Genomic DNA, 115,343 nt, shown 5'->3' on the forward strand with positions numbered 1-115,343 from the left:
TTGATATTTTTATCGAAGAAATAGCATTTGTTAAAGAAGATAGAAAATGATTAAAAAGGAGTACGTCGTTTATAAAGCTGAATCATTGCTATGCATCGGAAATATACAGGAATGTGCTGATTATATGGGCGTACTTCCTGCGACAGTTCGCTTTTATACAAGACCAGCGTATCAAAGAAGAATAGCAAATCGAAAGAATGCTAGGAACTATATAACTGTTACGGAACTTGAGGAAGATTAAGTATAAAAATTTCATTTTGTACAAACCAAAACCCTAGTTCCCTAGGGTAATGGGTATAACAGCTCAATATATTTTACTCTTTTATATCGTAACATAATATTACGTTAAAAACATAAGGTAAATGTAACCAATTACACAACGAAGCAGCTAGCTCAATTAGCTAACTACTTGTTGTACAAAAGAACTAGCGCTTACAAGCAATTCTTTGTAACTTTCAGTTACAGCTATAGTATTAAACGGAATTTGAAATATTATGCAGGAGTGAAAGGGAACTTAATAAAAACTTCATTTTGTAGAAAAGGGGAATGGATATGGAATTCAAAGAAGATGACTATGTAATGGTTGTTCATCCAGATTATCCAGAACAACATGGGCTAGCACGAGTTATAAAGCCAAGAAATCAAGTTATCAGAATTGAATTATGTGGTGATAAAACTAGGTGGTTAGCTTCTACAGAATTTTTAAGACATGCTTCAGAAGAAGAAATAAGAGCAGCTAGCAAAAGCTAACTACTCAGCCCTTAGGGGAAAGGAGAAAAGAGATTAGGGAACTACAGTTTTGGATTATAGCTGTTTATCAGCCTATTTACAGTATGGACGGAATATTGAGTTTTATTCAGGGGGTAGAGGGAAAATGGAATGTAAACATAAATGGGTGAACATGGAAGACGGGACAAATGATAAGTTCTGTGTGAAATGTAGTCAAAAGGCGAAGCAGATGCAAATTACATTACCTATAAGTATCCCTGTTGGTATTGACATGTCTTTACCGGTAGCAAGGGAAACAATGACTATAAACTCATATGGCAGGTTACAAGAAGTTTATAAGGATGAATGGATGAAAGAGTTTAATAAGACAAGGTGTTTCGGAACTAATACTTTAAGAAACTCAACAAAATAATCCTTTTAACATAAAAAAGAAAAAGCAACTCGTTGGGGACGAGCCGCTTTTTCAGATGGCAATGATACATTTATTATAACAAGTTTAATGTATCAGCTGGATGAATAAAAAACGAAATTATTAGACAAAATTCGAGTTAAGAAATGCATATAGTCCGGCTAGAAAACTAGAGGACACCAATTTTTAGAACAGCAAATATAGCTGTTTTAAGAAATGGTGTCCTTTTTATTTTGAAAAGGGAGATGGGGAAAATGAAAGCATTAAAAGACCAATTACGTGAGTGGAAAAAGCAAGCAAATCAAACAAAAAAGAAAAAGAAGAAAAAACGAAACGAAAAATTAACTACACGTGATATTGAGGATTTAATGGGGATTCACGGACCGCGTTATGAACGTAGACGTGGAGCATTAAGACAGAAGTAATTAATAAATAAAAAGGAGTGGTCTTACATGACTAAACAATTATCTTTCTTACCAAAAATCGATAGATCAGCAACACAAGAGGAATTAGAAGGTGTTCTTGAAAGTGTACGTATATATAGACAGTTTGGAATGATTCGTAAAGAAATGAAAGTCACTCCTTCTTATGAAGTTAGATATCATGGACCTACACATGATGTTGGAAAACCGTTAGAAGATGTTGCGATAGCAAATGTACAGCAAAGTGAACGAGAGGAGTGGCTCGAAAAGATGTCTTTCCGTATTGATCAAGCATTAAGCCGCTTTGGAAATGGAGTAGCCGGAAGGAATCAAAGAGACATCATTATTAAGCGCTATTTAGAAGATGAAGATATCTGTGATTATATGGTATATAACGAACTGGCGATGAGTGAGCGAACTTATCGACGTGTTAAAGCTAGAGCATTTTATAAGCTTGCTTTTGCTCTTAGACTCGAAGTTTACGAGAAAGAAGAAGCAGGAGGTAATGAATAATGAATTTTGTTCAGCCAATACGTGATCTAGAGCAAATACAACAATTAAAAGATTACTTTAAGGAAAAGAGCGAGCGCAATTATATTCTGTTCATTATGGGTATTAATACAGGATTAAGAATTAGTGACATACTAAAGTTAAAGGTTGGTGATGTAAAAGGAAGTCATATATCTATGCGTGAAAAGAAAACAGGCAAACAAAAGAGAATACAAATTACATCATCACTAAAAAGAGAACTAAAATGGTTCAATGAAGAAAGAGAAGATGATGAATATCTATTACGAAGCAGGCAAGGGAAGAACTGTCCAATTGGTCGCAGCATGGCATATAAGATATTAAGCGGAGCGGCAGCGGAATTTGGATTAGATGAGATTGGTACACATACTTTAAGAAAGACATATGGCTATCATATGTACATGCAAACAAAGAACATCGCATTACTTATGGAGATATTCAATCACTCATCTGAAAAGGTCACGCTACGTTATATAGGTGTAAACCAAGATGCAATGGACAAAGCAATGACTAGGTTTAAAATCTAATCATTGTTTTTTCTTTTGTTTTTATATAGTTACCCATAAATTTCGTACTGTGTAACTCAAAAAAGAAAGTCTTATAAATTCATTGGTATCAAGGGATTTGGCGATTGGCTCAGTTACACACAATATAAGATATGGATAACTCACTTAATATATGAAATAATAAAAATAATTTAATAGTATGGAGGTTTTTATATGTACGAAGAGTTTCCGAATGTCGTATTGCTAAAAAAAGAAACGAAAATTTGGAGATATATGGATTTTACGAAATTTATGAGTATGTTGGATAAGGAAGAAATATTCTTCACAAGATCAGATAGATTTGCAGATAAATTCGAGGGTACTTTTCCGAAAGTAAACAGAGAAATGAGACCTATTATTTATAAAGGGCTTATAGAGCCGGAAAAACAAGAAAATGCGTTTAAACGTATGGATGAATTTGCAAATTATGTGAGGAAATTTGTAACGGTTAACTGTTGGCATATGAATGAATATGAATCTGCAGCAATGTGGGATTTATATTTAAAGAGTGATGAAGGGATAGCAATTCAATCAAATGTTGGACGATTAATAGAATCTTTTACGCATAGTCCGCAAAAGATTATTATGGGAAAAGTAGATTATAAAGATTTTAATAAAGAGTTGTTGCACGAGGAAGATCTTATAGATCTGTTTTTTTATAAGAGAAAATCTTTTGAACATGAACGTGAAATACGAGCTATTCATCAATTGCCATTTGTACATACTGACGATGGGTGTATAGATGATGAGGCGGAACCAACAGTAGCATATGGATTGGGAATCCCATGTGATATTAGAGTATTAATTGAAAAAGTATATATTTCACCAACTGCATCAAGTTGGTTTGAGGAATTGGTTAGATCAATGTGTGAGAAATTTAATTTAAAAGTCGATGTTATTAAATCAGAGTTGAGCGAGTTACCTTATTAATTAAGAATAAATATTTGGCAGAGTCGTGACCGCTTTTTGGCAGTAAATGTGCCGGTTGTTTTGGAATTAGCGTGTTATATTTGTATTGTGAGTAGTGGCGGAAAACATTGCTCATAAAATTCCTGATAACTGAAAATGGATTGTCATAACCGGTGGCGATGGTTGCAGATTGGATGAACAGTTGTTTCTTGCTTTCACATTCAATTGCAATTTACTTTGTGTATGTGTGGAAGGGCTTTCGCTCTTCTTCCAGTTACTTAATATTGTTGGAGCGGATGAATGTAACGGCATTAAGTGATTGGAAGAAGAGTAAAACTTCATTTACCGTATTTATAGTAATAACATAAGATTTTGAAGAAAGGGCAACTGGTGCACGGTTGCTCTTTTATTATGCAAAAAGTGTATAAGTCGTGTGAGAGTTGAAAAAATAGTATATTATCTTTCCCAATGTACATATTAAGTAAAGTGTTTAATATCATACATAAAAGGTTGGGTAATATGAGTGAAAATAAGAAAAATGAAGAATTGAATAAAGTGAAGAAGTATTATTTTAATGAGGATAATCAGCCAGTAGCTGGTATAGAGTTAACTATGCCGCCTGATATAGGAAGCTTGTTAGACCCGAAATCAGATAATAATGAAAGTAGAGAAAGTAATAATGAATAAGTTTAATCTAAGCATCCATTCGGGTGCTTTTTATTTTGGAGGGGAAGTGATTGGATGTTTTGGCTTGGAGGTATCATAGGATATTCCGCAGGTTCACTTGTTACTTTGTTAGTAATGTACTTTGGTTATCGGATTGGTGAGTATAAAGAATGATAAGGAGTAGGAAATGGCAAAGGAATATGCAAAGAAGTTCTATAAGTCTACAGCATGGAAGAAGTGTAGGGAGTCATACTTCAAACTAAGACACGGATTGTGCGAGAGGTGCCAGGGAACAGGGAAGATAATTCATCATAAAGAGTACATAACACCTGAGAATATTAATGATCCAGAGATTACATTGAGCTTTAGTAACCTAGAACTATTGTGCCAGGATTGTCATAACCGTGAGCATCATGAGAAGAATAGTCCCGTTGTTGAAGGCGTAATGTTTGATGCGAATGGTGATTTGATTAGGAGGGATGAGTAATGAATAGTGATACCAAGAATGTTAAAGCAAGTGAGGTAACGTTCATTGATGGTAGCAAGGATATAGTCATTGGTGAAGTTAGATTGTTTAACACTAATGCATGCGAGCTATTGAGTCTTAATAAAAATCATTTCAATATTAATAATGTTTTATCTGTAAAACCAATTGATATTGAAGTATGTAATAAATGTGGAAATATTGTAGAAGAAACGGAACTGTATTGTGAGGATAGAGTAATTTCAAAACAAAAGAATTGCCCTAAATGTAATTTAAATCAAATCCCCCCCTTAAAAAAATAAAAAAAATATTTTTATAGGGACCGAGGGGGGAGCTTCATGTAACACACAGGTCATTTCACGTGACCCCCCTACCCCAAAATGAAAGAAATGAGGTGCTATTTATGGCGACAAAGAAAGAATTAACAAAAGAAGATCGTGTTAAAAAAGAAATAAACAGACTTAAACGGATATACAAAGAAATGCCAAAAGATACCCTCATGGTAGTTGAGGGGTTGATTGTTGAAGCGGCAGATTTGCGCGTTCGACTAGAAGATATTCGAAAAGACCTTGATGAAAATGGTTATGACGAAATGTTTTCACAATCAGAAACGCAAGAACCGTACGAAAGAGAAAGACCTGCAGCAAGACGCTATATTGCTATGAACAAAAGCTATCAAACTATCATGAAACAACTTGGTGACTATATTCCTAAGCCAGATACTAAGAAAAAAGAAGAAGATGATGGATTTGAAAGGTTTGTACAAAATCGATGAGAAAACAATATCCATTATCATATAATCCAATAATTGAGTATTACAATAAAATTGAATCTGGCGAAATTATCGTAGGGAATAAAGTTAAAAGGATATATAAGAAGCTTGTTGATGATGTTTATGATAAAGATTCTGAATATGAATATGATTCTAGTCGTGCAAATCATGTTATTGAATTTATAGAAAATTATTGTAAGCACAGTAAAGCGAAATGGGCTGGAAAACCTATTGATTTAGAACTTTGGCAAAAAGCTTTTTAAGCTGCTACTTTCGGTTTTGTTCATAAAATCGACGGAACCAGAAAATACCGTGAAGCGTTTTTAGTAGTCGCACGTAAGAATGGTAAGTCTACACTTTCATCTGGTATATGTTTGTATCTACAAGTCGCAGATGGCGAAGGCGGTTCGGAAGTCTATGCAGTAGCAACTAAAGAACAACAAGCAAAAATCGTTTGGTCAGAATCTAAAAGAATGGTGAAAAAGTCACCAGCTTTATCAAAGAGAATAAAAACTCTGGTCAAAGAGTTAACTGCTGATTTTAATGATAGTTTATTTAAACCAGTAGGTAGTGATAGCGATACATTAGATGGTTTAAATGTTCATGGCGCTTCACTCGATGAAATACATGCGTGGAAAGATAAGAATTTATATGACGTAATTGTCGATGGCACTTCGGCGCGCGAACAACCATTAATCCTTATGATTACAACAGCCGGAACGGTAAGAGAATCCGTTTATGACATGAAGTATGATGAAGCGGAAATGTTGCTGAATGGATTAGATGATATAGAGGGTTATAAAGATGATCGTTTTTTACCTATCATTTATGAACTTGATAAAAGAGAAGAATGGACTGACAAAACAAAATGGGCTAAAGCTAATCCTGGTTTAGGTACCATAAAAAAAATAGATAACTTAGAAACGAAAGTGAATAAAGCTAGAGCTAATTCTCTTTTAGTGAGCAACTTATTAACCAAAGACTTTAACATTCGAGAAACGTCATCAGAGGCATGGTTAACATTTGAACAATTAAATAACTTAGCTACTTATAATATCAATGAACTGAAACCTTCGTATGGAATTGGCGGTTGTGACTTATCTTCAACAACCGACTTAACCGCAGCGAAGGTTATTTTTAAGATTCCGAATGATCCGCACATATATGTTAAACAGATGTACTGGCTTCCAGAAGACTTGTTAGAAAAGCGAAGTACAGAAGATAAAATACCGTACAATCGTTGGCATGACTTAGGTTTACTAAGAACTACTCCTGGGAATTCAGTTCACTATAAATATGTAACGGAATGGTTCTTAGAAATACGTGATGAATACGGTATTTATCTTCCGTGGATTGGTTATGACCGATGGAGTGCAAATTATTGGGTTGAAGAAATGGAAGGATATTTCGGCAAGGAAGCTATGATTCCAGTTGCACAAGGTAAACAGACATTATCAAGTCCAATGAAGCTTTTAGGAGCTGATTTAGAATCCAAATTAATTAACTATAATAATAATCCTATAGATAAATGGTGCTTGTCTAACACTGCAATCGACATTGATAAGAATTTAAATATACAACCAAACAAAACAAAGAATCAGCGTCGACGTATCGATGGTACAGCAGCGCTTTTAAATGCTTATGTAGTGCTTCAAGAAAAGAGAAATGATTACCTCAATATGATTTAAGAAGGAGGTGAGAAATTGGGGTTATTTGATAAGATATTCGGAAAGAAACAAGCGCCTACTACGACTCGTTTTGAAATGATAAACGATAATGGTGGTGGTTTTTTTGCTTGGAATGGTGACATCTATCAGAGTGATATTATACGAGCATGCATCCGTCCTAAAGCAAAGGCTGTTGGTAAATTAGTTGCTAAACATATTAGGGATAATGCAAATGAATTTAAAGTAAATCCTGATCCATATATGAGATTTATTTTAGAAGAACCGAATCCATTAATGACAGGTCAAATGTTTCAAGAGAAAATGACAGTACAATTAGAACTGAATCATAATGCATTTGCTTACATTAAACGAGATGAACTTGGTTTTGCAACTGAAATTTATCCTATTCCTTGTATAACTGTAGAGGTTGTGGAAGGAGTAAAAGGTGATATCTTCTTAACCTTTTATTTTAAAAATGGAAAGAGAATGACTGTTCCATATGTAGATGTAATTCATCTCAGAAAAGATTTTAATGAAGATGACTTTTTTGGTGAACATCCAGGAAAAGCATTATCTTCATTAATGGAAATCGTTACAACTACAGACCAAGGAATTGTAAAAGCTATTAAAAATAGCGCAATTATTAAATGGATTCTTAAATTCAAAGCTGTCTTGAAACAAGAAGATATAGATATGCAGGTTGGAAATTTCGTTAAAAATTATCTAAGTATTGATAATTTGAACGGAGGTGCAGCAGCTACTGATCCACGTTATGATTTAGAACAAGTGAAGAATGAGGCGTTTGTTCCAGATTCTAAACAAATGCAAGAAACAACTCAAAGAATATATAACTTCTTCAACACAAATGAAAAAATTATACAGAGTAAATATTCAGAAGATGAATGGAATGCATATTACGAATCTGAAATCGAACCATTTGCGATGCAGCTTGCTGGAGAATTTACCAGGAAGCTTTTTTCACGTCGTGAAAGAGGATTCGGTAACAAGATTATCTTTGAAGCATCAAGCCTTCAATATGCTTCTATGTCTACAAAAATGAATTTAGTTCAGATGGTTGATAGAGGGTCAATGACACCGAATGAATGGCGTTCCATTCTTTCGCTTGGACCAATTGAAGGTGGAGATAAACCGATTCGTAGATTAGACACAGCTCTAGTTAAGGACGGAAAAACAACAGGTGAAGGAGGTGAGAAAAATGGACAAAACGGAACAACGGGACCTGATGCCGGGGAAAGTTGAAATTAGAGAAGATGAAAATGGCAGCCGTACCATTTTCGGATATGCGGTTAAATGGGAAATGAAATCTCATACCATGGGATATTGGCGGAGATTTAAAGAGCAGTTTAAGAGAGGGGCTTTTACCGACTCATTAACTGCTGATGATCAATTAGCTTTGTGGAGTCATGATACGTCACAAATATTAGGCAGAACTAAAAATGGCACACTTCGATTGTTTGAAGATAATATTGGCTTGCGATTTGAATTGGACTTACCCAATACCACACTTGGAAATGATGCATTTGAAACGATTAAACGCGGTGATGTTGACGGCGTTTCCTTTGGTTTTCAAATGGCAAAAGAAGAGTGGGATGAATCTGACCCAGACAACATCGTTCGAAGTGTAACCAAAGCGAAATTAGTTGAGATTAGTCCTGTTGCATTTCCAGCTTACCCAGATTCGCAAGTTTCTGCACGTTCTCACGATCCATACAAAGAGTATGTGGAAGAACGAAAGCAAGGAACTTTACGTAAAAAATTAATTTTAAAAACTTACTTATAAGGAGAGATTTGAATGAATTTAGAACAAATTTTAGCACGTATGACAGAGATTCGTAGTTTATTAGAAAGTGATCAAGAGGTTGATTTAGCGGCATTAGATACAGAACTTCGTGAATTAAATGATAAAAAGAGTCAAATTGAAACACGTCAACGTTTATTGCAAGAAGCTAGTGCTATCAATGAAGGTGGAGCACCTGAAACTCGTACAATTCAAACTTTTAATACTGATTCACAAGGCGAGCAACGCGAATTTAGTACAGATTCCCTTGAATACCGTAATGCTTTCATGAATTACGTACTTCGTGGAGAAGCAATTCCTGCTGAACTTCGAGCAAATGCAGTTACAAAAACAGGTGATGTTGGTTCTGTTATTCCACAAACTGTATTAAACCAGATTATCGAAAAAATCGAAGCTGTTGGTATGATCCTTCCACTTGTGACACGTACTGCAATCAAAGGTGGCGTAAGTGTTCCAATTTCTTCTGTTAAACCAGTAGCTTCATGGGTAGCTGAAAGTGCAGGAAGTGATAAGCAAAAGAAAACAACAGGTGCTATTACATTCAACTACAATAAACTTCGTTGTGCAGTAGCTGTATCTTTAGAAGTTGATACTATGGCGTTGCCTGTCTTTGAATCTACTTTAATTAATAACGTCGTAGAAGCAATGACAAAAGCAATTGAACAATCAATCATTAATGGTACTGGGGTAGGACAACCAAAAGGTATCTTGACTGAAACACCTGTTGCAGGACAAGCGCTAGATATTGCTAAAGTTGAGTATAAAACATTAGTTGATGCAGAATCAGCTTTACCACTTGAATATGAAGATGGTGCCGTTTGGTGCATGACGAAGAAAACGTTTATGTCGTTTGCCGGAATGGTAGATACAAGCGGACAACCTATCGCAAGAACGAATTACGGTATTAATGGTAAACCAGAGCGAGTTCTATTAGGACGTCAAGTTGTACTTTGCAACTATATTGATAGTTTCACTACTGCAGCGACTGGAAAACCATTCGCTTTCTTATTCAATTTCAGTGATTACCTTCTTAACACTAATTACCAAATGGGCGTTAAAAAATATGAAGATAACGAAACTGACGACATGGTTACAAAAGCAATTATGGTTGTCGACGGCAAAGCTGTTAATGTTAATTCACTTGTAGTTCTTAAAAAGGCAGCAGCAGTTTAAGGAGCTGATAACAGATGAAAAGCATAGTAATTAAGCCGTTTGTTGATAAAGATACACAAATAGGATATTCGGAAGGTGATATGTACGAATCGACTGATTCTAAACGTATCGCCTTTTTAGTTAAAGAAGAATATTTAAGTCCACCACCTAAGAAAACGGTGAAAAAAGATGCTTGATGTTGTAAAGAAAGCGTTACGTATTTCACATGATGCTCTTGATGATGAAATTTCAGATTTAATTGAAGCGGCCCGGCACGACTTAATGTTGTCGGGCGTTTCTTCAGAAAAAGCGAGTGTGGACACTGATCCACTTATTAAACGAGCGATCATCACTTATGTAAAAGCTAATTTTATTCCAGATGCAAAAGAAGCAGAACGCTTCCAATTATCTTATAACATGCTTAGAAACCACCTAACTTTAGCGGGTGATTATAAATGAACGATATTTTATTGTTTCCAGTTGTTACAACTATTGAAGATGAACTAGGACAAAAAGAGGAAATCAAAACATTTAGTAGACAAGTGTTTTGTGAGAAAAAATCTGTTCCACAATCGGAATTTTTCCAAGCTGGACAAAGTGGAATTAAAGCTAGTTGTGTATTACTCGTCCACACATTTGATTATCAAGACGAAAGAAAAGTGAAGTATCATTCGAAAGAATATAGTATTTACCGAACATACGAAAGAGATGATGAAAGGATTGAATTGTATTGTGAGGTGAAAGCTGGTGGCTAGTATCGATAGTTTAGCAAATGAGATTGCAAGAGAATTACAACGGTATTCAAATGTGATTGAAGAGGATATTGAAAAAGCAGCAGATGAAGTTTCAGATGATCTTGTAGATGACTTGCAACAAAAAAGTCCTAAGAAGACTGGAGCTTATCGTAAAGGATGGCGTAAGAAGAAAGAAGGAAATAAATATATTGTTCATAATAAAACCCGTTACCAATTAACTCATTTATTAGAGAAAGGCCATGCGAAAAAAGGCGGCGGTCGCGTTGCGGCTAAAGTTCATATCGCTCCAGCAGAAGAACGTGCAGTAAATGATTTCATTGATCGTGTGGAAGGAGCAATAAGGCAATGACATTAGCTGAATTAAAGAAAATTCTTGATGCTACAGGATATCCTGTAGCTTATTCGCATTTCATAGCTACTCCAGATAATTCAGTACCGGCGCCACCTTATATTTGTTTCCTTGTGGATGGATCATCAAACATGATGGCTGATAACAAGGTATACAAAAAAATAAATGATGTAAGCATTGAGCTTTATACATTAAGAAAAGATTTGGTTACAGAATCTAAGTTAGAAAAAGTTTTAGATGATCTTGAGATCCCTTATGAATCATTTGAGGTTTTTATTGAATCTGAAAAATTATATCAAAAAATATATGAAATGAGGTTGATTTAAATGCCAGAAAATAAAGTGAGTTTCGGATTAAAAAATGTTCATTATGCAACATACGAAACAAAAGATGGGGTAGTTACATTTGGAACACCAATTCCATTGCCTGGTGCGGTTGAATTAACATTCGAACCGCGTGGTGATTTAATTGAATTTTACGCAGATGACATGCTCTATTATGCTGCATCAAATAACCAAGGCTATGATGGAACATTATCTATCGCATATATTCCAGAGCAGTTCGGGATAGATGCGTTAGGTGAGCAATTGGATGATACAGATGGCGTGCTAAACGAATTAGCAGATGCAAAAGGGAAATCATTTGCATTATTATTTGAATTTGATGGTGATATCAAAGCAACTAGACATGTTATGTTCAACTGCTCCGCAAGTCGTCCTACGCTTGCATCAAAAACAAAAACAAGTTCTGCTGAACCGAATGCAAACGAATTAAAATTCGTCTCTAGCCCTATTGATATTAGTGGAAAGCGCATGGTTAAAACTAAAACCACTTCTAAAACAACACCAGCGATTTACGATAACTGGTATAAAAAAGTCTATGTAAAAACAACACAAGGGGCGTAATTAGATGGAAAAAACAATTGTAATAGATGATAAACAGGTTCGATTAAAAAGTACAGCGGCAACGGTTAAGCGTTATAAAGCACAATTTAGACGTGATTTATTTGCGGATATGATGGGATTAGGTGCAATTAGTGCAGTTACCAATCAAGATGGTTCACAATATCTTATTGATGTATCTAATCTTGATTTAAGTAAAGTGGATTTTGAGGTTATTTATGATTTGGTTTGGTTATATGCTAGAACGGCTGATCAAAGTATCCCTGATCCGATTACATGGCTAGATGGTTTTGACGAATTCCCTATTTACGATATCCTTCCGGAAATCATGGATATGATTCAAAGCACTATGGGAGCAAAAAAAAAATAACAGGAAATGATGGAGAGCAAGGAGCTATCGGTGATGAAGAATTAACCACTGATACGTTCCTTGCTCTTTGTTATAAATCGAAGTTAACACATGCTGACCTAGAAACTATGACTGTTGGTGATTGCTTTGATTATATTTCCGAATTTGCTGAAATGGAAAATCCGAAGAAAGACAAAGTAAGAAAAGCGAATCAAAAAGACTTTAATGCTTTCTAAGAAATGAGGTGAAATGATGGCAGGAAGCAGAATCAAAGGAATTACTGTCGAAATTGGTGGTGAAACCACTGGACTTCAAAACGCCTTAAAAGATGTAAATAAACGTAGTAATGATTTAGCGAAAGAGTTAAAAGATGTTGAACGTCTCTTGAAATTTAATCCTGGTAATGTGGAAGCTTTAGCACAAAAACAAGAACTGTTAACCCAACGAATTGCAGCGACTACTGAGAAACTTGATAAATTGAAGGCAGCCGAACAACAGGTACAGGCTCAATTTGAACGTGGTGACATATCCGCTGAACAATATAGAGCTTTCAGACGTGAGCTTGAGTATACTCAAGGTTCGCTTGGTGGTCTGCAAAATCAACTAAAAAACATGAGAGATGAGCAAGAAAGAGCTGCTCGTTCAACTCGTGAATTAGATACTCTTTTTGATGCGACTGGTACAAGTGTAGACGATTTTGCAGAGATATTAGGTGGACGACTAACAGCAGCGATTAAAAGTGGAACCGCCACATCCGAACAACTTGGCGAAGCAATGGATCATTAGGGGCTGATGCTGATTTAGAACGTTTCAGAGCGGCTTTACGAAGTGTTAATGATGGTGCGGACTTAGAACAAATAAGTAGAGAACTAGATGAAATTGCAGATGAAGCACGTCAAGCAGAGCGAGCGGTAGATGATTTCGGATCAGGATTGGAAAGTGTAGCAGGTGCATTAGTAGCAGGTGGAGGTATAGCAGGGGCTATTGAACAAGCACTTGATATGTCTAAAATAAAAACAAAAATTGATATAACTTTTGATGTTCCGGAGTCTTCGAAAAAATCCGTAGAAGAAGCAGTTAGAGGTATCGAAGCCTATGGCGTTGATGGGGAAGCGGCTTTAGAAGGTGTACGCAGACAATGGGCATTAAATAAAAATGTTAGTGATGAAGCGAATGCAGCGGTTGTAAAAGGTGCAGCAGCTATATCCCAAGCTTATGAAGGAATAGATTTTAATGAATTAATTCAAGAAACAAATGAAATAGCAAATGAATTGGGAATTACCAATGAAGAAGCTCTTGGTTTAACAAATTCTCTTTTAAAAATTGGTTTTCCACCAGAACAACTTGATGTTATTGCTGAGTATGGTGGACAGCTAACACGAGCTGGCTACGGTGCTGAAGAAGTACAAGCTATTATGGAAGCTGGGATTGAAACTGGTACATGGAATATCGATAACCTATTAGATGGACTAAAAGAAGGGCGTATCAAAGCAGCTGAATTTGGTCAAGGTGTCGACAAGGCTATGACGGAAGCCCTTCAAGGTACGAATATTTCAGCAGAACAATTGCAAAAATGGGGGCAATCTGTTTCTAAAGGTGGAAAAGAAGGTTCTGCCGCTATGACAGAGATTGCAAAAGCTTTAGAAAACGTCGAAGATAAAACAAAACGAAATGAACTAGGTGTCAAGCTCTTCGGTACAATGTGGGAAGACCAAGGAGATAATATAACATATGCATTACTTGGAGCACAAAGTAAGGTAGTAGACTTTAAGAAGAATCAAGATCAATTAAATGATTCCATAAAGAAAATGGATGCAAACCCAGCGGTTAAAATGCAAAAGGCAATGGGCGATTTAAAGATGGCTCTTGAACCAGTTTTATCAGTTGTAGCTGATCTTATCTCTAAATTTGCTGATTGGATTTCTAATAATCCAAAATTAGCAGCAACGCTCACAGCTGTTGCAGTAGCTGTTGGAGTAATTGCAGGGGCGTTTATGGCTTTAGCTCCTATAGTTGTCACCATATCCAGTATAGGCTTGGCAATGACAGGATGGATTGCGCTTTTTGCGGTTATTATTGCTGCTGTAGTCGCTTTAGGTGTTGTGATTTATAACAACTGGGAATCTATTAAAACTTGGACAATAGAGATGTGGGATTCTATTAAAGAATATTTAGTAGGTCTTTGGGACGGTATAGTTCAATCCTGTAGTGAGGTCTGGTCTTCATTTTTAGAAACGATGCATAGTTTTTTTGATCCAATAGGTCAATTCTTTAGTGACTTATGGTCTGGAATTGTTGAAACTGCATCTTCTTGGTGGTCTTCTCTTGTCGAGACAGCATCTGCATTGTGGGGAACATTGGTGCAAGCTTGGCAAGATACTTGGAATATGATTCTTACAGTCTTAGATCCTATTATTTCGTTAATTTCAACGGTCTTGCAAGCTGGGTGGCTACTTATTTCAGCTGCTACACAAATTGCCTGGGCTGCAATAAGTAAATACATTATCGATCCAATAACAGCAGCCTATAACTGGTGTAAGGAAAAATTAGGCGATTTAGGTAATTGGATACTCGAAAAATGGGAAACTATAAAATCGTATACACTAGCAGCTTGGTCCTTATTTAAACAATATATTATCGACCCGGTTTCACAAGCATGGAGTTGGGTGAAAGAAAAACTTGGAGATTTAGCAGATTGGATATTAGGAAAATGGGAAACTATTAAGTCCTATACACTTTCAGCCTGGAATTTAGTGAAGCAATATATTATTGATCCAATTGTTTCAGCGTACAACAGTGTAAAAGATACAGTTTCAGATTTGTACAATACTGCTAAGGATAAGTTTGATTCAGTGAAGAATGCAGCCAAAGAAAAATTTGATGCTGCTAAAAGTTTTATAGTTGATCCGATTCGAGATGCTGTTGAAACTGTGAAAGGTTGGATTGATAAAATCAAGGGATTTTTTAGCGATTTAAAATTAAAAATTCCAAAACCTGAAATGCCACCTCTTCCACACTTCAGTTTACAAACTAGTACGAAAAACATTTTAGGAAAAGATATTACGTTTCCATCTGGACTCAATATAGATTGGCGTGCAAAAGGTGGTATCTTCACTAAACCGACTATCTTTGGAATGAATGGTGGAAACCTACAAGGCGCAGGAGAAGCGGGACGAGAAGCCGTACTTCCGCTGAACAAAAAAACACTTGGTGACATTGGAGCAGGAATTGCAGCAACTATGCAACTAGGTTCGACAAATGAACAATTTTCGGGCATTGCTGATACTATGAATCAATTAGCTAGCTCTATGAGTGAATTATCTGGCTTAAAAAGTGTGATGAGTAGTGTTTATGGAAGTATGGCAAGTAATAGACAATCCATGGTTAGTAATGTTACAAATTCAACGGTTAATCTAGGCGGTGGTAATTATGGATCGGTGCAAGCAGGGATGGCAGGTGTATTACCAATGCAAGGTGGCGATCTAGTAATTGAAGTACCTGTGCATTTAGAAGGTAAAGATGTTGCACGTGGCACTTATCGTTATACAACTGAGTTCCAAAAGAGAGAAGAAGAAAGAAACTCATCCTTTAAGGGTTAGGGTTTCTTTTGTTTTATAAAGAAAAGAGGTGTCAAAATGAGTTCTTTTACATTTAATAATCAGCGTAAAAATTTCATTCAAATAGAAAAAGGATGGAAAAGACCAACATGGGCGCCATTAAGGAGAAACCTTGTACAAGTTCCTAATTATCCAGGAGCGAGATTATTAAGTACGGAAACCGATGTTCGTGTACTTAATATTCCAGTAGGAATTATCGTTCCAAATGGATCTGATTTAGAAAAGTTGAAAGAAGAAATAGCTGATTGGCTAATCACAGAACAGCCAGTTGAGCTTATTTTTGATGCAGAACCGGGCAGAATTTATATGGCTGTTGTGGATGAAAGTTTTGACCCAGATGAATTCGTTACTCTTGGCAAAGGTGTAATCAAGTTCATTTGTCCAATGCCTTATAAACTATCAAAAGATAAAAAAAAATACACAATGATTAATCAAAATTCTACTTTTAAAGCAGATGTAGAAAATAAAGGTACAGTAGAAGCAATTCCGACGATCACCCTAACAGCAGCACGAGAAAGCACATTCTTTGATCTTGATACTGATGATGGACAGTTCTTTCGAATTGGTTATCCAGCAACTGTGGAGGAAAAGCCTTTTATTAGAGAAGAACTAATTGCAGATTTACCTATGACTACTATCGGTTGGACAACGGCAAATTACGTAGATTACGGAAATGTCGCTGGTTCGTTTGAAAATTCAGGCGAAGGACCTCTACAGGCAGCAGATTACGGAACAGGGACCGGTTGGCACGGACCAGCATTGAAGCGGTCTCTTAAAGTTCCTATCCAAAATTTCAGGGTAGAAGTTGACTTAGATTTTCAAATGACATCATACGAAATCGGACGAATGGAAGTATATTTATTAGACGAAACTAGCGAAATCATAGGGAAAATGGCAATTTGGCGTAATCAATTGGGAACAAGTTACACTTGGGTAGATATTCATGCAGGTAATAAAAATAATATGGTGCAAATTATTGGTTCTCACGGTACTTACGAAAATACATGGGACTTGTTTAGCGGTGTATTGCGTATCGTTCGAGTTAACCAACGTTGGGAAGCTTATATTGCAAAAGTAGATGAAAAAGGTAAACATGATTCCGCCATGTTCCGGGTGTTTAATGATATAGAAGATCGATTTAATCAAAGTAAACTTGCCCAAATTGTTATTCACAGTGCTGTATTTGGTGATATCGGAACTAAGCGCCAATCTTTCAATCAATTGCGTGTATGGCGTTATAATAATCCGGCTGATTTTAATGTACCTTACATTATTAATACTGGCGACAAAATAGAAATAGATAGTGAGAAAAGTGATATAAGAATAAATGGAGAAAGTCAATTATTCTTGAAAGACTTCAGTAGTGACTTTTTGCGATTAAAGAAAGGGCAAACTAAGATTTCAGCATATCCTCGTGATATTGGAAAAGTTGACGTGGAATTCAGGGAGCGATATCGATGAAAAATACATTACACATTCTTGATTTTAAAACAGAAGCAACTGTTGGAATTATTGAAGAAGAAGATTATAGAAACGACATACGAAAATGGGATCTAGAAAATGCTTTAGATACATTCGAATTTGAGGTAGGTGAAGATATTCGAGATGCATTTACCTTAATGAGTCGCAACATAATTGCGAAACGCGTGCGAGAAGGTGGGTATGTCACCTATTTCATTACTGAAATTGATCAAGGTAGTGATAATCGTTCGAAAAAGATTGTAGCACTTAGCGAACATGTAAAATTGAAAGGCGCTAAAGTTATCCTTCCACAAAAACTAGAACAATACACAGTTGCTCAATTAATCGATTTCTGTGTGAAAGGAACAAAGTGGAAACGAGGAATCACAGAGTTTGCTAGTTTTAGAACCATTACCATTGACAAGCCGACAAATCCATTAGCCTTATTGCAGCGTTTAAAATCTGAATTTGGAATGGAATTACGTTTCCGTACAGTTATTAAATCCAATCAAATTGTTGCTAGATATGTAGATGCTGTAAAAAAGGTTGGGCGTGATAGCGGTAAAGAAATCACGTTAGGGAAAGATCTTATTGGTATCAATCGAATCGAAAATTCGCAAAATATTGTTACTGCACTTGTTCCGGTTTTAGATAGAGGGGAAGACGGAATTCTAACAATTGAAACTGTTAATGACGGAAAAAACTTCATTTATGACTTCAATGCTTTTAAGCGTTGGCATCAAGATGGACATCATATTTTTGACATCTATACTCCTGAAACAGAAGATCAGGATATGAAGCCAGAGCGTTTGAAACAGTTAGGTGAAATGGAATTAAAGAAGCGAATTAATACTTCACAAATATATAAGGCTGATGCTCAGTCATTAGAAAAGATTTTTGGTTTATCTCACGAAGCAGTGCGACGTGGAGACACAGTACGAATCAAAGATACCGAATTTTCTCCTCCGCTCTATTTGGAAGCACGGGCAATCGGTGCAGAGGAATGCGATACTGATCCAAGTCAGGATAAATATTATTTTGGTGATTATCGTGAAATTGTTATCGTTAGTGATGAATTGCAAAAATGGTACAAGAAAATTCTTGGTATGTTAGAAACTAAAGCTAATAAACCATTATTAGACAAATTAGAGGAACTAGTAAAAGAGAATGATAAGAAAACAGATGCAGCACAAAAAGAATCTGAAGCAGCAAAGCAATTAGCTGAACAGGTAGTTGAAAATCTAAAGAATTACCAAACAACTATTTACGAAGGTGTTACTGCTCCTACTGTAGGTTTAGTAGCTGGAAAAAGCCTATGGCAAGATATCTCTCAAGGTAAACCCGGTGTATTGAAAAAGTGGAACGGGACAGAATGGGAAGTTCTGCTGAAGGATTATGGACAAGATGTAAAAAATCTTGATGAGCGTACTGCTGAAATCACAAGTGATGTAAAAGGTTTAACAAGCAAAGTTGAACAAGTATCTATCACTACAACAAATCAAGGGAAGCAAATCACTGATGCTAATACAAAAATTGAACAGAACTCACAAGCTATCACAGCTAAGGTTGATATAAAACAGGTAGAAGAGTACGTTGGTGGAATTGGTGCAATGAATGAAATTAGAAACACCAGATTTACACAGGGTACAAAGTACTGGGGATATTGGACGGCTGATAACTCTCCAATGGTTATAGATAAAGATACAACATATTTAGGAGATTTTAGCTGTAAATTATCTTGCTATGGTCAAACGAGTCTTGTTTATAACAGTTTCACTTCTAATAGAATCCCTGTTAAACCCGGGGAAGATGTTGTTATTTCAGCGTATTTTATGACTAAAAATATAGATGAACACTACAATAAGAAAATTAGATTGGTCCCTATCTTTTGGAAATCAGATGGCACACAATTAAAAGCAGCTGTTAATGACTTTACTATTCCTAATGATACATGGGTCAGACAATCGCATACATTAAAAGCTCCGGATGACGCAGCTCTTGTAGGGTTAAGAGCATACGTCCTTCAAAATGGTACCTTCTGGATGGCACGTCCGATGCTGCAAAAAGGGATTACAGCAAGTTCTTTCATCGAAAATCCAAATGACATGGTTGATAAAGATAAAATCATGGATGATCTAGCAGATAAAGTCGCAACAGAGGATTATGATCAGAAGGTTACAGATATAGAACGTAGGATTACAGCCAATGAAAAAGGTGTTGAATTATCCGCTAAGAAAACCGATGTGTATACAAGAACTGAATCAGACGGAACATTTGCTAAAGATACGTATGTAAAGACAATGGAAGGACGTATTCAGGTAACTGAAAAAGAAATTAGTAACACCGTCAAAAAAGGAACTGTTATTTCAGAAATCAACCAAACAGCTGAGACAGTTAAAATTAAAGCGGGAAAAATTGAATTAGATGGTAACACAGTAGCTAAATCTTTAGAAGCTCAACAACTAAAAGGGGTTACAATTAGAACAGCTAATAGCGACCGTTTTGTAGAAATGACACAACAATACATGACATTATATGAAAAATCAACACCACGGGCATTCTGGGGTTTTTTCAACAGAAGTGATGGGAGTGTACGTCCAGCTCTTGTTCTTGGGTCTGACTCTTTTGTCGGCTCTAATATGATAGGTTCTCTTGTTTTTAATAACATCGTTAACCCGAACAATTTAAAAGAATCTGTGGGTAGTATCGAAATGGTGAAAGATTCCAATAATGATACTTATAGTTCAAATGTACAATTACTGTTCTTTAGGAATTCAGGACAATTTGAAGCTACCAGCGATGGGCTCCAATGGTTTACAAGTGGCACTGGCGAATTTTATTTTCATAAAAAAGGTGTTAATAACACGAATATCATGTGCTTAGCTAGAAATGAATATGATTCTGAATTACGATTATCATACTTCATAATTCGTGGCTCAGCGCATCCAGATTATGCTGAAGCATTACAATTCCTAACACGCGGGGGCGGCTGGGCAGACTTGAAAGCACAACGATTTCTTAATACGTCACAAAGGAGTTTAAAAACTTATATCAAAGACCTAACGTTCTCACCTCTAGAAAAAATTCTAGAAGCTAATGTCCAAGAATACTATTTCAAATCTGACGTTGCTAATTTGTACAAAAAAAGAGAGTCCGATCCGGACAACTTACACACCATAAAAGAAATCAAAAAAAATATCGGTTTAATCGCTGATGATGCGGATGAAATTTTTACAGGCGAAAAGCATGAAACGGTTGATACTTATAGCATGGTATCTGTAACAATGGCAGGGTTGAAGGAACATGTTTTAGAACAAAGAGAAGTAAATGAGCGTTTGATTGAAGAAAACAAACAACTCAATGAAAGAGTGACAAAGTTAGAATCATTAGTACAGGGTTTAATAGAAAAGAATGGTCAAACAGAAACGCCAACAACTGAAAATCCAACGGAACCTACAGAGCAGCAATAGCTGGTCTTTTTTATTTTGCTCGAAAGGGGGTGATAACGATGTAGAAAAGATAAGACAAAATGCGGTAAAAATACGAGTAATTAAAGAGAATCAACAAATCAAACAACAAAATTTGAAGGAGATGTTTAATAATGGCTACAAATTATAATGAGGTAAAACAAGAAGTAATTAAAGAGATGGAACAACGTTACGGACTAATCCCTGGATTCTTCAAGTATGACAAAGAAGCGCAAGCTATCTTCTTAAATGAGGGCAACTATGAAAGCAGTGTGTGGCTAGAAGGTGACGGTTTATTCTATATGGACGATGTCCCTTGGGAGGAGCTAAGCATCACGAATGCAGTGCAGGATGGTGATACACCTGTGAAGCTTCGCCGTCATGGTAACTTGGTACATATCACAGGCGCTGTCCGCTCAGTTAAAAATAAGCAAGTCATTGCACGTATCACTACGGATATCTCACCTGAGCAGGATTCATACTTTGCAGCTAACGCTTTCCTTTCCTCTAATGTGAACTTACCTGTAGCTGCTACAGTGTTAGTCGGTAAAGACGGAAATATCTCTATGTATCTACCAGAAGCTACTACTCATTACGTAGCATTCTCGCTATCATATCCAATTAAGTAATGGTAAGCAGTGAAGGTATTGCCAGTTAAATAGCAATAAAAAAGGGAGCATAACTGATGCTTCTTTTTTTATTGTCAAAAAGGGGATGAGGGTATTGGAGGAACTAAACAATTTAAAGCAAGAGATCCAACAAATTAAATCAGATCAAAAAGATATGCAACGTGACATCCGCAGCTTAGAAACTCGTACTACTGTCAACGAGAACGACATCGTGAATATAAACAAGCAGCTTGAAAAAATCAGTGCTAATACAACCTGGATTCTTCGAATCATCATTGGTGCAATTGTAACTGGATTAATTGGATTATTACTGAAAGGTGGAATGTAATATGTCAAAAGAAAATATTGAAAAACGATTCCGTAACTGGCGTACCTGGGTTGCGGTTTTTTCATTGATTGGATTTCTATTTACTAAATTCGGAATATCAGAAGCGAATAACTTTCTTGAGGAATTATTGCCGTATGTATTTGCAGTAGGTGTCTCACTTGGTATTTGGACAGACCACGAAGAAAAAGGAGAAGATGCTTAATGAAAAAACCAATAAAAATCGTTTCTTCTGTATTTATGACTTCATTGCTCCTATTTAGCTTTGCTACAGGTGCTTTTGCTGATAGAACACTTATTATTCCTGATTTACCGAAACAACCATATCGTTATGGTGTAGGTGCTTATGAAGGCGTAGTGGCACATAGTACAGCAACTCCAGAAGCGCCAGCTATTAACATTCAAAAATATGAAACTCGTACATGGCGAAATGCATTCGTACACTATGCAGTCGATTGGAACGAGACGATTCAAATTGCGGATACAAAGTACATTGCTTATGGCGGTGGACCTGGCGCGAATAAACGTTTTGTACATGTAGAGCTTTGTGAAACTACAGATTATGATAAATTTAAACGTTCATATGACAAATACGTGAAGCTACTAGCTAAAATTTTACGTGACCGCGGATTATCTGTAGAAAAAGGATTGTGGACTCACTATGATGTTACGAAGTATCTTGGTGGCACAGACCATGAAGATCCACTTGATTACTTACGTAGTCATGGAGTATCAGAAGCTCAATTTAGAGCAGATGTACAACGTGCATATAATAATAGTGCTGTTTCTGTTCCAGAACAACCAGCTAAACCAGGCGAACCAGTCGCTAATATGGAAGGCACTGCATATATTGAAGGTTACAATGTAAATCTTCGTAAAGGACCAGATGCAAGTTACTCTGTTATTCGTCAGTTGAATAAACCAGAATCATATAAAGTATGGGGAGAAAAAGATGGGTGGCTAAACCTTGGCGGTAATCAGTGGGTATATAACAATCCTTCTTACATCAAATTCGAGAAGAAAGAGCCAGTTAATCCGATTGTAGGAAAGCGTGTCGTTTCTAAAGTGGACAACCTACGTTTCTATGACTCTGCTTCTTGGGCAGATAAAGATGTTGCTGGCACTTTAGATGCAGGATTAGGTTTTACAATTGATGCAAAAGTAAATGTAGATGGATCACCACAGTACAAAGTACACAACAGCAAGGGCAAAACATACTATGTAACTACAAATGGAGCCTATGTACATGTGAAGTAGGGAGCTGAACACAAAAGAGTATCTTCCATTAGTTGGAGATGCTCTTTTTATTTTTACGAAAATTAATCTAAAAATTCAAAAAAGAGGTGTGGGAATGAACTATTTAATTGATTTGGAAAAATGGGGTATAAAAAAAGGATTGCCTAGCAAGCCTTATGTTGATGAGGATTTCATCCAGGCAGATAAAAACATTCAAGGCATCAACAATGCAATACAGTATGCAAAAGATGAAGGTTACACTAAAGTCAAGCTCCCAGCAGGTAATTATGCGCTCTGCTACCCTAGAACAATTCAGATCCTAGATGGGATTACTTTCAATAACCACCGCTGCAAGTTGAAAGTCATCTACGACTCTGACAGAAGAAGTCCATTCGATACAAGAACGGGGACAGATTACTATAATTTTGTAGGGATTACTGTATCATTTGCGAGAGCAGAACATGCGAAATTCGTAGGTGGCGAGATTGTTGGATGCAGGGAAGACCGTAGTTTTTTAAATCCAAGTGAAGTTGCTGTAGAGCATAGTTATGGTGTAGCCTTTACGAAAAGTTCAATGTTCTGCACCTTAGAGGATTGTACGGTTCGGGATTTCATGGGTGATAATGTTACGTTCCATAGCACAGGTCTTGTCAGCTACACGGAATTTGATGAAGGGAATACAATAGAATCTTTGGATTACGTAACTGGACAACCTAAAGCAGTCACTAGCCAAAAGACATTAATCACGAAAATGCTACCAATCCAATTTGATCCTAACAAAAAGACGGACACAATGTTCCTAGCGGGTAGGGGTTATACAAGAAATACTGACCTAGCGAATAAGTTCTTAGATGTCTTCTTTTACGATAAGAATAATGCGTTCATCGGAGTGCTTAAAAGACGTAGAGTGTACAGCGATATCGAAATTCCTGTAGGTGCTACGAAATATAGATTCCAATTCTTAGATGAAACATTCGTTCGAAATCACATGTTGACGGTATGGTTCGGAAATATCCCAGCACATAATGTGGTTCGAAACTGCGACATCTTAAATGGTCATCGTGGCGGCATTACATTAGGCGGTAGCCATAACACCATTGAACATAATAGAATTCGAGGGAATGGGAAAGGAACTGCTAAGTTCCTAGACGGGAAACCGTTATTTAATGACCCGACACGCTATGCGATCAACATGGAGGATAGCTATGGTTCGAAATGCGTGATACGAGATAACGATATTTTCGATAGCTTCCACGGAATTTTAGTGGGTTGCTGGGATGTTGATATTTACGATAACCATATCCATGACATAGATTTTACTGCGGTCAATCTATATGCTGTAGCTTCTGTGAAAATTAGAGGGAATGTGTTCTACAATAATATGAATAACATCGGATTAATGGATTCACATTTCTATTACCCTTATGTTCTAGTGGAAGGAAACTCTTACACTGGAGGCACGTTCAATTTAACGGCAGCAGCTACGTATCGAGTAGAATTGAAGTATAATAAATTCGAAAACATGGCATCTATTAATATACCAGAAAACTGCACGATGTCTGATTGCCATTTCATCTATACAGAAACAGTTGCGGCAGCGTGGGTGCTGGTCAATAAATTAAAGAATTGTACGTTCAAATCGTCTTCTCCAGCGGTTCCGCAACGAGAAGTCACATTTAAAACGCACCAAGTGGAAGACTGCTCTTTTGAAAACTTGAAAGTACGACTTGAACCGCAAAACAATAAAGTACTTTCTAAATGTATAGTCAACAACTCTAGCTTTAAGAATTGTGAAATCCGCAATCACATCTTTAATAACATGCCGATGTACGTGGAAATCACAAATTCTAAGCTAACAGATACAACAGTTGAGGTAGGTTTGACGAATGTTGACGGACAAAACTCATATACCTTACTCTCTAACTGTACTGTTGATATTAATAGTACAAAGCGCTTGTTTACATCTGAATCGAACAAGCCGTATACAACTTACAAAGCTGATAAATGTAAGATTACTATCACTAACGCACTCTTCGATGCCATATTAAATTCTGGTACTGTGACAGGAGTAAATGAATTAATCCTGACAAACAACGAATTTATATACACGGGCGCAACTCCACTTTCATTGAAGCTATACACAAATAAAAATCACATTCGTAACTTCATCAATACTGATAATACTTTTACAAATATAAATTTACCAGCCACAAATTAAGTCATCTCTTATGAGATGGCTTTTTTTATTTATCTTCTGTTTCTTCCTCTACCCATATATCCTCCACATGCATATTTAAAGCTTTTGCAATACGTATGGCAACTGGAAGTGTAGGAATGCTTTTTTCGTTTAATATTAAACTCATTGTAGATCGTTGAATGTTTACCTTCTCAGCAAAGAAACTATATTTTATACCATTTTTATCTAAAATCCCTCGGAGTCTACATTTCAAGTGTATCACCTCATTTTTGTATAAAGTTCAACATTTTTTTGAACATCCCTTTAAAAATAAAATTATAAAGGACAGGCAATATCCTTCTTTCTAGGTCATATACCTATATCAATACCACGAGGAATACCAAGTGGAATCAAAGACATCAAAAAGGGAGAGGGATATATGCGTTGGCAATATGCAGATCTAAATGAAACACCTTACCTTTATTCTTCTAAGCATTTAAAGCAAATGTATAATCAATCGAGATCAAGAGGAGAAACAGAATCCATCTTGACTCACATGCAAAATCATAAAGTATTGAATCAAAAAGAATATAGAGGTTATTTCAGTTTGTCACAAGTGATTGAAGAAGATCTATACGGTGAAGAAGAGGATATTCTTGATTGGCAAGATTTAATGGAACGTTATGAAATTGTTGCTACAAAGTCAGGGATTAAATTTCGTGAGAAGGAAGAGGAGGAATAATTATGACACTCGCAGGGGAAGCGGTAATTATCTGGACGGCAACAGGTTTGTCTGTAGTTGCAATGAAGGCAGCTGGAAAAATGGGGAAGAGTGTTCCACATTGGCTTCCACATGTCACCTTGTACACAACGCTCACAGGCTCATTTCTATACCTTCTACGTTATGTTCTCGTTTTGTTTCTATGAAGGAATATGATGTGGAAATTCACCATTCGGCATAACATAAGGTTTTTGGCTTGTATGCACGTATTCCTTGAAACAGGGATATATACCCTCTATAAGAGGGATATAGGGAGTGATTATATGTTGGAGCTATTATCTGTCCCAATGGCGGCATTAATTTTCGCTGTATTCGGTGATAAGTTTAGAAGCAAAGAGAATGACCGAAAGAAGATACAAGTATTTTTTGAAGTAAGTGGAATTGCAATCCGGAGAGATGAAAAATTACAGTATCCAGTTTTTATTGAGCAAAAAGAGGATGATCGTAGTACGACTTATGTGTATCGATTGCCGGTAGGCATGCCGTCAAAAATCATTCAAAAGGTAGAGGATGTTGTGAGTGAAGGGTTAAGTAAGCCTGTACGAATTCAATATGACAATTACAAATTAAACATTCGTGTATTTTATAAAGATGTACCGGATAAATGGGATTGGTATGTGAATTTGATAAAGAAAGGTAAATGGCAAGTTCCAATGGGGCAAAGTTTAGAACGATTAATTTATCATGATTTTGATAAAACACCGCACATGGCATTAGGCGGACTCACACGTATGGGCAAGACAGTGTTTTTAAAGAATGTATTTACTTCGCTTACTTTAGCACAACCAGAACATATTCATTTATACATTATTGATTTGAAAGGCGGTTTGGAGTTCGGTCCATATAAAAACTTAAAACAAGTGGACGCCATTGCTGAGAAACCACTAGAAGCCTTTATAGTGTTAAATACCATTCTTAAGAAGATGGAAGAAAAAATGCAATATATGAAAGATAGACATTATACAAATGTTGTGGAAACAAATATAAAAGAGCGATATTTCATCATAGTTGATGAAGGTGCAGAGCTTTGTCCAGACAAAAGCATGAAGGAAAAACAGAAAAAATTATTAGGAGCGTGTCAACAAATGCTTTCTCATATAGCTCGTATAGGTGGCGCACTTGGATTTAGACTTATTTTTTGTACACAGTATCCAACAGGAGACACGTTACCGCGACAAGTAAAGCAGAACAGTGATGCTAAACTTGGCTTTAGGCTACCTACTCAAACAGCTTCTAGTGTTGTTATCGATGAACCTGGTCTAGAGTCAATTCAAAGCATCCCAGGTCGTGCGATATTTAAAACAGATCGGCTTATTGAAATTCAAGTACCTTACATTAGCGATAAAGTGATGTGGAATCATTTAAAACAATATGAGGTGGAGAAACATGAGGATGCAAACACATATGCAAATCAATCGTCAGATGGCGATACTTGCGACGATTAGAAAGCTACAGTTTGCAACAAGAAGGCATTTGATGTGTGTGCATGATATGGGTGGTATAAGGAATGCTAATCGTATTATGAAAGATTTATCTTCTTATACAAGTAAGGTAGTTTACAACAAAGAACATGTTTATTATTTAAATCAATTAGGTCACAAGCTATTCGGAGAAGGGAAAGTGGTTCATCATGGTAGGGTTGCACATGCAATTTTACGTAATGAAGCGTGGTTACATTTATTCTGTCCCGATGATTGGCAAGTGGAAGCTGAAATTAGATATATAAAAGATAAGAAGAAGAAAAAAATTATTCCCGATGTAAAGTTTCGTGACGATGAGGGGATACTTCATGCGGTTGAAATAGATCGTACTCAAAAGATGGTGGTAAACGATGAGAAATTGAAGTGCTATGAAGAATTTACAAAAATATATAAACAGAAATATAACGGAAAAGTGCCAGTAATCCATTTCTTTACGATTACCAAATATAGAGAAAAGAAATTGGAACAACTGGCATCAAAATATGGTGTGTTTGTAAAAGTATATGTTATTCAAGTATTTTAATTTAACCAAAAAGAGATGAATGTTAATAATTTATCTCTTTTTGATAATGAATTAAAATAATTAAATAATTTGCCCAAGGGGAAATTATTTCGTATAATTTAATCATCCTAGAATTTGTAAAGTAGGTGATTAAATTGAAATATGCTGTATACGTTCGTGTTTCTACTGATAGGGATGAACAAGAATCTTCTGTGGAGAATCAGATAGATATTTGTAGATATTGGTTAGAAAAGAATGGATATGAATGGAATCAAGGTTCAGTGTATTTTGATGATGGTATATCTGGAACTGCTTGGCTAGAACGACATGCAATGCAACTTATTTTAGAAAAGGCTAGAAAAAAAGAATTGGACACTGTAGTTTTTAAATCTATTCACCGATTAGCCAGGGACTTAAAAGATGCACTTGAAATTAAAGAAATACTTCTGGGGCATGGAATTCGATTGGTAACCATAGAAGAAAATTATGATAGCTTGTATGAAGGGAAAAATGACATGAAGTTTGAAATGTATGCAATGTTTGCTTCGCAACTTCCAAAAACTCTGTCTGTTTCAATATCAGCGGCTCTAACTGCGAAAGTGCGGAGGGGTGAGCATACAGGTAAAGTGCCCTTTGGATATGATCGAGTTGATAAAAAATTAGTTATAAATCAGGACGAAGCAACGATTGTAAAGAAAATATTTGATTTGTATGAAAAGGGAACAGGCTATAAGACAATTGCTAAGTATTTAAATGAACAGGGAACAAGGACAAAAACGGGAAATATATGGTCAGCGCCAACTGTGAAATCTATTTTAGTAAACTCATTGTATAAAGGTGAAAGTATAATGAATAAGTACAGTACTGTAAAAATAGATGGAAGAAAAAAACGAATAAAGAATCCTATGGAAAAATGGACTGTTCTCGAAAATCATCATCCGGAAATAATTTCAAATACACAATGGAGTCGTGTAAATAATGTAGATAAGCTCAGACAGAACAAAACGAAAGTAGATAAGCGTAATGAGTTCCGTGGAATGATGTATTGTGCTCATTGTGGAACAGCTATTCGTGCAGTATATAGTGGGAAATATACTAAAGGTGAAAAAAGAGAATGGGTATATATGAAGTGTGCAAGATATAAAAGATATGGTACATGTGTTAATCACGAGCCGATTCAATATCATGAAATTCGTCAAGTTATTCTTTCGATGTTAAAAGAAAAAGAAAAATATGTAGATATACAATTAAGTCCACAAAATGGAGATAGGAATCAAGAAAAAATAAAGACTATAAAGCGAGAAATAAAGCAATTAAAATCTAAGAAGGACAAGCTTATAGAACTATATATAGAAGAATTAATAGGCAAAGAGGTATTTTCTAAACGTGATGCACGGTTAGATAATGATATAAAAGAAAAAGAACTTCAATTGATGAAGTTGAATGACATTAAAGCGCAAACTGAAGAAAAAAAAGAAGTAAAAAAAGCATTTTCTCTTTTACATGAAAAACAGGATTTATATGAGGTATTCAACATTTTAATTAATCGGATAACACTGTATCAAAACAAGAAGCTGCAAATTGAATACACATTTGGTGTTTAAAACATCCGTTAGTTATTGGTATGAATCTCACACGACACATTAACACCGATTGGTGGAATGGTTCCACTTATAAACATGCTTTTAGGTACCGTGTTTGGAGGGATCGGACTTGGGTTTATGAATGTCGTCATGCATGCAATGATTGCTGTGTTTCTAGCCGGATTAATGGTGGGACGTACACCGGAGTTTCTTAACAAAAAAATAGAAGGAAAAGAAATGAAGTTAATAGCAGTCACGATTGTGTCTCAGCCATTACTTATTCTTGGAGCTGCAGCAATTGCATTTTCTACGAATCTAGGAACAGATGCAATTTCTAATCCGGGTTTTCATGGTTTAACGCAAATTATATATGAATACACGTCATCTGCTGTTAACAACGGATCTGGATTTGAAGGATTAAGGGATAACACGCCTTTTTGGAATCTTTCAACGGGAATTGTTATGTATATTGGTAGATATTTAGGTGTGATTACAATGCTTGCCGTCGCAGTTGGACTCAAAAGGAAAAAGGTTGTACCTGAGACTAGAGGAACCTTTCAAACAGATAATCGGTTATTTGGAGGAATTCTACTTGGGACTATCTTTTTAATAGGTGCCTTAACATTTCTGCCGGTACTTATACTAGGACCGGTTGCTGAATTTCTTACAATATCATAGTGAAACTTTAATTTGTTTAGGCTTTTACTAATGCATTCTCTTTAATAAAGTGTTAAATTTAATTTAATTAAAGTAAATAAAAATTAACATAAAGATAATTATATGTTAAACTTTATTAAAATTAATTTAATGTAATTTTATTGTGCAAATTGCTATAAGAAAATTAGGAGGATTAGATAAATGAAGGAGATTGAAAGCAAAGATATACAAAAATGGAAAGACCAATATCCTTTACTAAGCAGGCTCATTTCGATGGAAGAAGTATTTTGGATTAATCCCAATATCGAAAAATTTCAAACGGGAATTAAAAAATCCCCCCTCACTCAAGAAGATGTAAGGGATGCAGAGGAAAGGTTGAAACGTTTTGCTCCATATATTGCTAAGGTTTTTCCAGAAACAAAAGGAATGAACGGTATCATAGAATCACCTTTAGTGAGAGTTCCTTTCATGAAACAATCCTTAGAACAGGATTATCAACAACCTATATTAGGTGAATTATTGTTAAAGTGTGATAGTCATCTTCCTATATCAGGATCTATTAAAGCAAGAGGGGGAATTTATGAAATTCTCAAACATGCAGAGGAATTAGCTTTTCAACATCAAATGTTAACGATACAAGATGATTATTCGATTTTAGATAGTGATAAGTTTCGAAGTTTCTTCTCGCAATATTCAATTGCAGTAGGCTCGACTGGAAATTTAGGTCTTAGTATAGGTATTATGAGTGCTAAGTTAGGTTTTAATGTGACTGTTCATATGTCAGCCGATGCAAAAGAGTGGAAAAAAGATTTGTTAAGAAGTAAAAATGTGACAGTGATTGAATACGAAGCTGATTATAGTAAAGCGGTAGAAGAAGGGCGACTGCAAGCAAATGCAGACCCTAGTTGCTATTTTGTTGATGATGAAAACTCCCATGATTTGTTTTTAGGATATGCGGTAGCGGCATCTCGTTTGCAAAAACAATTAGAAGAGTTAGAGATAACAGTAAATGATGAACATCCTTTATTTGTTTACCTTCCGTGCGGAGTAGGTGGTGGACCTGGAGGAGTAGCATTTGGCTTAAAGTTATTGTATAAAGACAATGCCCATTGTTTCTTTGCAGAACCTACCCACTCTCCATGTATGTTACTTGGTTTAATGACTGGACTTCATGATAAAATTTCTGTACAAGATATTGGCATTGATAATGTCACAGACGCGGACGGACTTGCTGTAGGAAGACCATCTGGATTTGTGGGTAAAACTATGGAACCTTTTTTAAGTGGTAGTTATACAGTTAGCGATGAACAGTTGTATAAGTTACTTAAGAAATTAGTCGATACAGAGGGGCTCCATTTAGAACCTTCTGCACTAGCAGGGATGATAGGACCAATGAAATTATGTAAAGAGGGAACCGATTATTTATTGAAGCATAATTTAACAGAAAAAGTGAGGAAGGGTACACATATTATTTGGGGGACTGGTGGAAGTATGGTTCCTGAAGAAGTGAGGAAGCAATATTATCAAAAAGGCTTGAATTTAGCGCTAGAGAACTAGAAGTAATTTAACACGGGGGTAGTTTAACCCCCGTGTTTTTTTATTCGAATTTTTTTGTTATTTTTAACGTGGTTCATTATAGTATAGATATAGGCTTTTTTTGAAAGTAAGGACTTGACGATATAAGCTTAATAAATTCGTTATACAATAGAAAGCTTCATTTTACATAAATAAGAGGATGTGTATATACAATGTCACTACAGTCAAAATATTTAGCGGGTATTTCACTTGGGGTAATGGGAGTAGGGTTTGCGGCGACTATTCCATTTCAGGAATCGATGATAGGAACAATTGTACAAGGTGGATTTGAAGCAGGATTAGTAGGGGGGCTTGCTGATTGGTTTGCAGTCACGGCACTATTCCGTCATCCAATGGGAATTCCAATTCCGCATACAGCCCTACTTCCAAAAAATCGTAAACGGATTACGAAAGGCCTCGTTTCCACACTGGAGAATGATTGGCTGACAAAAGAAAGCATAACAAATAAAGTGAAGGAAATGAGGTTAGCACAAATGGTGTTACAGATTGCAGAAAGAGAGCTGCAATCTGATGCTGTGAAAAAAGGGATTGTTACAATTGCTGAAAAAGCGATTCTTCAAATTGATATCGAAAAGTTAGCTATTGTAATTGAAAAAGAATTAAAAACATATTTACATACGATTAATACAGGAAATATACTGCAAGTCCTTATTGATCAATTGGTTGTACAAGAATATGATGAAAAAACACTTGATTACATGTTAGTTAAAGCGAAAGAGTGGACGGCTCAAGATGAAGCCCGTTATCAACTTGGAAGTTTAGGCATGAAAGCGATGGAAAATATAAAAGTGGATGGATTCTTGCAGTTTACTCTAAAATCTTTCATGAATATTGTAGATGAAGAAAAAATCGGAAGCATATTGCAGAAGTTTGTGATTAGTAATATTAGTAGTTTACAAAATCCTGATAATACCACAAGACAACTTATATTAATGAAAGTTCGTCAAGAACTTATTAATGTGAAGGAAAATGAAGCGGTATTACAGGAATTAGAGAATTGGAAAGAAAGTTGGATCGCAAATTGGAATGCGGCTGACAAGATAAAAGAATTGTTAGGACAAGCGCAGGTAAGAGCAGTCGCTTTTATTAAAAAAGAAGAGTTTGCAGATCAATATCTTCTTCCATTTTTAACGAAGCAAATGAACAAAGTGAAAGAAGATCCAGTAACAGTTCAAAAAATGGAAGGCTGGTTGCAAAAGCAAATTGTAAATCTTGTTGAAAATAATCATTCCAAGATTGGAAAGCTTGTACAAGAAAACCTTGATAAGTTAGACGATCAAACATTGATTGAAATGATTGAAAATAACGTCGGCAAAGATTTGCAATGGATTCGTGTGAATGGTGCTGTTTGCGGGTTTATGATTGGGTTAGTTTTGGAAGGGATTAAAGCACTTATATAGAAAAAAACCTTCCTCATGATATGAAATGCATGTGGAAGGTTTTTAGTATCCGAAGAAGTTTCCTTCCTCAATTATATGCTAGCGTTTCATTCTTCAAGAAGGCTTATGTTTGTATTATAAGCTTTTTGAATGTTTAGCTGATGTGTTCCGTTTCCGAGCTTTAGTGTGTTTTTATACCATTGTTCTTGCTGATTTGAGTCTGGATTTTCTTTTGAAGAATTATTCACCTTTTTCGTTAACTCTTCTACATGTTCCCAAGGTGTATTCCCATGAGAATCTTTTTGATTTGTTACTGCTGATAGTGTTATGTCGCTATCTTTTACAAGATGAACAGACACGTTTGATCTTTCTTGTACAGACCAATTGCTTTGTAATTGGCCTGGGTAAAGAGAGAGTTCTCTTTCAGAACCGCGAATTTCCACATTTTTATTCTGCGGGAGGACAAGTGTTGCTGTCATTCTTGACTGTGAAGCAAAGAACTTATGGTGAACAGGTAATGGTTTTAATGTCACATACATTGCTTCACCAACTGTGTGAATGGCAATGAAATCTTCCTGTTTTAGTTTGTTCTTTTCATTTGCTTTCATAGTCATTTCATATGTTCCTAATAAATGCACTTTATTAATGTTACTGCCTTCTATTGTAAGAGGAGTATTACTCGTATCAACTACAATCTTTTTAATAGAATCAGGGATGTCATGTTGCACTTCTGGGATGTTATTCGTTTGTTCAGTTGCTCCAATTGAATAACGAATCTCCTCTAGTAATCCAGTGGATAATAATAAATGGAATAAAATTCCAACAGTCCCTAATGCACCGATAAAGAAAATACTAAATATATCATATTTAATAATAGGCTGCTCTTTTTTAGAGAATGTAACGTATAGTAAAATCTCGATGCCAAGCACAATGAAAAGAATAGGCCACCATGCTGTGAAGTTATCAAATACTTGTATACCTTTTATAGTTGAAAATAATAAGAAACAACCTAATGTGATAATTGAAATCCCCATAGATATCGTTCCTACACGCCATGTTCTCATTCTTTAGCACCGCCTTTTTCTTCTTTATTCCCTAGTAATAATTTAAAGCCACCACCAATTAAAAGGAGGGCAACGATAGATGTTTGGAAATAGCGATAATATAATTCACTAATATGAATATTGAATATAGTAGCGAAATAATCGTCAAAAATAGGGAGGAGTGTTTGATCTAGTAAATAATAGCAACCTAACCCGATGAGTCCGATACCAAGCCATTTTTGATGATTAATAAAATAATCGATAATAGGTGTGTCTTGTAAATCTTCTTTTCCGTATTTGGATGTTTGCTGTAATGTATCGAAAAAGCTATAAAACCAAATGATAGGTACTAAAAATAAGAAGACGGAAAGTCTTAATAAATCAAGCATATAAATGGCAAGTAAAAAGGCTGCCATTAGTTGAAGACCACGGCGCTGTAAGCCTAAATACATATGACCCGCTCCAGGGAACATCGCTAAAATAGAAGCGAATGTTTTACTTTTCCTTCCTTGTTCTCGGTGCTCCTCAAAATCTTCGAAAATAGTACGATCGACTAATATTTCCCCACGTTCTTTTTTCTGCAGCTGCTGGACGACATCGAAGAAATTATAAATCCATAGAACAGGTAACGTAGCGAGAAAGATAAGAAAGCTTTCACGAGATGTTAATAGTGTAACGAATATAATCATGCTACCTAGTCCTGTAAAAGCGACTAAAAATGTAAGTCCACGCTGCATAAGTCCTAATTGGAAATGCCCAAGTCCAGGGATGATGGATAAGAGAATGATATAAAATCGTTCACTTTCACGTGCTGCTTCTTGCGTTAGGTCTTTCTCTTTTTTCCATGACTGATTCACTATAGAAATAATTAAGTCTAGTATATTTATTCCCCATACAAGTGCTAATAAAAATAGGATAAGGAAAACAATCCCGTGATTTCCGAAGTTAATAGTAAAGCCTATCGCAGCGAGAAATAATAATAATGAACTACCACCATATATAATAAAACGACCAATTCGCTTTAAATATAAATGTCCAAGCCCAGGAATCAACCCTAGAACTAGCGCTAAAAATGGGTTTTTATTCATGTTTTGAACCTCCGTTCGTTTTTGAAGTGTGTATAGTTTTGTTTAAAATTTGTTTTGAAATCGAAACCCCACTTTGTTTGGAAGATTGTTCAAAACTAGAAGTCACTGTGAAAATATAATGGAATAAACCGCTTGCCATAAAAATTAAAGTAGCTGCAGTTGCAATTATGTAGTGAATGAGCGTACTTTTTATTTGTCTTGGTTGCTTCTTACTCATTTTTTCTTCAGACTTAAGTTTTTCGAATTTGATTTGCTTCATAACCTCATTTGTAAATGAATCATCATTTATGATTGGAAGGTTTTCATTTTGTTCATCAATGATTTCCATATAAAGTGCTAAACAATGATCACATTCATAAAGATGTTGTTCCATAGATTCACGTTCGTTATGTGATAGAAGATCTAAAGTGTAATTGCACCAAGCTTCTTTTGAAAAATGCGTCATAAAAAATCTTCCTCCTTCCAATGTTTTTTGATCCATTTTCTTGCTCTATAAAGCTTCATTTCGACTGTTTTGACTTCAGCATTTTGTTGAGTAGCAATTTCTTGATAACTTTTGTCTTCTAAGTAATGTGCGAGAACGACATCACGATAATTCTCTGGAAGTTCTCTTAGTTTTTGAGCAATCAGCAATTTTTGCTCTTTCGTCAGTAACAATGCCTCAATATTATGAGAGGATTTTATATTTTCCTGAGTTTCGTTTGATAAGGAGAGCTCTACTTTTTCCCTTTCTTTCTTTCTTTCTTTCTTTCTCTTATAATCAATGGCATGATTTGTAGCAATCCGTGCCATCCACGTTTTTAATCCGCGGAATTGATAGTTAGGGAGAGAGGCGTGAATTTTTACGAATACTTCTTGTGTGACATCTTGGGCATCTTCCTCATGTCTTAAAATAGCAAAAATAACTTGGAAAATATAATGACGGTATGTTTCTACAAGGATGCGAAAAGCATGTTCACTTCCTTGTTGTGCTTTTTCAATTAATTGTTTTTCCTCAATGGTTCTCTCCCTCCTTTTTGACGCATTCTATTATATAGACGTAAGAAATGGGAAGTCCCCCTACACATGATGTAAAAAAAGAATAATATATTTTAAGAGAAGAGGCTACTTCAAAAGGTGTGAAAAAATGTTATAGAGAAGTATATAATGAGAAATAGGGAAATGTTACATGGAGAAAGGATGTGAATGTTAGTAGAGGAACTCCTATACTAACAAACATGAAAATAAAAGTATTGATAGCCGATGATAACTCTTTTATTAGAGAAGGCATGAAAATTATTTTAAGTACATACGAAGAATTCGAAGTGCTAGAAACAGTAAATGATGGGCAAGAGGCTCTAGATTATTGCAAAAAACATGATGTAGATATTGCACTTTTAGATGTTCGAATGCCAAATATGAATGGTGTAGAGGCGACGAAGCTAATTTGTGAGGAGACAAAAACAAAGCCGCTTATTTTAACGACATTTGATGATGATGAGTATATTTTGGAGGCAGTAAAAAACGGAGCGAAAGGTTATTTGTTAAAAAATAACGACCCGGAGCGCATTCGTGATGCGATAAAAGGAGTATATAACGGGCAAACTGTTATGCAAGACGTAGTGCTTGATAAAATTAAGTGTAACTTACTGGAAAATAAAGAAGATGAGTCGAAAATAGATAAGACTCTTTTTACAGAGAGGGAACTTAGTATTATTGCATTAATTGCAAAAGGTTTCTCTAATAAAGAAATTTCAAAACAGCTTTTTATATCAGAAGGAACAATTGCAAATTATATTACGTCTATTTTAGGGAAAACGGGTCTTGAACATCGTACGCAAATTGCGATTTATTATTTAACAGGGAAAGTAGACTGATTTTATGGAGTTTTGGTTCATTGTAAGTAAATTAATTGTCTTCTTATATATAGTGTTCAGTTATATTCACTCAAATGTTACGAACTTACCTTGGGTTATATTTATTTTGCTTTCGTACCTTTGTATAAACGTGACAATTTCTATTTTAAAAAAAGATGCGTATAAAAAAATATTAATTGGACTATCAATCGGTATTATCGCTTTGTTTACATGGAGGATTCATCCGTTTTTTATTTTGTTTTTACCTTTGAACTTATACGAAATTGTATCTTATTACATAGAAAAGAAATGGCAGATCTTTTTCATTATGATTCTCCCTATCGTTTTTGCGGATGAAAGTGTTCAAATGACATATGGACTCATTACTGCATTTTGTTTTCTTGTTTTAATGATGGCAGACCGTTACATAGTACGATTACTAAAGCTTGAAAAGCAAAATGATAAGATGCGAAAAGATATGCAGCGGCTCACAAAAAGTTTACATGAAAATAAAGAATACATAAGGCAATCAGAATACACATTTAAGTTAGAAGAACGAAATCGATTATCACAAGAAATTCATGATAAAATTGGTCACTCTATGACAGGTGCACTTATTCAAATGGAAGCAGCAAAGAGATTGATGGAAATAGATAAAGTGAAAGCTACGGAGTTACTACAAAATGCGATTCATATTTCTAAAGATGGGATTGAAAATATTAGAATTACCCTTAAAAATATGAAACCACCAACTGAACAAATTGGAATTCATCGTATGAAATTATTCATAGATGAATTTGCGAGCAAGCATGATATAAAAATTCCGTTTGTGTATAAAGGGAATTTGGATACAATTTCCCCTATCCAATGGAAAATCATTGGTGAAAATATTATGGAGGCGTTAACGAATGCGATGAAATATGCTGATGCGACAGTTATTTCAATAGATATTCATGTACTTAACAAGATGGTCAAGGTACAGGTGAAAGATAACGGAAAGGGTGTAGTCTTTGTTAAAAAAGGACTCGGTATTATTGGGATGGAGGAGAGAACAGCGTCTGTTAATGGGAAAATAATTGTAGATGGAACGAATGGCTTTTCGGTAACAATGTTGTTGCCGATTCAGTAAGACATGATTGAGATGAAGGATCTCATATAAAAAAAGTGAATATTCTCATGTGAAAAGAATGAACTTCTGCACTGAGCAGGTTCATTCTTTTTGTTTATAATAACAGCAGAGAAACTGAAATAGGGGTGAAATGATGAACGCATTAGAAATAAAAAATTTAACAAAAAAATTTGGTGATTTCATCGCAGTAGATAATATGTCTTTAGCTATTAAAGAAGGAGAGATATTTGGATTTCTAGGATCAAACGGTGCTGGTAAAAGTACAACAATTAATATGATTGCTGGATTGTTAAGAAGTAATGAAGGTGAGATTAGCATACTAGGAAAAAATACAAAGAAACATAATCGTTTTGCGAAAATGAACATTGGAATTGTACCGCAAGATATAGCAATTTATGAGGAGTTAACCACCTATGAAAATGTGAAATTCTTTGCGGGTTTGTATGGATTACGAGGTGCAGAATTAAAAGCGAGAGTAGAAGAAGCATTGCAGTTTGTAGGACTAAGTGATAAACATAAAAGTTATCCAAAGAACTTTTCGGGTGGGATGAAACGCAGACTTAACATTGCTTGTGCCATTGCGCATCATCCGAAGTTAATTATTATGGATGAGCCGACCGTTGGAATTGATCCGCAATCAAGAAACTACATTCTTCAGTCTGTACGAAAATTAAATGAGATGGGGAGCACAATTATTTATACAAGTCACTATATGGAAGAAGTAGAAGAAATTTGTACGAAAATTGCAATTGTAGATCACGGTAAAGTAATTGCAGAAGGTACGAAAGAACAATTAAAAGCGATTATTACAGATACAAAGGATATTTGGATTGAAGTGAAGTCAGTCGAAAATCTAGACGTAGCTAAATTAAAAGAGATTAATGGCGTCAAAGCTGTTCAAATCGAAGAGAACGTGATTAAAGTGCATTCTGATGCAGGGTTGAATAATTTAAACAAAATTATTCAACATTTTATTAATCATGATATTGAGATCCGTTCGTTAGAAGAGCAAGCGCCTAACTTAGAAACAGTATTCCTTACACTGACAGGCAGAAACTTACGAGATAAATAAATTTTTATTAAGAGAAAAAGGGAGGTTCATCGATTGAACATCTTCAATATTGCGATTATGCACATCAAAAGAGACTTTCGGGATATTAGAACATTAGTTTTTATGTTGGCATTCCCAATTGTGCTTATGCTTATATTAGGAACAGCTTTAACGAATGCATTTAATGGGGAAGGCCAGTCTATTAAAGATATACAAGTATTATATAAAGATGAAGCAAGTAGTACGTTCTCTCAATCATTTGAAGCATTTGCGAAAGAAACAAGTAAATCGGGAATTCACTTTAAAAAAGCCTCAAATGAAATAGATGGCAAAGAAGAAGTGAAACAAAATAAATATGCCGGATATTTAGAAATGAATAAAGACGGTGTGAAATTATATGAGAGTGATCGAAATAGTGTTGAAGGAAGTATCATTGAAGGGATGCTTACGACATTTGTTGATAAGTACAATGTAGCAGTAGAAGTTGCGAAAGTGGATCTTAGTAAGGTTAGCACAGTTATCTCAAATGGAAATCATGATGATTATATAAAAGAAACATCTTTACAAGCTGCTAAAAAACCAAGTTCTATGGATTACTATGCAATTGTAATGACGACAATGATTGTTTTATATGCAGCGATGGGAGCAAGTTATTTAATTCGTGGAGAGCGACTTAGAAAAACGGGTGATCGCTTAATTGCGGCACCTGTTAGTAAAGCAGAAATTTTTATAGGAAAAATATTTGGTAGTCTTGTAGCAAATACGCTTTGTCTACTTCTCGTCGTTTTCTTTAGTAAATTTGTCTATAAGGCGAATTGGGGTGACCATCTTGGAGTAATCTTTCTTATTTTATTAACGGAAGTCTTGCTTGCAATTAGCTTTGGATTAGGAATTGGATATATTACAAAAACAGGAGAAGCATCTAAAGCGATTATTATGGTTGTTGTGCAATTAGCTTCTATTTTTGGAGGAGCATATTTCGTAGTTGAAGAAAATGTAGTTACGAATTTATCACCATTAACATGGGCGAATACAGCGATTATGAAAATTGTTTATGCAAATGACATAGGAGCTGCATTACCCGTTATCTTTTTAAATCTTGGTATTTCAGCACTCTTTTTATTGCTTGCGATTATCGCATTACGCAGACGGGAGGGGTTATAGTATGAAAGATATTTTATGGCTTATACAAAAAACATTATCTGTGCTTTTGAAAAATAAAAAAGGATTACTAATTATTATTGGTTTACCAATAATAGGGTCTTTAATTTCTTTTTCGATATATGGAAATGTAGGGCAAGGGACGTTAAACATTGGGGTTGTAAATAAAGAAAATCAGTATATAGCAAATGATACGGTGAAGTTTTTAGAGGGATTAAATCATGTAAAAGTGAGTAAGATTAAGGAATCAGAAGTAGAAGATAAGCTTACTTCGAAAAAACTTGATGGAGTAATTACGTTAAATAAAGGTTTTTCACAAAGTGTTCGAGATGGGAAACCGAGTCATATTGAGGTTGCATTGATAAAAGGTGATCAAGTAACAGGGTTTGTAAAATCATACTTGTATAATTATATTGATAATATAGTTGCTATTAGTAAAGTCGCGCAAAATGATCAAAGTACGTTTGATAACATGTATGCGGGTTATCAAAAAAGTTCATTTAAAGTAAAAGCTGAGACGCTTCAAGATACTTCAAAAAATAAAGATATGACGAATCAAACTGTCGGTTATCTCATTATGTTTATGTTGTTTTCAGCGGTGAATTTATCAGAACTCATTTTAAAGGAAAAAGAGAATAGAACGTATTTTAGATTATTATCAACCCCGATAGATGGGAAAAAATTTATATTATCTAACGTAGCTGTTAATATGATTGTTTTAGTCGTTCAAATTGTTGTCGCAGTGTTATTTATGACGAACGTTTTTCATACGAATATCAATATGCCATTTATGGTCATGATTGGCGTACTGATGATATTTGCTTTAGTAGCAATTGGTATGTCACTAGCCATTGTATCTTTTGCGAAAAGTGCAACTTCTGCAAATGCTATGCAAAATATTATAATAACACCAACGTGCTTACTTGCCGGATGCTTCTTTCCGTTTGAAATTATGCCAACATCAGTGCAAAAAATAGCTGATTTTCTCCCTCAACGTTGGTTATTAGATACGATAGGAAAATTACAACAAGGGACGCCATTTGCAGATTTATATTTAAACATTTTAATTTTGTTTGCTTTTGCAATTGCCTTCTTCTTAATTGCGATTTATAAGTTTGGTCGTAATAATGACGCGAGGAATTTTATGTAATAGGAAGGGATGCGGTATGGTGCCGCATCCCTTTTTGTATGTTTGTAATCTAAAGTATCTTTTGTAATATTGGTATGCTTTTATATAAAACTTCATTATGAGCACCTTGCACAATATATTTGTCACCTTCTAAAAGGAAAACGCTATTTGTAACGACATTGCCATCACCCAACTTTGTGAGTATGTCGTCTACAACTTTACCATCTGCCCATTTTATTTTTGAACGTGAGGGAACCACTTGTAAATATTGAATCGTTTCTTCCATATCACCTGCAATTAGTATAGTTTGAATATTTCTTTTCTGTATAATGCCCCTGTTTTGATTTAGTTCATCGAGAAACTGATTTTGGGTGTGCATTTTACTATAAGGTAGGAATTTAAGAGAAGATCCTGTCTTTATAAATAAATAATTTCCGTAATATTTACAAGGAATAATATCTTTTAGCCCTTGAAAGTGAGTTTGAATTGCTTCGACTTTAAGCATCTTATATAAGATGCTTAAGTAGTTTATATACTGTTCCATATATAAATGAACGATATTTATTTTAGAGGACATACATACAGGGAGAGTGCTTCCTGTCCAATAGCTATAATTGGGAGGTGAGCCAGCGTTTGGTGTGCAAAGGAGGATTAATTGATCTACATCTGTATGATATTCCTCACTTTGAACATAAGATCGTGCCACGAGCCCTCCCATACTATGACAAATCAAATTTACTTTATGGGATCATGTTATGTGTTTTGCTAAATTAATGGTTTTTAATAAATAATTTTGAGCAGCGGTCTGAATTCGTTGTCGCCAATCATAAAAAGAGATAAAAAGATTTTTATTTCTTTGGTATCCCATGTTTTCTAACATCATGATGAAAGGCTCATATACAAACGCAGAGATTCCGAAATTCCAATCACCTGTGCTGGGAATAATTATATTGCTCATAGAGCCAAATAGTCCTGGGACAAAAACGATAGGTTTTTTTCTTGTATTGTTTTTCATAGCGTCCTCCTTTTTATTGAGCATTAAAATTAGATTTTGTTGAACACTATATAATGAAAGTGAGTCTAAGCTAAAGGGGACTGACATGGCAAAAAAGATATTACGTATTATTTCTATTATCATTAGTGCAGTGATTTTTCTAGTTGTTTGGATGCATATTGATGTAACGCTAGGAAGGAACGTGGAAGCTGATAAAAACCAACGGAAAGAGTATGCTCCTCGTTATAGTGATTTTCAATTATATGTAGAGGGAAAAACGCTATATCATCAGCTTTTTTCCGATATAAAAGAAGCGAAAGATTCTATCTTCACGTATTTCTATATCATTTCGAATGATAAAAGTAGCCATACTTTCTTAAATTTGTTAAAGGAAAAAGCAGAAGAAGGGGTACAAGTATACTTATCGGTTGATTGGATTAATGATTTATCTTTTGAAAGAAAATATAAAAATGAATTGCAGGCAAGTGGTGTCCATTTTACATACAGCAGGAAACCGGAGTTCCCATTCTTTTTTTATTCGCTCCATCATCGTAATCATCGCCGTATTACAACGATAGATGGGAAAATAGGGTATAGTGGTGGTTTTAATATAGGTAATGAATACTTAGGGAAAGATAAGCGCTTTGGATATTGGCGAGATTATCATGTGCGATTGCAGGGAGAAGGGGTAACGGATTTAGAGGAGCAGTTTGCGTTAGATTGGAAACGGGATACTTCAGAAGAAATTGCAAGAACAGCTCAATCTACTATTAAAGGAAAGACGTTACACACTATGTCTAGTTATAATGGACATAAAGTTGTTACGAAGTATATGGAATTAATAAAAGAAGCAAAGCGTTCTATCGTGATTGCCACGCCCTATTTTATACCGACAGATAAAGAACTTATGAATGCTTTAATTCAGGCACGAAAGCGGGGAGTATCGGTAAAAATACTTTGGTCTTACAAACCGGACGTTCCGCTTATTAAAGAAGCAGCCTACCCATATATTCGTCAGTCAATTGAAAATGGAATCACTGTATATGGATATAAAAAGGGGATGTTTCATGGGAAAGCAATGATACTCGACAACGAAATAACTGTGATTGGTACAACAAATTTCACTTCGCGTAGTTTTCATATTAATGATGAGATGGATTTTTATGTATATGGTGGCCCGATGATTCAACAAATAAATCAAGCGTTAACACAAGATTTTCAAGATTCAAAGGAGATAACTTCATCATTCTTTGCAAATTTATCATTTTTAGAGAAGTGTAAAGAAAAAATAGCATGGTTGGTTAATTATTATTTATAGGAATCATATAAATGAAAATTAAAATGCTTAGAGTTTATTCTCTGAGCATTTTAATTTTCATTGTAGTGTTTTCAATCCAAGTTTTCAAAAATTAAATGATCTATAAGTCTTTTTTTAAATAGTAATGTTTATAGTCTCTGCCGACATTATCAAGGACACCAAATTCTTGATAACCGTGCTTTTTATAAAAGTCTAATGCTTGAAAGCTTAAAGTATCCACTTTTATGAAATCACAATTCTTTTCTAAAGCTATTTGTTCGATTTCTAATAAAAGTTTAGTCCCATAACCTAGTTTGCGTATGTCTTCATCAATTATAAAAGTATGAATCTCTAACCAATTCCAGCAAATTTCACCTAATATTCCTCCGCGAACCTTGCTGTTTTCATCCTTAAGAAATAAATTAATCTCTTGGTATCTACCTCTTAAATCCACTGGGAAATACTTTAAATTATATTCATAAAGCCGATTGTTAACGTTGTTTTTATCAGTTCCATTTAATTCTTTCGTAATATGTAAATGCATTAATTTCTCCTCCTGCAATTTTTGTGAAATGATTTAGAATATAAAATGAATTACTTTTTCTTGAATACGTATCTTCATCATCTCAATATACTTATTTTAACATAAATATCCTAATATTCTGGTTATTGTTTTTTAAAACATCTATTGTGAATGTGTGGAAAGTAATACCATTCAGAGTGTTATTTTAATTGTTCAAACCATATAACAATTAAAAAGCGAGAATAAATTGTATGAAATTTCATACTCAAAACGTATTTTTTCATCAAAATATCTTTTGAAGGATAAACAAAGATGGTTGAGGAGGATGGAATTGAATCGTCAAACTATTATTCGTGAGATTGTAGAGCGTATGTTCATGGTTAAATTAGATCATCCCTTAAGAGTCGGTGTTAGTGGTATAACAGCTTCTGGGAAAACAACATTTGCAAATGAGTTACAGAAAGAAATTCATTTGCAGGGAGGAAAAGCTGTTCGAACAAGTATAGATAATTTCCATAATCCAAGAATAGTTAGATATTCACAAGGTAAGGAATCGGCTAAAGGATATTATGAAGATGCTCATGATTATAAGGCATTTGCTGAGCGGTTATTGATTCCGTTAGGGCCTGGTGGTGACATGCGATATGATATGAAATCACATGATTTAGAAACGGATATGTATATTGAACCAGATCCCATACTTGCTTCAAAAGACATGGTATTTATAATTGATGGTACTTTTTTATTAAAAAAAGAGTTGCAACATTTATTTGATTATAAAATATTCGTAGAAACGGATTTTGAAATTGCGAGAGAACGTGGTTCGAGTCGAGAAGCAAAAAACTTTTGGAATAAAGAAAAGGCAGAGAGAATGTTTTTACAAAGGTATCACGCTGCTTGTCATATGTATATAGAAGAGCATGGACCGAAGGAATGTGCAGCGGTAGTTTTAATTAATAATGATATTGAAGAACCGAAGGCTGTATTTAAGAGTTTGTGATTGTAACAGTGATACTGATAACAGTTATTGGAAGGGCGTTTCATGAATTGTGTATAATTGGGGCACAGTTTTTTTATATTGTTATGATACTACTTTTTTAGAAAGAGTAAGGTGCGGAAAATACCGCACCTATTTTTAAAGTCAAAGTTGCAGTTTTTTTACTCTAGAAAAAGTCACTTTTCTTCTACGAGTTCCGTTAACTCATGATTAATTAATGTGCCAATATGCTCACCTAAGCATATTTTTTTCATAACTCCAGGTTCATCAAAATTAAAGATATGAGCTGGTAAATGGTAGTCGCGAGCAAGTAATAAGGCTGATTGATCCATCACCTTTATATTGTTTCGAACGACATCATTATAATTTAAATGACGATACATTTTTGCTGATTTATTTCGTTTTGGGTCACTTGTAAAAACACCGTCTACACCTTGTTTTGCAACTAAAATGGCATCGCTATTCATTTCGATTGCTCGCTGGACACTCGGGTAATCTGTCGTAACGAACGGTTGCCCATTCCCGCCGCCAAAGATAACGATATATCCTTTATCTAAATGATGAACAGCCCGTAAACGGATGTAGGGTTCTGCCACGGCTGTAAAGGGGATAGATGTCATAACGCGTACTTCTTTATCTGTCTTACTTGTTAATACACCGCGCAGCATGAGACTATTAATAATTGTACCTAATGTCCCTATATTGTCTGCTTCAACGCGATCAATCCCCCATTCTTCAGCTAAGTTTCCTCTGAAAATGTTTCCTCCACCAACGACAAGAGAAACTTCAATACCTAAATCGACGATGGATAAAATCTCCGTTGCGATATGTTCTAAACGTTTGGAACCGAAACTATTTCCATCTTGATCAGCTAAAGCACCACCACTTAATTTAATTAGAACACGTTTGTATGGTTTCATGGATTTTCCCTCCTATACATATGGCAATAAAAAAGGAGCAGAGGCGAATGCCTTTGCTCCTTTACGAGAAAATGAAATAGAAAAAGGAAGAGCTATAATGAGATTTTTTGTATGATTCTTCATAATATCAACTCCTTTTCATCTCATTTACGTTCAAATAAACTTACTTTTTAGATTATATAAAATAATTTGGTGTTTTATCAATGTTATTTTCATTTTTTTATCTTCAAAGGGTGTCAATGAATATTTAAAGAAAAAAATTCGAATTTTTTGTGACGAATCTGTAGTTTTTTGTCTGATTTTGTAGGTTCGCCTATATTATGTGAGTAAGCTTTTGTAAATACAAATTGAAAGCGTTCGCATGAAGGGATGAAAATATATGAAAAAATTCGGATTAGCAACACAGATTTTTGTTGCACTTGTTTTAGGGATTGTAGTAGGGGCAATCTTTTATGGCAATAAAACAGCAATTTCTTATATCACACCAATTGGGGATATATTTATCCATTTAATTAAAATGATTGTAGTACCGATCGTTATTTCAGCGCTGATTGTTGCAGTAGCTGGTGTAGGGGATATGAAAAAGCTCGGAAAATTAGGCGGTAAGACAATTCTCTATTTTGAAATTATCACAACAATCGCGATCTTAATGGGATTAATCGCAGCAAACGTGTTCCATCCAGGAACGGGTGTTGATATGAATAACTTACAGCAAAGTGATATTTCATCATATAAACAGACGGCTGATGCAACAGAGAAAAAAGGTTTTGCAGAAACGATTGTTCACATCGTACCAAAGAACGTATTTGAATCAATTGCACAAGGAGACTTATTACCGATTATTTTCTTCTCTGTGTTATTTGGTTTAGGAGTTGCAGCAATTGGGGAAAAAGGAAAACCGGTGTTTAATTTCTTTGAAGGTGTGCTCGAAGCGATGTTTTGGGTTACAAATCAGGTTATGAAGTTTGCGCCATTTGGTGTATTTGCACTGATTGCTGTTACGGTTGCAAAATTTGGTGTGGCAACACTACTTCCTTTAGGAAAATTAGTGCTAGCTGTGTATGTAACTGTTATACTATTTGTTATTGTTGTATTAGGTATTAATGCACGAATGGTAGGGATAAACATTTTTACATTAATGAAAGTTTTAAAAGAAGAACTTATTCTTTCGTTTACAACAGCAAGTTCAGAAGCTGTTTTACCTAATATAATGAGAAAAATGGAAGAGTTCGGTTGTCCGAAGGCAGTTGCTTCTTTCGTTATTCCAACAGGGTATACATTTAATTTAACTGGTTCGGCTATTTACCAAGCATTAGCAGCATTGTTCGTCGCTCAAATGTATGGAGTGCACATGCCATTAACGCAGCAGATTACATTGTTATTTGTTCTCATGCTGACGTCAAAAGGAATGGCAGGAGTTCCAGGTGCTTCATTTGTTGTTGTATTAGCAACATTAGGTTCAATGGGATTACCGTTAGAAGGTATCGCGTTAATTGCTGGTATCGACCGCATTTTAGATATGATTCGCTCATCTGTCAATGTATTAGGGAATGCATTAGCGGCCATCGTGATGTCGAAGTGGGAAGGCGAATTTGATCATGAGAAAGCGAAACAATATGTAGAAACAGTCAAACAAACAGAAGCAGCATAAGAAATAGATGAGGAGTGAGTAATAATGGCAACATTAACTGAAACTACAAAAAATGTACGAATTGAAAAAGATTTTTTAGGTGAAAAAGAAGTGCCAACGCATGCTTATTATGGAGTTCAAACGATGCGTGCTGTAGAAAACTTTCCAATTACAGGGTATAAAATCCATGAAGGTTTAATTAAAGCTTTGGCAATTGTAAAAAAAGCAGCCGCACTGGCGAACACTGATGTAGGAAGATTGGAACTGAAAAAAGGTGGCGCAATTGCCGAAGCAGCACAAGAGATTCTTGAAGGGAAATGGCATGATCATTTTATCGTGGATCCGATTCAAGGCGGAGCAGGAACTTCTATGAATATGAATGCGAATGAAGTCATTGCCAATCGTGCCCTTGAATTATTAGAAATGGAAAAGGGAGACTATCATTATATTAGTCCAAATAGCCACGTGAATATGGCACAATCAACAAATGATGCATTCCCAACAGCAATTCATATTGCGACATTAAATGCACTAGAAGTGTTACTACAAACAATGGGCTATATGCATGATGTATTCGAATTAAAAGCAGAGCAATTTGACCATGTGATTAAAATGGGGCGCACACATTTACAAGATGCTGTACCAATTCGTCTTGGACAAGAATTTAAAGCATATGCTCGTGTAATTGGGCGTGATATGAAACGAATTCAGCAATCCCGTCAACATTTATATGAAGTAAATATGGGAGCAACAGCAGTTGGTACAGGATTAAATGCGGATCCTGAGTATATTGAAGCGGTGGTAAAACATTTAGCTTCAATTAGTGAACTACCTCTTGTTGGAGCGGAAGATTTAGTAGATGCAACGCAAAATACAGATGCATATACGGAAGTATCAGCTGCACTGAAAGTATGTATGATGAATATGTCCAAAATCGCGAATGATTTACGCTTAATGGCATCTGGTCCACGTGTTGGACTTGCAGAAATTATGCTTCCAGCTCGTCAACCAGGTTCATCTATTATGCCAGGGAAAGTAAACCCTGTTATGCCAGAAGTGATTAATCAAATCGCGTTCCAAGTAATCGGTAATGATCATACGATTTGTCTTGCGTCAGAGGCGGGTCAATTAGAGCTAAACGTTATGGAGCCAGTACTTGTTTTCAACTTACTTCAATCGATTAGTATTATGAATAACGGTTTCCGTGCCTTTACAGATAATTGTCTAAAAGGAATTGAAGCAAATGAAGGGCACTTGAAAGAATATGTTGAGAAAAGTGTAGGAATTATTACGGCAGTGAATCCACATATTGGTTATGAAGCAGCGGCTCGCGTTGCTAAAGAAGCAATTGCGACAGGGCAATCTGTTAGGGAGCTTTGCTTAAAAAATGGTGTGCTGTCACAAGAAGAGTTAGATTTAATTTTAGATCCATATGAAATGACACATCCGGGGATTGCGGGAGCAACTCTTTTAAAGAAAAATTAAAAGAGGAGGGGACATTCCCCTCTTTTTTGTTTACAATATAGAAATGGCATATATAAATAAAGGTAGGGATGGTATGAGTAAATTTACAGTTACCTCTAATGGTGTATTAAAAACGAGATTAAGAGGAGTAGAAGTATTAGCTACACCACTTTTAAATAAAGGGGTTGCTTTTACAGAAGAAGAAAGAGAAGAACTAGGGCTAAAAGGGTTATTACCACCTGCGGTATTAACATTGGATGAACAAGCACGCCGTGCGTATGAACAGTTTTGTTCACAGCCAGACGATTTATTAAAAAACGTATATTTAACAGCACTCCATGATCGTAATGAAGTGTTATTTTATCGTTTACTTACAGATCATTTACGTGAGATGCTTCCAATTGTGTACACGCCAACTGTTGGTGTAGCCATTCAAAGATATAGTCATGAGTATCGTAAACCACGTGGAGTGTATTTATCCATAAATGATCCTTCTGGCATAGAAGAAGCGTTTTCTAACATTGGTGCAACAGCTGAAAATATTGATTTAGTTGTTGTAACAGATGGTGAAGGAATATTAGGAATTGGTGACTGGGGTGTTGGTGGTATTAATATTGCTATTGGGAAGTTAGCAGTTTATACAGCAGCAGTTGGAATCGATCCAAGTCGTGTATTACCTGTTATTTTAGATGTTGGTACGAACCGTGAGGATCTTTTAAGTAATCCGTTTTATATTGGAAACCGTCATCCTCGTATAACTGGCGAGGCCTATGATACATTTATCGATACATTTGTAAAAGCTGTATGTAACAAGTTTCCAAAAGCATTGTTGCACTGGGAAGACTTTAGCTCACGCAATGCACGTAAAATTTTAGACAAATATCGTGATCATGTATGTACATTTAATGATGATATTCAAGGAACTGGTGCAGTTTCACTTGCAGCTGTATTATCAGCAGTGAAAACTTCAGGTGTCCCACTTTGTGAACACCGAGTTGTTGTCTTTGGAGCTGGTACAGCTGGAATTGGAATCGCTGATCAAGTGCGAGATGCGATGGTTCGTGCTGGGCTATCAGAGAAAGAAGCAAACGAGCGCTTCTGGTGTATTGACCGTAATGGTTTACTTACAGATAATATGGAAGGTCTTCTTGATTTCCAACTCCCATATACACGTATGGAATCTGAAGTCAACGAATGGAAGCAAAGTGAAACGGTTGGGCTTGCAGAAGTTGTGAAACATGTACAACCAACAATTTTAATTGGTACATCAACAGTAGCTGGTGCATTTACAGAAGAAATTGTAAAAGAAATGGCTTCTCATGTAGAACGACCAATTATTTTACCAATGTCGAATCCAACACCGCTTGCAGAAGCAAAACCGGTAGATTTAATACATTGGACAGAAGGACGGGCACTTGTGGCAACTGGAAGCCCATTTGAGCCAGTTACATATGATGGTGTTACGTATGTAATCGGACAATCAAATAATGCGCTTATCTTCCCAGGTCTTGGTCTTGGAACAATTGTTGTTCGTGCGAGTGTAATGACAGATGGTATGTTTGCAGCAGCAGCAGAAGCAGTGGCAAGCATGGTAGATACAAGTCAACCAGGAGCACCTATTCTTCCGGAGGTAGAAGAACTACGTAACATCTCAGAGATAGTAGCAATTGAAGTAGCTAAAGCAGCAGTTGCTGAAGGGGTTACTCGTGAGGAATTCAGTGATAACGATATCAGAAAAGCTGTTAAAGAGGCAATGTGGCAACCTGAATATCGCCAAGTACAAGCAGCTAAACAGGTAACAATATAGAAATAAAGCCCGTTTATATTATAAGCGGGCTTTCCTTGTTCAATTTTTGAAAAATATATTTCATAAATAGGAAGTGGCATCTTTGAATTGGAATCAATTGTGGAAGAAAGATATGTCCCTTTTAATTATTTTAATATTAATTGTTCCAATTGCCGGAGAATTAAATTTTCATCCGTTTAATGATACCTTTCGTGTAAGTTTTGGGACGCCAATCTTTTTCTTTTTATTGTTATTTTTACGTAAAATACCAGCGGCAGTAGCCGGTGTATTCGTCGGGTTATCGGTGGTAGGAGTTCGGATTTGTCTTGATTGGATGCTACAAGGGTCTTTTCATATAACTGATTCTTTTTATTTGCGTTATCCAGTGTTCTTTTATTATTTTGTGTATGGAAGTCTTTTTTCATTATGTAGAGTGAATAAATTTCATCAGAAACCATTTATAATAGGGTTCCTTGGGATTACAATTGAGATTATAGCAAGTATGTCAGAACTTACTTTTTATCATGTTTTAGTGCTTGGTACAACAATTACGATTTCTGAAATAAATAAATTGATTATTATCGCTGTTTTTCGAAGCTTCTTTGCCCTTGGTTTCTTAAATATGATGAGTCTATATGAAACGAAATTAAAGGAAGCACAAGTCCGGAAAGAAAATGAAAAAATGTTAATGCATCTTTCTAACTTATATGTGGAATCTGTTCATTTAAAAAAGACACTTCAAAATGCAGAATTAATTACACAAGAAGCATATCAATTATATCGAAATTTACAAGCTAGTAATGATGCAGGTGGCATAGAAATACATAGTAAAAAAGTATTAAAAATTGCTGGGGAAGTACACGAAATAAAAAAAGACAATCAAAGAATTTTTGCGGGGTTATCAAAGCTTTTATTAGATAAAAATCTTTCTGAATACATAGAAGGTCATGAGTTGACAGAAATGATTGTCAGGATAAATGAGAAGTACGCCCAGCTATTAGGGAAAGAGATAACATTTTCTAAAAACATAGAAGGTGAGCATGAGGAATATCATGTTTATACTGTATTGTCGATATTAAATAATTTAGTTGCAAATGCTGTTGAAGCAATTGAGAACACTGGTACAATTATAATAAAGACATATAAACAAGAAAGAAATATAATGTTTGAAGTAATAGATGATGGTCCCGGTATTTCACCAAAATATAAAAAACTCGTATTTAAACCAGGTTTTACGTCGAAGTATGATCAAACAGGTACACCATCTACAGGAATTGGTCTTTCTTATATAAAAGAGATGGTTACAGAACTTGGGGGAGAAGTGAATCTGCAATGCAGGGAGAGCGGCAGAGGATGCAAGTTTATTGTCCGTTTACCAGAGTCTAGTTTAACGCGAGAGGGGGAATAGAGTGTTTTATTATATCGTAGATGATGATGAAGTATTCCGCTCTATGCTATCACAAATTATTGAAGATGGTGATCTTGGAGAAGTAGTGGGAGAAGCGGAAGATGGTGCTTTTGTTGAAGTAGATCAGTTGAATTTTAAAAAGGTAGATATTTTATTTATTGATTTATTAATGCCAATTCGCGATGGCATTGAAACAGTACGTCATATTGCACCGTCGTTTACAGGAAAAATAATTATGATTTCTCAAGTTGAGTCGAAACAATTAATTGGAGAAGCGTATTCTCTAGGTGTTGAATATTATATTACGAAACCATTAAATAAAATTGAGGTTGTATCTGTTGTGCGAAAAGTGATGGATCGTATTCGTCTGGAGCGATCTATACAAGATATTCAAAAATCACTGAATAACGTCTTTCAATGGGAACAACCGCAGGTGCGAAATGAACCGTTGCTAGAAGAGAAGAAGATAATGGACTCAGGTCGCTATTTATTATCAGAACTTGGTATTGCTGGAGAGAATGGAAGTAAAGATTTACTTAGTATGTTGGAATATTTATTGGGACAAGAAAAGGAAAAAACATTTGAATATGGTTTTCCAGCATTGAAAGATATTTTTCACTATATTACGGTCAAAAAATTAGGTGGTGCAGCCTCAGAAACGGAAATTGAAAAAGAAAGAAAAGCTTCAGAACAAAGGGTGCGCCGAGCGATTTATCAGTCATTAAATCATTTGGCCTCTCTTGGTTTAACTGATTTTTCAAACCCTAAATTTGAAAGCTACGCTCCGAAATTTTTTGATTTTACCATTGTTCGTAAACGTATGACAGAAATGACGAAGGAAGAACTAGCAACTTCCGGGCATACGAGAATTAATACGAAGAAGTTTATTCAAGTGTTGTATTTTGAGGCGAAAAGGTTGATGGAGGTAGAATAGAAAAGAGGATGCTTACAAATGAGCGTCCTTTTTTCTATGATTAAAATTTTGAATATTATCCATTTAATAGTAATAAAAGGGTGTAATTGAATATAAATTTATTTTGGTGTTTCTGTCTATTTAACAACACCTGGTGCGAAGTTAATTATTTGGATATTTGGCTTTTTTACGCTACTATATCTTGGATATGAAAGTATAAAAGATGCTTCTAAGCAGGTGGAGAGTAAAGGGAATGGAGAAAGAGAACAACCAATGAAATCATTTGCTTCAGGATTTTTAATTGCCATTTCTAATCCACTTAATATTATATTTTGGATTGGCATTTACGGAGCTGTCTTAACAAGTGCGATTAGTGCAGTAGGCAAAGAACAAGCGTTATTGTACAGCATTACAATATTTGTTGGGATTATGATTTGGGATTTATTTATGGCGACTTCTATTCATTTTGGAAGAAGATTTGTAAATAACCGTATGATGAAATGGATTTCTATTTTTGCGGGAATTGTTTTAGTTGGGTTTGGAATGTATTTTGGATATGAAGCAATTAAAGGGGTTGGGGATCTCATATAAGAGAAGGATAGCCAAGGAAGAAAATAATTATGCCTTAGCTATCCTTTTAAAAATATAATTAGAGTATGTCTTTTTTGGAATGGCAAAAGCCACCTTTTCTATTATTTATTTTATCATTCGTATCTTCCACTTTTCCAGGTGAATGCACTTTTTGTATTTTAGAGTGATCCACATATTCATCTGAAAACTCCATAGCATATTTATCACGATGATGTATGTTAGATGCCGGACGTAAATCTTCATCTTCATGTAAAACCATTCTTTTCATGTAAATATGAAAAAATATTTATTCAGCTATAAATCAGAATAATCTTTAGTTAGATGGGTTAATCATAAAAAAGAATTCCATATTTCTTCGAATATATTTGAATGTTTTCCCAAAGGGGGATTAACTTTGAGCACAGTAGAAAATGCACTATCCATTTTTGCTTTAGGTGGAGTAAATGAAATAGGAAAAAATATGTATGCCATACAATATTCAAATGATATTGTGGTAATTGATTGCGGTTCTAAGTTTCCAGATGAAAGTTTATTAGGAATTGATCTGATTATCCCGGATACTACATACTTGCAAGAAAATAAGGATAAAATTCGCGGTTTAGTTGTTACACATGGACACGAAGATCATATTGGCGGTATCCCGTATCTATTAAAACAATTGAATGTACCAATTTATGCAACAAAATTAACAATCGGTTTAATTGGAATTAAATTAAAAGAACATGGGCTTCAAAATTTAACGCAATTATTTGTTATTGATTCTGAAGCGGTTATTAAATTTGGTTCAATAAGCTTGACGTTTTTTAAAACGAATCACAGTATTCCTGACTGCCTTGGTATTGCTTTTTATACACCAGAAGGTACTGTAGTACATACAGGCGACTTCAAATTTGATTTGACTCCTGTAAATAATCAATACCCAGATATTCATAAAATGGCTAAAATCGGAAGTGGTGGCGTTTTAGCTCTGCTCTCTGAAAGTACGAATGCAGAACGCCCTGGATTTACTCCATCAGAACGATCTGTAGGTGAGCGCATTGAAGAAGAGTTCATCAAAGCTCGTAGAAAAGTCATTGTTTCTACATTTGCTTCTAATGTTAATCGCGTACAGCAAGTGGTAGATGCGGCTATAAAAACGAATAGAAAGCTTGCTTTGCTTGGGAGGAGTATGGTTAATGTAGTGTCTGTTGCTTTAGAACAAGGTTATTTGAATATTCCTGAGGGAATGTTAATAGAAGCAAATGAGATCAATCAAATGGACCCAGAAAGGGTAGCTATTCTTTGTACTGGAAGTCAAGGTGAACCTATGGCTGCTTTATCCCGTTTAGCCAGTGGAAACTATCGACAGGTAGATATCCTATCTGAAGATACTGTCATTTTAGCCGCAACTCCTATCCCAGGAAATGAACGTAATGTTTCACGTATTATAGATAATTTATTTTTATTGGGAGCCAATGTTATTTATGGATCGGGCAGTTCAACGGGAATGCATGTTTCTGGACATGCCTATCAAGAAGAATTAAAATTAATGCTTACTTTAATGAAACCTAAATATTTCATTCCTATTCATGGTGAATTTAGAATGTTACATCATCATAGTCTATTAGCAGAGTCCGTTGGTGTTAAGAAAGAGGATATTTATGTTATTAGTAATGGTGATGTTGTTGATATAAAGAATCAAGTCGCTTGGAAATCCAGACGAATACCTGCAGGAAATATATACGTAGATGGATTGGGTATTGGAGATGTTGGAAACGCAATCTTACGCGATCGTAAACAGCTTTCTGAAGATGGTATGCTTGTTATAGTTATCACACTTAGTAAAACAGAAGGGAAAATTATTTCTGGTCCGGATATGATTTCTCGTGGATTTGTATATGTTCGTGATTCGGAAGACTTTTTGCAGAGGATTAACCAATTGGTTGTAACAACCATTAACAATTTACAAAAAGAAAATGTTAGTCAATGGAATGTTCTTAAAAAAGAAATAAAAGAAGTACTTGGACAGTTTGTATACTCACATACAAAAAGAAAACCAATGATTCTTCCTATAATAATTGAAGTTTAAACGGACTGTTTTAAGTAATTGCTGTTTGATATTACTGTGTATACATGTAAAATGTTGTATAAGAGTAGATAAAAAACATTAGAAATGTTTGTATTCTAATGTTTTTTTTATATAACGTTAAGAAAGATAAATTTTTTATTTTTAGGGAAGGGTCAAAATAATGAGCTTTACATTAAATAAAACAATAATTAAACGATTATGTGGAGAAATCTCATATAAAAAGGGTGAGGCCTATTATAAGACAGACAAGGTTGATATTACTAATTACGATACTCAGAGAAATATTTGTGAGGCAACAGTGAAGGGGAACGGAGATTTCTATGTCAAGATAGAAACCGCTCATAATGGTGGTATTGTTGGGGAATGCAGTTGTCCTTCACTTGCTTCTTTTCATACATATTGTCAACATATTGCAGCTGCATTACTATATATAAATAATTTTCAACGAAGTGGACAATCGTTAGAAGTTAATTCAAAAAAAGATCCCATGAACTCTAAAGATGCTCAACTAGCGAGTGGTATGTTGGATTTATTTGATGAAAAGCCACTGCGACCTAAAAGTAAGCAACACCGATTTGATACACGAAAAATACTTGATGTGGAATTCTTTTGTATTCCAGTATCTTCTAAAAACGGGGGGGCGCTGTTTGGTATTCAGGTAAAGTTAGAGAAGTTATACACTGTATATAAGCTTAGAGAGTTTCTTAATAGAGTGGAACAAAGAGAGCCTTTCATATGTTCAAATAATTTTACTTACACGTCAGATGCTTATAGTTTTCAGCCAGAAACGGATGCTGTTATTCAACAACTGATTCAAATTTACCGAAATGAAAAAATGTATGTAGAATCGTTGCAAATAAACGCTGAACAAGATGAAAGTATGATTTTAATTCCACCTGCGTCCTGGGATTATATGCTTTCACTGCTTTCCGCTACTTCATTTGTAACGGTTGAGCATGATGGAAAATCATTTCATGGTGTACATGTCTCAAAAGGATTATTACCTATAAATTTTGAGTTCAATAAAGGTGTAAATGGGGGATATATACTTGAGATTAGTGGGTTACAACAAGTTCAAGTAATGGATACATATAGTTATGCTCTTTTTGGAGGGAAGCTATATCGTTTAAACGTGGAGGATTGTAATCGGCTTATTGAATTAAAGAGAATGATGAATCGTTCTAGAAGTAATCAATTTCATATTTCAATTGAGAAAATGGAACATTTCGTAGCGAAAGTAGTACCAGGTTTAATGAAGCTTGGTAACGTTCGGATTGATGAGGTTGTATCGGAACGCATTGAAAAAACACTTCTCAAAGCCAAATTGTTTTTAGATCGAGTCAAGGATCGGTTACTGGCAGGACTAGAATTCCAATATGGAAATGTTGTTATCAATCCGTTAGAAGAGGATGGACAACCTTCAGTTTTCAATCGGGAGGAGAAAAAAGAACAAGAAATTTTAGAAATTATGAATGAGAGTGCCTTCGCGAAAACAGAAGGCGGTTATTTTATGCATAATGAGGAAGCGGAATATAATTTTTTATATCACGTTGTTCCGAATTTGAAAGGTTTACTGGAGATTTATGCGACTACAGCTATTAAGTTGCGCATTCATAGAGGAAACAGTGCACCTCTCATAAGGGTAAGGCGGAAAGAGCGAATTGATTGGTTATCATTCAGTTTTGATATAAAAGGAATTCCGGAAGCTGAGATTAAAGGTGTATTAGCAGCACTTGAGGAGAAACGTAAATATTATCGATTAGCGAACGGTTCCTTGCTATCCCTAGAGAGCGAGGAGTTTAATGAGATTAACCAGTTTATAAAGGAATCGGGTATTCGCAAAGAAATTCTAAAAGGAGAAGAAGTGAATGTACCGCTCGTGCGCAGTGTAAAATGGATGAGTTCACTTCAAGAAGGAAATGTTTTGAGTGTAGATCAATCTGTTCAAGAGTTGGTAGAAAACATTCAAAGCCCTAAAAATCTAAAGTTTACTGTACCAGATAGCTTAGCTACAGTCCTTAGGGAATATCAAAAATATGGATTTGAATGGATGAAGACACTCGCATATTATCGTTTTGGTGGCATATTAGCAGATGATATGGGACTTGGTAAAACGCTGCAAAGCATTACTTTTATCGCTTCTATTTTGCCTGAAATTCGAGAGAAGAAGCTACCTGTATTAGTCGTATCGCCGTCTTCTTTAGTTTATAATTGGCTAAGTGAATTAAAGAAATTTGCTCCAGATATTCGAGCTATTATTGTGGATGGAAATCAAACAGAACGCCGAAATATTTTAAAATATGCTACAAAGTTTGACGTTATTATTACGTCGTATCCTTTGTTACGAAGAGATGTAAAGTTATATGCACAGCCATTCCATACGTTATTTCTTGATGAAGCACAAGCATTTAAAAATCATACGACGCAAACTGCAAAAGCAGTGAAAGCGATTCAAGCAGAGTATCGTTTTGCACTGACTGGAACTCCTGTAGAGAATTCATTAGAGGAACTTTGGTCTATTTTCTATGTAGTATTCCCGGAATTGCTTCCAGGAAGAAAAGAGTTTGGAGACTTGAGGCGTGAAAACATTGCAAAACGGGTGAAGCCGTTCGTGTTACGTCGTTTAAAAGAAGAAGTCTTGCAAGAATTACCAGAGAAAATAGAGCACTTACAATCATCTGAACTACTACCAGATCAAAAAAAGCTTTATGCAGCTTATTTAGCAAAGTTGAGAGAAGAAACATTAAAGCATTTAAACAAAGATACATTGCGTAAAAACAAAATTAGAATTTTGGCTGGTTTGACGAGACTTCGGCAGATTTGTTGTCACCCAGGTTTGTTTGTCGATGACTATAGGGGGAGTTCAGCTAAATTTGAACAGCTTCTAGAAATTGTGGAGGAGTGCAGAAGTACAGGGAAGAGAATTCTTATATTTTCACAGTTCACGAAGATGCTTTCCATCATTGGACGGGAGTTAAACCGTCAAGCTGTCCCGTATTTTTATTTAGATGGGAATACTCCGGCGTTTGAACGTGTAGAGTTATGCAATCGGTTTAACGAAGGAGAGGGGGATTTGTTCCTTATTTCTTTAAGGGCTGGTGGTACTGGTCTCAATTTAACAGGAGCGGATACCGTTATATTGTACGATTTATGGTGGAACCCTGCAGTCGAACAGCAAGCGGCAGACCGTGCTTATCGAATGGGACAAAAGAATACTGTACAAGTGATCAAATTAGTAGCGCATGGCACGATTGAAGAAAAAATGAATGAGTTGCAAGAGAGCAAGAAGAATTTAATTGCAGAAGTGATTGAGCCAGGTCAGGAGAAGCTATCTTCGATTACGGAGGAAGAAATTAGAGAGATTCTTATGATTTAACATCGTAAATATTAGAGGGTTTTAAGGAAATAAAAGCTATTCTTTCGTAAATGCCAAAGAATAGCTTTTTTCATTATGAACGTAATAATTACATTCTTTTTCGAGCAAAGTAAGTGGATCATATATTTTTGTTAACTATTTTTTGTACCTTTACTTTTATAAGGTTTCGCATTTTTCTTTTTCTTAGCGCTAGATTGCCAGCGGTTCCAGCCTTTACTTCCTGTTCCTTGACCTGTCCCCTTCTTAGCTTTAGCTTTCGTTTTACTCATATAATCACTCCGTTATTATTATAGAAAATCTACTTTGATAGTAGTCAATGTCTTTGAAATATAATCTCGATCCATGACTATGTTTGTTCCTAACAGTTGCTGATCAGAACAAACAACTGAATGCTCTAGTATATCATAAAATGGGAAGTAATTTGATGCATTATGAAATCATTATCGAAATTTGTATAGATTTATTCGAATTGTAGAATGTTATTACATATGATAAAAATTATAAAGAAAATGAAATTTATGAGAAATACAATGGATTCTGTTTTTCGGACAATTACACTACTTGTCATATACATGATGGTTACGTTGAGTAAATTATTTTTTGGATTGAAGCCACAAAAGAAGCGATAAATTTTATCCCGCTATTCGTGAAAGGTAAGATTCACACCTCAAAATTCAGCAAAAGCAAAGGAGATAGGTGGGGGATGAAGCCCCCACCGCTAATTAAAGTTTTACTTTATAAAGATGTTTTATTTACAACAATCAATAAAGCCGTAAAATAAAGAATTGAAAAATATTTTCAAACTTTTTGTTGACTTTCTTGTTTTTTTGTATAGAATAATCATTAATAAAATGTTTCAGAGATGTGACAACAAAACGACTATGAAAGGATGAGTAGTAGTAGGATGTAGTCAAAGCGAGTCAGGGGTGGTGTGAGCCTGATACGAAGCCTGTTATGAAGAACCTCCTGGAGTCGCTAACCGAAATCCTTTAGAGGAAAGTAGACTTAGCCGGAAACTTCGCCGTTACAAGAAGAACAGTATCGAGATTTCTCTAATCTCCGTACTGAATAAGTGAGCAACCTCTGTTGCTAATTTGGGTGGTACCGCGGAACCAAAGCCTTTCGTCCCAGTTTTTTGGGAAAGAAGGGCTTTTTTTGTTGGCTTCTTTCCACTACATCCAAACATTTTAGGAGGAAACCAACATGTATCAATCATTAATGACAGTAAGAGAGACACAAATCGCAATTAAGGAAGTTAAAACATTTTTTGAGGATCAATTAGCAAAACGTCTTGGACTATTCCGCGTATCTGCACCATTATTCGTAACGAAAAAATCAGGTTTAAACGATCACCTAAACGGTGTAGAACGTCCAATTGAATTTGATATGCTTCACTCAGGAGAAGAATTAGAAATTGTTCATTCACTAGCGAAATGGAAACGATTTGCACTACATGAATATGGTTACGAAGCTGGTGAAGGTTTATATACAAACATGAACGCGATTCGCCGTGATGAGGAACTTGATGCAACGCATTCCATTTACGTTGACCAATGGGATTGGGAAAAAATTGTTCGAAAAGAATGGCGTACAGTGGATTACTTACAAGAAACAGTACGTACAATTTATGGAATATTCAAAGATTTAGAAGATCATTTGTTTGAAAAATATCCGTTCCTTGGGAAGTATTTACCGGAAGATATCGTATTTATCACATCTCAAGAATTAGAAGATAAATATCCAGAGTTAACGCCGAAAGATCGTGAGCACGCGATTGCGAAAGAGCATGGTGCAGTCTTTATTATCGGAATTGGCGATGCACTTCGCTCTGGTGAAAAGCATGATGGACGCGCATCTGACTATGACGATTGGAAATTAAACGGAGATATTTTATTCTGGCATCCAGTACTGCAATCTTCATTTGAATTATCATCAATGGGAATTCGCGTTGATAGTAAATCACTTGATGAACAGTTAACGAAGAAAGGCGAAGATTTCAAACGTGATTACGATTTCCATAAAGGAATTTTAGAAGACGTGCTCCCGCTTACAATTGGTGGTGGCATTGGACAATCAAGAATGTGCATGTACTTCTTACGTAAAGCGCATATCGGTGAGGTTCAAACTTCTGTATGGCCTGATGAAATGCGTGAAGCGTGTAAGAAGGAAAACATTCACTTGTTTTAATAAAGAATGCATCGAATTATTTTTTGAACGGGGACTGTTGATTCATAAGTTTACCAAACATGATTTAAATTAGCTCTATCTTTTCATTAGTTTTGAGGTATGAAACTCTTCAAAAAACATCCGAAATATCAAGAGATATCTTTTTCTGTGGTATATAAAGCAGAAAAAAGAGACACATGATATTTTTGGATGTTTTTTATGTTTCGTAAATTGGAATGCTGTACATTATCAAAAAAATAAAAACTAATTGTGTGATAGACTGGAATTTGAAATAACATGTATGTAGTAGTTCGGCTATTAGGATACAGGTTACGCATTTAATTTATATATGTCTCTGACAGAATGTTTATTGGATAACCAAAAGGGGGAGAAAAGTATGTTACATAGTTTACATGCAATAGAAGAAGTACGAAATGGAAACATGTATACGAAAGAAGCGAATATATGGTTAGGATTTTTATTGGAAGAATATGGAGTGGTGAGTGTAGAAAGGAATTACCGAAGTATATTAGAGTATGTGGAACGGACGCTAAGGCATTTAGAAAAAATGAATGCTTCATACGGTATTCGTGCTCGTGTAGAAACTGTATTATGCTGGAGTGAAGTATCGAAGTGTGGTTCTGTAACGCAGCGCAAGAAGTGGAAGGATTTAGGGGTATCGTTTTTAGCACATAACGAAGATTCAGCTTATATTTATAGACGCTATTTTCCATATGATGATGTAACGTTTACACTTATTCGTATGCATGGATTAATAGGGCAAGTATTACGAGGAGAAGTATCCATGACTTCTCATGACGAACTGGTAAGATTATGGCAGCGAGGTGTGATTCAAAAAGATGAACTGCGTGAAGTGCTTCGTGTTTTAAATGAATGTATTATTACCGGGGTATCTGATAAGTTATGGATAAGAGTGAAGGAAGAGGTATATGAACGTATTGAACAAATACTTTGCGGAGAATTGATTGAATATAGTGTAAAGCAGCGAATTCGGCGGTTACGTACGAATGCTTCACCTAACGATACATATTTTGTTCAAGAGTATGATTCAATTATGAATGATAGGTTAGAAGAAATGTTTACAGTTTTATTTGATTATGACCTTTGGTATGTAGAAGCAGCATTAACTCATTTTAGTTTTGAAGAATTCGTGAAAGTATTTGCATTAGCCTACCAACATATTACTCAGAAGAATATAGATCATATCAGTTTCCAGCCTCTTATGGACGCATTGTATTATGAGAGAGAGGGAGATAAATACTTAAATATTTATACGAAACGAGCAATTGAAAAAGTATTGCGAAGTGTATCAATAGTAGAATTGCTAAATATGAGTCGAATTCCTCAATCAGAAATGTATCCTGAATTAAAGGAAACTGAAAACGTATTAACAATTGGTTTTGGAACAAGTGAGGTTGGAAAAACACTCATCGAATTTTGTTTAGCCTGTAAAAAAGAAAATAATGCTCATTATGAACAAGCTGTCATGATGTTATGTGAAATATTTGGCTTACGCCGGGATGTGTTTGATCGATTGGAAAATGAGGAAGAATATCTTTCGCATATGAATGGAAGTGTAGATGATAAAGTTGTGGTTCTTCCATATGTAGTAGGAGATACAATAGTAGAAATTGGTCCCGGTGGGGGCGTAATGATGAATAAATTTAAAGAGGTTTATCCGAATAAATCGGTTATTGGAATAGATTTATCACGAAATGTAATTGAGAAGTTAACAAGTGATAAATACGAAAAAGGCTACAACTGGGAAGTTACACTAGGCGATGCTTTACATCTTGCAGATACATTCCATCCGGAAAGTATTTCTACAGTTCATTGTGGTTCAGTAAATCATGAGATTTTTTCTTACGGAGAAACAGATGGTAAGAAATTTAATGTTGCGACAATGGAACGTCTAGTGAGAAGTGTATTTCGAGTATTGACTCCTGAAGGACGTTGGATTATTCGTGATGGAGTAAAGACAGAAAGTAAAGAATGGTGTGAATTACATTTTCATGATGAAACTGCTATGCCTTTCTTAAAAAATTATCAACGTGATTTTCAAGGGCGACAAATTAAGGTGAATATATTAGATGTGGATCGAGTAAGAATGCCAGTTAATGATGCAATGGAATTTTTATATACGTATACGTGGGGAGAAGAAGCGTATCCACATGAGGTGCAAGAACAATTTGGTGTATTCACACTTCAAGAATATATTGATTTTGTAGAGAGTGTTGTAGGTTCAGAGAATGTAAAAGTAATTGAGGCCAAGCAGTACCTTCTAGAAGGTTATATAGAACATTTATCGCAAAAGGTTACATTGTATGATGAACATGGTGAACAAATAGCATTGCCGAATAGTACATGTTTGATTGTGTTTGAGAAAAGATAAAAGAGACGGAATCATGTTTTTTACTTAAAAGATAGAAGATGGGGCTAGCAAAATTCGATTTCGCTGCCTCGTTCCAGAAAAGATTCTGAAACGGATTTACATATAATCTGTTTCGGAATCTTTTTTTATGAGCATGTATAAATTGAGCTTTAGAAATTATGTTTACTAGTTTTATATTTTAAACTAATTTTTCCTAGATTTTACTTAGATTTTACTTTCACCACCTACAATGAAAATAAGAAAACGTAAGTGATAAAAATTTACACTTGTTTCATAAAGTGAGGAGGTAACGTGATGGAATTAATAATTGACCACGTAACAAAAAAATATGGTGAGAAAATAGCATTGAATGATTGTAGTTTACATTTAAAACCAGGAGTATTAGGACTTTTAGGCCCGAACGGTGCGGGGAAGTCTACACTTATGCGTATGTTAGCAACAATTGAACAACCGACGAATGGTAGTGTGATATGGGATGGGGAAAATATTCAAAAGAAACCGAAGTTGTTACGTTCACAACTCGGATATTTACCGCAAGACTTTGGTGTATATCCAAATATGAACGCAATCGAGTTTTTAGAGTATATAGCAGCGACGAAAGGTTTATCAATGAGTTCTTCTAAAAAGCGGATCAATGAATTGCTTGAAGCGCTGAACTTAATGAATGACCGGAAACGACTATTAGGTAGCTATTCAGGTGGAATGCGGCAAAGAGTTGGAATTGCACAGGCGCTATTAAATGATCCGAAATTATTGATTGTAGATGAGCCGACAGTAGGATTGGACCCTGAAGAACGAATTCGGTTTAGAAATTTATTATCTAGTCTTTCTTCTAATAGAATCGTTATTTTATCGACACATATTGTAACGGATATTGAATCGATTGCGAGTGATATAGCTTTATTATCAAAAGGGAATGTATTAGCCCATATGCGTCCTGAACAACTATTAAAGCATGTGGAGGGGAAAGTATGGGTATGGGTTATACCAGCTTCTGAGTTACATCATGTTCAAAAGAAATATATAGTAAGCAGCGCGATTCACCGGAGTGATGGAATTCATGCACGCATCGTTTCCAGCAATGCGCCTAGTGCTAAAGCACATATAATCGCAGCCTCTCTTGAGGATGCTTACTTATATTATGTTTCTTCGAAAGAAGGGCATAAAATTGAACAATGTATATAATCTATTTTATTTCATTAAAAACAATTTAATTAGACAAATGAGAAGTTATCCATTTCTAATTGTAATTGGATTAACGATTTTTTTGGGGTATGCTTGTGTGCCAGCAGCTTCAGCAGGCTATGAAATATTTTATCTTGGTGGAGTTAGAGGAATATATAATTCAAATTGGCTTGGTGGTATGGGAGCAATGACTTCTACTTTATTTATTTGGTTGCTTGGTTTTTATATGTTAAGAAGTCAAATTTCAGACGATCAACAGTTAGGAGTAGGGCAATTGATTGCAGCTTCACCTATAAGTAAATTTCAATATATTTTCAGTAAAACGATTTCTAATTTTATTGTTTTAGTGGTCATTGAGACGGTATTTATCATTGCTTTTATGGTAATGCAATTTATACGTGGGGAAGACCTTTCGTTTCAATTAGGTGGTTATTTATATCCACTCTTTTATATTGTATTTCCTTCATTATTGCTTCTAGCGGCATTCACAACTTTTTTTGATGTGTTTCCTGGCCTAAAAGGTGTAGTAGGCAATATTGTGTTCTTTTTCTTGTGGGTGTTATTAGCGATTATGTCGTTTGAAATGTCAAATCGTTATTTAGATGTATTTGGTTTAGGAATCATTCGTTCTGATATGATACATGATGCAATGAGAGAATATGAATTTTTAAGAGGAACAAATGGTGGAGGATTCGGGTATAACCCGGTAGAGGGAAAGATTAAAACATTTCACTGGGATGGATTGACTTGGGATGCAGAAATACTTGTAACAAGTTTGGTTTGGATTGGAATGGCGATGTTACTAATTTGGCTAACGTCCCTTGTGTTTAATAGATTTCTTACATTTACCAAAGTAAAGGAAAAGGTAAGAGAGGTTGAAGGGAATAAGAAAACAATCGCTGTGAATGAACAAAATCATAACTCTTTTATATTGACTTCTATAACGAAAACAAAGAGCATTAGTATGTTTCGTTTAATTAAAGCGGAGCTATCGATTATGTTAAAAGGGTTTACGATTTGGTGGTATGTAATTGCGATTGGGCTTATAGCATTTGGATTGATATGTCCGGTAGATATATCAAAAGGATGGCTACCTATTATTATAATTTGGCCAATTGCAATTTGGTCACAGATGATGACGAGAGAAAAATACTATGGTACGGATCAAATTATTATTTCGAGTTGTTCCCCATTGTATAAGTTTTTTGCAACATGGATTTCAGGTGTTATCGTGGGTCTCATTATCTCCAGTGGTCTTATCATTCAATTTATATTAATTGAAGATATTTCATTCTTGTTTTCTTGGCTTAGCGGTATAGTGTTCATTCCAACGATAGCGTTAGTATTTGGAGTGTGGAGCCGAACGCATAAATTGTTTGAAGTCATGTATATACTTTTATGGTATTTAGGGCCAGTGAATCATCTTCCATATGTAGACTTCTTAGGAATATCAACATCATACGCTATTTTGTATATAGGGTTATCTATCTTATTGCTAAGTATTGCATTAATTGGACAGTTACAGCAAATGGGAAGGCTACGGCTAATATTCAAGTAAGTAGTCAAGAGGGGTGATGTAATGAAGGGTATCAAAGAGAAAGTATATTTATTTTCATCTATAAGTCTAATGACTTTAAGTATAGTAGCTTGTGGTACAAAAGAGAGTGAAGCGCCAGTCTCTAAACAGTTCGCCGTGAAAAATATAAATGAGATTTATATAAAAACAGTAGGAGAAAATATTAAACTCCATTCTACAACAGAAACAGATATTAAAGTTGATATAGGAGAGATAAAAGATGTAAAAGTGAAAGAGAATGGGGAGAAATTAGAAGTTATTACAGAACACTCTGCATCCATTGTAAATTTAAAAACAGCTACTGTGCATATATACCTTCCTGAAAAAACATATGAAAAAATAGATGTTAAAACAGAGTCAGGTGAGGTAATAGGTGAAAATATAGCATCTGAACAATTGAATTTGTATAGCGATTCAAGTGATATGACAATAAAAGAGTATAAAGGAAACAATATAAAAGGAGTTTCCAAATCAGGAGGGATTACGTTACAGGGAGTGGAAGGAAGCTTCGATATTCAAAACGATACGGGAGAGGTGAATGTATCCGCTGTTTCAAATTTAAAAAATGAAAGTAAAATAAAAACCGAATCATCTCATATAAATATAAACTTTAAGAGAGAGCCAAAAAATCTAGAGGTTGACTTGTCAACGCGTGCGGGCCAAATAAAAAATGAATTTTCACTTTCAACTGGTGAAAAAGGAAACAATCATAAGGTAAAAGGTCGTATAGGAACTGGAAAAGGGAATGATACAAAGTTAACGGTGCAGTCTATGACAGGAACGATTGAGTTAAAACGTAATGAGAGTGTGAAACAGCTTTAAAAAATAAAGTTCGATTATGAAAGATACATTCTGAATGGATACTCTCGCTCTACTTAGAATATGTTTGTACAGTATAAATCTCTTTATAGGTGTGTTTATTTAAACTTTTTAAATTATTCTAGATTGTTCTTCATCGGTGCACTGTATACTCTCTTTTTCTTGACAGGAATATCATATAGTATTAATATACCGGGGAGTATATTAATACTATATACATGGTAAAAACGTCTAATGAAAAGGAGTACAGGGTGTCATGCGAAGGAAAAAAGAATTAACAAATTCGAATTCGAAACGACAGTTATCGAACATTTTAGCCCAAACGGTTAAAACCGGAATTATTAAATCGAATTTGGTCCCCATGTTTGCTGGGTTAACATTGGCTTTATATAAATATAAGATTAGCCCGTTTGAGAAAATTCCAGTGATTATATTTGCTTTCATCGGTTCTATTTTAATCATAGGTGCAGCAGGGGCTTTTAATAATCTGTATGATCGTGATATTGATTCGATTATGGAGAGAACCAAAAAGAGACCAACTGTAACCGGAGAAATAAGCCCTAAGGCTGTATTGTGGCTTGGAATATTGATGACAATCTCCGGGTTAGTATTTCTTGCACTAACCACATATTTAGCAGCCTTATTAGGGTTTTTAGGCTTATTTTTGTATGTTGTACCGTATACAATGTGGAGTAAGAGAAGAACAATTTACAACACAGAAATTGGAAGTGTTTCAGGGGCAATGCCGCCACTCATTGGCTGGGCTGCTATTTATCCGGATATAATGCATCCGGCTATTATTGGGCTTTTTATCATAATGGTTATTTGGCAAATGCCTCATTTTTACGCCATAGCTATTCGCAAACATGATGAGTATAAGGCTGCAAAGGTTCCGATGCTTCCAGTAGTCAAAGGTGTTAAAAGAACATATATACAAACGAATATCTATTTAATTGTTTTAATTGGAATAAGTGTTCTTTTAGGATCTTTAAGCATTGGTCTTATGCTAGTAGCGCTTCTTTTAAGTATTTTATGGCTTGTTTTAAGCATTTATGGTTATAAAAAGATGGATTCAGAGAAATGGGCAAAATCATTGTTTATTTTTTCTCTTTTCCATATGACGATTTTATTTTCAACGATCATTATCTATTCCCTTATAGGTGTCTTTTTTGGAAGATGAATATAGGTAACGAATGAAAAGTTTTAGAACGATTTAATTTGTAAAGAATAAAAAAACCAATTTCTCGTGTATTAGAATGAGAGATTGGTTTTTTAGCGTGTGAATAAATTTTACTTACGTTTGTGCTACTAAATTGAACGAAAGTAATCGTCACTTTAATAAAACTATATTTTTGTCGATAATAAGTACTATAGAGTTGGAAGGGTAATATGAATCGTTGTTCCTTTTTCTATTTCACTGTTTACTTGAATGGTTCCACCATGTGCCGTTAAAATTTTTTGGGCGATAGCCATTCCTAAACCAGTTCCTTCATTTGAAACGTTTGTAGTTGTACCTCGGTAGTACTGTTTAAATAGATTTTGAACTGTCATTTCATCCATACCGACGCCAGTATCTTCTATTATAATATGTACAGTGTCCTCTAATAGAATCGAGGTATGGATCTTTGTTTCTACAGGGTTATGTAAAACGGCGTTCATAAATAAATTTTGCAAAGAGCGATGTAGTAATTTTGTATCAATAGGAATAATAATGTTCGTTTTGTCTGCGTGAAAGCTAAAATGATAGTGTTCAGATCGTGGATCATTTGTCATATCAGCTATCATTCTTCTTGTAAATTCAATGATATTTATTTCTTCTTTTTTTAGCGGGATTTGTGAATCATGAAGGCGGAACGAGAGGTTTAAGTCTTCAATTAACTCCTTCATATGGTCCCCTTTTTGTTGAATCTCTTGCAGAAACTTCTCTTTTTCTTCCTCACTCCATTCATGGTCGGGTGATAACATAAGTGCACTGTATCCTGTAATATAAGTGAGAGGTGTCTTTAAATCATGAGAGATTCCTGCCATCCATTCGCGTTTCATTTTCTCAAGTTGTTCTCGTTCATTCTCTATTTCTCGTAATCTATTTGTTAAATGTTCTATATTTAGAAAGACGTCTTTATATAAGCGATAAGGGCCTTTTAATTTTCCTGTTTTTTATTGTACATTTGTTTCGTACTTTCTGGAGTTACATAAGAGCCTTCTGCTAGATGGTTAATCCATGAAATTATTCGAAATAAAGGTTTCCCGATATGCCATCCATATAAAATAGCGCCTAAAATAAGAGTACATACAAAGAGGCAAAAAACGATAAGAGCTTCCGTGTCTTTGTTCTCTTTGCTTATTCCGATAAGAGGTAGTATGCCTTCCATGAAGATGGCCATGAAAATCCCCATAAAAAAAGTACCGATAAATAAACTACGAATAAAATGAAAGCCTAGTCGGAAACCAATTTTCATTTTTGTTGCTCCTTAGTATGCGGGATAAATTTATAGCCAATTCCTCTCAAATTAACAATGTATGTAGGGGATTTAGGATCTTCTTCTATTTTTTTACGTAATTTAGAAATATGCATGACTACTGTTTTATCATCACCCATAGAAGTAAGTCCCCACACTTGTTCATATAATTGCTCAGCTGTAAAAATCCGATTTGGATGTGTGCATAAGAAAGTAAGTAATTCTAGTTCTTTAGCAGTGCAATGTACAGATTTTCCGTTTACTGTTATCAGTCCCTCGCTTGGATATAGAGAAAAGGATTCAAAATGTAAGTTTGAATGTTCTGCTTGGCGGTTATTTAGCAGCATACTTTGTCTGCGTAATTGTACGTTAATTCGAGCAGCTACTTCTAAAGGGTTAAATGGTTTTGTTATGTAATCATCCCCACCAATTCCGAGGCCTGTTAATTTATCTAAGTCACTAGAGCGCGCTGTCACAAATAGAATAGGGGTATTTGTATAGTTTCGTATTTGTCTACATAATTCGAAGCCGTCTATATCTGGTAGCATAACATCGAGTAAGATAATATCGAATGGATGATTTTTAACTAAGTTTAACGTCTCACTTCCGTTTAGAGCGGTTGTTACATGAATGAAATTTTCTTTCTTTAAGGTTAGTACCAACATATCTAATATACCTTGCTCGTCATCTACTAAAAGAATATTTTCTGTTCTCATTATGTATCCGTCTTTACATGTTTTTTGTCTCATTAAAATGATTTGGAAAATATTTCACATGTAATAGTGTAACATAATACGATTTTGATAGATAAAAAAATAACAACAAAGAAATATTCCTTGTTGTTATTTTTGAAAATGAAATTAATTCATTTGTACCATCGGTTCAATTTTTGCCATAAAAGATTGATGAAGAGCTTCTACACCATCTACTAAATGTAGACGATCAATGACAACAGATACTTTAATTTCAGATGTACTTACCATTTTAATATGAATATTTTCGTCTTTTAATGTAGAGAACATGTCAGCGGCAACACCTGGATTGGATACCATGCCAGATCCAACAATTGATACTTTTACTAGATGATTTTCATATTCTACAGATTCATAGTGAAGTGCTTCTTGATTTTGTTCTAATACTTCTAATGTTTCTCTTAAGTCACCCGAATGAATAGAGAAGGATAGATGTACAGTACCTTCATTTGTAATACTTTGAATAATAATATCAACATTAATGTGAGCGGTAGCCAACGTAGAGAAAACAGTTGAAAGTGCTCCTTGTTCTAATCCTTTAATTGTTACGCGTGTAATATTATCTTCAAATGCAATACCTTTTACGATTGATTGTTGTTCCATGTTACATTCTCCCCTTACAATTGTTCCGTTTTCTTGTTCCATACTTGAACGAACTTCTAAAACTACGTTATGATTTTTCGCGAATTCAACAGCACGTGGATGCAGTACACCAGCACCAAGATTTGCGAGCTCTAACATTTCATCATAAGAAATTTCATCTAATTTATATGAGTCTTTTACAACGCGTGGATCAGTCGTGTATACACCTGTTACGTCTGTGTAAATATCACATTTTTTCGCTTTCAGCGCAGCTGCTAATGCAACAGCAGTTGTATCAGAACCACCGCGGCCTAGTGTGGTAATTTCGTTCTCTTTACTTAGTCCTTGGAAGCCAGCAACGATTACAATTGTTCCTTCTTGTAAAAGGGATTGAATGCGTTCAGTATTAATATCAGAGATTCTTGCACTTCCATGTACAGATTCAGTCGTAATACCAGCTTGCCACCCAGTTAGTGAAATAGCGTCGTATCCTTTTGCTTGCAGCGCCATTGTTAATAAAGAAATGGTAACTTGTTCGCCAGTTGTTAAAAGCATGTCCATTTCACGTTTACTCGGATTTTCGGTAATAGCAGTAGCAAGTGCGACAAGCTCATCTGTGCTTTTTCCCATTGCAGATACAACTGTAACAACACCGTTCCCTCGTTCATATTCTTCAATAATTAAATTTGCTACATGTTGAATGCGCTGAATACTTCCGACAGAAGTACCACCGAATTTTTGAACAATCGTTTCCATTACAAATTCCTTCTTTCATCCATTTTTATTAATTAATCAGGAAAGGTGTAAAAAACATATAAGAGAGATGTATAAGTCCCTAAATATTCCTGTAGTTACCGGAAAGAAAAACAAAAAAACACCATCTCAAATAGGTGAGGATGGTGCTGTTACAGGAAAAGGGAAACAGAAAAAGGAGCTAATAAAAAAACCGCCAAAAAAGAATATCATATAAAGCATGATATCTCTTTTTTGTAGATAGCTCTTCATATATACACGTCTGTACATATGACAGTTCTGTTTCTATTCGAAAACAGCCCCAATTAATAAATGCAGAGAAATTTATTAATTTCGGCAACACTTCCTTTTTTCTAAATTCATCGACATCTCTGTGTCTCCTTTAGAATACTTATAAGCGTTGCAACCTCTATCTCACGTTTTGGGCGAGAGTGTTTGGTTTATAAAGTTGTTTGGTAACATTTGTTTTATAATAATTAAAATATTTTAGGAAATCAAGTGCTTTGTTAATATTTTGAAAATTAAGTCTTTTCGTGTAATGAAAGAATTATTTGAAAAATATAGATAGAATCGAATTTTACGTATACATTAGTGATATAGAGGGAGTGGAGGGAGAGAGGATGAAGAGGAAGAAACCGATTTATGTTCAAACAGAAATGCTAACATCAATGGATGAATTATGGAAGTATACGCAAGATCCGATGTTACATACAGAGTGGGATGCTCGCTTTACTGAAATATCATATTTAGAGAAACAAGATGATGAACCACAACGTTTTTTATACAAAACAAAAATCGGTTTTGGGCTTGAAATAGTTGGTGAAGGGGAATCGGTAGGGGAATTCCAAAAGGAAACAGGAGAAAGAATATCTTCGCTAAAATTTTGGACAGACAATAGACTTTCATTGATACAAATAGGAAGAGGCTATTGGAAATATACACCGAATGGAGAAAAGATTTGCTTTGAAACGCAGTATGATTATGAGACGAGATTTGGTGGTGTAGGGAGGATTATAGATTCATATGTATTTCGGCCGCTATTAGGATGGGCGACAGCATGGAGCTTTGATGCTTTAAAATTATGGTTAGAAAAAGGGTTGCATCCTCGCTTGTTAATAAGAAAATCGATTACGTATTGGCTTATTTGTTTTTTACTTTCTTTTGTATGGATGTATCAAGGGCTTATGCCAAAAGTATTATTTAATCACCCAGAAGAGGTACAGATGCTTTCTGTACTTATTGGTTCAAACGAAAATAGCATTCTTTCGCTTAAAATAATTGGCTTTTTAGAAATAGGATTCGGGATCATATGGTTGTTGCCGTTTCAAAAACAGAAGTTATTGCTGCTGCACATTATTATTTTAATTGGTCTAACCAAAGTAGCAGGATTCACAAATATTTTGAGTTTTATCCAACCATTTAACCCCATTGCCTTAAATTTTATATTAATTGGATTATCAATTATTGGGTATATGAACAGTAGTGATTTACCAAGAGCGAAAAATTGTAAGAGAAAAAGAAGGGGGTAAATGCGTGGCTAGCATCTATGAAGTATTATTAGGAGAATCTTATCTGCAGCTACACCCGAAATTACAAAAACGTTATGCAATTACGGAAAACAATAGTTTTATAGGTGAAGGGAAAATGGATGAAATTGATGAAGGATCGTTTCTTGTCAAAATGCTTTTAAGAGTTGCATCTAAGTTTCGCATGTTCTTTTCAGAAAGAGGAAAAGAAGTACCGTTTACAATACATAATATTGCTGAAGAGGATGCGAAAGGAAATGCTTTTGTAAGGTGGAATCGGATGTTTCGGTTTGATAACAAAAAACGTTATTTCAATGCCGTTATGTACCTGAATACAAAACAGAATGAAATTATTGATTACTTTGGTGAACCGTACTTGCTCGTATCAACACTTGCCTTTTATGTTGATGAAGAAGGAGCAATGCATATCTCATCAAAAAAACAATGGTTTTACATACTTGGGAAGAAAATACCACTACCCAAATTTTTATATGGAGAGGCGAAAGTTATAGAGAGCTATGATGATGTATTAAACTGTTACAAAATTCATGTTCAAGTACGAAATCCATTATTTGGCCCGCTTTTCTCATATAAGGGAACGTTTGTAGAAAGGGATCAGACTAGATGAAAAATATAATTCTTGGCCTTATTTGTTATATGGTTTTTATTATATTGGAATGGCCGAAACTAAATCCCGTTGAATGTATCATAGTGTTATCTGTTTTTTTATTTATACCAATGTCATTATGCATTGTTGATAAGGAAAAAAGAGATGGGTCACAGGTTTTATTTTATAAATTTGTATTGTTACTTTATCCGGTTGCTGCAATCAGTGCGATGCTTGCCTTTATAACAGATTATTTTTTATTTGCAATGATTTGGTTTATATATACAGGCATTATTGCATTATTCGGCGTAAGTAGGTTACTAGAAAGAGGATGGAAGCCTTTAGAAGAGACGGCAATTGATAGCGGATTTATTTATTTGTTTTTAGGTGGTTTTTGGTTCTTTGCCTCTGTAGCAAATATATCCATTATGCAGTTTAGTTCAGATATTGTTTTGCTTACAGCAGCTCACTTTCATTATTCAGCCTTTTTACTACCTTTATCTGTAGGTTTAATTGGGAGAAAGCAACAAAAGAAAAGTAAACTATATAAATTTATCACGGTTATTATTGTTATTTCACCGATGACAGTAGCGATTGGTATTACTTATTCAAGAACATTCGAGTTCTTTGCGGTATTAATTTATCTCATCTCACTTTATGCTTATGGTGTTTATGTATGGAAAACAAAATTCACTTCGATAATTGCAAAAATCCTTCTTATCATTTCATCGAGTACACTTATGATAACGATTTTATTTTCGTTAGTATACTCATATGGGAACTTTAAGCAAGTTATGACGATCACAATTACGCAAATGGTTTGGATTCATGGTGTTGTGAATGGAATTGGTGTAACATTGCCTGCTTTTATTGGCTGGATGATTGAAAAGAATGTGCCAGCTTACATTCATTATGGAAAACCGATGAGTCGTATCAAAGGGAAGATGAAAGTGGGGGAAACGCTTTTTTTGCAACAGGATTTCATAAAGAAGAAAGAGTATACAGGTCTTGTAGAGCAAATGAGTGATTTTCATAGTATGGGGTTTGATGAAAGAAAAGTATCTCCACTTATCATTGATTTTTATGAGCATACGAAAAATTATCAATTAAAAGCAAACATTAAGTGGTCTCGTTGGTTTCGGCCCTTTGCCTTTCTCTATGAAAAAATAAGTAGACATATACAGCAAATTCATTTAGGAATGGGAAATAGATGGGAAGCTATGTATGGTAATATCATTGCGGTAAAAGGTGAACGAGATGGTAGAGAAGATGTGAGGGCATGGATTCGAAAAAATGAGCAGGATGAAACGATCTTTGTAGCTCTTTATTCACAGCATACATATAGAGGAGATACATATATGAATATTGCTTTGCCGCTACCATTTTCTAATATGACGGGTATTTTAAAATTACGTAATGATAACAAAGATCTTATCATTACTAGTCAGTTAAGAGAGAGTACAGAAGGAGACGAAGGGATTTATTTACATACCCCTTTCTTTACGATTCGATTACCGTTAGCTGAGACTTTTACGATAAAAGAAAAAACTGATCAGATTTTGACAGCGCACCATCAAATGTGGGTGTTTGGTGTGAGGTTTTTAGAGATTGATTATGAGATTGAGAGAACGGAAGGGAGATGTCGTTGAAATTTTTTTTGATATATCTAAAAACTAAATTATTAGAAAAGAAAGAAAAAATAAATGTTATAATAAAAGGAAAAAGAAGGAAGATGTTTAGAGGAAGGGGATACATATGCAAGGAGAAATACAGACAAAAAATAAGGGGAGTTATGTAAGTAATTTATTGTTACCTGTTACAAAATCACGGCAGTTTACTTTCTTATGGATTGGTCAGCTGCTTTCTGTACTTGGAAGCTCGGTTACAATGGTAATTCTTCCAGTAGTAGTATATACATTAACAGGTTCAACGGTGGTTATGGGGATGACGATGGCTATGTATATGCTTCCGAATATTCTTGTTTTACCGTTTTCTGGGTTAATCGTTGATCGCATGAATCGAGTTAAATTAATGTTATTTACTGATATTGTTCGATGCATAGTGATGATAACACTTGCGACACTTATTTTTACAGACACTTTAACAATCAATATTCTATATGTATTAGTAGCAGTATATGGACTAATGGAAGGCCTGTTTCAACCGGCATATGCAGCAGTGCGAGCAAAGGTGTTTGTACCGGAAATTCGCAATGCAGCTAATGCATTAACACAAATGAGTAATCAAGGTGTCCGTTTAATAGGTCCAGCGCTTGGTGGTCTTATTGTTTCGGTTGCATCGGCTGGAATTGGATTTGGTTTAGATGCATTGACTTATTTGTTGTCTTTTATATGTTTATTATTTTTAAAAGATGTAACAGCTAAAAAAGTACAGAAATCAGCAAATCATAAAATAAATTTGAAAAAAGATTTCACGGAAGGAATTGTTGTCTTAAAAAGCCATCCATGGTTATGGATTACAATTTTAGCATTTTCATTTATTAATATTTGTTACGCGGGAATTATAGTTGTATTAATCCCTTGGTTATTTAATATACATCATCAGTTTGAACCGTTTGTTTATGGACTTGGAATGGCGTGTTCTGGAGCTGGGGCTGTTGTGGCAGCTCTTATTTTTGGCGGGAGACAGAGGTGGCATAAACGAGGATTGCTTGCCTATGGAGGTGTTCTCATTAGTGGGATGGCACTTTTACTAATGCCTTTTGTTTCTTGGGCACCAGGATTAATAGGGTTAATGGCATTAGAGGGGTTTGGAATTATGATTTTTGGCCTAATATGGGAAACGAGCTTGCAAGAACTCGTGCCAGAAGAAGCGTTCGGAAGGGTAGCAAGTCTTGATATGTTAGGGTCTTTTGCACTATTACCGTTAGGGTATTTAGTCGTTGGTTGGTTGGCGAATATAATTGGTGGTACTGTGACAATTATCATTCTAGCTATTGCAGCAATTGTCGTAGTAGCAATCGCGCTACTTGTTCCGAGCATTCGCAAGTTTGATTAATATAGGTTAACAAAAAACAGTAAGCCCTGTTAAACGGTAGAGCTCACTGTTCCTGAAATACAAATGTTTGCGTAAATTGTTTTTCTGCTTTTTCGGGGTGACCATTATAACTAAAATCTTTCTCTTCCCAGCTAATAACAATATCAAATGAATTGGCGTCTTCATATAATGGGAATTTCATTTTTGTAAAACTAGTTTGACTATATGACACGCTCATATCAGACTTGTTGAAAGGCTTGAAAGAGGCTTTTGATTTCGGGTTATTGTGACGTATTTCAACTGATACGTTAGATACGTCCTTACCGATATTCTTTACAAGCAAGCTGTATGAATGAAACATATCTGCTTTTGATGGTAATGCTTGAGGATCCTTAGCCTTATCAACTTCAATATACCACTGCTTAGATTTTGATGTAACAGGGAGTTCTGCAAAAGTAAAAGCGTTTGTTTGAAGTGGAACTGCAAAACATATGAAAGCAAGTAAGAATAATATTTTTCTTGTCATGTATGATTCTCCAATTCGCTATAGTTGATTGTTTTGATTTTGTTAGCATTTTCTAATTTTAAAGAAGTTATGCATGTATATTTGATTTAGCAGTTATAGAAAAGTGACGCGACACATATGCTGCACTGGGATAACCCGGGAATTGTCGTAGAAGTGATAAGAAAGCACTGGACGGGAAGGTAGAAAATTATCTTATTGTGTATATGCACGAGTTATAAAGCTAATCTTTCTTAGTTGATAGAAGGATTAGCTTTATTTTATATGTAATTCTACAGGAAGAAAATGAACTTTTTTCAAGTTGGTAGGTAATAAATAGATAGGATGAATATGGGGAGGTGAAAACGTGGAGGAAACATTACTAATTCAGCTGGCGAAGGAGGGGAATATAGTAAACCAACATGAAACGTATAGGGGTTATGACACAATTGTAGTTCAAGGAGAATTTATAGGTGCTAATGCTAAAAAATTTCAAGCAAAAATATTTCATTATTGGTTTGATCGAAATACAGGACTTGTTTTGAAATATGAAAATCGAAATGCACAAGGAGAGGTAGTGGGTTATTTAGAAACGGAGTCCTTTGTTGTAAATACACCAATTGCAGATAGAGAATTTGCGGTGGATATTCCTCTTGATTATCAGAGACAAAATATGAATTCTAAGTAGTAAGGAGGTTATGAATGAGTAAATTAAGAAATGTTTATAGGCGGGATTATTATTGTGATATTGATTTTTTTATTTTTTGCGAAAGTTGAGAAAAATAAAAAGAGAAGTTGGTAATTTATGTTATAATATTATAAAAGTTTCGGAGGGGAAAATGATGAAAGGAAAGAAAAAGGAGATACAAACAAACGATAAAGCGATTAGTTATACACATATAGAAATGGGTTCCAAAACGATTTGCTTTATGTTTTCAGGTTCCGGTTACAATTATGATAAACCCTTGTTTTATTATTCGACGATGGTAATGCTCCAAAATAAAATCGATGTTGTCCATATTCATTACGCCTATGATGAGCAAACAATGAAAAAAAATATTGAAGAAATAACCCAAATAATAATGGATGATATTAATCCTGTGATTTTAGATGCTTTAAAAAATGGGCAATACAACAATTCGATTTTTTTAGGAAAATCACTCGGAACAATTCCAATTGCGAATGACTTAATGAAGAGAGATGAATTCTTAAAGTCAAAAATGATTTTACTCACTCCTCTGATAAAGTCTGATTCGATTTTTGACTCAATCTTGAATAGTCATCATCAAGGGCTTTTAGTTATCGGGGATAAAGACCATCATTACAATTCAAATCAAATTGACCAATTAAGTAAATCAAATTTAAAGATTGATGTTGTCCAAAATGCAAACCATTCCTTAGATGTTGGAGAATTTGAAACAACAAATTCAATTTTAGCTTTATCAAGGGTAATGGAAAAACTCCAAGAAACCGTTAGGACAAATTAGTGATAAACTGATATTATCAAAAGTTCACCAATTTGGGTGCTAGTTCACTTGCTAAAATAACCATTTAAAAAAAGGTGCTAATTGCACCTCTTTTTAAATGGTTATTTTTAATTTTGTACTTCAAATCCGAACCCGTTAGGATTTTTCTACATAGTCTTTTGTTTTAAATTCTTTACAGGGTATGAAATGAAAATTTAATTGGTTACATTTTACAAATACTAAAATATAATATACAATCAACAATCATATTAACATTGTTAATATGATTGTTGATTGTATGAATTGCGAGGTGTCTTGAATGAAAGGAAGAGATGTTGTTTTAGGGTTATTGATGGAAAAAGAGTTGTCTGGCTATGACATAAAAATTGTATTTGAAGATGTGTTCACTCATTTTTTCGATGGAAGCTTTGGTATGATTTATCCAACTTTAAGGCAGTTAGAGAAGGAAGGGAAAATCAAAAAAGAGGTTATTATGCAAGAGGGAAAGCCAAATAAAAAAATGTACTTCATAACGGATGAAGGAAGAGAAGAGTTTTATCAATATATGAAGACTGATGTAGAGAAGGATGTGTTACGCTCGGACTTTTTAATGCGAATGTATTTTGGTAATTATGCTGATGGAGAGACAATGAAGAGATGGATTGAAGAAGAAATTGAAAGGAAAGAAGCATATATTGCAGATCTTCGCTTGAAATATGAGAAATGGAGAGAGGGTATAACATTTGTAGAGGAGATTTCGCTTGATGTTGGTATTGCATCGTATGCTGCGCAAGTTGAGATATTAAAGAAGAAATTAGTCCAACTTACACTGGAAGAAGATAGGGAAAACAAGGAATAAAAAGAAGTGCTAATTTATAAAGGGGGAGATTGCAATGGAGCAATCAAGGGGGCTTAAGATAGTGTTTTTGATGTGTTTAGGTATTTTTCTTTGTATGATTGATACCACCATTATGAACATCGCTTTACCAGCAATACAATCTAGTGTAAATACGTCATTAGAAAAAATGTCATGGATATTAAATGTGTATACAATGACAATTGCGGTGCTAGCAATCCCGTTAGGACGTATTGCTGATATTTTTGGAAAGGCTAAGATGTACATCATTGGTTTAATCGTTTTTGGTGGTGGTTCCGCACTTTGTGCATTTGCGAATACTGGAGATTTTCTTATCTTTTCTCGCTTTATTCAAAGTATAGGAGCCGCGATTTTATTTCCGACGAGTATGGTAATTGGAGTATCAGCAGTTCCGTTAGCTAAGAGGCATATTGCGCTTGGTATTTTAGGAGTAACACAAGGTTTATCAGCTGCGATTGGCCCTGTAATAGGCGGGATTATTACACAAAATTTAGGATGGAGATGGGTATTTTTTGTCAATATTCCGATTTGTGTAATTGGAGTTGTTTTATGCTTTGTTATGCTACAAATAAAAAATGAAGAACGTATTAAATCCAAAATAGATTGGATCGGATTAGTATTAAGTAGCTCTGCAATTTTCTTTTTCACCCTTGTATTAGTTAAGGGGAACACATGGGGTTGGCTGAGTAACGTAGCGTGGATTTGCTATATTACTAGTATTCTCTCTCTCTTGTTATTTATTTTAGTCCAAAGAAAAGTTTCAGCGCCTATGGTGAATTTGCAGCTATTTAAAGATCGAACCTTTGTTGGAGCATCTATTGTGGTCATATTAAGCAATCTATTTTTGGTTGGAGTAACTGTCTTACTTCCGACTTTTCTTACAAAAATACAATATCGAACAGAAATGGAAGCGGCTTTTTTAGTTACACCTATTTCAGCAATGATATTTATTGTTTCCCCACTATCTGCAACGCTAATTAAAAAGCTTGGGAAAGTTTTTATTATTTTATCGGGTTTCATAGTGATGAGCATAGCGTATTATTGGTTACAAATGATAGGAGTAGATTCAACAAGTGCAGATATTATTATTCCTTGTATGATATTAGGTGCTGGATATGGTTTAGTCGTAGGTCCCATTACGATTTTAAGTGCTTCTTCATTTGAAGGGGAATTACTAACCGCTTCCCAAAGCATTGTATCGATGTTGAGACAAGTAGGGATTGTATTAGCTGTTGCTATATTTGTATCAACTTTAACTCATAATCTATCTGTAAATAAAGACAATGTTTATCGTTATGCTGAAGAGGAAGTTCGTAATATTCATGTGGATCAGGTTGAGCAAGAAAAAATATTGCAAATAACAAAAGAAAAAATCCGAAATAAAAGTTTAGAATCAAATGCTGAAAAAAAACAAAGTGAAGACAATCTCGGCTTGAGCAAGGAACAAAAAGAGAAATTGATTCATGAAAAAGTGAATGAAGCTTTAAATGGAGTTCCGGTGGAATATAGAGAGGTAAAAAGAGAAGAAATTACAAAGCAAGTAACAAAAGGAGTGGAAGAAAAAGAAGAGCAAGTAAGGGGAGAGATTCTTGTGTTCTCAAATGATGTTAGCCACTATGCAGAGAAAACGATGGCAATAAGTTTTACAGATTTATATAAAGCGAGTGTACCGATTATTTTACTTTGTGGTTTAGTGAGTTTGGTATTTTATGAAGGGAAGTCCTGGGTTGGTAAAAGAAGAAAAGGATTAATGAGTAAAGGTTAGAAAGTAAGTTTAATTAGAGAAAAACATTCCACAGCTGCATTAGTGGAATGTTTTTCTGCTTTATATCAAGTAACTACTAACTTAAAGCTCTTTCGAAAATATGTTTTGAACCAATTCTGTAAAACTCTTTTCCTCCCTTGGTACGATTGATACGTCTTCATGCCAAATCTCAATAATTTTCCAGTTATTTGTTATATGAAACCCTATAGCATCGCCGGAAAAGTTATCACCAAATAGTAAAACATTTTTCAGTTCTGGATTGTCATCCGCATCATATATTTCATCTGCTTCAATAAGTCCCCCGTAGAACATAAAATAGGAATTGGAAACAGATCCATAGCCCACTTCCTTTAAGAAGGAAATATAATCTTGGGGTACACCGTTAAGCATGGATTCTTCCTCAATAATAGAATCAGTTAATGTACTAAAGTCATAATCAGTAGGTGCATCATGAATCTTTTTAATAATATCTTTGTATACCATTTGTAAACACTCCAAACGTTTTTTGTGCAATCCTATATATTTTAATTTATCATAATTTTAAATATATTTATTATTGAATTAAGACCATTATTAGCACAATACAAAATTTTTATCTGAATTAACTATATTTGGATGGGAAAGAAAAATCAATGGAGTTTCATTTTGAAAACATAGAAAAAAGATGAGGACTGCATTTTATAATTGAAGATAAGTTATGCGATTAGAATTTTAATGTTTTTTTTTGGGATAATACTAGGAGGTATACAATTTGTGTTTAAAAGGTGTCTTAATGATTAAGATGCTAGCTCGCAATTGGTATGAGTGGACGGTGATTACAAATAGAACATCAATTACATTATCTCATTTCGCATTTTGGATATTTCGGAATTATTATTGCTTTAGTTGGTGGAATTATCGGGTTGCCGATACCTGATGAAACGCTATTAACGTTTGTAGGATACTATGTATATAAAGGGGAAATGAAATTTCTGCTTGCGTTACTAAGTGCATGGATTGGATCGTCAATTGGTATTACTATTAGTTATTTGTTAGGAGTGAAACTTGGGATTCCGTTTTTAAAGAAATTTGGTCCGAAAATACATATTACAGAAAATAAAATAAATCGAACACAGATTTTGTTTCAGAAGATTGGTCCTGCCTTATTATTTATTGGCTATTTTATTCCTGGGGTTCGCCATGTTACTGCCTATTTAGCGGGTATTTCTCGTTTTCGATTTTGGACTTTTTGCCTTTATGCATATTCAGGAGCATTATTATGGAGTTTCACCTTTATCAAGTTAGGATTAGAACTGGGAGAAAAGTGGCGTCATGTAGTACACTATGCTCACCGTTATAGCCTCATTCTTTTAATTGTGCTAGTTATCCTTGTGGGTTTGATTTTTGTATATTTTCGCTTCAAAAAAGATAGAAACTAAGTTATCCCGTTATTCGTGAGCAGTAATACTCCCACTTCAAGATATTCTCAGTAATTTTTTGGCATTAAAACGAGTAATTGATTATGATACAAGCCTTATTACACAAGGAGCGCTGGAGATTTATTTGAAAAGTGGCATGTTTCATACGCACAGTAAGCGACTTGCAAAAAAATATGCAAAAAAATCGATACTATTACATCAAGAAATTAAAAGACAACTCCAAGATTGTGAAGTTAGCATTGACTATAAAAGGCCGATTTCTCTTGATACAAAGTTACATCTTGCCTTACCGCAAAATATAAATGCAACTGAGTTGATTCAACGTTTACATGCTGAACATGTACTATTGAGGCCTATTGATGAAAATTATTTATCAAATTTTTATAAAGAAAATATCATTAAAATAGATGCAAGAAATATAAATGCATCTATTATTTCAACCGGAATTCAAACTATAGTTCAAACAATATCTAGAATGAGCTAAGTAGTTGACTTGTGAATGACTCCTTCTTAACACTCTTATGAGTTGTTTGAAGAATGGGCTTCCTGCTTCATAGAGGGTTGCTGCTTGGGGTTCCCAAGCAGTCTTACATATTCTCCACAGGCGCCGTTTATACTGTTTGGACACAACCTTGCCCTTCAGTTTCAGTCTTCCGTCGTTCTCACATGTAATTGTTCTAATCCTTTTTGCAAAATGTTTAGACTCGCATTGTGATCCCGGTCTAATATCGTTCCACACTTTGTACAAATATGTGTCCGAATCGATAGGGATTTTTTTACGCGATTTCCACAGCTTGAACAATCTTGTGATGTGTATGCTGGATCTATTTTTACAAGTAGACCTCCAAATTTTTCGCACTTTTACAAAAGCATCTTGCGAAAAGCGCCCTAGCCCACATCAGAAATCGACTTTGACACTTTTCGATTCCGAACCATATTTCGGAAATCGAGATTCTCTATACAAATCACCGATAAATCTTTTCATATAAACACTTTACATAAGTTAAACTATCAAAATGAAAAAAAGAACCTTACAAAAATGTAATGTTTATGTCACAAAATAAGATAGTACATTGTGAGTAATCTTATTAAAATTGAATAGATTATGATTTGTAGGTGGAAACAATAAAAAAATATAATAAGAATTTATTAGAGTCCAAAGGTATATTTTGTTGAAATGTAGCGTGGACTCTATAGCAATAAAGGAGATTATGTAATGAATTTTAAAGACTTAGATTATGAATGGTTCAACTTTATAAATAGTAAGGTACAGCAATATCCACTGATAGATGATGTAATGATTATATTTGCAGAATATGTACAATATGCTTTCGTGTTACTACTCATCCTGTTATGGATAAAGAATAAACCTCAATTTCGTGTAATGGCTTTTCAATCGATTGTTGCGTTTACTTTAGCGTATTCCATCAATAGAATTATCGAGATATTTATTTATAGAGAGCGTCCTTTTGTCTCACATAACATCACAAAACTTGTAGATCATGCTGCCAATTCTTCTTTTCCAAGTGATCATGCAACATCAGCTGTTGTAATTGCAGCTACACTATTGCTATCTGCCTATCGTTTTAGATATACTTGGTTTTTCTTAGCACTTGGTGTAGCTTTTTCGAGAATATGGGTAGGAGTACATTATCCATTGGATGTAATTGCAGGATGTGTACATGGAATATTAATAGCATTATTTACGCAGTACGTTGTATTTAAAATACGACCTTTCGCTACATTAATTGCGAAACCTATTTTTCAGGGGAAAACTAGCTAAAAGAGTCGAGTCGGTGGAGTAAGTGCTAACGTGTGCATGAGAGAATAGTCAGCAATAGAAAAATAGTTACACGATTTTTAGTAAGTATATATTGAAAAATGTTCTATTGTGAAATCATGTAAATGAACCAATCATCGATATCATCGAGGGTTGGTTCATTTTATTATAGAGAATTTTACTCAATACTTTTTCTCATTCCTCAGAAAGGTTCTATATGCATCAAAATCTTCAAAGGGATAGAAAGCATTTGTAAAGAAATTATGTAATGTATATTATAATATTAAATTTAAACATTATAATTTTAAATGAATGTATCGTATACTGGGTTTAAAACTAAATGAAAATGTATATGAGAAATTGAAGGTGAGAAGTTTTGGATTGCATTCAAAAACTAACTAGTATTTATGGCTTAGGGCTTTGTTGCGGATTGTGGAGCAAAGAAGAAGTAATTCAATGGTGTGATAAAGTGATTGAAGTGAGTGACAGCCCGCCATATGAAATAATTGAGATATCCTTAATGTCTAAAGAAAAGATAGATGATATTGAAGGGAAGTTATTTGAGTTTAGTAGAATAGTTGATGAAGAGTATGCTGTGAAATTAACTCTTTCTGTAATTCATGAAAAGTTAGTACGAAATGAGCTGGTGATTGAAGAGTCAATTAAATCCACAACTAGACTTTTAGTCAACAGGGGTTTGTATTGGGAAGATGAATATCGTGATTTATATAGTGTTGATGATAGTTATGAATTAGCTAAAAATGGCGATCATTTTGATTTAGTTGAAGTTGTTAACATTTACATTGAAATGTTAGGGTTTTATGGTAAATATTTTAGTGAGTTTGAAAATTTGTATTTTAAAGTAATGAAGAATAAATGGGGTAGATAAAAGAATTGAAGATAAATTTAGTAACAAGAAGGCTTATTCGTAATCATATTAACAATGTGATGTGTAGAGTTTGCAAATAAATGAGGGAATCTTAGTTTAATAAATAAAAAATATTTGTGCTTAAGAAAAAACGGCCCTAAATCAAAGTATTTGGGCAGTTTTTTTGTTTTTCTCTTTTAGAACGAAAAGAACGGATGAAAATGTTATTGAATATGAAACATTAAACATAGTACATTTAAAAAAGGAAAATCTTTCATAAAGAAGGTGAGAAAATGCTTGATACAGCTGATGGTTCAATAAGGAATCATATGTATACAGTAGAAGAACAACAAAAGATATATAAACGAACATTAGTGATCGTAAGTATTTCACAAATGTTTGGTGGTGCGGGATTGGCTGCTGGAATTACGGTAGGCGCACTTCTTGCGCAGCAAATGCTTGGAACAGATGCATTCGCAGGATTGCCAGCAGCCATGTTTACAATGGGATCTGCAGGAGCAGCTTTAGTAGTAGGCAGGCTTTCTCAGCGTTATGGACGCCGGATCGGGCTTGCGACAGGATTTATGGTAGGAGGGCTTGGTGCTATTGGTGTTGTAATCGCAGCTTTAACAAATAGTATTATTCTTTTACTTGCTTCCTTACTCATATATGGTGCAGGCACAGCCACAAATTTACAAGCCCGTTATGCCGGTACGGATTTAGCAAATAAGAAGCAAAGGGCAACTGCTATTAGTATTACAATGGTTATGACGACTTTTGGTGCGGTAGCAGGACCCAATTTGGTAGGGGTAATGGGGAACTTTGCTCTTTCTATTGGTGTTCCTGAACTTGCTGGTCCGTTCATATTATCAGCAGCTGCATTTTTGTTAGCAGGTCTCGTACTTTTCGTTATGCTTCGTCCAGATCCATTAATAATAGCGAACAGGATAGAAACATATAAACAGGAACATACAAATAAAGGGCGTGCGATAACTGAGAAATCGATAGCAAATAAAAGGGGCGTTACAGTTGGAGCCATCGTTATGATACTTACTCAAGTTGTCATGGTTGCGATTATGACTATGACTCCCGTACATATGGAACAACATGGTCATGGATTAAATGAAGTGGGCCTTGTTATTGGATTTCATGTAGGAGCAATGTACCTTCCATCACTCGTTACAGGAATTCTTGTTGATAAGATTGGTCGAATGGCAATGAGTATTGCTTCCGGAGTTATACTACTTAGTGCGGGAGTGGTAGCTGCCATTGCACCAAGCGATTCTTTAATACTCCTGATTGTTGCCCTTTCTTTACTTGGATTAGGGTGGAATCTTGGTTTAATAAGTGGTACTGCTCAAATTGTTGATGCAACAGAACCTTTAACGCGTGCAAAGACACAAGGGAAAGTGGATGTTTTTATTGCATTGGCAGGAGCTTCTGGGGGAGCGATGTCAGGCATGGTGGTAGCGAATTCGAGTTATGCGGCATTATCATTAGCTGGAGGGGCTTTAGCCTTATTACTCATTCCTGTTGTGATATGGTCTAGAAAAGGTGAAGAACATGAAATAAAATAGAAGTCCTGAAAGTTTTGCAGATTGATTTGTACTGACAGAGAAAAAGAGATGGATAAATAGTTACTAAAAGAAATCAAAGAAGTTACTGCACAAAATGAATCTCATAAAATTGTAAGAGGTATATCTTCTTTTAATAGCTTAGTAGAGGATGAAGCCCTCCGCTGATAAAAGGTGTACTTTAGTAGAAGGCTTGTCTGCAATCATATTAGTAATGTGATGCAAAAACTAAGGGTTAAAGGAGTACACAAGCGGTTATTGAGCTTTTTCATATAGAAGAACTGAAATTATAATAGATGGGCCAACTTTGTAGAAAAAGTTGGCCATTTTTTCTATTCTTTTTCGCTTTATACGAATTACAGTATAGAAACAGAGGAGATATGTTGAAAATGCATGGTTGATTTAACAACATTGCAAAATCAACCATGTATTTTCAAAGTTTCTTTGCAATAAATCTTCTTTTTTGATCCAGAAATATAATAAGCCAGTGTCTCCCCAATCCATTTCAGATTCATCATTGGTATCAAGTTGTAACAGTAACATCCAATCTTGGGCGCTGCCAGGCAAATGTTTTATCTCTTGATCTGAGGGGTACCCATTTCCTAAATAGATTCCGTTTGTAACAAGATGACACTCTTCCGCCATTGCTTCTGATTGTATAGCTTGTGCGGAGCCGAGTAAATGATGCAATCCATCGATATACAATTCTTCTATTTCTTTATAAAGATCCCATTCATCATCATTTGATAAACCTGTTTCTCCGACTTTTTCTTTTGCTAATGTCCAAGTTTCTTGAAAGGAGATGATGGAAGGAGGGAACACTTCTGTTTGAAGTTCTCGTCGTTTTAGGTTTTCTATATTTTCCGTGTACAGAACGCGATGTCCTCCAATATCTCTTAGGTCAAACCCCCATGGTTGTTCTTCTGCGTCATAAAAGAAATATAACATGCCCTTCGTAGGCAGTGGGTTTCCTTTGTGATAAGGTTGTATTTCTTCTAAATTCAGCTGTCCAATAAAGTGTAACGGTATGTCGTTGTATGTTGGAATCTTTAATTCATCAGGTAAGTCTGGAAAACCTCCTAATTTTGAGGTTCCCACTGCTATTTGCTCATCAGATCCTTTACGTAGACGAATTTGAATTGTTGGCTCAAGAGAATTTAAAATATGTTTTTCTAGATGCATGGCACTATATTTTTCGAGCACGTTTTGTAGTGTTTGTTTCATAATGTATCACCCCATTCTTATTGTACAACAACTTGTTTGTATTTTATGGAAATAATCAAAAATATTGAAAATTATGTTAAAATAGCGTTAGTGTAGGGAAAGGGGGATTATTTTATGACAAAAGATCGTCTTGCTCAAGTAGATTTAACGAAAAGAATGGAATCAAAATCAAAGTATAATAAGAAGCTTGAAAAGTATCAAAGGCGCTTATTAGCGTTGCAGCAAATTTTACAAAAAGAAAAAATAGCCGTTATTATGGCGATGGAAGGTTGGGATGCGGCTGGAAAAGGAGGGGCAATTAAACGAATTACTGAGCATCTGGATCCGCGTGGATTTCAGGTAAATCCAATTGGTGCGCCTGCTCCTCATGAAAAACGTTACCATTATTTGCAACGCTTCTGGAGGAAAATTCCTCAGTATGGTCAAATCACAATTTTTGATCGCTCTTGGTATGGTCGTGTATTGGTAGAGCGTGTAGAGGCATTCGCTACAAAGGAAGAATGGAATAGAGCATACGATGAAATCAATGATTTCGAAAAATTATTAACAGATGATCATTACATAGTAGCAAAATTCTTCTATCATATTAGTAAAGATGAGCAGTTAGTGCGATTTAAAGATCGAGAGAAAAATCCTCTTAAGAGATGGAAAATTACAGATGAAGATTGGCGTAATCGTGAAAAGTGGGATGAATACGCCCGGGCAATGGAAGAAATGTTTGAGAAAACAGATAAATCGAATGCAAGATGGAATATTATCGCTAGTAACGATAAATTATATGCGCGTGTGAAAACATTAAAGGTGATCATTTCATTAATTGAGGATTATTTCTTGCAACATGGAATAGAATTGCCGTCATACTATTATGAAATAAAAGAAGAAAAAGAAGAGATTGAACACGTGCAAGATATAAGTCGGTAAGCTTGTATGGGATGAATTCGATTCATTAATTATAGATTTCACCCATAAAGTGATGCAAAACAAAAGACGAGAACTTTATTAAATTATGCGTAAAAAAATGAAGAATGCAGTAGAAAAATAATGATTTTATTTATGCCCGTAAGTGAAGTTTAATGTTGTGAAAACTACATAATTATGCTAAGATTTATGTAACTTTTAATGAACGGAGGGGTCTCCTTTGATTTTAATCAGATTACGTCTCAAAGCTTTGTGCCGATAATTGAATAGCGCTCAAAGGCTCTGTCTGTGTACAGAGTGAACGGGATTGGTCTGCCTATTTTAAAGGAACCCTTTATTGAACTGATATGTGAAAAGAGGGAGGGACGAATACGCCCTCTTTTTGTTTTGCCTTTATAATAGAATGATGTGATATACGTATATGTTTTTGGATACGTATATCATTTGTGACGTATTGACCATGTAGCAATTTGGAAGCAATGTTGCTTTCTTTTGTTTATTTGGTGTACTCTCATCCGTTTACGAAAAACACAGGCAGTGACCTGTGTTTTTTAATTTTACGTAATCGAAATGGAGGAATGAATATATGGAAGAACTAGTACAAAAAGCGATATTAGTTGGAGTTAATTTAAATAATGAAAGTGATTTTGAATATTCAATGGAGGAGTTAAAAAACCTTGCGGAAGCGTGTGATGTGGAAGTTGTAGGGCAAGTTATCCAAAATTTACACCGCGTGAATCCATCACATTATATCGGAAAAGGGAAAATTGAAGAAGTTTCTGCTTTTGTGAAGGAATCAGATGCGAATATGGTTATTTTTAATGATGAGTTATCGCCTTCACAAATTCGAAATTTAGAAGCTGACTTAGATTGTAAAGTCATTGATCGTACCATTTTAATTTTAGATATTTTTGCGCAGCGTGCTAAGACGAAAGAAGCGCAGTTGCAAGTTGAAGTCGCGCACCTGCAATATATGATGCCGCGTTTAATCGGTCTTCGTGAATCTTTAGGAAGACAGAGCGGCGGCGTTGGTACGAAGAATAAAGGTGTCGGTGAGAAGAAATTAGAGCTGGACCGTCGTAAAATTGAAGAGCAAATTGCAGTATTAAATAAAGAATTAGAAGCGCTTGTTGCACAACGTCAAACGCAGCGTAAACAGCGTAAGAAAAATGAAATCCCTGTTGTTTCATTAGTGGGATATACAAATGCTGGTAAATCAACGATTATGAATACGATGCTTGAGATCTTTAACGGATCTGTAGAGAAACAAGTATTCGAAAAGGATATGTTATTTGCGACTTTGGAAACGTCAGTGCGAAATATTGAACTTCCAGATAATAAATCGTTTTTATTAACAGATACAGTTGGTTTTGTAAGTAAATTACCGCATCACCTTGTAAAAGCATTTCGTTCTACATTAGAAGAAGTAGCGGAGGCAGATTTATTGATTCATGTGGTCGATTATGCAAATCCAAATTATGAACAATTAATTGAGATTACAAACCAAACACTAAAGAAAATTGGTGTTGAAAATATCCCGACCATTTATGCGTATAATAAATCAGATATGATGGATGTTGAAATTCCGAAAATCCAGGAGGACCGAGTATATCTGTCTGCAAAACAACAAATTGGGATTGAAGAGCTTGTAGAAATGATTCGTTCTTACATTTACAAAGAGTATACAAAGTGTGAGATGTTAATTCCTTATGATCAAGGGCAAGTTGTATCCTATTTCAATGATCATGCTCATGTTGTATCTACGAGCTATGAAAATGAAGGTACAAAACTTTCACTCGAATGTAAGACGAGTGATTTTGAAAAATATAAGCGTTTTGTTATTTAAAATGAAAAAAACATTGATTTTATTTGAAATTTCTAGCTATACTAAAAATAGTGTTAATGAAATTGAAAGAACGGAAGGGTGACCCAATTACATGAAGTACTAATCCTATTTACGAAAACAAACAATTGAAGGTTATTTTTAACAGATGATTATGCTGTTATTTGTGATGCCTTTAATTTGCGTTTTTCAGAATAGGATTGGCTTTGTATAGTTGGATCTAAAAGGGATAGTCTCTTTTGGTGTACACCTATATATAATTATGCCTCCTATTCTGAATGGATATAGGAGGCATTTTTTTGTCTCCTAAACTGGATAAAAGGGGATGTTACTATGTTTTTATTAGAAGCTAATCATATAAAGTACTATGTACAGGATCGTTTATTACTAGATGTGGACCAATTGCAAATTCATCAAAATGCTCGAATTGGGTTAGTTGGTAGAAATGGAAGCGGGAAAACGACGTTATTTCAAATGTTAGCTGGAAAAATTTCTCCAGAAGAAGGAAATGTTATTCAACGTACTAGGTGTGAGCTTTTGCCGCAGCTTAAACGAACAGATACAACAAAAAGTGGTGGGGAAGTGACGCAAGAATATGTCCAAAAAGCTCTTATGAAAGATGCCGAGCTTTTACTTGCAGATGAACCGACTACAAATCTTGATACAGAACATATCGAATGGTTGGAGAAAAAGTTAAAAAGTTGGCAAGGGGCATTTATCATTATTTCGCATGACCGTGCATTTTTAGATGCTCTTTGTACAACGATATGGGAATTGAATGAAGGGAAAATAAAAGAGTATACAGGCAACTATAGTGATTATGTAAAACAAAAAGAAATAGAGCTAAATCAAGAACAATTAGCGTATGAAAAGTATGAGAAAAAGAAAAAGCAGTTGGAAGAAGCGTTAAAGTTAAAAGAGAAAAAAGCTGAAAGAGCAACAAAGGCGCCAAAAAAGGTAAGTAAATCCGAAGCGAGAATTACAGGAGCAAAGCCATACTTTGCCAAAAAGCAAAAGAAGCTACAAAAAACAGCAACGGCCATCGAAACGAGATTAGAAAAACTTGAAAAGGTAGAAAAAGTAAAGGAGCTCTCACCAATTAAGATGAATTTGCCAAATGCAGAAACGTTTAAAAACCGGATTATTCTTCGTGTAGATGGTGTAACAGGTAAAGTTGGGGAACGTGTGCTTTGGAGCAAAACAAGTTTTCACATTCGGGGCGGTGATAAATTAGCGATTATCGGTTCAAATGGAAGTGGGAAAACGACATTTGTCAAAAAAATTATGAACCAAGAGTATGGTATTAAGCTTTCACCAGCTGTTAAAATTGGCTATTTTAGTCAAAACTTAAACATATTAGATACGGAGAAATCAATCATCGAAAATGTACAACTCTCTTCAAAACAGGATGAAACACTGATTCGAACGGTTCTTGCGAGAATGCATTTTTTCAGAGATGATGTTTATAAGCCGGTAGGGGTTTTAAGTGGCGGTGAGCGAGTAAAAGTAGCGCTTACAAAGCTATTTTTAAGTGATATTAATACTTTAGTGTTAGATGAGCCGACGAACTTTCTTGATATGGAAGCTGTTGAAGCGTTAGAGTCTCTTCTAAAAGAATATGAAGGAAGTGTAATCTTTGTCTCGCATGATCGCCGGTTTATCGAAAATATTGCTACGCGAATTTTAACAATCCGTAATCAAAAGATTGAATTATTTGAAGGGAACTATCAGCAATATAAACTCAATCAAGTGGAAAAGACGCGAGATACGAAAGAAGATAAGCTTCTTTTACTTGAAACAAAAATATCGGAAGTGCTAAGTCGCTTAAGTATTGAACCGTCCGAAGAATTAGAAATAGAATTTCAAAAACTTTTAAAAGAAAAACGAGAATTATAATTAAAGTTGATTAGAAAAAAGTACATCACGACTAATGGAGTGATGTACTTTTTTTGAGCTAGGTGTTGTCTTTTGTTTTTGCTAACATGCGGATAGAACTACTGACCATGGAAGTAAGAGTGCAACAATCTTGTTTGTCTCTTTCTTCAGCTTTGCTGATATAAAATAATCTAAAGAAAACTTCTTCCATTCAACTTTATAAAAATATATAAATTTAATGATTTTATGTATATAGATGAAATCGAAGTTGTGTTGCTGGAAAAAGAAATAAAACCAGTATAGAATAGAAAATGTTTTAAAAATCAGAAATTATTACAGTAAGTGTAATGTTAATTAGTTACATTTTCTGTTTTTTAGGGAAGGAGAGAGTGAATTATGCAGGCAGTTTCAAAGGAAAATAAAATAGCTTCACCAACGATATATCGTATTTTATTTGCGATTAGTTTCGGTCATTTTTTAAATGACTCGATGCAAGCTGTTGTACCGGCACTGTTTCCTATTTTGGAAAAGTCGATGAATTTGTCTTATATGCAGGTAGGATGGATTGCATTCGCGTTAAATATGACGTCATCGATTATGCAGCCGGTGTTTGGGATGTATTCAGATAAGAAACCATCTCCATTTTTATTACCGCTCGGTATGTTTTCGAGTATGCTTGGGATGATTGGACTTGCGTTCGCACCAAACTTTATTATCGTTATTATTTCAGTTTTATTTATCGGATTAGGATCAGCAGTCTTTCATCCTGAAGGCGCACGTGTTGCTTATATGGCAGCTGGTGCAAAGCGAGGGTTAGCGCAGTCAATTTATCAAGTAGGAGGAAATACAGGGAATTCTCTTGCACCAATTTTTACAGCGCTAATTTTTGTTCCGCTTGGGCAAGTTGGATCACTTGGATTCACGGCTTTTGCAGCGGTAGGTATTGTGTTATTAATTTTTGTTTCAAATTGGTGCAAAAATGAGTTAGTAAATGGTGCGGTGCGAAGAAAGAAACGAGCTGCACTTGAGGCGGAGAATGCAATTGTTAGTAAGCATATTAAGTTTGTAATTGTTCTTCTTGTTTTCTTAACCTTTGTTCGTTCTTGGTATGGAGCTGGCATTGGGAACTTCTATCAGTTTTATTTAATCGAGCATTATGGTTTGTCTATTAAAAATGCACAGTACTTTGTATTTGCTTTTATGATTGCTGGGGTACTGGGTACATTCTTTGGTGGGCCATTAGCAGATCGATTTGGTAAGAAAAATATTATCGTATTTTCAATGCTAGGTTCTGCGCCGCTTGCACTTTTATTACCACATGTTTCTCTAGCGTGGGTTGTGCCATTATTTTTATGTATAGGTTTTATTAGTTCCAGTAGCTTTAGTGTTATTGTTGTGTATGCGCAGGAGCTTGTTCCGGGAAAAGTTGGAATGGTGTCAGGATTAATTGTCGGTCTTGCGTTTGGCCTTGGAGCATTAGGTGCCGTTGTTCTTGGGAAATTAGCAGACGTGTATAGTCTGCAATTTATTATGGTATTATGTAGTTGTTTACCATTAATTGGACTTACGTCATGGTTACTACCAAGCGATCGAAAAACACGATAGAATAGGGGATGCGCTATGAAACTATGTCAAAATGTTACAGAATTAATTGGAGATACACCTGTCTTACGGTTATCGCGATTCGTTCCAGAAGATGCGGCAGATGTGTATGTGAAATTGGAAATGTTTAATCCATCTCGTAGTGTGAAAGACCGAGCGGCGTATAATTTAATTCATATGGCGGAAGAGCAAGGGCTCATTAAGCCAGGTGATACGATTATTGAACCAACAAGTGGAAATACAGGGATTGGTTTAGCGATGAACGCAGCTGCTAAAGGATACAAAGCGATTTTAATTATGCCAGATAATATGTCAAAAGAACGGATTAACTTGCTTAAGGCATATGGGGCTGAAGTTGTTTTGACACCTGCAGAACAAAGAATGCCAGGAGCAATTGCGAAGGCGGTAGAATTACAAAAACAAATATCAAATAGCTTTATTCCGCAGCAGTTTGAAAATCCAGCAAACCCGAATATTCATCGCTATACAACAGCTCTTGAAATTTATGAACAAATGGATGGAAAGCTAGATGTATTTGTAGCAACTGCTGGAACTGGTGGAACCATTACTGGCACAGGAGAAATATTGAAAGAGAAACTACCAAATTTATATATTGCAGTAGTTGAACCGAAAGGATCTCCTGTTTTATCTGGTGGTGTGCCGGGTCCTCATAAACTAGTTGGAACAAGCCCAGGGTTTATTCCGAAAAACTTAAATACGGAAATATATAATGAAATTATTCAAATTGCGGATGAAGAAGCGCTTAGTACAATGAGAAATCTAGCAAAACAAGAGGGAATATTAGTAGGACCATCTTCAGGTGCCTCGGTCTATGCTGCAATCACGATAGCAAAACAATTAGGTGCTGGTAAGAAAGTGTTATGTATTGCACCTGATACGGGAGAGCGTTATTTAAGTATGGGATTGTTTGAATAAGAAACATAACAAAGAAGAGATTGTATGTATCATATACAATCTCTTCTTTGTTTTATTTTACTAATTTTTTTAATATAGGTAAACGACCAATCCGATCACCAAGAATATGTGATGCTAGGCCACTTGTTAATACGAAAGTAAGATAGACAATTCCTCCAACCACGCCGCAAATAATAACGATTAGCAATGATTCGATATAAGGTTGTCCAGGGATCAACCATCCGATAATCGCTTTTAATCCTATTACGACAGCGGACATTGCTGCGGAGTAAATTGTAATAAGAAATACTGTTTTAGCTGTTTCTGCAATATCAAACTTTGCAAATTTGACGATGCAATATAGCATAATGATATCAGAAACGAGATATCCAAGAATTGTTCCAAGTACTGCTCCATGCCCACCTAATAGATATAGAAGTGGCGTATTCACTAAGATTTTTACGAGAATACCAACTGAGAATGCAATCATTGTTTTTCGCTGATAATCAATGCCTTGTAAAATGGCTGCTGAAACAGTGAAAATCGCACTTAATACTGCTGATGGTGCATAAGAAATTAAATATTGAGACCCGCCTAAAGCGGTATCAGGACTCATATATACCATGCGGAATGCATCATATGCGATGCTAGCGAGTCCAAATGCAGCAGGGATTGTGAAGAATAATAATAATTGGAAAATCTTTGTAATTTGTTCTTGTAATTCTTCTAGTTTCCCGCTTGTAAATGATTTTGTTATCGCTGGAATAATCGTAAGTGAAAATCCAGTTGCGAGCGAAGCGGGAATCAAAATTAATTTTTGAGCATAGTTCGTTATATAAGCGAAAATCGCATTCGCAGTTTCAAGCGGTGTTCCAATTGCTCTTAGTGCATCAGCAACTGTATATTGATCCACTAAAGTATAAAGTGGAATAGCGATCCCTACAAAAACAATAGGGATTGCGTAACGAAGTAGCTCCATATAAATGCTTTTTAATGAAACGTTTGAAGCCCTTGTTTTTAGTTCGCCTGCAGGTGGTTTTAAATGATTATATTTTTTCCAATACATGATTAAAATTGAAACGCTGGCAATTGCTCCAATAACAGCTCCGAATGTAGCGACTGCAACAGAAGAAGCAACGGAACCACCTAGTAATTTTGAAACGATAAAACTACCTACTAAAATGAAAATGACACGTGCAATTTGTTCCACAACTTGAGAAACAGCACTTGGCTTCATATGTTGGAATCCTTGGAAGTATCCACGTGTTACACTCATTGCTGGAACAATAATGAGCGCAAAACTTAATGCTCGCATTGTAAGTGTTACATCAGCGATAAACCCCGGATCAGGTGTTTTGGAACGAATAATAAACTGCGATACGTAAGGTGCTCCGATAAATAAGATTAAAAATCCAGCGAAACCCATAAGCAGCATGATTTTCACACTAGAATTATACAGTTTCTTACTTGTGTTATAGTCACCTAATGCATTATATTTAGCAACAAATTTCGACACAGCAATTGGAATGCCGGCTGTTGAAAAGCTAAGCAAGATGCCATACCAAGAATATGCATACGCATATAAAGCAACCCCTTGTTCACCAACTAATAGTTGAAAGGGGAAGAAGTATATAAAGCCTAAAATACGCGAAATCATTGTGGCACCGCTTAGTAAAGCTGTACCTTTTAAAACTTTTGAAGTAGACAAAACCTTTCCTCCTACTCGTGCTCTGTTACAATCATCCTATACTACTATAAACCTGTCAGTGGATTTTATAAAGCATAAACCATAAGTCGTGCAATAGTATTCATCAAAAAGTCATATTTTGAATTTTTATAGCAACAAATAGCAAATTAATACATAAAAATTCAAAAAAATCAGTTGACACTCTTTTTATTGTATGATAAAAATGATAGTAATCAATTCGGAAAACATATAGTTGGGCAATGAAAGGGTAAAGTAGTGAAAATCTCCCTATGACAGAGAGCTGATGGTTGGTGCGAATCAGTATATAGATTATTCATGAAGTTCGTCCTGGAGCATCTTTCATAAATCTCACATTGTGAGGAAATGAAAGACGGTAGTATATACCGTTATCAAATAAAGTGGTGAAGAATTTTTTCACAACTAGGGTGGTACCGCGATATATATCGTCCCTACGTTTTTGCGTAGGGACGTTTTTTATTTCGGGGTTATTTTAGTTGTATCTTCATAACTAGGGTGGTACCGCGATATTTTATCGTCCCTACGTTTTCGTAGGGGCTTTTTTTATTTCGGCAGTTTCTTAGTATTCTTCACAACTAGGGTGGTACCGCGATATTTTTATCGTCCCTACGTTACTGTAGGGGCGATTTTTTGTTTCTGAAGGGAAGTGGTTGTATTAGAAAGGGAAGAGGATAGAAAAATACGAGTAAGTATGAAATGTAATAACAAGAAAAAATAGAAGAAGAGAGGAGATAGAAAGATGAATTCACAGCAATGGACATCGAAATTAGGTTTCGTTTTAGCTGCAGCAGGTTCAGCAATTGGCCTTGGCGCAATTTGGAAGTTTCCGTATATGGCCGGTATTGGAGGGGGCGGTGCCTTCTTCCTAATATTCATTGGTTTTACTTTACTGATTGGTTTACCTTTATTATTGGCAGAATTTTCAATCGGAAGAAGTACGCAAAAAGAGGCTGTTGATGCGTATAGAGAGATCGCTCCTAAAACATTATGGCCGTGGGTTGGTAAGTTAGGGATTGTAACATGTTTCATATTGCTTTCTTTCTACAGTGTTGTAGGAGGTTGGATTTTATTATATTTATGGAATGCAATTACAGGTAGACTATGGGAAGGAAATGGTGCATACGAAGCAACATTTGGTGAAATCATTTCCAATCCATATTTAGCAGTTGGATCACAGCTATTATTTATTCTTATTACTATTTTTATCGTAAGTAAAGGCGTGCAAAATGGTGTTGAAAAAGTAAATAAATACTTTATGCCAGCACTATTCGTTTTGTTCTTTGTGTTAATTGTTCGTGCGCTTACATTAGATGGAGCGGGAGAAGGGGTACGTTTCTTCTTACAACCTGATTTTTCGCATGTAACGTCTGAGATTGTTTTATATGCGATGGGGCAATCGTTCTTCTCATTATCTGTCGGTGTGGCAGTAATGGTAACGTATAGCTCGTACTTGCCGAAAGAAGAAAATTTACCGCGTTCAGCATTTTCTATTGTTGGTTTAACACTTGTTATTACATTACTTGCGGGACTTGCAATTTTCCCGGTTGTATTTGCATTTGGAATGGAGCCATCTCAAGGACCGGGATTACTATTTATTGTATTACCGGCTATCTTCAGTAAAATGGCATTTGGAAAACTATTTTTCATTATTTTCTTATTACTATTCTTTTTTGCTACTGTAACATCTGCAATTTCTATGTTAGAGATTAGTGTTGCTTCCTTAACAAAAAAAGGAAAGGGAAAACGTGAAAAAATGGCATTGATTGTTGGATTACTAATCTTTGTTGTTGGAATTCCATCGGCACTATCATATGGTGTATTAAGTGATGTGAAGCTTTTTGGAAAAACAGTGTTTGATTTAGCAGACTTTGCAGTAAGTAACGTTCTTATGCCGCTTGGTGTATTATTAGTTGCAATTTTCGTGCCATTAAAAATGAAGAAAGATGTATTAATGAAAGAACTGGGTGTCAGTAAAAATAAAGGCTATAAATTATTTGTATTATGGTTATTCTTACTTCGCTATATCGCACCAATTGCAATTATTATCGTATTTTTAAATGTAATTGGAGTGATTTAAAGTACAAAAGGCTCTAGCATAACGTTATGCTAGAGCCTTTTAATTATAGAATTATCTTTTCTGCAATTCGTTTACTGTAACAAATTGATAGCCTTTTTTAGATAAAGAATCTAAAATGCTTTCAATGGTCTTTAAGGCATTATTAGAATCGTCATACATGGAATGTAATAAAATGATAGATTCAGGTTCTACATTTTTTGTAGGACCATCATCAAAGGTTAGGGCGACGACTTTTTGATTTGTTTCTACCCGATTTGTTAATTTACCAAATAGTTGATACGTTCGTGAATTCATTAATTTATAAGTTCCAAAGAGTAGGAAGAGAAGAGTGGTTAGTATAATCAATGATGTAATGATTCTTTTGTTCATAAAGCGCCCTCACATTATTTTTAATTTTAAAAAGTAGTGAGATGCAAGTGAGGAAAATTTATCATATAATAAAGTTGAATCAAAAGGTATATTAGGAGGTGTTGATATGGCGATTACAATACAATTGCCAGACACTGCAGCGTCTCATGCAAAGCCAAGTATGGAAATGGCGATACTTTGCGTGAGGTAGACAAGTAGTATTCAATCGCGAAAATGAGCTCGTATCATTTCTTTTATATTTGGCTTTGCACCTTATTGAAATGAACCATAAAAAATAAGGGGCGAGCAGAAATGAAATACGTAAAGGCAGCGACTGTTTTACCAGAAAACTTAATTGCAGAAATTCAAAAGTATGTACAAGGTGAAACAATTTACATTCCAAAACAAGAAACTAAACATTATAAATGGGGTACACGATCTGGCGGAAGAAAGCAACTTGATGCACGGAATAGAGATATTAAACATGCTTTTAAAAGTGGAACTACCATTCATCAATTAGCAGAGGAATACTTTCTTTCTACGGAAACGATAAAAAAAATCGTGTATTCAAAATAATAATGAAAAACACTGATTATTTAATTAGAAATAATCAGTGCTTTTTGTGTATACTTTGTTTATGAATCGTTTTCGACATTTTATAAAATAAGTGTATTGTATACAATAAAAAGAGATCAACAATTTGTATGGAGTGATAATAATGGAAGCATTTATTAGAAGTGATCAATATAATTTTATAAAATCACAAACTCATATTCTAGCGCATGGACACGCGACAGCAAACGATAGAGGTGTTATTGCTGCGCTGAAGTCTCTTGCAATAGAAAAAGTGTTACATGTTTTTGAAAATCTTACTGATGAACAAAAAAAAATAATCGATACGATTTTGGCAGTTGAAAATAGAGAGAAGGCAGAAGCGTTTTTACTTCAGTTAAATCCATATGTTATTCCGTTTCAGGAAATTACACCACAAGCGTTAAAAAAAATATTTCCTAAAGCTAAAAAATTGAAGCTTCCTGAAATAGAAGAAATAAATATGAAAGAAATGTCGTATTTAGGTTGGATTGATAAAGGAACGGGCAGAAAGTTTATTATAGCAAAGAACGGAAATAAGTTTGTTGGCCTACAGGGAACATTTCAAAGTATAAATAAAAAGAGTATTTGTTCATTGTGTCATGGTCACGAAGAAGTAGGTCTGTTTTTAGTTGAAATAAAAGGTGATGTACCAGGTACTTTTGTTAAAAAAGGAAACTATATTTGTAAAGATAGTATAGCATGTAATCAGAATATGACTTCGCTTGATAAATTACATGACTTTATTGAGAGATTGAGGAAATAAATTATTGCAAAAGATCGTACTAAACTACATTCATCACTATAATTGTGTGTGAGTTCAAGAAAACAAAAATGACCTGTTCCCTAAAGAATAGAGGGAACAGGTCTAGGGATACTTTTCAATAGGTAGGAGATGTAAATCTCTACCCATTGAAATTCACTTAGATCATAACGCCATTATCTGCAAAGTGATACCACTTTCCATCAATGAACAGGTAGCTAGTAGCCATGGAACCATTTGTATTTAGATAATACCAAGTAGATCCTTCTTTTAACCAGCCAGTAGCCACAGAACCATTTGTATTTAGATAATACCAAGTAGATCCTTCTTTTAACCAGCCAGTAGCCATAGAACCATTTGTATTTAGATAATACCAAGTAGATCCTTCTTTTAACCAGCCAGTAGCCATAGAACCATTTGCATTTAGATAGTACCAAGTATCGCCTGCTGGTAACCAGCCAGTAGCCATAGTCCCATCTCCATAAAAGAAATACCAAGTCCCTTTTATATTTTTCCAAGCTGTAGCCATGGAACCATCTTCATTATAGTAATACCAAGTGCCTTTATAGGGCCCACTAGTAATCTCACGCCAACTTGTCACCATAGTCCCATTATCATTAAAATAATACCCTTTATCATTAATCAATTTTTCCCCTATAGCCATGGAACCATCTTCATTGTAGTAATGCCATCCGTCGGAACCACCAAAGTGTTTCCAACCTGTCACCATGCTGCCATTATCATTAAAGTAAAATGTTTGTCCTATAATCGTTTTTTTACCTGTGGCCATGAATCCTTCTTCATCGAAGTAATACCAAGTGCCTTTAATATTTTTCCAATCTTTAACCATGGAGCCATCTTCATTAAAATAACGCCATTTTCCGTTATAAGACACAGGTCCATTAAATTGTTTCCAACCTGTCATCATAGCTCCATTATCATTAAAATAATATGTTTTTTTATTAATAGTTTTCAAGTCTGTAACCATAATTCCATCTTTACCAAAGAAATACCAAGTGCCGTCGATCTTTTTCCAATCTTTAGCTGTATTACCATCTTCATTAAAGTAATACCAAGAACCTCCATATTTTGACCAATGTGGAACCATAGCCCCATTTTCTTCACCTTGCTCAATTGCATATGTATGATTCTGAACAACTACATTTTCTTCTGCATGAGAAACTGTAGGAACTACAAACATTGCAGCCATTAAAATTGGTAAAATAGATTTCTTCATTTTCCATATCCCCCAAATAATGAATAATTTTAGTTTTTATTTTCACAAAAGAATTATATTCTGTAATATTGAAATAATCAATGTGTCTTGTAATATAAATGTAATGTTTTTTGATTTATTGAAATTTAATTTGCTTTTTTGTCATAAATTAAGTAGGTTTGCAATTAAAGTAACTTACTTTATTTCTTGAATCATTATCATCCCTTGAATAGACCGCACCAATTACAATTATATATGTAAAATAAAAACGCCTATTATATCATGTGTGCCATTTTATAAACGCACTCTTTTAATAAGTGATTTATGAAATTTCTTGCCTTTTAATAAAAACTATTTTTCATACTTTGTATGTTGATTAGAATAAGCTATGCAATTATGCATAGACAGAAAAAGAGTGAATAGAGGGTAACGAATCATTTTCTATATGGCATGATTTTTGCATTTTAATAAAAAACATTCATATAAAAAAAGTTTCTTTCGGGTGCAAAAAATTATGTTTGAAAAGGGGAAATGAGAAATGAAATATCCACTAACACCAGATGTAAAACCAGAGTTTTGTACGACAGGTACATTTATGAGATTGCCATCAAGTAATGAGCAAGCAAAAGTTGCTATTTTAGGAATGCCATTTGATACTGCTGCTTCTTTTCGCGTTGGTGCTCGTTTTGCTCCACAAGCAATTCGTCAGGCATCGATGACCTTATTTCCATATCATCCAATTCACCATGTATACCCATTTGATGACACAAATGCGATTGATATTGGTGATGTTTCTGTGATTCCACATAATATTCATCGCAGCTATGATTTAATAGAGGAAGCCGTTTTTGGGTTAATGCAGCAAGGAATTATCCCGATAGGTCTTGGAGGGGATCATTCTGTTACATTAGCAAGCCTTCGTGCGGCAGCGAAAGTTCATGGACCTGTGGCAATGATTCATTTCGATTCGCACACAGATACATGGGATACATATTATGAGGAAAAATATTGGCACGGTTCGCCGTTTATACGTGCACATGAAGAAGGGCTACTACAGCCAGACAAAGTATTTCAAATTGGAATTCGTGGAACATTGAATCATCCTGGTGATATAGAAGCTAGCAATGACTTAGGATATAACGTTATTACAACAGCAGAATTATGTAATCGTGGTTTTGAAAGTATCCTTGAGCAAATGCGAACAACGATTGGCGATACACCGTGTTTCTTAACGTTTGATATTGATTTTGTAGATCCATCTTGTGCGCCTGGTACAGGGACATTAGAAGTTGGGGGATTTAACAGTCGTGAGACATTAAATATGGTGCGTTCATTAAGTGGTTTTAATTATATTGGTTTCGATTTAGTGGAAATGTTACCGCCATATGATCCAGCTCAAATTACTTCTTTATTAGCTGCGACACTAGTACATGATTTTGCTAGTTTGATTGCGTTGCAGTTGAAAAATGAAGTGAATAAGTAAGGAGTTAATTATTATACTGAAATATAAAAAGGCCGATGAAACAATTTTTCATCAGCCTTAAAGATGTCTGTTTATTATTTCTGTTGCCAATTTTCCTTAATAAAATCTTCACGACCAGACTCTTTACGCTCCTGAGCATATTTCTCAGGATTTTTTTTATAAAAATGTTGATGATATTCTTCCGCTTCGTAAAAAGGAGCAGCTGAACGAATTTCCGTCACGATTGGATCCTTAAACATACCGCTTTCTGCTATTGCTAGCTTTGATTTTTCGGCTAGCTCTTTTTGCGATTCATTATGATAAAAAATCGCTGTGCGATAGGATGGTCCACGGTCAAAAAATTGCCCGCCATCATCAGTTGGATCAATTTGTGGCCAGTATAAATCTAGTAATTTTTGATAAGAGAAAATAGAAGGATTGAAAGTAATTTGAACAACTTCTAAATGCCCAGATGTTCCAGACTTTACTTGTTCGTATGTTGGGTTTGGGGTGTGGCCACCAGCATAGCCTGAAACAACTTTTTGAATACCTGGAAGTTCATCAAATGGTTTTACCATGCACCAAAAGCAGCCGCCTGCAAAGGTTGCGAGTTCGTATGTTTTTTCTGTCATTGCTGTAATCCTCCTAAATAGATATGTTTTATCTAGTATTATATAAATTGTTTTATTGCGCAATAAAAAAGATTTGAAACTATATGTTTTTTTATAAACAAGAACCACCGCTCACATCAATTAATTGTCCAGTAACCCATCGGCTGTCAGAGGAAGCAAGAAATGCAGCGGTATCTGCAATATCTTCTACTTCTCCTAAACGGCGGAAAGCAGAGATTTCAGTTGCATATCGTTTCATCATTGGATCACTTAAGAGTTCAGCATTCATATCTGTTTTAATAAAGCCTGGTAGTATCGCATTAACTGTAATCCCTCTTGCTCCAAGTTGCTTTGCTAGTGTAAAAGTCATTGTGTTGATCGCGCCTTTTGTCATGCTGTAGGCAATGAAATCGGGTAAAGAAATTCGTGTTGCAGCTGATGAAATATTGATAATACGGCTATTGTCACGTAAACGTGACAATGCCTGTTGAATAATAAAAAATGGGGCTTTTGTATTCACGGAAATCATTTGATCGAAAAAGTCTTCAGTTGTTTCTTCAATAAAGGCTCCCGGACCGATTCCTGCGTTATTTACTAAAATATCAAATTTATTTTCACCTGTATGTTTTTGCAATTTGTCATCTAAAGATTGGTAAAGAGATTCTACACCATGTAACGATTTGAGGTTACCATTTATAGAAAAAGCTGAACCGCCATTTGATTGAATTTCCTGCACTGTTTCTTCTGCATCGCTTTTACGATTTCCATAATGAACAGCAACTAATGCACCGTCGTTTGCTAAGCGTTTCGCAATAGCGCGTCCAATTCCACGGCTTGCTCCAGTAACCAATGCAACTTTGCCTTTTAACATATTCACATCATCTCCTTAATAATTTTACATATGTATGAAGCTGTCTTTTCTAATAGACAAGCCTTAAGTAATATATGAGTGTTGGATTGAGATTCATTCCTTTTTTATTTTGATAAAAAGTTCGGATTATAATTTAAAATAAAATTTTTCAAAAAATATGTTGACAATGAAAAGAATGAAGTCCTATAATACGTGTAACAACTTAAAAGTTAATTTAGAATTTTCTAATTTTTATATATTGTATATGCAAAGAAGAGGAAAGTAGATGATTATGAAAGTTTCAGAGAGCTACCCCATGGCTGTGAGGGTGGTAACGATCGAATCATTGAAGATCACCTTGGAGCATCGCTTGCGAAAGGGAAACCGAGTAGAGAGCGGCGGTTTCATCCCCGGTAAAAGGGTGATAGTCTGATAGGACTTACAGAGCTTATATTTTGTGAGAAATATAAGGAAGCTGAGTGGTACCGCGAAACTCTCGCCTCAGCAATCAAAGCTACTATGACGTAGTGATTGATTGCTGAGGCGAGAGTTTTTACTTTAGAAAAGAGAATAGAAGAATGCAAAGAATAGGAGAGTAAATGATACAAATTGTTTCAGAGAGCTGCCCCGTGGCTGTGAGGGTGGTAACAATTGTATCGGTTGAAGATCACCTCAGAGCACTGCCCTTGAAAAAACTGAGTAGAGAGCAGCGGAGTTGTTCCCGGTAAAAGAACAAAAGTCTAATAGGACTTACAGAGCATATATTTCGCGAGAAGTATAAGGAAGCTGAGTGGTACCACGATTCCCTCGTCTCAGCAATGGATTGCTACACGTTTGTAGAAAATCGATTGTTGAGGCGAGGATATTTTTATAATTAATACACAGAATGTTCTGATGAAATGTATTCTTCTCAGCAATCGATAAAAAGATGGATTGCACATAAAGAGATAAAAAAGAGGAGCGATGTAAGATGGGAAACCAGTATATCTATATGAATGGGGAATTAGTAGAAAAAGAAAAGGCTGTTGTATCTGTTTACGACCACGGTTTTTTATATGGAGACGGCGTATTTGAAGGGATTCGTAGCTATGGCGGAAATGTATTTTGTTTAAAAGAGCATTTAAAGCGTTTATATGAATCTGCGAAATCGATTTTACTAACGATCCCGATGACAATCGAAGAGATGGAACAAGCGGTTTTACAGACACTACAAAAAAATGAATATGCAGATGCATATATTAGATTAATTGTTTCAAGAGGAAAAGGGGATTTAGGGCTGGATCCAAGAAGCTGCACGAAACCAAGTGTCATTATCATTGCTGAACAGTTAAAGTTGTTCCCGCAAGAGTTCTATGATAACGGTCTTAGTGTTGTATCTGTTGCGTCTCGTCGAAATATGCCAGATGCACTTGATCCACGTATTAAATCGATGAACTATTTAAATAACGTACTCGTAAAGATTGAAGCAGTACAAGCAGGTGTGCTAGAAGCGCTTATGTTAAATCAACAAGGATATGTTTGTGAAGGATCGGGAGATAACGTGTTCATTGTGAAAGATGGAAAAGTAGTAACGCCACCTGCATATTTAGGGGCTCTTGAAGGGATTACAAGGAATAGTGTCATTGAACTTTGTGAAAGGTTAAATATTCCTTGTGAAGAAAGACCATTTACTCGTCACGATGTATATGTAGCAGATGAAGTATTTTTAACAGGAACTGCAGCGGAATTAATTCCAGTTGTAAGAGTGGATTCAAGAGAAATCGGAAATGGAAAGCCAGGGGAAGTAACAAAACAGTTAACGGAAGAATTTAAAAAGTTAACGAGAGAGCGAGGAGTGCGCGTTCCGGGACTAGCAGAGAGTTTAGCTTAACAAATAGGGGAAGGAGTTATTGAAATGGTGGAACAACATGCAGTGTGTGATGAAGTGGATCATGGAGAAGTAAAAAAAGTAACAGGTGCCGGACATGTTATTCAATGTTTAAAGAAATTAGGTGTAACAACAGTGTTTGGCTATCCGGGCGGAGCTATTTTACCAGTTTACGATGCGCTGTATCGCAGTGGTTTGAAACATGTTTTAACGCGTCATGAACAAGCAGCTATTCATGGAGCAGAAGGGTATGCGAGAGCTTCTGGAGAGGTCGGGGTAGTATTTGCTACCTCCGGCCCTGGGGCTACAAACTTAGTTACTGGTTTAGCAGATGCGTATATGGATTCGATTCCTTTAGTAGTAATTACAGGGCAAGTAGCAACACCTCTCATTGGAAAAGATGGTTTTCAAGAAGCGGACGTTGTGGGAATCACAATGCCGGTTACAAAGCATAATTATCAAGTACGAGATGTGAATCAGCTATCACGTATATTGCAGGAAGCATATTATATTGCCAAAAGTGGACGACCGGGTCCGGTGTTAATTGATATTCCAAAGGATGTTCAAAATTCTATTGTAACGAATGTTTTTGAAGGAGAAGTTCAAATTCCTGGTTATAAGCCACGGATCGAACCAGACAAAATGCAGCTGGAGAGCGTGGCGGAGGCAATTTCAAAAGCAGATCGCCCGCTACTGTATATCGGCGGCGGTGTCATTCATGCAGATGCATCTGAAGAGCTTCTAACATTTGCGGGGCGGAATCAAATTCCAGTCGTTTCAACTTTAATGGGACTGGGTGCTTATCCACCAGGAGATCCGCTGTTTTTAGGGATGCTCGGTATGCATGGGACGTATGCTGCAAATATGGCAGTAACGGAATGTGATTTGCTTCTAGCGTTTGGAGTCCGTTTCGATGATCGAGTCACAGGAAAGTTAGAGCTATTTTCACCGCATTCGAAAAAGGTACATATTGATATTGATCCGGCTGAACTTCATAAAAATGTGAAAGTAGAATATCCAGTCGTTGGAGATGTGAAGCGAGCGTTGCACATGTTGGTAGATATGCGAATAGAGTGCCAAACTGATGCATGGGTAGAGAGAGTAAGAACATGGCAAGAAGAATACCCGCTGTCATATGAACAGAGTGAATCAAAATTAAAGCCGCAGCATGTGATTCATTTAGTAAGTGAATTAACAAATGGTGAAGCAATTGTGACCACAGAAGTTGGGCAGCATCAAATGTGGGCAGCACATTTTTATAAGGCGCAAAAGCCGCGAACATTTCTAACATCTGGTGGACTAGGAACGATGGGATTTGGATTCCCAGCAGCAATCGGTGCTCAGCTTGCATTTGAGGATAAGCCAGTTGTCTGTATTGCGGGAGATGCTTCATTTCAAATGAACATTCAAGAATTGCAAACAATTGCAGAAAACAATATTCCAGTGAAAGTTTTTATTATTAATAACAAGTTTTTAGGTATGGTCAGACAATGGCAAGAGATGTTCTATGAAAATCGTTTATCAGAATCACAGATTGGATCGCCTGATTTTGTAAAAGTAGCAGAAGCATATGGAGTAAAAGGTTTGCGCGCTACAAATCCGATTGAAGCGAAACAAGTCATGTTAGAAGCATTTTGTCATCAAGGGCCAGTTGTTGTTGATTTTTGTGTAGAAGAGGGCGAAAACGTATTTCCAATGGTTCCTCCTAATAAAGGGAATCATGAAATGATCATGAAGAGGTGGGAAGAATGAGTCATACTTTTTCACTCGTTGTCAATAACGATCCCGGTGTTTTATTAAGAGTAAGTGGGATTTTTGCTCGGCGTTGCTATAACATTTCTTCTTTAAACTTAAATGAAGGAGAAACAAGAGAAGTTTCTAAAATGAAACTTACAGTAGCTTGTACAGAAAAGGAAGCAGTATTACTCGTTAATCAGTTAAAGAAATTAATTGATGTTCTGCAAGTAAATAAATTATAAGGAGTGTATGTAAAGATGAAAACATATTATGAAAAAGATGCAAATTTAGAGGTATTAGCAGGGAAAACGGTGGCAGTAGTTGGTTATGGGTCACAAGGTCATGCGCAAGCTCAAAATTTACGTGATTCCGGTGTTCATGTTGTAGTGGGTGTTCGTCCAGGAAAATCTTTTAACGTAGCGAAAGCGGATGGTTTTGAAGTAATGTCAGTTTCAGAAGCGGTAAGAACCGCAGACGTTGTACAAGTATTATTGCCAGATGAACAGCAGGCGCATGTATATCGAAATGAAGTAGAAAAGAATCTTCGCGAAGGACAGATGTTACTTTTCTCACATGGATTTAATATTCACTTTGGACAAATTCAGCCACCAAGTTACGTAGATGTAGCGATGGTTGCGCCAAAAAGTCCAGGACATCTTGTTCGCCGCGTATTTCAAGAAGGAAATGGTGTTCCAGCTTTAGTTGCCGTTTATCAAAATGCGACTGGAAACGCTTTTGATGTAGCTCTTGCATATGCCAAAGGAGTTGGTTGTACACGTGCTGGTGTAATTGAAACATCATTCCAAGAAGAAACAGAGACGGATTTATTTGGAGAACAGGCTGTATTATGCGGCGGGGTAACTGCACTTGTGAAAGCAGGCTTTGAAACGTTAACAGAAGGTGGATATCGTCCGGAGATTGCATATTTCGAATGCTTACATGAGCTAAAGTTAATTGTTGATTTAATGTACGAAGGTGGTCTAACGAATATGCGCCATTCTATTTCAGATACAGCAGAGTTTGGTGACTATGTAACAGGATCTAGAATTGTTACAGATGAAACGAAAAAAGAAATGAAACGAGTTCTTGCGGAGATTCAGCAAGGCGAATTTGCAAAGAAATGGATTTTAGAAAATCAAGCAGGACGTCCAACTTACAATGCGATGAAAAAGTCAGAGCAAAATCATCAACTTGAAAAAGTAGGAGCAGAATTACGAGAGATGATGACTTGGATCCAGCAGCCAAAGGGGAAAGAGTTAGTGAAAAAATAGTAGGAGATAGATAAGTGAAAATGAACAGAAGGGACTTGAAAAGATGAGAAGTGACATGATTAAAAAGGGATTTGACAAAGCACCACATCGTAGTTTATTAAAAGCAACTGGTTTAAAAGATGAAGACTTTGATAAGCCGTTTGTAGCAATTTGTAATTCTTTCATTGAAATTATTCCAGGTCATAAACATTTAAATGAATTTGGTCGTCTTGTAAAAGAAGCGGTACGTGCAGCTGGTATGGTTCCGTTTGAGTTTAATACAATTGGGGTAGATGATGGGATTGCGATGGGGCATATCGGTATGCGCTATTCGCTCCCAAGCCGTGAAATTATCGCCGATTCAGTGGAAACGGTAGTAAATGCACACTGGTTTGATGGGATGATTTGTATTCCGAACTGTGACAAAATCACACCAGGTATGATGATGGCCGCATTACGTGTTAACATTCCGACTGTATTTGTTTCTGGTGGTCCAATGGCTGCAGGGAAAACATCAAAAGGAGAAGTAGTCGACTTAAGTTCCGTTTTTGAAGGGGTAGGTGCCTATCAATCTGGGAGAATTTCAGAAGAAGAGTTAAAGGATATTGAAGATCACGGTTGTCCATCTTGTGGTTCTTGTTCAGGTATGTTCACTGCAAATTCAATGAACTGTTTATGTGAAGTATTAGGGCTTGCGCTTCCTGGGAATGGTAGCATTTTAGCAACAGACCCAAGGCGTGAAGAACTAATTCAACAAGCAGCTGAAAAATTAAAAGTATTAATTGAATGTGATATTAAACCACGAGATATCGTAACAGAAGAAGCGATTGACGATGCATTTGCATTAGATATGGCGATGGGAGGATCAACAAATACGGTATTACATACGTTAGCAATCGCACAGGAAGCGGGACTTGATTATGATATGAGCCGAATTGATGCAGTTTCAAGACGCGTTCCACATTTATGTAAAGTGAGCCCAGCTTCTAATTGGCATATGGAAGATATTGATCGTGCAGGTGGTATCAGCGCTATTTTAAAAGAGTTAAGTAGAAAAGAAGGTGTACTCCATCTGGACCGTATTACAGCTACTGGCCAGACATTGCGAGAAAACATCGCTCATGCAGAAATTCAAGATAAAGAAGTAATTCACTCTCTTGAAAATCCTCATAGTGAAGAAGGTGGTCTGCGTATATTAAAAGGAAACCTTGCAAAAGATGGTGCTGTTATTAAAAGTGGTGCAACAGAAGTGAAACGTTTTGAAGGACCATGTGTTATTTTTGGTTCTCAAGACGAGGCGCTTGCAGGGATTATGCTAGGTAAAGTGAAAAAAGGAGATGTTGTTGTTATTCGTTATGAAGGCCCAAGAGGTGGACCTGGTATGCCAGAAATGTTAGCTCCAACTTCAGCAATTGCTGGTATGGGATTAGGCGCAGATGTTGCACTATTAACAGATGGTCGGTTTTCAGGGGCATCACGCGGCATTTCAGTAGGACATATTTCACCAGAAGCTGCTGCTGGCGGAGAGATTGCACTTCTCGAGCAAGGCGATATTGTATGTATTGATGTAGAGGAACGTTTACTTGAAGTGAGAGTAAGTGATGAAGAATTAGAAAAACGGAGAAAAGAATGGAAAAAACCAGAGTTAAAAGTGAAAACAGGATGGCTTGGGCGCTATGCACAAATGGTAACATCAGCGAATACAGGTGCAGTGCTAAAAATGCAAAATTTTGATTAAATCCATATAAAAGAGATAAGGAATGATACGAGATGGTGCAAAATGTAAGGGAGAGAGTGAAAATCGAAGATATCCTTGTGGCTCATAATCATATGAAGGATATCGTCAATAAAACACCGCTCCAGCGGGATTCAGTTTTATCTGAGAAATATGAATGTGATGTATATGTGAAACGAGAAGACTTACAAGTAATTCGTTCGTTTAAAATTCGAGGTGCTTACAATTTAATTCAAAGCTTATCGAAAGAACAATTACAAAATGGGGTTGTATGTGCTAGTGCTGGTAATCATGCGCAAGGGGTTGCTTATACGTGTAATTTATTGAAGATTCAGTCTAAAGTTTTTATGCCAACAACAACACCTAAGCAAAAAGTATCTCAAGTACAATTTTTTGGTGGTACTTATGCGGAAATTGTGTTAGTTGGGGACACATTTGATAGCTCTTTCCAAGAAGCGCGGCGCTATTGTGAGGAAAATAGCATGATGTTTGTTCATCCATTTGATGATCCATATGTAATTGCGGGTCAAGGGACAGTCGCTGTTGAAATCTTACACGATATGGAGAAACATGTGGATTATGTCTTCACAGCAATTGGTGGCGGTGGTTTAGCATCAGGTATTGGTACATATGTAAAAGGTGTGAGTCCTACGACAAAAGTAATCGGTGTGGAACCAAAGGGAGCAGCATCGATGAAAGAAGCTTTTTTACAAAATGAAAACGTGGCCCTAGAAAAAATCGATAGTTTCGTTGATGGAGCAGCTGTCAAAAAGGTAGGGAAATTAACCTTTGAAACGTGTAAAGACGTATTGGATGATATTGTATTGATTCCTGAAGGGAAAATTTGTACAACGATTTTAGAATTGTACAAGAAAAATGCAATCGTTGCGGAGCCAGCTGGTGCTCTTTCAATTGCAGCACTCGATTTTTATAAGGACGAAATTAAAGGGAAAACCGTTGTTTGTACGTTAAGTGGTGGAAATAACGATATTGATAGAATGCAGGAAATGAAAGAACGCTCTCTCATTTACGAAGGGTTAAAACATTATTTTATTATTGAATTTCCGCAACGTTCAGGAGCATTGCGAGAATTTCTTGATAAAGGATTAGGACCAGAGGATGACATCACTCGTTTTGAGTATATTAAAAAACATAATAAAGAAAATGGACCTGCACTCGTTGGAGTGGAGCTAAAACATAAAGAAGATTATGAACCGTTAATTACCCGTTTTCGAGAAAATAATATTCAATTTATGGAGTTAAATAAAAATCCTGTTTTGTTTGATTTGTTAATTTAATATACAAAAAGAAAGGAAGCTTTTTAGTGAAAAGCTTCCTTTTTTCTAACTACGTTTATTTTTGATTGTTCCAGTTTCATCAATTTCTACATCAGTTGAAATGGTTTGTAAATATTGTAGTGTTTTTTTCTTTTCCTCAGGGGTGGCTGGTGAAATTTGATCATTACGAATGATATAAGGGTTAATTGACATTTGTACATCTTTTCCTTTAAATGTAAGGGTCAATACACCTGTTTCAGCACTTTTTCCTTTTACATAGTTAGGGAATAAGAAGTTTCCTAATGAATAAGCGACAGGGACTTTGTTGTAGTATTCAAATCCTTGTAACCAATGTGGGTGACTTCCAACAATCGCATCAGCACCAGCTTCGACTATTTTCGGTACATATTGTTTTTGGTAGTCTACAGGTCTATTAGATTTTTCAACACCCCAATGCATATACACAATCAGATAATCGGCGTCTTTCTTTTGTTCTTTAATCGTTTTTGTTACTAGATTGATATCATATCCATTTGCAACACCTGGCTTGTCTTTACCAGCTACCCAGGTAAAGTCAGGCATAAAACGAACAAAGGAAAGGAATTTAATTTTTTTCCCTTTTACTGTGATTTCTCTAGCTGTGTATGCATCATCTGCATTTTTTCCAGCTCCAATATAAGGGAGTTTTAGTTTTTCTACATGAGATATCGTATCCATTAAACCATCTTGTCCATAGTCGAGCGTATGGTTATTGCCAATATTCACAATGTCATAGCCTGTGTTTTTAATAGCTTGTAATGTGGAAGGATCGCTTTTGATCCAGAATGACTGACCAGCGGCCTTTTTCTCCCGTGTTGTAAATGCAGATTCCAAGTTTATAAAGGAAATATCAGCTTTGGTTATTTCATCTTTTACATGCTGGAACGGATAATCAGCACCGTTTTTTTGAATAGCTGGTCGTAAATTCCAATCGAACATCGTATCACCAGAGAAAGTAATTGTAATTTCAGGATTCTCTTTCTTCTTTGTGTCCGTTGCTTTTTTCGTTTTATTTTCTACCCCAGCTGTATCTTTTGCTTTTGATGTAAAGGAGTTATTTATCAATAAAACAATCGGTGTAATGAGAATTACTATTAAAATAAATCGTTTAAATAAAGGTGTCATAGTTATCTTTCCTTTTTCTTTTTATATCATGACTTTCTTTTAGAAAGTTCAATGATGAGAGTTTCATATAATATGTACAAAAATGAGTAAGTGCTTAATAGTTTATCCCGCTATTTATGGACAGTAACACTCCCGTCTTAAAATTCAGCGGAAGCAAAGAGGTTAAGGTGGGAGATGAACTGCCCGTAAAAGTCTGATTGGTGAGAGCTGATTAAAGTTTCACTTTATGTATGCTAGACATGGTATGTAAGATGAAAGATGCTTATGTCAGATGATAGCTATGTATTAAGAGCTCATCTCATAGTGTAATATTACGGTAACATGAAACGAGGAAAAAATACAATACATAAGTCGATTTTACTTGTAGAGTTTTGAAAATTCTGTTAAAATTCCGTGTATTTTGTTGTATGTTAGATATAAAAATTTGAAAAATAATGGTTGAAGAGGATGGAGAAGG

106 protein-coding genes, 7 pseudogenes, 1 riboswitch and 3 other annotated features are annotated in these 115,343 nt (G+C 35.3%); of the genes and pseudogenes, 89 read left to right on the plus strand and 24 right to left on the minus strand.

Annotated elements, in window-relative coordinates; all coding sequences use genetic code 11:
• Positions 1-46: 46 nt before the first annotated feature.
• The 31 genes and pseudogenes from JDS96_RS07260 to JDS96_RS07405 all read left to right on the plus strand — a co-directional run bounded on the left by JDS96_RS07260 (position 47) and on the right by JDS96_RS07405 (position 25,410).
• Positions 47-241, plus strand: a complete 195-nt coding sequence (locus JDS96_RS07260) for a hypothetical protein (RefSeq protein ID WP_199666462.1) — start codon at positions 47-49, stop codon at positions 239-241.
• Positions 242-546: 305 nt separating this feature from the next.
• Positions 547-750 carry a hypothetical protein gene (locus JDS96_RS07265; RefSeq protein WP_199666463.1) on the plus strand — a complete coding sequence of 68 codons (204 nt, stop codon included), beginning with the start codon at positions 547-549 and terminating at the stop codon, positions 748-750.
• 124 nt (positions 751-874) lie between these two features.
• The gene (locus JDS96_RS07270) at positions 875-1,141 is read left to right on the plus strand and encodes a hypothetical protein (protein WP_199666464.1); all 267 of its coding nucleotides are present in this window, start codon (positions 875-877) and stop codon (positions 1,139-1,141) included.
• A gap of 251 nt (positions 1,142-1,392) precedes the next feature.
• Positions 1,393-1,563 (plus strand): hypothetical protein, encoded by a 171-nt coding sequence (locus tag JDS96_RS07275; RefSeq protein ID WP_199666465.1) that lies wholly within the window; start codon positions 1,393-1,395, stop codon positions 1,561-1,563.
• 27 nt (positions 1,564-1,590) lie between these two features.
• Positions 1,591-2,073: an ArpU family phage packaging/lysis transcriptional regulator gene (locus JDS96_RS07280; protein ID WP_199666466.1), complete on the plus strand. Its 483-nt coding sequence runs from the start codon at positions 1,591-1,593 to the stop codon at positions 2,071-2,073.
• On the plus strand, positions 2,073-2,615 hold the full coding sequence (locus tag JDS96_RS07285; RefSeq protein WP_199666467.1) for a site-specific integrase: 543 nt from the start codon (positions 2,073-2,075) through the stop codon (positions 2,613-2,615). Before JDS96_RS07280 ends, JDS96_RS07285 begins: the two co-directional genes overlap by 1 nt.
• Positions 2,616-2,807: 192 nt before the next feature.
• Entirely contained in the window at positions 2,808-3,563 is a 756-nt protein-coding gene (locus tag JDS96_RS07290; protein ID WP_199666468.1) for a hypothetical protein, read from the plus strand.
• 498 nt (positions 3,564-4,061) lie between these two features.
• A complete protein-coding gene (locus JDS96_RS07295) occupies positions 4,062-4,229 on the plus strand; it encodes a hypothetical protein (RefSeq protein ID WP_199666469.1) in 168 nt (55 codons plus the stop codon).
• 166 nt (positions 4,230-4,395) lie between these two features.
• Positions 4,396-4,695 carry an HNH endonuclease gene (locus JDS96_RS07300; RefSeq protein WP_199666470.1) on the plus strand — a complete coding sequence of 100 codons (300 nt, stop codon included), beginning with the start codon at positions 4,396-4,398 and terminating at the stop codon, positions 4,693-4,695.
• On the plus strand, positions 4,695-4,994 hold the full coding sequence (locus JDS96_RS07305) for a hypothetical protein (RefSeq protein WP_199666471.1): 300 nt from the start codon (positions 4,695-4,697) through the stop codon (positions 4,992-4,994). The genes JDS96_RS07300 and JDS96_RS07305 overlap by 1 nt, the downstream gene beginning before the upstream one ends.
• Before the next feature lie 101 nt (positions 4,995-5,095).
• Positions 5,096-5,467: a hypothetical protein gene (locus JDS96_RS07310; protein WP_199666472.1), complete on the plus strand. Its 372-nt coding sequence runs from the start codon at positions 5,096-5,098 to the stop codon at positions 5,465-5,467.
• A pseudogene (locus JDS96_RS07315) lies at positions 5,464-7,152 on the plus strand (terminase large subunit). Before JDS96_RS07310 ends, JDS96_RS07315 begins: the two are co-directional and overlap by 4 nt.
• A gap of 15 nt (positions 7,153-7,167) precedes the next feature.
• Positions 7,168-8,391: a phage portal protein gene (locus tag JDS96_RS07320; RefSeq protein ID WP_199666473.1), complete on the plus strand. Its 1,224-nt coding sequence runs from the start codon at positions 7,168-7,170 to the stop codon at positions 8,389-8,391.
• Entirely contained in the window at positions 8,348-8,932 is a 585-nt protein-coding gene (locus tag JDS96_RS07325; RefSeq protein ID WP_199666474.1) for an HK97 family phage prohead protease, read from the plus strand. The genes JDS96_RS07320 and JDS96_RS07325 overlap by 44 nt, the downstream gene beginning before the upstream one ends.
• A 12-nt stretch (positions 8,933-8,944) precedes the next feature.
• Complete coding sequence (locus JDS96_RS07330; RefSeq protein ID WP_199666475.1) at positions 8,945-10,123, plus strand: phage major capsid protein; 1,179 nt, start codon at positions 8,945-8,947, stop codon at positions 10,121-10,123.
• 14 nt (positions 10,124-10,137) lie between these two features.
• Positions 10,138-10,299, plus strand: a complete 162-nt coding sequence (locus tag JDS96_RS07335) for a hypothetical protein (protein ID WP_199666476.1) — start codon at positions 10,138-10,140, stop codon at positions 10,297-10,299.
• Positions 10,292-10,561, plus strand: coding sequence for a head-tail connector protein (locus JDS96_RS07340; protein ID WP_199666477.1), 270 nt, complete (start codon positions 10,292-10,294; stop codon positions 10,559-10,561). The genes JDS96_RS07335 and JDS96_RS07340 overlap by 8 nt, the downstream gene beginning before the upstream one ends.
• A complete protein-coding gene (locus JDS96_RS07345; RefSeq protein WP_199666478.1) occupies positions 10,558-10,857 on the plus strand; it encodes a phage head closure protein in 300 nt (99 codons plus the stop codon). The genes JDS96_RS07340 and JDS96_RS07345 overlap by 4 nt, the downstream gene beginning before the upstream one ends.
• Positions 10,850-11,206, plus strand: coding sequence for an HK97 gp10 family phage protein (locus JDS96_RS07350; protein WP_199666479.1), 357 nt, complete (start codon positions 10,850-10,852; stop codon positions 11,204-11,206). Before JDS96_RS07345 ends, JDS96_RS07350 begins: the two co-directional genes overlap by 8 nt.
• Positions 11,203-11,532 carry a hypothetical protein gene (locus JDS96_RS07355; RefSeq protein WP_199666480.1) on the plus strand — a complete coding sequence of 110 codons (330 nt, stop codon included), beginning with the start codon at positions 11,203-11,205 and terminating at the stop codon, positions 11,530-11,532. Before JDS96_RS07350 ends, JDS96_RS07355 begins: the two co-directional genes overlap by 4 nt.
• Positions 11,533-12,111 (plus strand): major tail protein, encoded by a 579-nt coding sequence (locus tag JDS96_RS07360; protein ID WP_199666481.1) that lies wholly within the window; start codon positions 11,533-11,535, stop codon positions 12,109-12,111.
• 4 nt (positions 12,112-12,115) lie between these two features.
• Positions 12,116-12,478: a hypothetical protein gene (locus JDS96_RS07365; protein WP_199666482.1), complete on the plus strand. Its 363-nt coding sequence runs from the start codon at positions 12,116-12,118 to the stop codon at positions 12,476-12,478.
• Positions 12,479-12,504: 26 nt separating this feature from the next.
• Positions 12,505-12,693, plus strand: a complete 189-nt coding sequence (locus JDS96_RS32990; protein WP_255287316.1) for a hypothetical protein — start codon at positions 12,505-12,507, stop codon at positions 12,691-12,693.
• Between the two features lie 16 nt (positions 12,694-12,709).
• A pseudogene (locus JDS96_RS07370) lies at positions 12,710-16,056 on the plus strand (phage tail tape measure protein).
• 36 nt (positions 16,057-16,092) lie between these two features.
• Complete coding sequence (locus JDS96_RS07375) at positions 16,093-17,535, plus strand: distal tail protein Dit (RefSeq protein ID WP_199666483.1); 1,443 nt, start codon at positions 16,093-16,095, stop codon at positions 17,533-17,535.
• On the plus strand, positions 17,532-21,005 hold the full coding sequence (locus JDS96_RS07380; RefSeq protein ID WP_199666484.1) for a phage tail spike protein: 3,474 nt from the start codon (positions 17,532-17,534) through the stop codon (positions 21,003-21,005). The genes JDS96_RS07375 and JDS96_RS07380 overlap by 4 nt, the downstream gene beginning before the upstream one ends.
• Before the next feature lie 131 nt (positions 21,006-21,136).
• Positions 21,137-21,631: a hypothetical protein gene (locus JDS96_RS07385; RefSeq protein ID WP_199666485.1), complete on the plus strand. Its 495-nt coding sequence runs from the start codon at positions 21,137-21,139 to the stop codon at positions 21,629-21,631.
• Between the two features lie 85 nt (positions 21,632-21,716).
• Complete coding sequence (locus JDS96_RS07390) at positions 21,717-21,959, plus strand: hemolysin XhlA family protein (RefSeq protein WP_374220991.1); 243 nt, start codon at positions 21,717-21,719, stop codon at positions 21,957-21,959.
• Between the two features lies 1 nt (position 21,960).
• Positions 21,961-22,161, plus strand: a complete 201-nt coding sequence (locus tag JDS96_RS07395; RefSeq protein ID WP_199666486.1) for a hypothetical protein — start codon at positions 21,961-21,963, stop codon at positions 22,159-22,161.
• Positions 22,161-23,213, plus strand: coding sequence for an N-acetylmuramoyl-L-alanine amidase (locus tag JDS96_RS07400; protein ID WP_199666487.1), 1,053 nt, complete (start codon positions 22,161-22,163; stop codon positions 23,211-23,213). Before JDS96_RS07395 ends, JDS96_RS07400 begins: the two co-directional genes overlap by 1 nt.
• 334 nt (positions 23,214-23,547) lie before the next feature.
• Positions 23,548-25,410: a right-handed parallel beta-helix repeat-containing protein gene (locus JDS96_RS07405; RefSeq protein ID WP_242479870.1), complete on the plus strand. Its 1,863-nt coding sequence runs from the start codon at positions 23,548-23,550 to the stop codon at positions 25,408-25,410.
• Positions 25,411-25,435: 25 nt separating this feature from the next.
• Here the strand turns inward: JDS96_RS07405 and JDS96_RS07410 are convergent, their stop codons facing one another.
• Entirely contained in the window at positions 25,436-25,642 is a 207-nt protein-coding gene (locus tag JDS96_RS07410; protein WP_199666489.1) for a helix-turn-helix transcriptional regulator, read from the minus strand.
• 165 nt (positions 25,643-25,807) lie between these two features.
• Here JDS96_RS07410 and JDS96_RS07415 point away from each other — a divergent pair, with 165 nt between their 5' ends.
• From JDS96_RS07415 to JDS96_RS07450, 8 genes and pseudogenes are all read left to right on the plus strand, one after another.
• The gene (locus JDS96_RS07415) at positions 25,808-26,110 is read left to right on the plus strand and encodes a hypothetical protein (RefSeq protein ID WP_078211522.1); all 303 of its coding nucleotides are present in this window, start codon (positions 25,808-25,810) and stop codon (positions 26,108-26,110) included.
• A 2-nt stretch (positions 26,111-26,112) separates the two neighbouring features.
• Positions 26,113-26,295 carry a hypothetical protein gene (locus JDS96_RS07420; RefSeq protein WP_078211524.1) on the plus strand — a complete coding sequence of 61 codons (183 nt, stop codon included), beginning with the start codon at positions 26,113-26,115 and terminating at the stop codon, positions 26,293-26,295.
• Positions 26,296-26,412: 117 nt separating this feature from the next.
• A complete protein-coding gene (locus tag JDS96_RS07425; protein ID WP_199666490.1) occupies positions 26,413-27,594 on the plus strand; it encodes an FtsK/SpoIIIE domain-containing protein in 1,182 nt (393 codons plus the stop codon).
• Positions 27,536-28,153 (plus strand): replication-relaxation family protein, encoded by a 618-nt coding sequence (locus tag JDS96_RS07430; RefSeq protein WP_199666491.1) that lies wholly within the window; start codon positions 27,536-27,538, stop codon positions 28,151-28,153. The genes JDS96_RS07425 and JDS96_RS07430 overlap by 59 nt, the downstream gene beginning before the upstream one ends.
• Positions 28,154-28,287: 134 nt before the next feature.
• The gene (locus JDS96_RS07435; protein ID WP_199666492.1) at positions 28,288-29,736 is read left to right on the plus strand and encodes a recombinase family protein; all 1,449 of its coding nucleotides are present in this window, start codon (positions 28,288-28,290) and stop codon (positions 29,734-29,736) included.
• Between the two features lie 30 nt (positions 29,737-29,766).
• A pseudogene (locus JDS96_RS07440) lies at positions 29,767-30,393 on the plus strand (potassium-transporting ATPase subunit KdpA); the annotation flags it as partial.
• Positions 30,394-30,573: 180 nt separating this feature from the next.
• The gene (locus tag JDS96_RS07445; RefSeq protein ID WP_199666493.1) at positions 30,574-31,929 is read left to right on the plus strand and encodes a D-serine ammonia-lyase; all 1,356 of its coding nucleotides are present in this window, start codon (positions 30,574-30,576) and stop codon (positions 31,927-31,929) included.
• Between the two features lie 191 nt (positions 31,930-32,120).
• Complete coding sequence (locus JDS96_RS07450; protein ID WP_199666494.1) at positions 32,121-33,368, plus strand: DUF445 domain-containing protein; 1,248 nt, start codon at positions 32,121-32,123, stop codon at positions 33,366-33,368.
• A gap of 86 nt (positions 33,369-33,454) precedes the next feature.
• On the opposite strand, the gene JDS96_RS07455 is transcribed toward JDS96_RS07450, so the two are convergent.
• The 4 genes from JDS96_RS07455 to JDS96_RS07470 are packed head-to-tail and all read right to left on the minus strand — an operon-like array spanning position 33,455 to position 36,477.
• Positions 33,455-34,411 (minus strand): LiaF transmembrane domain-containing protein, encoded by a 957-nt coding sequence (locus tag JDS96_RS07455; protein ID WP_199666495.1) that lies wholly within the window; start codon positions 34,409-34,411, stop codon positions 33,455-33,457.
• Positions 34,408-35,478: a hypothetical protein gene (locus JDS96_RS07460; RefSeq protein WP_199666496.1), complete on the minus strand. Its 1,071-nt coding sequence runs from the start codon at positions 35,476-35,478 to the stop codon at positions 34,408-34,410. Before JDS96_RS07460 ends, JDS96_RS07455 begins: the two co-directional genes overlap by 4 nt.
• Positions 35,471-35,923 (minus strand): hypothetical protein, encoded by a 453-nt coding sequence (locus JDS96_RS07465; protein WP_018766730.1) that lies wholly within the window; start codon positions 35,921-35,923, stop codon positions 35,471-35,473. The genes JDS96_RS07460 and JDS96_RS07465 overlap by 8 nt, the downstream gene beginning before the upstream one ends.
• A complete protein-coding gene (locus JDS96_RS07470) occupies positions 35,920-36,477 on the minus strand; it encodes an RNA polymerase sigma factor (protein WP_307838168.1) in 558 nt (185 codons plus the stop codon). Before JDS96_RS07470 ends, JDS96_RS07465 begins: the two co-directional genes overlap by 4 nt.
• 218 nt (positions 36,478-36,695) lie before the next feature.
• Here JDS96_RS07470 and JDS96_RS07475 point away from each other — a divergent pair, with 218 nt between their 5' ends.
• From JDS96_RS07475 to JDS96_RS07495, 5 genes are all read left to right on the plus strand, one after another.
• On the plus strand, positions 36,696-37,334 hold the full coding sequence (locus JDS96_RS07475) for a response regulator transcription factor (protein ID WP_199666546.1): 639 nt from the start codon (positions 36,696-36,698) through the stop codon (positions 37,332-37,334).
• A gap of 4 nt (positions 37,335-37,338) precedes the next feature.
• On the plus strand, positions 37,339-38,442 hold the full coding sequence (locus tag JDS96_RS07480; protein WP_199666497.1) for a sensor histidine kinase: 1,104 nt from the start codon (positions 37,339-37,341) through the stop codon (positions 38,440-38,442).
• A gap of 133 nt (positions 38,443-38,575) precedes the next feature.
• Positions 38,576-39,514, plus strand: a complete 939-nt coding sequence (locus JDS96_RS07485) for an ABC transporter ATP-binding protein (RefSeq protein ID WP_018766726.1) — start codon at positions 38,576-38,578, stop codon at positions 39,512-39,514.
• 33 nt (positions 39,515-39,547) lie between these two features.
• The gene (locus tag JDS96_RS07490) at positions 39,548-40,657 is read left to right on the plus strand and encodes an ABC transporter permease (protein WP_199666498.1); all 1,110 of its coding nucleotides are present in this window, start codon (positions 39,548-39,550) and stop codon (positions 40,655-40,657) included.
• Between the two features lies 1 nt (position 40,658).
• Complete coding sequence (locus JDS96_RS07495) at positions 40,659-41,804, plus strand: ABC transporter permease (protein WP_199666499.1); 1,146 nt, start codon at positions 40,659-40,661, stop codon at positions 41,802-41,804.
• Between the two features lie 49 nt (positions 41,805-41,853).
• On the opposite strand, the pseudogene JDS96_RS07500 reads toward JDS96_RS07495, so the two are convergent.
• Positions 41,854-42,798 (minus strand): annotated as a pseudogene (locus JDS96_RS07500) (esterase/lipase family protein).
• Positions 42,799-42,883: 85 nt separating this feature from the next.
• On the opposite strand from JDS96_RS07500, the gene cls reads away from it, so the two are divergent.
• Positions 42,884-44,095 (plus strand): cardiolipin synthase, encoded by a 1,212-nt coding sequence (cls, locus tag JDS96_RS07505; protein WP_199666500.1) that lies wholly within the window; start codon positions 42,884-42,886, stop codon positions 44,093-44,095.
• A gap of 100 nt (positions 44,096-44,195) precedes the next feature.
• Here the strand turns inward: cls and JDS96_RS07510 are convergent, their stop codons facing one another.
• Positions 44,196-44,618: a GNAT family N-acetyltransferase gene (locus JDS96_RS07510; RefSeq protein ID WP_199666501.1), complete on the minus strand. Its 423-nt coding sequence runs from the start codon at positions 44,616-44,618 to the stop codon at positions 44,196-44,198.
• A gap of 310 nt (positions 44,619-44,928) precedes the next feature.
• Here JDS96_RS07510 and JDS96_RS07515 point away from each other — a divergent pair, with 310 nt between their 5' ends.
• Positions 44,929-45,597 (plus strand): nucleoside/nucleotide kinase family protein, encoded by a 669-nt coding sequence (locus tag JDS96_RS07515; protein ID WP_199666502.1) that lies wholly within the window; start codon positions 44,929-44,931, stop codon positions 45,595-45,597.
• A 173-nt stretch (positions 45,598-45,770) separates the two neighbouring features.
• On the opposite strand, the gene pyrH is transcribed toward JDS96_RS07515, so the two are convergent.
• Positions 45,771-46,514 (minus strand): UMP kinase, encoded by a 744-nt coding sequence (pyrH, locus tag JDS96_RS07520; RefSeq protein WP_003196676.1) that lies wholly within the window; start codon positions 46,512-46,514, stop codon positions 45,771-45,773.
• A gap of 379 nt (positions 46,515-46,893) precedes the next feature.
• Between pyrH and JDS96_RS07525 the strand changes: the two genes are divergently transcribed.
• The 6 genes and pseudogenes from JDS96_RS07525 to JDS96_RS07550 all read left to right on the plus strand — a co-directional run.
• Positions 46,894-48,165 (plus strand): cation:dicarboxylate symporter family transporter, encoded by a 1,272-nt coding sequence (locus JDS96_RS07525; protein ID WP_003196680.1) that lies wholly within the window; start codon positions 46,894-46,896, stop codon positions 48,163-48,165.
• A gap of 24 nt (positions 48,166-48,189) precedes the next feature.
• Positions 48,190-49,629 (plus strand): aspartate ammonia-lyase, encoded by a 1,440-nt coding sequence (gene aspA, locus JDS96_RS07530; protein WP_003196682.1) that lies wholly within the window; start codon positions 48,190-48,192, stop codon positions 49,627-49,629.
• A gap of 52 nt (positions 49,630-49,681) precedes the next feature.
• Positions 49,682-51,415 carry an oxaloacetate-decarboxylating malate dehydrogenase gene (gene malS / locus JDS96_RS07535; protein ID WP_199666547.1) on the plus strand — a complete coding sequence of 578 codons (1,734 nt, stop codon included), beginning with the start codon at positions 49,682-49,684 and terminating at the stop codon, positions 51,413-51,415.
• 73 nt (positions 51,416-51,488) lie between these two features.
• Positions 51,489-52,802, plus strand: coding sequence for an ATP-binding protein (locus tag JDS96_RS07540; protein ID WP_199666503.1), 1,314 nt, complete (start codon positions 51,489-51,491; stop codon positions 52,800-52,802).
• Between the two features lies 1 nt (position 52,803).
• Positions 52,804-53,736: a response regulator gene (locus JDS96_RS07545; RefSeq protein WP_199666504.1), complete on the plus strand. Its 933-nt coding sequence runs from the start codon at positions 52,804-52,806 to the stop codon at positions 53,734-53,736.
• 96 nt (positions 53,737-53,832) lie between these two features.
• Positions 53,833-54,306, plus strand: a pseudogene (locus JDS96_RS07550) (LysE family transporter); the annotation flags it as partial.
• A 58-nt stretch (positions 54,307-54,364) separates the two neighbouring features.
• Here JDS96_RS07550 and JDS96_RS07555 read toward each other — a convergent pair.
• Positions 54,365-54,592 (minus strand): annotated as a pseudogene (locus JDS96_RS07555) (hypothetical protein); the annotation flags it as partial.
• A 108-nt stretch (positions 54,593-54,700) separates the two neighbouring features.
• On the opposite strand from JDS96_RS07555, the gene JDS96_RS07560 reads away from it, so the two are divergent.
• Both JDS96_RS07560 and JDS96_RS07565 read left to right on the plus strand, forming a co-directional pair.
• On the plus strand, positions 54,701-56,374 hold the full coding sequence (locus JDS96_RS07560; RefSeq protein WP_199666506.1) for a ribonuclease J: 1,674 nt from the start codon (positions 54,701-54,703) through the stop codon (positions 56,372-56,374).
• A gap of 160 nt (positions 56,375-56,534) precedes the next feature.
• On the plus strand, positions 56,535-59,750 hold the full coding sequence (locus JDS96_RS07565) for a DEAD/DEAH box helicase (RefSeq protein ID WP_199666507.1): 3,216 nt from the start codon (positions 56,535-56,537) through the stop codon (positions 59,748-59,750).
• A gap of 131 nt (positions 59,751-59,881) precedes the next feature.
• Here the strand turns inward: JDS96_RS07565 and JDS96_RS07570 are convergent, their stop codons facing one another.
• Positions 59,882-60,019 carry a DUF3934 family protein gene (locus JDS96_RS07570; RefSeq protein ID WP_003196698.1) on the minus strand — a complete coding sequence of 46 codons (138 nt, stop codon included), beginning with the start codon at positions 60,017-60,019 and terminating at the stop codon, positions 59,882-59,884.
• Positions 60,020-60,622: 603 nt separating this feature from the next.
• Positions 60,623-60,883 (plus strand) — a binding site (T-box leader).
• 70 nt (positions 60,884-60,953) lie between these two features.
• On the opposite strand from JDS96_RS07570, the gene asnA reads away from it, so the two are divergent.
• From asnA to cyoE, 6 genes are all read left to right on the plus strand, one after another.
• Positions 60,954-61,937: an aspartate--ammonia ligase gene (gene asnA, locus JDS96_RS07575; protein WP_006094420.1), complete on the plus strand. Its 984-nt coding sequence runs from the start codon at positions 60,954-60,956 to the stop codon at positions 61,935-61,937.
• A gap of 376 nt (positions 61,938-62,313) precedes the next feature.
• Positions 62,314-64,329, plus strand: a complete 2,016-nt coding sequence (locus JDS96_RS07580) for a class I SAM-dependent methyltransferase (protein WP_199666508.1) — start codon at positions 62,314-62,316, stop codon at positions 64,327-64,329.
• Between the two features lie 294 nt (positions 64,330-64,623).
• Entirely contained in the window at positions 64,624-65,514 is an 891-nt protein-coding gene (locus JDS96_RS07585; protein WP_199666509.1) for an ABC transporter ATP-binding protein, read from the plus strand.
• Between the two features lie 37 nt (positions 65,515-65,551).
• Positions 65,552-67,072 carry a hypothetical protein gene (locus JDS96_RS07590; RefSeq protein WP_199666548.1) on the plus strand — a complete coding sequence of 507 codons (1,521 nt, stop codon included), beginning with the start codon at positions 65,552-65,554 and terminating at the stop codon, positions 67,070-67,072.
• A gap of 21 nt (positions 67,073-67,093) precedes the next feature.
• On the plus strand, positions 67,094-67,912 hold the full coding sequence (locus JDS96_RS07595; RefSeq protein WP_199666510.1) for a DUF4097 family beta strand repeat-containing protein: 819 nt from the start codon (positions 67,094-67,096) through the stop codon (positions 67,910-67,912).
• Positions 67,913-68,165: 253 nt separating this feature from the next.
• Positions 68,166-69,089 (plus strand): heme o synthase, encoded by a 924-nt coding sequence (gene cyoE / locus JDS96_RS07600; protein ID WP_199666511.1) that lies wholly within the window; start codon positions 68,166-68,168, stop codon positions 69,087-69,089.
• Between the two features lie 188 nt (positions 69,090-69,277).
• On the opposite strand, the gene JDS96_RS31925 is transcribed toward cyoE, so the two are convergent.
• From JDS96_RS31925 to JDS96_RS07615, 4 genes are all read right to left on the minus strand, one after another.
• Positions 69,278-69,952, minus strand: coding sequence for a sensor histidine kinase (locus JDS96_RS31925; RefSeq protein WP_242479873.1), 675 nt, complete (start codon positions 69,950-69,952; stop codon positions 69,278-69,280).
• 98 nt (positions 69,953-70,050) lie between these two features.
• Positions 70,051-70,368: a hypothetical protein gene (locus JDS96_RS31930; protein ID WP_242479874.1), complete on the minus strand. Its 318-nt coding sequence runs from the start codon at positions 70,366-70,368 to the stop codon at positions 70,051-70,053.
• On the minus strand, positions 70,365-71,084 hold the full coding sequence (locus JDS96_RS07610; RefSeq protein WP_098124819.1) for a response regulator transcription factor: 720 nt from the start codon (positions 71,082-71,084) through the stop codon (positions 70,365-70,367). The genes JDS96_RS31930 and JDS96_RS07610 overlap by 4 nt, the downstream gene beginning before the upstream one ends.
• A gap of 144 nt (positions 71,085-71,228) precedes the next feature.
• Positions 71,229-72,458, minus strand: coding sequence for an aspartate kinase (locus tag JDS96_RS07615; protein ID WP_199666512.1), 1,230 nt, complete (start codon positions 72,456-72,458; stop codon positions 71,229-71,231).
• A 230-nt stretch (positions 72,459-72,688) separates the two neighbouring features.
• Positions 72,689-72,875, minus strand: a riboswitch (Lysine riboswitch).
• A gap of 200 nt (positions 72,876-73,075) precedes the next feature.
• Here JDS96_RS07615 and JDS96_RS07620 point away from each other — a divergent pair.
• From JDS96_RS07620 to JDS96_RS07635, 4 genes are all read left to right on the plus strand, one after another.
• Complete coding sequence (locus tag JDS96_RS07620; protein WP_199666513.1) at positions 73,076-73,984, plus strand: DoxX-like family protein; 909 nt, start codon at positions 73,076-73,078, stop codon at positions 73,982-73,984.
• A gap of 4 nt (positions 73,985-73,988) precedes the next feature.
• Positions 73,989-74,609 (plus strand): DUF4166 domain-containing protein, encoded by a 621-nt coding sequence (locus tag JDS96_RS07625; protein ID WP_199666514.1) that lies wholly within the window; start codon positions 73,989-73,991, stop codon positions 74,607-74,609.
• On the plus strand, positions 74,606-76,237 hold the full coding sequence (locus tag JDS96_RS07630; RefSeq protein ID WP_199666515.1) for a YndJ family protein: 1,632 nt from the start codon (positions 74,606-74,608) through the stop codon (positions 76,235-76,237). Before JDS96_RS07625 ends, JDS96_RS07630 begins: the two co-directional genes overlap by 4 nt.
• A gap of 106 nt (positions 76,238-76,343) precedes the next feature.
• On the plus strand, positions 76,344-77,606 hold the full coding sequence (locus tag JDS96_RS07635; protein WP_199666516.1) for an MFS transporter: 1,263 nt from the start codon (positions 76,344-76,346) through the stop codon (positions 77,604-77,606).
• Positions 77,607-77,649: 43 nt separating this feature from the next.
• On the opposite strand, the gene JDS96_RS07640 is transcribed toward JDS96_RS07635, so the two are convergent.
• Positions 77,650-78,111, minus strand: a complete 462-nt coding sequence (locus JDS96_RS07640; protein ID WP_199666517.1) for a hypothetical protein — start codon at positions 78,109-78,111, stop codon at positions 77,650-77,652.
• Positions 78,112-78,454: 343 nt separating this feature from the next.
• On the opposite strand from JDS96_RS07640, the gene JDS96_RS07645 reads away from it, so the two are divergent.
• The 4 genes from JDS96_RS07645 (at position 78,455) to JDS96_RS07660 (ending at position 82,195) form a co-directional block, all read left to right on the plus strand.
• Complete coding sequence (locus tag JDS96_RS07645) at positions 78,455-78,775, plus strand: hypothetical protein (RefSeq protein WP_199666518.1); 321 nt, start codon at positions 78,455-78,457, stop codon at positions 78,773-78,775.
• A gap of 154 nt (positions 78,776-78,929) precedes the next feature.
• Positions 78,930-79,574, plus strand: coding sequence for an alpha/beta family hydrolase (locus JDS96_RS07650; protein WP_199666519.1), 645 nt, complete (start codon positions 78,930-78,932; stop codon positions 79,572-79,574).
• A gap of 298 nt (positions 79,575-79,872) precedes the next feature.
• Entirely contained in the window at positions 79,873-80,412 is a 540-nt protein-coding gene (locus JDS96_RS07655) for a PadR family transcriptional regulator (RefSeq protein ID WP_018783272.1), read from the plus strand.
• Positions 80,413-80,446: 34 nt separating this feature from the next.
• Positions 80,447-82,195, plus strand: a complete 1,749-nt coding sequence (locus tag JDS96_RS07660; protein WP_199666520.1) for an MFS transporter — start codon at positions 80,447-80,449, stop codon at positions 82,193-82,195.
• Positions 82,196-82,276: 81 nt separating this feature from the next.
• On the opposite strand, the gene JDS96_RS07665 is transcribed toward JDS96_RS07660, so the two are convergent.
• Entirely contained in the window at positions 82,277-82,678 is a 402-nt protein-coding gene (locus tag JDS96_RS07665) for an SMI1/KNR4 family protein (protein WP_199666521.1), read from the minus strand.
• 268 nt (positions 82,679-82,946) lie between these two features.
• Between JDS96_RS07665 and JDS96_RS31715 the strand changes: the two genes are divergently transcribed.
• The 3 genes from JDS96_RS31715 (at position 82,947) to JDS96_RS07675 (ending at position 84,097) form a co-directional block, all read left to right on the plus strand.
• Positions 82,947-83,111, plus strand: a complete 165-nt coding sequence (locus tag JDS96_RS31715; RefSeq protein ID WP_206777025.1) for a hypothetical protein — start codon at positions 82,947-82,949, stop codon at positions 83,109-83,111.
• Complete coding sequence (locus JDS96_RS07670) at positions 83,041-83,613, plus strand: DedA family protein (RefSeq protein WP_307838169.1); 573 nt, start codon at positions 83,041-83,043, stop codon at positions 83,611-83,613. The genes JDS96_RS31715 and JDS96_RS07670 overlap by 71 nt, the downstream gene beginning before the upstream one ends.
• A gap of 124 nt (positions 83,614-83,737) precedes the next feature.
• Positions 83,738-84,097 (plus strand): hypothetical protein, encoded by a 360-nt coding sequence (locus JDS96_RS07675; RefSeq protein WP_240522714.1) that lies wholly within the window; start codon positions 83,738-83,740, stop codon positions 84,095-84,097.
• A gap of 161 nt (positions 84,098-84,258) precedes the next feature.
• Here JDS96_RS07675 and JDS96_RS31720 read toward each other — a convergent pair.
• Positions 84,259-84,585 (minus strand): annotated as a pseudogene (locus tag JDS96_RS31720) (RNA-guided endonuclease InsQ/TnpB family protein); the annotation flags it as partial.
• Positions 84,586-84,829: 244 nt separating this feature from the next.
• Here JDS96_RS31720 and JDS96_RS07685 point away from each other — a divergent pair.
• The 3 genes from JDS96_RS07685 to JDS96_RS07695 all read left to right on the plus strand — a co-directional run bounded on the left by JDS96_RS07685 (position 84,830) and on the right by JDS96_RS07695 (position 87,838).
• Positions 84,830-85,396, plus strand: coding sequence for an undecaprenyl-diphosphatase (locus tag JDS96_RS07685; protein ID WP_098158774.1), 567 nt, complete (start codon positions 84,830-84,832; stop codon positions 85,394-85,396).
• A 373-nt stretch (positions 85,397-85,769) separates the two neighbouring features.
• A complete protein-coding gene (locus tag JDS96_RS07690; RefSeq protein WP_003206744.1) occupies positions 85,770-86,282 on the plus strand; it encodes a hypothetical protein in 513 nt (170 codons plus the stop codon).
• Positions 86,283-86,554: 272 nt separating this feature from the next.
• Positions 86,555-87,838: an MFS transporter gene (locus tag JDS96_RS07695; RefSeq protein ID WP_199666522.1), complete on the plus strand. Its 1,284-nt coding sequence runs from the start codon at positions 86,555-86,557 to the stop codon at positions 87,836-87,838.
• A 399-nt stretch (positions 87,839-88,237) separates the two neighbouring features.
• On the opposite strand, the gene JDS96_RS07700 is transcribed toward JDS96_RS07695, so the two are convergent.
• Positions 88,238-89,059 (minus strand): YwqG family protein, encoded by an 822-nt coding sequence (locus JDS96_RS07700; protein ID WP_003206747.1) that lies wholly within the window; start codon positions 89,057-89,059, stop codon positions 88,238-88,240.
• A gap of 114 nt (positions 89,060-89,173) precedes the next feature.
• Between JDS96_RS07700 and JDS96_RS07705 the strand changes: the two genes are divergently transcribed.
• The 5 genes from JDS96_RS07705 to cysK all read left to right on the plus strand — a co-directional run bounded on the left by JDS96_RS07705 (position 89,174) and on the right by cysK (position 96,233).
• Positions 89,174-89,980, plus strand: coding sequence for a polyphosphate kinase 2 family protein (locus JDS96_RS07705; RefSeq protein WP_199666523.1), 807 nt, complete (start codon positions 89,174-89,176; stop codon positions 89,978-89,980).
• Positions 89,981-90,563: 583 nt separating this feature from the next.
• Positions 90,564-91,823 carry a GTPase HflX gene (hflX, locus tag JDS96_RS07710; RefSeq protein WP_040119398.1) on the plus strand — a complete coding sequence of 420 codons (1,260 nt, stop codon included), beginning with the start codon at positions 90,564-90,566 and terminating at the stop codon, positions 91,821-91,823.
• Positions 91,824-92,153: 330 nt separating this feature from the next.
• On the plus strand, positions 92,154-93,716 hold the full coding sequence (locus JDS96_RS07715; RefSeq protein ID WP_098101244.1) for a Vga family ABC-F type ribosomal protection protein: 1,563 nt from the start codon (positions 92,154-92,156) through the stop codon (positions 93,714-93,716).
• A gap of 375 nt (positions 93,717-94,091) precedes the next feature.
• Positions 94,092-95,300: an MFS transporter gene (locus tag JDS96_RS07720; RefSeq protein ID WP_199666524.1), complete on the plus strand. Its 1,209-nt coding sequence runs from the start codon at positions 94,092-94,094 to the stop codon at positions 95,298-95,300.
• A 15-nt stretch (positions 95,301-95,315) separates the two neighbouring features.
• Positions 95,316-96,233, plus strand: coding sequence for a cysteine synthase A (cysK, locus tag JDS96_RS07725; protein ID WP_199666525.1), 918 nt, complete (start codon positions 95,316-95,318; stop codon positions 96,231-96,233).
• Positions 96,234-96,285: 52 nt separating this feature from the next.
• On the opposite strand, the gene JDS96_RS07730 is transcribed toward cysK, so the two are convergent.
• Positions 96,286-97,920, minus strand: a complete 1,635-nt coding sequence (locus tag JDS96_RS07730; RefSeq protein ID WP_199666526.1) for a putative polysaccharide biosynthesis protein — start codon at positions 97,918-97,920, stop codon at positions 96,286-96,288.
• Positions 97,921-98,150: 230 nt separating this feature from the next.
• Positions 98,151-98,374 (plus strand) — a binding site (T-box leader).
• Between the two features lie 303 nt (positions 98,375-98,677).
• Between JDS96_RS07730 and JDS96_RS07735 the strand changes: the two genes are divergently transcribed.
• On the plus strand, positions 98,678-100,015 hold the full coding sequence (locus JDS96_RS07735) for a sodium-dependent transporter (protein WP_003203801.1): 1,338 nt from the start codon (positions 98,678-98,680) through the stop codon (positions 100,013-100,015).
• Positions 100,016-100,066: 51 nt separating this feature from the next.
• Here the strand turns inward: JDS96_RS07735 and JDS96_RS07740 are convergent, their stop codons facing one another.
• Positions 100,067-100,384 (minus strand): polysaccharide deacetylase family protein, encoded by a 318-nt coding sequence (locus JDS96_RS07740; protein WP_018783276.1) that lies wholly within the window; start codon positions 100,382-100,384, stop codon positions 100,067-100,069.
• A 291-nt stretch (positions 100,385-100,675) separates the two neighbouring features.
• Here JDS96_RS07740 and JDS96_RS07745 point away from each other — a divergent pair, with 291 nt between their 5' ends.
• Positions 100,676-100,939 (plus strand): CD3324 family protein, encoded by a 264-nt coding sequence (locus JDS96_RS07745; RefSeq protein WP_003203805.1) that lies wholly within the window; start codon positions 100,676-100,678, stop codon positions 100,937-100,939.
• Positions 100,940-101,081: 142 nt separating this feature from the next.
• Positions 101,082-101,720: a FusB/FusC family EF-G-binding protein gene (locus JDS96_RS07750; RefSeq protein ID WP_006094452.1), complete on the plus strand. Its 639-nt coding sequence runs from the start codon at positions 101,082-101,084 to the stop codon at positions 101,718-101,720.
• 157 nt (positions 101,721-101,877) lie between these two features.
• Here the strand turns inward: JDS96_RS07750 and JDS96_RS07755 are convergent, their stop codons facing one another.
• Positions 101,878-102,954 (minus strand): N-acetylmuramoyl-L-alanine amidase family protein, encoded by a 1,077-nt coding sequence (locus tag JDS96_RS07755; RefSeq protein ID WP_199666527.1) that lies wholly within the window; start codon positions 102,952-102,954, stop codon positions 101,878-101,880.
• Positions 102,955-103,471: 517 nt separating this feature from the next.
• Here JDS96_RS07755 and speB point away from each other — a divergent pair.
• Positions 103,472-104,416, plus strand: a complete 945-nt coding sequence (speB, locus tag JDS96_RS07760) for an agmatinase (protein ID WP_199666528.1) — start codon at positions 103,472-103,474, stop codon at positions 104,414-104,416.
• A 74-nt stretch (positions 104,417-104,490) separates the two neighbouring features.
• On the opposite strand, the gene msrA is transcribed toward speB, so the two are convergent.
• Together msrA and JDS96_RS07770 are read right to left on the minus strand one after the other, a co-directional pair.
• A complete protein-coding gene (msrA, locus tag JDS96_RS07765) occupies positions 104,491-105,027 on the minus strand; it encodes a peptide-methionine (S)-S-oxide reductase MsrA (protein ID WP_018766685.1) in 537 nt (178 codons plus the stop codon).
• Between the two features lie 91 nt (positions 105,028-105,118).
• Positions 105,119-105,877: an SDR family oxidoreductase gene (locus tag JDS96_RS07770; protein ID WP_199666529.1), complete on the minus strand. Its 759-nt coding sequence runs from the start codon at positions 105,875-105,877 to the stop codon at positions 105,119-105,121.
• A 240-nt stretch (positions 105,878-106,117) separates the two neighbouring features.
• Positions 106,118-106,363: a binding site (T-box leader), on the plus strand.
• Positions 106,364-106,826: 463 nt separating this feature from the next.
• Here JDS96_RS07770 and ilvE point away from each other — a divergent pair.
• Genes ilvE through ilvA form a run of 6 tightly spaced genes read left to right on the plus strand, consistent with a single transcriptional unit; the run spans position 106,827 to position 113,743 of the window.
• On the plus strand, positions 106,827-107,726 hold the full coding sequence (gene ilvE, locus JDS96_RS07775) for a branched-chain-amino-acid transaminase (protein ID WP_199666530.1): 900 nt from the start codon (positions 106,827-106,829) through the stop codon (positions 107,724-107,726).
• A 24-nt stretch (positions 107,727-107,750) separates the two neighbouring features.
• Positions 107,751-109,475: an acetolactate synthase large subunit gene (gene ilvB / locus JDS96_RS07780; RefSeq protein WP_199666531.1), complete on the plus strand. Its 1,725-nt coding sequence runs from the start codon at positions 107,751-107,753 to the stop codon at positions 109,473-109,475.
• A complete protein-coding gene (locus JDS96_RS07785) occupies positions 109,472-109,702 on the plus strand; it encodes an ACT domain-containing protein (RefSeq protein WP_033796051.1) in 231 nt (76 codons plus the stop codon). The genes ilvB and JDS96_RS07785 overlap by 4 nt, the downstream gene beginning before the upstream one ends.
• A 15-nt stretch (positions 109,703-109,717) precedes the next feature.
• Positions 109,718-110,731, plus strand: coding sequence for a ketol-acid reductoisomerase (locus JDS96_RS07790; protein WP_199666532.1), 1,014 nt, complete (start codon positions 109,718-109,720; stop codon positions 110,729-110,731).
• A 43-nt stretch (positions 110,732-110,774) separates the two neighbouring features.
• Positions 110,775-112,448: a dihydroxy-acid dehydratase gene (gene ilvD / locus JDS96_RS07795; RefSeq protein WP_016114381.1), complete on the plus strand. Its 1,674-nt coding sequence runs from the start codon at positions 110,775-110,777 to the stop codon at positions 112,446-112,448.
• Between the two features lie 32 nt (positions 112,449-112,480).
• Positions 112,481-113,743, plus strand: a complete 1,263-nt coding sequence (gene ilvA, locus JDS96_RS07800) for a threonine ammonia-lyase IlvA (protein ID WP_199666533.1) — start codon at positions 112,481-112,483, stop codon at positions 113,741-113,743.
• A gap of 45 nt (positions 113,744-113,788) precedes the next feature.
• On the opposite strand, the gene JDS96_RS07805 is transcribed toward ilvA, so the two are convergent.
• A complete protein-coding gene (locus JDS96_RS07805; protein WP_199666534.1) occupies positions 113,789-114,886 on the minus strand; it encodes a CapA family protein in 1,098 nt (365 codons plus the stop codon).
• Positions 114,887-115,343 lie beyond the last annotated feature (457 nt).

The sequence above is a fragment of the Bacillus cereus group sp. N21 genome (assembly GCF_016483395.1).
Lineage (GTDB): Bacteria > Bacillota > Bacilli > Bacillales > Bacillaceae_G > Bacillus_A > Bacillus_A pseudomycoides.

What these genes read in the sequence shown, in the direction of transcription:
- JDS96_RS07260 (WP_199666462.1), top strand. Translation starts at nt 47, where the DNA reads ATGATTAAAAAGGAGTACGTCGTTTATAAAGCTGAATCATTGCTATGC.
- JDS96_RS07265 (WP_199666463.1), top strand. Translation starts at nt 547, where the DNA reads ATGGATATGGAATTCAAAGAAGATGACTATGTAATGGTTGTTCATCCA.
- JDS96_RS07270 (WP_199666464.1), top strand. Translation starts at nt 875, where the DNA reads ATGGAATGTAAACATAAATGGGTGAACATGGAAGACGGGACAAATGAT.
- JDS96_RS07275 (WP_199666465.1), top strand. Translation starts at nt 1,393, where the DNA reads ATGAAAGCATTAAAAGACCAATTACGTGAGTGGAAAAAGCAAGCAAAT.
- JDS96_RS07280 (WP_199666466.1), top strand. Translation starts at nt 1,591, where the DNA reads ATGACTAAACAATTATCTTTCTTACCAAAAATCGATAGATCAGCAACA.
- JDS96_RS07285 (WP_199666467.1), top strand. Translation starts at nt 2,073, where the DNA reads ATGAATTTTGTTCAGCCAATACGTGATCTAGAGCAAATACAACAATTA.
- JDS96_RS07290 (WP_199666468.1), top strand. Translation starts at nt 2,808, where the DNA reads ATGTACGAAGAGTTTCCGAATGTCGTATTGCTAAAAAAAGAAACGAAA.
- JDS96_RS07295 (WP_199666469.1), top strand. Translation starts at nt 4,062, where the DNA reads ATGAGTGAAAATAAGAAAAATGAAGAATTGAATAAAGTGAAGAAGTAT.
- JDS96_RS07300 (WP_199666470.1), top strand. Translation starts at nt 4,396, where the DNA reads ATGGCAAAGGAATATGCAAAGAAGTTCTATAAGTCTACAGCATGGAAG.
- JDS96_RS07305 (WP_199666471.1), top strand. Translation starts at nt 4,695, where the DNA reads ATGAATAGTGATACCAAGAATGTTAAAGCAAGTGAGGTAACGTTCATT.
- JDS96_RS07310 (WP_199666472.1), top strand. Translation starts at nt 5,096, where the DNA reads ATGGCGACAAAGAAAGAATTAACAAAAGAAGATCGTGTTAAAAAAGAA.
- JDS96_RS07325 (WP_199666474.1), top strand. Translation starts at nt 8,348, where the DNA reads ATGGACAAAACGGAACAACGGGACCTGATGCCGGGGAAAGTTGAAATT.
- JDS96_RS07330 (WP_199666475.1), top strand. Translation starts at nt 8,945, where the DNA reads ATGAATTTAGAACAAATTTTAGCACGTATGACAGAGATTCGTAGTTTA.
- JDS96_RS07335 (WP_199666476.1), top strand. Translation starts at nt 10,138, where the DNA reads ATGAAAAGCATAGTAATTAAGCCGTTTGTTGATAAAGATACACAAATA.
- JDS96_RS07340 (WP_199666477.1), top strand. Translation starts at nt 10,292, where the DNA reads ATGCTTGATGTTGTAAAGAAAGCGTTACGTATTTCACATGATGCTCTT.
- JDS96_RS07345 (WP_199666478.1), top strand. Translation starts at nt 10,558, where the DNA reads ATGAACGATATTTTATTGTTTCCAGTTGTTACAACTATTGAAGATGAA.
- JDS96_RS07355 (WP_199666480.1), top strand. Translation starts at nt 11,203, where the DNA reads ATGACATTAGCTGAATTAAAGAAAATTCTTGATGCTACAGGATATCCT.
- JDS96_RS07360 (WP_199666481.1), top strand. Translation starts at nt 11,533, where the DNA reads ATGCCAGAAAATAAAGTGAGTTTCGGATTAAAAAATGTTCATTATGCA.
- JDS96_RS07365 (WP_199666482.1), top strand. Translation starts at nt 12,116, where the DNA reads ATGGAAAAAACAATTGTAATAGATGATAAACAGGTTCGATTAAAAAGT.
- JDS96_RS07375 (WP_199666483.1), top strand. Translation starts at nt 16,093, where the DNA reads ATGAGTTCTTTTACATTTAATAATCAGCGTAAAAATTTCATTCAAATA.
- JDS96_RS07380 (WP_199666484.1), top strand. Translation starts at nt 17,532, where the DNA reads ATGAAAAATACATTACACATTCTTGATTTTAAAACAGAAGCAACTGTT.
- JDS96_RS07385 (WP_199666485.1), top strand. Translation starts at nt 21,137, where the DNA reads ATGGCTACAAATTATAATGAGGTAAAACAAGAAGTAATTAAAGAGATG.
- JDS96_RS07390 (WP_374220991.1), top strand. Translation starts at nt 21,717, where the DNA reads ATGAGGGTATTGGAGGAACTAAACAATTTAAAGCAAGAGATCCAACAA.
- JDS96_RS07395 (WP_199666486.1), top strand. Translation starts at nt 21,961, where the DNA reads ATGTCAAAAGAAAATATTGAAAAACGATTCCGTAACTGGCGTACCTGG.
- JDS96_RS07400 (WP_199666487.1), top strand. Translation starts at nt 22,161, where the DNA reads ATGAAAAAACCAATAAAAATCGTTTCTTCTGTATTTATGACTTCATTG.
- JDS96_RS07415 (WP_078211522.1), top strand. Translation starts at nt 25,808, where the DNA reads ATGCGTTGGCAATATGCAGATCTAAATGAAACACCTTACCTTTATTCT.
- JDS96_RS07420 (WP_078211524.1), top strand. Translation starts at nt 26,113, where the DNA reads ATGACACTCGCAGGGGAAGCGGTAATTATCTGGACGGCAACAGGTTTG.
- JDS96_RS07425 (WP_199666490.1), top strand. Translation starts at nt 26,413, where the DNA reads ATGTTGGAGCTATTATCTGTCCCAATGGCGGCATTAATTTTCGCTGTA.
- JDS96_RS07430 (WP_199666491.1), top strand. Translation starts at nt 27,536, where the DNA reads ATGAGGATGCAAACACATATGCAAATCAATCGTCAGATGGCGATACTT.
- JDS96_RS07445 (WP_199666493.1), top strand. Translation starts at nt 30,574, where the DNA reads ATGAAGGAGATTGAAAGCAAAGATATACAAAAATGGAAAGACCAATAT.
- JDS96_RS07450 (WP_199666494.1), top strand. Translation starts at nt 32,121, where the DNA reads ATGTCACTACAGTCAAAATATTTAGCGGGTATTTCACTTGGGGTAATG.
- JDS96_RS07455 (WP_199666495.1), bottom strand. Translation starts at nt 34,411, where the DNA reads ATGAGAACATGGCGTGTAGGAACGATATCTATGGGGATTTCAATTATC.
- JDS96_RS07460 (WP_199666496.1), bottom strand. Translation starts at nt 35,478, where the DNA reads ATGAATAAAAACCCATTTTTAGCGCTAGTTCTAGGGTTGATTCCTGGG.
- JDS96_RS07465 (WP_018766730.1), bottom strand. Translation starts at nt 35,923, where the DNA reads ATGACGCATTTTTCAAAAGAAGCTTGGTGCAATTACACTTTAGATCTT.
- JDS96_RS07475 (WP_199666546.1), top strand. Translation starts at nt 36,696, where the DNA reads ATGAAAATAAAAGTATTGATAGCCGATGATAACTCTTTTATTAGAGAA.
- JDS96_RS07480 (WP_199666497.1), top strand. Translation starts at nt 37,339, where the DNA reads ATGGAGTTTTGGTTCATTGTAAGTAAATTAATTGTCTTCTTATATATA.
- JDS96_RS07485 (WP_018766726.1), top strand. Translation starts at nt 38,576, where the DNA reads ATGAACGCATTAGAAATAAAAAATTTAACAAAAAAATTTGGTGATTTC.
- JDS96_RS07495 (WP_199666499.1), top strand. Translation starts at nt 40,659, where the DNA reads ATGAAAGATATTTTATGGCTTATACAAAAAACATTATCTGTGCTTTTG.
- cls (WP_199666500.1), top strand. Translation starts at nt 42,884, where the DNA reads ATGGCAAAAAAGATATTACGTATTATTTCTATTATCATTAGTGCAGTG.
- JDS96_RS07510 (WP_199666501.1), bottom strand. Translation starts at nt 44,618, where the DNA reads ATGCATTTACATATTACGAAAGAATTAAATGGAACTGATAAAAACAAC.
- pyrH (WP_003196676.1), bottom strand. Translation starts at nt 46,514, where the DNA reads ATGAAACCATACAAACGTGTTCTAATTAAATTAAGTGGTGGTGCTTTA.
- JDS96_RS07525 (WP_003196680.1), top strand. Translation starts at nt 46,894, where the DNA reads ATGAAAAAATTCGGATTAGCAACACAGATTTTTGTTGCACTTGTTTTA.
- aspA (WP_003196682.1), top strand. Translation starts at nt 48,190, where the DNA reads ATGGCAACATTAACTGAAACTACAAAAAATGTACGAATTGAAAAAGAT.
- JDS96_RS07565 (WP_199666507.1), top strand. Translation starts at nt 56,535, where the DNA reads ATGAGCTTTACATTAAATAAAACAATAATTAAACGATTATGTGGAGAA.
- JDS96_RS07570 (WP_003196698.1), bottom strand. Translation starts at nt 60,019, where the DNA reads ATGAGTAAAACGAAAGCTAAAGCTAAGAAGGGGACAGGTCAAGGAACA.
- asnA (WP_006094420.1), top strand. Translation starts at nt 60,954, where the DNA reads ATGTATCAATCATTAATGACAGTAAGAGAGACACAAATCGCAATTAAG.
- JDS96_RS07580 (WP_199666508.1), top strand. Translation starts at nt 62,314, where the DNA reads ATGTTACATAGTTTACATGCAATAGAAGAAGTACGAAATGGAAACATG.
- JDS96_RS07585 (WP_199666509.1), top strand. Translation starts at nt 64,624, where the DNA reads ATGGAATTAATAATTGACCACGTAACAAAAAAATATGGTGAGAAAATA.
- JDS96_RS07590 (WP_199666548.1), top strand. Translation starts at nt 65,552, where the DNA reads ATGAGAAGTTATCCATTTCTAATTGTAATTGGATTAACGATTTTTTTG.
- JDS96_RS07595 (WP_199666510.1), top strand. Translation starts at nt 67,094, where the DNA reads ATGAAGGGTATCAAAGAGAAAGTATATTTATTTTCATCTATAAGTCTA.
- cyoE (WP_199666511.1), top strand. Translation starts at nt 68,166, where the DNA reads ATGCGAAGGAAAAAAGAATTAACAAATTCGAATTCGAAACGACAGTTA.
- JDS96_RS31925 (WP_242479873.1), bottom strand. Translation starts at nt 69,952, where the DNA reads ATGAAACGCGAATGGATGGCAGGAATCTCTCATGATTTAAAGACACCT.
- JDS96_RS31930 (WP_242479874.1), bottom strand. Translation starts at nt 70,368, where the DNA reads ATGAAAATTGGTTTCCGACTAGGCTTTCATTTTATTCGTAGTTTATTT.
- JDS96_RS07610 (WP_098124819.1), bottom strand. Translation starts at nt 71,084, where the DNA reads ATGAGAACAGAAAATATTCTTTTAGTAGATGACGAGCAAGGTATATTA.
- JDS96_RS07615 (WP_199666512.1), bottom strand. Translation starts at nt 72,458, where the DNA reads ATGGAAACGATTGTTCAAAAATTCGGTGGTACTTCTGTCGGAAGTATT.
- JDS96_RS07620 (WP_199666513.1), top strand. Translation starts at nt 73,076, where the DNA reads ATGAAGAGGAAGAAACCGATTTATGTTCAAACAGAAATGCTAACATCA.
- JDS96_RS07630 (WP_199666515.1), top strand. Translation starts at nt 74,606, where the DNA reads ATGAAAAATATAATTCTTGGCCTTATTTGTTATATGGTTTTTATTATA.
- JDS96_RS07635 (WP_199666516.1), top strand. Translation starts at nt 76,344, where the DNA reads ATGCAAGGAGAAATACAGACAAAAAATAAGGGGAGTTATGTAAGTAAT.
- JDS96_RS07640 (WP_199666517.1), bottom strand. Translation starts at nt 78,111, where the DNA reads ATGACAAGAAAAATATTATTCTTACTTGCTTTCATATGTTTTGCAGTT.
- JDS96_RS07650 (WP_199666519.1), top strand. Translation starts at nt 78,930, where the DNA reads ATGAAAGGAAAGAAAAAGGAGATACAAACAAACGATAAAGCGATTAGT.
- JDS96_RS07655 (WP_018783272.1), top strand. Translation starts at nt 79,873, where the DNA reads ATGAAAGGAAGAGATGTTGTTTTAGGGTTATTGATGGAAAAAGAGTTG.
- JDS96_RS07660 (WP_199666520.1), top strand. Translation starts at nt 80,447, where the DNA reads ATGGAGCAATCAAGGGGGCTTAAGATAGTGTTTTTGATGTGTTTAGGT.
- JDS96_RS07665 (WP_199666521.1), bottom strand. Translation starts at nt 82,678, where the DNA reads ATGGTATACAAAGATATTATTAAAAAGATTCATGATGCACCTACTGAT.
- JDS96_RS07685 (WP_098158774.1), top strand. Translation starts at nt 84,830, where the DNA reads ATGAATTTTAAAGACTTAGATTATGAATGGTTCAACTTTATAAATAGT.
- JDS96_RS07695 (WP_199666522.1), top strand. Translation starts at nt 86,555, where the DNA reads ATGCTTGATACAGCTGATGGTTCAATAAGGAATCATATGTATACAGTA.
- JDS96_RS07700 (WP_003206747.1), bottom strand. Translation starts at nt 89,059, where the DNA reads ATGAAACAAACACTACAAAACGTGCTCGAAAAATATAGTGCCATGCAT.
- JDS96_RS07705 (WP_199666523.1), top strand. Translation starts at nt 89,174, where the DNA reads ATGACAAAAGATCGTCTTGCTCAAGTAGATTTAACGAAAAGAATGGAA.
- hflX (WP_040119398.1), top strand. Translation starts at nt 90,564, where the DNA reads ATGGAAGAACTAGTACAAAAAGCGATATTAGTTGGAGTTAATTTAAAT.
- JDS96_RS07715 (WP_098101244.1), top strand. Translation starts at nt 92,154, where the DNA reads ATGTTTTTATTAGAAGCTAATCATATAAAGTACTATGTACAGGATCGT.
- JDS96_RS07720 (WP_199666524.1), top strand. Translation starts at nt 94,092, where the DNA reads ATGCAGGCAGTTTCAAAGGAAAATAAAATAGCTTCACCAACGATATAT.
- cysK (WP_199666525.1), top strand. Translation starts at nt 95,316, where the DNA reads ATGAAACTATGTCAAAATGTTACAGAATTAATTGGAGATACACCTGTC.
- JDS96_RS07735 (WP_003203801.1), top strand. Translation starts at nt 98,678, where the DNA reads ATGAATTCACAGCAATGGACATCGAAATTAGGTTTCGTTTTAGCTGCA.
- JDS96_RS07740 (WP_018783276.1), bottom strand. Translation starts at nt 100,384, where the DNA reads ATGAACAAAAGAATCATTACATCATTGATTATACTAACCACTCTTCTC.
- JDS96_RS07745 (WP_003203805.1), top strand. Translation starts at nt 100,676, where the DNA reads ATGAAATACGTAAAGGCAGCGACTGTTTTACCAGAAAACTTAATTGCA.
- JDS96_RS07750 (WP_006094452.1), top strand. Translation starts at nt 101,082, where the DNA reads ATGGAAGCATTTATTAGAAGTGATCAATATAATTTTATAAAATCACAA.
- JDS96_RS07755 (WP_199666527.1), bottom strand. Translation starts at nt 102,954, where the DNA reads ATGAAGAAATCTATTTTACCAATTTTAATGGCTGCAATGTTTGTAGTT.
- speB (WP_199666528.1), top strand. Translation starts at nt 103,472, where the DNA reads ATGAAATATCCACTAACACCAGATGTAAAACCAGAGTTTTGTACGACA.
- msrA (WP_018766685.1), bottom strand. Translation starts at nt 105,027, where the DNA reads ATGACAGAAAAAACATACGAACTCGCAACCTTTGCAGGCGGCTGCTTT.
- JDS96_RS07770 (WP_199666529.1), bottom strand. Translation starts at nt 105,877, where the DNA reads ATGTTAAAAGGCAAAGTTGCATTGGTTACTGGAGCAAGCCGTGGAATT.
- ilvE (WP_199666530.1), top strand. Translation starts at nt 106,827, where the DNA reads ATGGGAAACCAGTATATCTATATGAATGGGGAATTAGTAGAAAAAGAA.
- ilvB (WP_199666531.1), top strand. Translation starts at nt 107,751, where the DNA reads ATGGTGGAACAACATGCAGTGTGTGATGAAGTGGATCATGGAGAAGTA.
- JDS96_RS07785 (WP_033796051.1), top strand. Translation starts at nt 109,472, where the DNA reads ATGAGTCATACTTTTTCACTCGTTGTCAATAACGATCCCGGTGTTTTA.
- JDS96_RS07790 (WP_199666532.1), top strand. Translation starts at nt 109,718, where the DNA reads ATGAAAACATATTATGAAAAAGATGCAAATTTAGAGGTATTAGCAGGG.
- ilvD (WP_016114381.1), top strand. Translation starts at nt 110,775, where the DNA reads ATGAGAAGTGACATGATTAAAAAGGGATTTGACAAAGCACCACATCGT.
- ilvA (WP_199666533.1), top strand. Translation starts at nt 112,481, where the DNA reads ATGGTGCAAAATGTAAGGGAGAGAGTGAAAATCGAAGATATCCTTGTG.
- JDS96_RS07805 (WP_199666534.1), bottom strand. Translation starts at nt 114,886, where the DNA reads ATGACACCTTTATTTAAACGATTTATTTTAATAGTAATTCTCATTACA.